Here is an 83660-nt window from a genome sequence, read left to right as displayed (position 1 = left end):
TCTTTTCGGTGGACTGGTTCGGCGTCGCCGTCCTGGCGGTGTGGGGGGCGGTTGCGGCGCTGGCCGCGCTGCGCTGGTTCCGCTTCACCTGACGCTCGCGCTGCGGGGCCAGCTCGCGACACGTAAACCACGCACACGACACGCCGCTTCGGGCGTGCGTGGTTTCAGTCTCGCGACACCAGGGCTTACTACAGGGCGTAGTTGTCGTTGGCCTACCATCGGGCCATGCCCGTGGGACGAACGCTGAGGCGGATGGTGGACCTGCTCCCCGATCCCAGCGCAGCGCGGCCAGCGCCGCAACCGCCCCCCACACCGCCAGGACGGCGACGCCGAACCAGTCCACCGAAAAGACCATCGCCCGCGACAGGGCCTCGGTGAGCGCACCCGACGGGGTGAGCCGCGCCGCCCACTTGACTCCCGTCGGGATCATCCCGCTTTCCACGGTCAGCGCGCCGAGCCCGGCGAACACGAACCACAGCAGGTTGGCCAGCGCCAGCACGATCTCGGCCCGCAGCGTCCCGCCGAGCAACAGCCCGAGGGCGGTGAAGCCCGCGGTGCCCAGCGCGATGACCGCCGCGCCGAGCAGCAGCGCAGCCGGCGCGGGCCGCCAGCCCAGCGCAAACCCGATGGCGCCCAGCAGGATTGCCTGCAGGAACACCACGGTGACCACGGCCAGCGACTTGCCGGCGATGATGCCCCAGACCGGAAGCGGGGTCGCGCCCAACCGCTTGAGCGCGCCGTAGCGGCGGTCGAAGGCGACCGCGATGGCCTGTCCGGTGAACGCGGTCGAGATCACCGCGAGGGCCATGATGGCCGGCACGAAGGTGGCGGCGCGGTTGTGGCCGAACGAGCCAAACGGCAAGAGCGTCAACCCAACCAGCAGCGTGATCGGGATGAACATGGTCAGCAGCAGCTGCTCGCCGTTGCGCAGCAGCAGCTTGAGCTCGAGGCCGAACTGCGCGGCCAGCATCCTCGGCACGGTGTTCGGCCTGGGGTCAGGGGTGAAGGTCCCCGCGGGGAAGACGTTCGACTGGGTCACTGCCGCAACTTCCTGCCGGTGAGGTCGAGGAACACGTCCTCGAGGCTGCGCTGCTCGACGCGCATATCGGTGGCCAGCACATCGATCCGCGCGCACCAGGCGGTGACGGTGGCCAGCACCTGTGGGTCGACCGGGCCCTCGACCAGGTACTCGCCCGGGGTCACCTCCGAGGCCTGGTAGTCCTCCGGCAGCGCGGCGGTCAGCAGCGACAGGTCGAGCCGTGGTGGCGCCGTGAACCGCAACTCGTCCTTGGCGCCTGCGCGCATCAGCTCGGCCGGCGTACCGGCGGCGACGGTCGCGCCGTGGTCGATGATGACCAGCCGATCGGCCAGCTCCTCGGCCTCCTTGAGCTGGTGTGTTGTCAGCAGCACTGTCACGCCGTCACGGCGCAGCGCGTCGATCAGCTCCCAGACCAGCAACCGGGCGTGGGCATCCATGCCCGCCGTCGGCTCGTCGAGAAAGACCAGCTCGGGCCGGCCGACCAGCGCGCAGGCCAGCGCGAGCCGCTGCTGCTGCCCGCCGGACAGCCGCCGGTAGGTGGTGCGGGCCGCGTCGGTGAGGCCGAGGGTGTCCAGCAGCCAGGCCGGGTCCAGCGGGTCCGCGGCGTAGGAGGCCACCAGGTTGAGCATTTCCCCCGCCCGCGCGGAGGGGTAGCCGCCGCCGCCCTGCAACATCACCCCGATCCGGCTGCGCAGGCGGGCGTTGTCGGCGATCGGGTCCAGCCCGAGCACCTCGATAGTCCCGGCGTCGGGGCGCACGAAGCCCTCGCACATTTCGACCGTCGTCGTCTTGCCGGCGCCGTTGGGGCCCAGCAGGGCCAGCACTTCGGCGGCGTGCACCTCGAGGTTGAGATCGGCGACGGCCGTGGTGGATCCGTAGCGCTTGCTCACCCCGCGCAGCCGCACGACCGTTTCAGGAACGTCCGAGCTCACGTGGAATCAGCGTAGGCGTCAGGCACCGCCGCCGGGCGAGGGGTCTGAGTGGTCGGGGGCGTCGGCGCCGTTTCAGCGGCTGCCGGTTGCGTTTCGGCGCTGTCGGTCGGGAGTCGACGCCACGGCAGACGGGTGTAGGTCACCGCGATGAGGACTGCCACGATGACGGTGCTGGCCAGGGTCGCGTCGACGATCTGGAACAGCGCGAAGCGGTCGCCGTTGGCGGTCGGGCCAAAGATGCCGACGACCAGGGTGATGACGATGACCGCCACCCGGAAGCCACTGCGGGTGGCCCAGGCGGCGAGCGGGATGATCGCCCAGAGCAGGTACCAGGGCTGCACGACGGGGAACAGCAGCACCGTGACGCCCAGCGCCACGCCCAGGCCGCCGATCGGGTGCAACCGGCCCCGGAAGACGGCCACCAGCAGCCAGCCCACCATCACCGTGATGATCAGCACGCCGATGGCGCGGGTGAGCCCCAGCACCGCGGTGGTGTGATCGCCCAGCCCCAGCAGGATGCCCACCTGTCCGGTGCCCAGGGCGAGGAGCGTCGGTGGCGACATCCAGCTGCGCACCACGTTGGCGGTGCCCAGCGTGTAGATCCAGCCGAAGCCCAGCCCGCTGGCCCAGCCGACGACCGCCATCACCGCCAGCGACAGCCCGCTCATCGCACCACCCGCCAGCAGCAGTGCCCGCAGGTTGCCCCCGCAGCGGTAGGCCAGCGCCATCGTGACGAAGCCGAGCGCCAGCAGCGACGGCAGCTTCACCTGTGACGACAGCACGATCAGGACCGCGCCGGCCAGCAGCATGCCCATCGGCTCCCAGTCCGGGCCCGGCCGCCAGGAGGCCGGAAACAGCCGCGGGGAGTCGATCCCGCGCAGCGCGAACTCGGCGCCGGCCAGCATCAGCCCGAGCATCAGTGCCTCGTTGTGGACGCCGGCGACCAGGTGCATGATCAGCAGCGGGTTGGCGGCGCCCAGCCACAGCGCGCTGACCTCGGCGACGCCGCACCGTCGGGCCAGCCGCGGGGTCGCCCACACAATGAGGCCCACGCCGATCAGCTCGACCAGCCGGTGGCACAGCACGGCGGCGACGATGTTCTCCCCGGTGATCGCCGAAATGCCGCGCCCGATCCACAAAAACAGCGGGCCGTAGGGCGCCGGCGTCTCCCGCCACAGCGTGGGCACCGACAGCGTGAAGACGTGGGACAGTCCGAGCCCGGACGCCGGGCCGACCCGGTAGGGGTCGAGCCCTTCCAGGGAGATCTGGCTCTGGGCCAGGTAGGAGTAGACGTCTTTGCTGTACATCGGCGGGGCGATGAGCAGCGGCAGCGTCCACAGCAGCAGGGTGCGGTCCAGATCACCCCGCGACATCCGCCTGCTGCCCAACGCGAACCGGCCGAGCATCAGCCAGGCCAGCGCCATCATGACCGCGCCGGTGGTCGTCATCGTCAGGGACACGGTCTGGATCCGGGACGGCAGGTTCAACAACCGCACCCCGAAGGTCGGGTCCTGGACGACGGGCCGGGCGCCGGCGCCCAACGCGCCGATGGCCATCAGGACCGTGCCGGTCGCGCCGAAGAGGCGGGTGCGCTGCAGCGCGGTCAGCTCGGTATCGTTCAGCGGCGTGCCCACCGCCTGCTCGTCGCCATGCAGGCTGGCGATCGACGAGCTCAGCACGTGGTGGCGGGCTGCCATCAGAGCAGCGTAGCCGCCGGGGTCGCCGGGCTCGCCGTCCAACCCGGCGGCGATCGCAAGGGCGCGCCGGGCGCCTCTCGCTTGCGGGGGACCGGGCGCTGGGGTCGCCGCGCGTTGTCGGCCGACTGTGACCAGCGCGACGCCCGCTCAGGGCACCCTTGGTAGACCGATGCCCGGAATTGCGTCACACTGGTGTTGTGAAAATCCGGACCGGCTTCGATGACGCCGCCGTGGGCGCGGCGGTGCCGGACGGCCACACCCGCCGCGCCATCGTGCGCCTGCTGGTGGAGTCCGGATCGATCACCGCCAGCGAGATCGGTGACCGGCTCGGCCTGGCGGCCGCCGGCGTGCGACGCCACCTCGACGCTTTGATCGAGGCGGGGGACGCCGAGTCGGTGCCCGCCGCGTCGTGGCAGCAGGTGGGTCGCGGGCGGCCCGCCAAGCGGTTCCGGCTCACCGCGGGGGGCCGCGCCAAGCTCGATCACGCCTACGACGATCTCGCGGCGGCGGCCATGCGGCAGTTGCGGGAAATCGGCGGCGAGGACGCCGTCCGCACCTTCGCCCGGCAACGGATCGACTCGATCCTGGCCGGCGTACCGTCGGCCCAGGGCGACGACGACGCCGAAGTCGAGGCGGCCGCCGAGCGGGTGGCCGGCGCGCTGACCAAGGCGGGTTACGTCGCCACCACGACGCGAGTCGGCGGTTCGATCCACGGCGTGCAGATCTGCCAGCACCACTGCCCGGTGTCGCACGTCGCCGAGGAATTCCCCGAGTTGTGTGAAGCCGAGCAGCAGGCCATGGCCGAGGTGCTCGGGACTCACGTGCAGCGGTTGGCGACCATCGTCAATGGGAACTGCGCCTGCACCACCCACGTGCCACTTACCCCGACGCCCAGCCCGCGTCGCGACACCACGAGCATCGAAGGAGCGTCGTTATGACCCTCACGCCAGAGGCCGAGAAGGCCTTTAAAGCGGGAGAAGCAGAGCCGTTGACCCAGGAGCAGACGATCGCCTCGCTCGGCCGCTACGGCTATGGCTGGGCGGACTCCGACGCCGCCGGGGCCAGCGCCCAGCGCGGGCTGTCCGAGGCGGTGGTTCGCGACATCTCGGCGAAGAAGAACGAGCCCGACTGGATGCTGCAGACCCGGCTGAAGGCACTGCGCATCTTCGATCGCAAGCCGATGCCGACGTGGGGCTCGAACCTCGGGGGCATCGACTTCGACAACATCAAGTACTTCGTGCGGTCGACGGAAAAGCAGGCCGCCACGTGGGATGACCTGCCCGAGGACATCCGGAACACCTACGACCGGCTGGGCATCCCGGAGGCCGAGAAGCAGCGATTGGTCGCCGGGGTGGCCGCCCAGTACGAGTCCGAGGTGGTGTACCACCAGATCCGCGAGGACCTCGAGTCGCAGGGGGTCATCTTCCTCGACACCGACACCGGTCTGCGGGAACATCCCGAGCTCTTCCAGCAGCACTTCGGCACCGTGATCCCGGCCGGGGACAACAAGTTCTCCGCGCTGAACACCGCGGTGTGGAGCGGCGGATCCTTCATCTACGTTCCGCCCGGCGTGCACGTCGACATCCCGCTGCAGGCCTACTTCCGGATCAACACCGAGAACATGGGTCAGTTCGAGCGGACCCTGATCATCGTCGACGAAAACGCTTACGTGCACTACGTGGAGGGCTGCACCGCGCCCATCTACACGTCCGACTCGTTGCACTCGGCGGTGGTGGAGATCATCGTAAAGCCCGGTGGCCGTTGCCGTTACACCACGATTCAGAACTGGTCGAACAACGTCTACAACCTGGTCACCAAGCGGGCGCGGGCCGAGGCCGGCGCCACGATGGAGTGGGTCGACGGCAACATCGGGTCCAAGGTGACCATGAAGTACCCTGCCGTCTGGATGACCGGTGAGCACGCCAAGGGCGAGGTCCTCTCGGTCGCCTTCGCGGGGGAGGGCCAGCACCAGGACGCCGGGGCCAAGATGCTGCACCTGGCGCCCAACACGTCGAGCAACATCGTCTCGAAGTCGGTGGCGCGCGGCGGCGGCCGCACCTCCTATCGGGGCCTGGTGCAGGTGAACAAGGGCGCGCACGGCTCGCGTTCCAGCGTGAAATGCGATGCGCTGCTGGTCGATACGATCAGCCGCAGCGACACCTACCCCTACGTCGACATCCGCGAGGACGACGTCACGATGGGGCACGAGGCCACCGTGTCCAAGGTCAGCGACAACCAGCTGTTCTACCTGATGAGCCGCGGGCTGACCGAGGACGAGGCGATGGCGATGGTGGTGCGCGGCTTCGTCGAGCCGATCGCCAAGGAGCTGCCCATGGAGTACGCCTTGGAGCTCAACCGGCTCATCGAGCTGCAAATGGAGGGTGCGGTCGGATGACCACGGCCGCTGCTGCCCTGAACAAGGGCGAATTGTTCGCGTCCTTCGACGTGGACGCCTTCGAGGTGCCCAGTGGGCGCGACGAAATCTGGCGGTTCACCCCGCTGCGGCGGCTGCGTGGGCTGCATGACGGCTCCGCTCAGGCCACCGGCAAGGCGCAGATCAGCGTCGCCGAGCAACCGGGTGTGCGGGTCGAAACCGTCCGTCGCGGCGACGAGCGTCTGGGCCGCGCTGGGGTACCCACCGACCGTGTTGCCGCGCAGGCGTTTTCGTCGTTCAACTCCGCGACGCTGGTGAGCGTGGGCCGAGACGTGCAGGTCGCCGAGCCGGTCAACATCACCGTGACCGGCCCCGGCGCGGGTGCGGTGGCCTACGGGCACCTGCAGATCAGCGTCGCCGAGCTGGGTGAGGCGGTCGTGGTGATCGACCTGCGGGGCAGCGGAACCTACGCCGACAACGTCGAGTTCCTCGTCGGCGACGCCGCCCGGCTCACCGTGGTGTGGGTCGCGGACTGGGCCGACGACATGGTGCACGTGAGCGCGCACCACGCCAAGTTGGGCAAGGACGCGGTGCTGCGGCACGTCGCCGTCACGCTGGGCGGCGAGGTGGTGCGGATGTCGGCCAACGTGCGCTACGCCGCCCCAGGCGGGGATGCCGAGCTGCTCGGCTTGTACTTCGCCGACGACGGGCAGCACCTGGAATCGCGGCTGCTGGTCGACCACGCGCAGCCCAACTGCAAGTCCAACGTGCTCTACAAGGGTGCGCTGCAAGGGGATCCGTCCTCGCAGTCGCCCGACGCGCACACCGTCTGGGTCGGCGACGTGCTGATCCGCGCCGAGGCCACCGACACCGACACCTTCGAGGTGAACCGCAACCTGGTGCTCACCGACGGGGCACGCGCCGACTCGGTGCCCAACCTGGAGATCGAGACCGGCGAGATCGTCGGGGCCGGGCACGCCAGTGCCACCGGGCGTTTCGACGACGAGCAACTGTTCTACCTGCGGGCCCGCGGCATTCCCGAGGACCAGGCGCGCCGGCTGGTGGTGCGCGGCTTCTTCGGCGAGATCATCGCCAAGATCGCCGTGCCGGACATCCGCGAACGCCTCACTGCCGCCATCGAACACGAACTGGAAATAACGGAGAATACAACAGCGTCATGACGACTTTGGAAATTAAAGACCTGCACGTCGCCGTAGAAGACCCGAACGCGCCCGAGGGCAGCCGCGAGATCGGAATCCTCAACGGCGTCAACCTGACCGTCAAGTCCGGTGAGACGCATGCGGTGATGGGGCCCAACGGCTCGGGCAAGTCCACACTGTCCTACGCCATCGCCGGTCACCCGAAGTACCGGGTGACGTCCGGGTCGATCACGCTGGACGGCCAGGACGTGCTGGAGATGAGCGTCGACGAACGTGCCCGCGCCGGACTGTTTTTGGCGATGCAGTACCCCGTCGAGGTGCCGGGTGTGTCGATGTCGAACTTCCTGCGCAGCGCCGCCACCGCCGTGCGCGGCGAGCCGCCGAAACTGCGGCACTGGGTCAAGGAGGTCAAGGCCGCCATGTCCGACCTCGACATCGACCCGGCGTTCGCCGAACGCAGTGTCAACGAAGGGTTTTCCGGCGGCGAGAAGAAGCGCCACGAGATCCTGCAGCTGGGTCTGCTCAAGCCCAAGATCGCCATCCTCGACGAGACCGACTCCGGTCTGGACGTGGACGCGCTGCGGGTGGTCAGCGAGGGCGTGAACCGCTACGCCGAGGCCGAGCACGGCGGCATCCTGTTGATCACCCACTACACCCGGATCCTGCGCTACATCCGCCCGCAATTCGTGCACGTGTTCGTCGGGGGCCGGATCGTCGAGTCCGGCGGTCCTGAGCTGGCCGACGAGCTCGAGGAGAACGGCTACGTGCGCTTCACCGAAGCGGCGGCCGCAGGAGCGTAAGCATGACCGCATTGGACGTCGACGCCATCCGCGCTGACTTTCCCATCCTCAAGCGCGTGATGCGCGGCGGAAAACAGTTGGCCTACCTGGATTCCGGCGCGACGTCACAGCGCCCGCTGCAGGTGCTCGACGCCGAACGCGAGTTCCTGATCACCTCCAACGGCGCGGTGCATCGCGGGGCGCACCAGCTGATGGAGGAGGCGACCGACGCCTACGAGCAGGGCCGCGCCGACGTCGCGGCGTTCGTCGGCGCCGATGCCGACGAGCTGGTTTTCACCCGCAACGCCACGGAGGCGCTCAACCTGGCGTCATACGTGCTGGGCGACAAGAGGTTTGACCGGGCGGTGGGCGAGGGTGACGTGATCGTCACCACCGAGCTCGAGCACCACGCCAACATCGTGCCGTGGCAGGAGCTGGCTCGTCGCAGCGGTGCCACGTTGCGCTGGTACGGCGTGACCGACGACGGGCGCATCGACCTGGATTCACTTGAGCTCGACGAGCGCGTGAAGATCGTTGCATTCAGCCATCATTCGAACGTGACAGGCGCGGTGGCGCCGGTGGATGAACTGGTCAGCCGCTCTCACGCCGTCGGCGCCGTCACGGTGCTGGACGCCTGTCAGTCGGTGCCGCACGAGCCGGTCGACCTACACGCGCTCGACATTGACTTCGCGGCATTCTCCGGCCACAAGATGTTGGCCCCCAACGGGGTCGGTGCGCTCTACGCCCGGCGCGAGGTGTTGTCGGAGTTGCCGCCGTTCCTCACCGGCGGGTCGATGATCGAGACTGTGACGATGGAGGCGTCGACCTACGCCCCGGCGCCGCAACGGTTCGAGGCCGGCACGCCGATGACGTCTCAGGTTGTCGGGTTGGGTGCGGCCGCAAGGTATTTGGGCGCCATCGGCATGGACGCGGTGCAAGCGCACGAGCGCGAGCTGGTTGCCGCCACCCTCGAGGGCCTCGCGGGTATCGAGGGCGTGCGGATCATCGGGCCGACCGTCATGGAAAACCGCGGCTCGCCAGTCTCGTTCGTCGTCGACGGCGTGCACGCGCACGACGTCGGGCAGGTGCTCGACGACGACGGTGTCGCGGTGCGCGTCGGTCATCACTGCGCGATGCCGTTGCACCGCCGATTTGGCGTGGCGGCCACCGCCCGGGCGTCGTTCGCCGTGTACAACACCGCCGACGAGGTCGAGCGGTTGGTGGCCGGCGTGCGCCGGGCGCTGGAATTCTTCGGGAGAGACTGACCGTGCGCCTGGAGCAGATGTATCAGGACGTGATCCTCGATCACTACAAGCATCCCCAGCACCGGGGGCTGCGGGAGCCGTTCGGCGCGCAGGTTTCTCACGTCAACCCGGTCTGTGGCGACGAGGTGACCCTGCGGGTGGCGCTGTCCGACGACGGTCAGCGCGTCGCGGACGTCTCCTATGACGGCCAGGGCTGTTCGATCAGCCAGGCGGCCACTTCGGTGCTCACCCAGCAGGTGATCGGTCAGACCGTGCCGGAGGCGCTGAACACCGTCACCGCGTTCACCGAGATGGTGTCCTCGCGCGGCACCGTCGAGGGCGACGAGGACGTCCTGGGCGACGGGATCGCGTTCGCCGGAGTGGCCAAATACCCGGCCCGGGTGAAATGCGCACTGCTGGGGTGGATGGCGTTCAAGGACGCGTTGGCCCAGGCTTGCTCGGACACGGGCGCGGACTTCGAGGAGGAGAAAGATGAGCGAGACCGCCGCACCGGATGACGAATTCATTGCCGACCTCGAGGAGGCGATGCGCGACGTCGTCGACCCCGAATTGGGCATCAACGTCGTCGATCTCGGACTGGTCTACGGGCTCAACGTGGAAGAGGGCGACGACGGAACCGTCGCCCTGATCGACATGACGTTGACGTCTGCGGCCTGCCCGCTGACCGACGTCATCGAGGACCAGTCGCGCAGCGCGCTCGTCAGCAGCGGCCTGGTCGACGACCTGCGGATCAACTGGGTATGGAACCCGCCGTGGGGCCCGGACAAGATCACCGAGGACGGCCGCGAACAGCTGCGTGCCCTCGGCTTCACCGTCTGACTCGGCGGCGACCCGCCGCTAAAGGTGGAAGGGCAGGTGCGGCAGGTGCAGGTGGTGGTGCGGCCGCCCCATCGGCGGGCACTGTTCCAGGCTGATGGTCGTCGCCTGCAACGCGCCGCCATCGTTGGTTCCCTGAGCCCCCATGCAGGTGCCGTTCGTGATCGCCTGGGTGTTGCTGATCGTCTGCCTCTTGTAGGACGTCGCGTCCGTGACGGTCACCGTGGTGGGGCCGCCGGGCCCAATCCCGTTGACGGCGATGGTGTTTGCCGACACGGAGGTGACCGTCCCGTAGAAGCCAGCGGGCGGCGGGCACTTGCCGTCGACCGCCGCGGTGATCATGACGGTCTGCGCGGTGACGCCGGCGGCCGGTGAACTTTGCGGGGTGGCCCGCACGTTCACACAGCTACCCGGAGTGACGTCGGGGAGCGTGGCCGGGGCCACCTGGAAGACGGGTGTCGCCGGCGCGAAGTCCACGGTCGCCGAGCCGCTGCGCGTTCTGAGCTGAATCTTGTCGCCGGCCACCGACTGGACCATGCCCTCGACGTAGTCCTTGCCCACGGGCGGGGGCGCCGGGGGCGGCGTCGCGCTCGGCGGCGCGCTGGGCGGGGCTGGCGTCGGCGCCGACGGCTTGGCGGCATTGCCGGTGTCGGTATGGCTCGACCGGCACATCGCGACGCTGAGGATGATGACCACGGCGACGGCGACGAGCGCGAACCTGGCCCGCCGGGGATTCACCGAAATGGCAGGCACAGGCGCACTCCGATCATGCGAACAACAGAGTCGACCGGGAATACCCTTTCAGAGCGAGATATCACCCGACCGTAACCGAGATCACGGTTGAGGAGGTGTCCGCGCGAGGCCATGATGTCGTCGCAGATGGATCAGATGACCATCGCCTCGATGATTTAGGCCACGGCCACCGACCAATCGGGCGAACGTCTTTCCGCCAACACCAATCACCCGGGTGAATGCTCAGTCGGGGTGATGACTAGTCACCCCGACCCGCGTCAAGCTCACTGATGAGTGGACCGGCCTAACCGGGTCTGCGACGCAGAATCACAGGAGAGCCACGACGTGCCCATCGACTTTGACGCTCAGCGGGTAACGCCGATGCCCAACGGCTACGGCGGATGTCCGACGAGGTCAGTCCACTGCGTCCGCGCGGCGGGGTTTGACCGCCAACCGATTGATGCCGCGAACACATGTTCGCCGGTTCAGATTCGATGGAATGAGTGTGCGCGTGGCGCAGTCGATGGTGCAATTGCCAGCCCAAGCGGTACCCCGCTGGTGGGTATCCCGGCAGTGGCTCCCCGTGGCATCGAACATCTTGATTTCGCCCCTCAATGTCAGATCGCATTCTTGGACAACGGATTTCGGTGCAACCAGTCGGCGGCGGCCTATATCGAATTCCACATGGTCGGTTACTGCAAGCGCTTTGACTGTGACGAGGACGGTAATGCGTGCGGCTTTGTGTGCGCTGGCCATCTCGACGGGTTAGAGTACACCGCCGAGTGCACCGTGCGAGAGCTACGGCTGGCGGCCCCGGTGCGGTGGTGGTCCCGCCGCATCGCTCGATGCCCTACCTGTGGCCGGTCGATCCTGTTCGTCTCTGACATTCTGCAAGTTGTTCTGATGCTTTAGAAACACCGGCGTCGGACCACAAGAACCGAAAAGATAAGTCTATTAACACTATTCATTGTGTATCCAAACATACGAAGGAGAATTCATGAGGGCGATACGTCTGCACACGGACGGGCTGCGGCTTGAAGAGGTCGCCCAACCCGAGCCCAAGCCAGACGAGGTGCTTGTGCGCGTCCATGCCGCAGCGATTACGCGGGATGAGCTGACCTGGTCGACCGATCGGTTGCCGGCGATCCCCTCTTATGAGCTCTGCGGTGTCGTCGAATCGACCGGCGAGGAGGTGATCGCGCTGACGCCGTTCGACCGCGACGGCGTCGCCGCAGAGTGGGCGGCGGTGCCGAAATCCCTGCTTGCCCCCAAGCCGTCCGCACTAAGCCGCGAACAAGCGGCGGCGCTTCCGATGCCCGGACTGACCGCGTGGCAGGCGCTTGTTGTCCACGGCAAGGTCGCGGCGGGCGAGCGGGTGCTGATCACGGGCGTGCATGGCGGTGTCGGACACATCGCGGCTCAGCTCGCACGGCACCTCGGAGCGGTTCTGGTCGGCGAAGGAGAGGACTGCGACCTCCTCTTCGACACCACCGGCGGTGAGGCACTTGCTCGTAGCGCAGAGCGCGCCGGGCGCATCGTAACGATCGCGGCGGAGACGCCGGGCGCGCAGTACTTCGTGGTGGAGCCGAACGGAGCCCAGCTCGCGGCGCTTCCTGAGCTGTATCCGCAGGTCGACACGGTCTTTTCGCTGGACCAGTTCGAAGAGGCTTTTGCTCGCACTGCACAGCGCGGCAAGAAGGGGAAGGTTGTGCTTCGCGTCGCTGAGGCGTAGGCCAACGTCTCAACTCGGCAACCACTCTCTCTGCGCGGCGGGTGAATTGTCTTTATGCATTCACAAGCGGCGCAATACTCACCGGGGTGAATTGGGGGTTGGGGTGGTGACAGTTCGCCCCGCCCGGCTGCAGTGTCGGTACTACCCAGACCCGACCGCGATCGTGGCCTTATTGACGGCGTTGCTTTCCTAGCGGGTCACTTGTTGCAAGTATGAGTTTTCACCATCTGAAGGAGGCGCGACATTGGATGATCACCGCCACGTCGAATGGGACCCTCACACCCGGCGCATCCTCACGGTCCGTCTGCAGTTGCGCCCATGGCAATTCGACGACGACGGTGCCGCCTACGGGATATACGGGGCGCCGGAGGTTTCGCGTTGGCTGTGTCCGGCGCTGCCGTTGATCGCCGACCGCGCACAGATGCGCCGACTCTTGGGCGAATGGATCCGGCAGAGTGACGAATCCGGCCTGCCCGTGGGCCGGTGGGCGATCACCGATAGGTACTCCGGCGAGCTAGTCGGGGGAGTGGCACTGCTTCCACTGCCACCCGGCCGCACCGATCTCGAGATCGGATGGCAGGTTGCACCGACACTGTGGGGTAACGGCTACGGCGCGGAGGCCGGTCACGCGGTGGCCCATCAAGCGTTCACAAATATCGGTGTCAGCGAGGTTTTCGCAGTCGTGCGGCCAGGCAATCATCGCGGGGTGGCCACGGCGCGCCGAGTGGGCATGGAATGGGTCGGCGAGACCGACAAGTACTACAACTTGACCCTCGAGATCTATCGACTTAACAAAGCGGACCTTGATCTGCCAGAGCCGGCGTGTGCACAGGCTCCGTAATCGGCCTGGCCCCGGATGTCGTGGAGTCACACCACCCTCTAAGTAGGAAGTTGGCCAAGCTCTTGTCGCCACATCTCGAGGCTTAGCCGCTCAACACCCGGTAGAAGGTGGTCTCGGCCTTGCCGTCCTCAGCAAACTGCGACAACGCTTCCACGCCGAGCGCGAAATGATCGGATTGGACGTGAAGGTCGACACCGTGCTGGTTGCGGAACCGCTGATAGAGCGCGAAATGCCCGGGTCGATCGCGATCTTCGTGCAGCCGAAAGGTGCTAACGGCTCCTTCGGCCAGTGACTGGGGAATTAACCCGATAAACGCGCGTCGCAGGTCGTCTCCCTTGCCGGGCAAAGCCACGGCCTCGGTGATCAGCACGACTTCCTCATCTGACCCGTACATGTTTGATGCTCCTTCACTGTCTTCTCAAGGGCTTTGCGCCATCACGGGGTCGAGTAACTACTGCGGGGGTGCGGTCATTCGGGCACCCCAACGGCGCATCTGATGGTGCGTCACCCGCAATGGAACTAACTGCCGGATTGAGATATGGCCGACGGCTTGGTGAACGACATTCGCCACCGCTTTGCTCCGCCTCTAGTTGTGAGCAGCATAAGCAACGTCTAGACGAGCCTGCCCGCTCGCTGATTGCGGCTGCGCTGAATTACCCACTGCACGTTCATAACTCAGCCGGAAACGGCGGGCCTCTGAGTGTCCCGGCAGAGTCCGTGGGCCTCGGAGATCGAAACTCACCCGGGTGAATCGACGCCGGGGTGATGACGGCTCACCCGGCGACGCACCAGACTCGACGGCAGTTCGACTTTGATATCCGGGGTGCCGGTCGTCAATGCCAAGGCTACCAATTATCTTGCCGGGCAAAGGCGGTAATAGTCCACCGGGAGCCGTCGAGAACGATTAGCAGAAGGGTCTCACCATGCACTTCGATTCCAAGAAGGTCGTCGTCGTCGGAGGCAGCGCCGGTATGGGCCGACAGGTCGCCGTTGACGTCGTGCGCCACGGCGGTAGCGCGGTGATCGTCGGACGGTCGAAAGACCGTGTGGATCACTCGGTGACCGAACTGACGGGCGAAGGCGGCCAGGCGTGGGGGATCACTGCGGAGCTGACCGATCGCGCCGCGGTCGCCGATGTTCAGCGCGCACTTTCCGAGGACCACAGCGACGCGACGCTGCTCGTCAACGCGGCCGGATTCTTCATCCCCAAGCCGTTTCTCGAATACGACGCGCCGACCTATGACTCGTACATGGAGCTCAACTATGCCCTGTTCTTCCTGACGCAGACCGTCGTCGCGGGCATGATCGCCAAGGCGGAGGGCGGGTCCATCGTCAACATCGGCAGCATGTGGGCACACCAGGCGATCGGTCTGACTCCTTCGTCGGTTTACTCGATGCAAAAGGCCGGCCTGCATGCGCTCACCCACAACCTGGCCATCGAGCTCGCCGGGCACAACATTCGCGTCAACGCGGTGGCGCCGGCCGTGGTCAAGACCCCGCTCTACGAGGCCTTCATTCCGAAGGACGAGATCGACACCACGCTTGCCACTTTCGCGCCGCTTCATCCACTGGGACGAGTCGGGAACCCGGCTGACGTGTCCAACGCAGTCACGTATCTGCTGTCTGACGAGGCCAGCTGGGTCACCGGTGCGATTCTCAACGTCGATGGCGGCATCATGGCCGGCCGCAACTAAACAAGCCTGCCCGAACGGAGGAGACCAGGTGTCACACCAATACAGCAAGAATCCTGCGGCGGTCGACGCGCTCAGCCCCCAGCAATACCGCGTCACCCAGGAGAGCGGCACGGAACCTCCGTTCACCGGCGAGTACTGCGATAACCATGAACCAGGAATCTACGTCGACATTGTTTCTGGCGAGCCACTTTTCGCCTCGATAGACAAATTCGACAGCGGAAGCGGCTGGCCTAGCTTCACCCGGCCCATCGACGCGGACAGCCTGGTTGAGAGGCGCGACCTTAGCCACTTCATGGAAAGGGTCGAGGTGCGCTCAGCCCATGCCGACAGTCATCTGGGGCACGTATTCACGGACGGCCCTCGAGAAGCGGGCGGCTTGCGTTACTGCATCAACTCGGCGTCGCTGCGATTCATCCACCGCGATGACCTGGAAGCCCAGGGTTATGGGCAATACCTGCGATTGTTCGCGAAAGACGTATCGGAGCAGCCCCAAAGCGTCCGCGAGCAGCGATCATGACTGGTCACGACAAGATCGCCATTCTCGCGGGTGGGTGCTTCTGGGGCATGGAGGACCTCTTCCGCGGACAGCCCGGTGTGTTGACCACCCGTGTCGGCTACACCGGCGGCAGCAACACTCACCCCACCTACCGCAATCACCCCGGCCACGCCGAGGCACTCGAAATCACGTATGACCCAGACGAGACCAATTACCGGGCACTGTTGGAATTCTTCTTCCAGATCCACGACCCGACCACGAAGAACCGTCAGGGCAACGATGTCGGAACCAGTTACCGGTCGGCAATTTTCTATCTGGACGACGAGCAAAAGCGAATCGCAATGCGCACCATCGCCGACATTGAGGATTCCGGGCGGTGGCCCGGCAGAGTCGTCACCGAGGTCACCCCGGCCGGTGAGTTCTGGGAAGCCGAACCCGAACACCAGAACTACCTGCAGCGTTATCCATCCGGCTACACCTGCCACTACGTCCGCCCCGATTGGACGGTACCCAACCACGATGCCGACGCAAGGGTGACGGCGGCTGGACGCGACAAGCCGGCTTAGCAACGACATGGGCTCGGTAACACAAGGCAGAGAACCGACAACTCCGCCTGATTGGCAGGTGCTGTTGAGCGCGTACGCGCCGCTGGTGCTTTCTGGCGCAGCAAGCGCCGCAGGATGGGTTCTAACGCGGCGCGGCGATCGTCGGGTGGCGGCGACGGGATGACTCAGAACCCGAATCTGGCCGCGCTATCGGCGGCGGGAGTGTCGGTTTGGCTGGATGACTTGTCCCGCAGTCTGCTGCAATCCGGCAAGCTGCGACAGCTGATCGACACGAGAAGTGTTGTTGGCGTGACCACTAACCCGTCCACCTTTGAGTATGCACTTGCAAACGGCCGCGACTACGATGGCCAGATCGCCGAGCTGACGGCCCGCGGTACGGACATCGACACCGCAGTCCGCACGGCGATCACCGACGACGTCCGAGCAGCCTGCGATGTGCTGCGCCCGCAGTGGGAAGGTTCCGACGGCGTCGACGGAAGAGTGTCCATTGAGGTCGACCCGTCGCTCGCGCACGACACCGATGCGACAGTCACGCAGGCGGTCGAGTTGGCCAAGATTGTCGACCGGCCCAACGTGTTAATCAAGATACCGGCCACCGCCGCGGGGCTGCCCGCAATCACCGCGGCGTTGGCCAAGGGTGTCTCTGTCAACGTGACGCTGATCTTTTCCGTCCAACGTTATCGGGCGGTGATGAACGCTTATCTGGCCGGCATCGAAACCGCCCAGCACGCAGGCGCTGACCTATCCCAAATCCATTCGGTGGCATCACTGTTCGTGTCCCGGGTGGACACCGAGGTCGACAAGCGACTCGCGGGGATCGGCACCGATGAGGCCCTCGCGCTGCTGGGACAGGCGGGCATCGCCAAGGCGCGGTTGGCCTACGCGGCCTATCAGGAGGTCTTCGACGCCGCGCCGCGCTACACCGCGCTGCGCGCCGCGGGTGCTCGCGCGCAACGCCCACTATGGGCCTCCACCGGAGTGAAAAACCCCGCCTACCTTGACACGTTGTACGTCACCGACCTGGTGGCGCCCAACACGGTCAGCACCATTCCTGAACCCACGCTGGAAGCGGTCGCCGATCACGGCGTCGTCTCCGGTGACACCGTGACCGGCAAGGCGGCGCACGCCCAGGAGGTATTCGACCGGCTGCTCGCCGTCGGTATGGATCTGCCAAACGTGTTCGCAGTGCTGGAACACGACGGGGTGTCCAAGTTCGCCGCGTCCTGGTCGCGGTCAGTTCAACGCTAAACACGGAGCGCTTGCTCGATCGGGCCAACTGACCTACCGATCGAGCAGCATCAACTCGCTGCCCGCGCCGCGTGGCTGGTTGGCGGGTCGGATAGTAAATCGCGCAACTGTTTTCGGCCGCGGTTGAGCCTCGAACTTACGGTTCCTTGTCCGGTGTCCGTCAGGGCGGCGATCTCCTTGTATGTGTATCCCGCAATGTCGGCGAAATACACCGCGATGCGAAACTGCTCGGGCAGGAGCATCATCGCCGCCTTGAGGTAGGGGTCTGGCAGCATCTCGAGCACCTGGTCTTCGGCCGACCGCAGCACCTCAGGGGTGCGTGGGGCATTGGCCATTAGCTGTTGATCGGTGATCTCACCAGCCGGATGCTGGGCCGGACGGCGCCTTTGCCGCCGATAACTGTTGATATGAGTGTTAGTCATGATCCGCCGCAGCCATGCCTTGAGGTTCGTTCCGGGCTCGAATGACCGGAGACCGGCATAAGCGTTGAGCAGCGTTTCTTGCACCAGATCTTCCGCATCCACTCGATTGGAGGTCATTCGCAGAGCGTGCCGATACAGCGGCTCAAGGAGCGGGGTGATGGCGCTTTCAAACTGAGCGTTCAGCGCGCCGTCTGGCGCCTTCGCCGATTCCGCTCGTACGCGACCCACGCTAGACTCCCGCTGCCGCGAAAAGTATTGGCATGCGGTGAGTCTCGGCTCCAAAGGGGCGAGCCGAGCTGGCCGCGTACGAGAGGCAGGGCCTGCTCTGCTCGACGGGTCGGCGTCTCAAGGAATCCGCAAACCAAATGCGTGAGCCGCTATCCACACGTGCGCATGTGATCGCATCTAACGCCGTCTCGGCCGCTTCGAGGGCCGATCGCCGTCCCATGCAACGACTACCGCAGGTACGGTAATTCTTTGCCTCCACTGCACCTCCACTTGCCAACCTGGTGCCAGCATCGATCACCGCGGGGTGAGCGGTCATCACCCGCCGAGACAATTCATCCGGATGAGTGCCCGCGCCGCGGCCAAATCAGTTGGCCGCCAGATCACCCGGGTGAGCGACCGAGGTGGACGACGACACTTCACCCCTCCGCGCGCCATGATCACAACGTCGATAGCTGCGCAGCTGTGTGTTGTTGTCGGAACCTTTGCAGCTACGGAACGGAGATGGTGCCGGTGGGGATTTCTGAATTCGATGATGTGCAGGCTCATCTGCTCGAGCCAGAAGAAAGCCTGGACTCAGAAGAGACTGGCATCGACCTCGACGAAGGCTACTCACCTCCGGAACGCCCCCGCGAAATGCGAGCGTGGGGGACTGACCGCCAGGGAAGCGCGCACCCATGAAAGTCTTGCGCGCCGACTCGCCCATGAGGTGCCCGACGTGACCGACCAGTGGGATGGCGACGGGATCGGTGATAGCGCCGACAGCGATGGTGAGCCAATCGACGATCAGGTGGGCGATATGCGCGCAGGCCGGCTTGTCGCCTTGGACGTCGATCCCGGGGATCCGGGTGCGGATTACCTTGCCGACGACGTCGGCATTGACGGCGGCGCGGCCTCGGCTGAGGAAGCCGCCATGCACATCGTCGTCGACGAGGACACCCGCGCCGGTGAGGTATGGCCTCTCCGATGACCTACCGTGCGGCCAGTGGGTGAAATCTGCTGTGGTAACCCGCATTGTGATCCTTGGCGGCGGCCCGGCCGGTTATGAGGCGGCGTTGGTTGCGGCTGCACGAGGTCCTGCCGTAACGCGCGTCACCGTGGTCGATTCCGACGGGGTCGGCGGTGCCGCGGTGCTGTGTGACTGCGTGCCGTCGAAGACCTTTATCGCCTCGACGGGGCTGCGCACCGAACTGCGGCGGGCGACCCGGCTGGGTTTTGACGTCCAGGTCGACGACGCCAAGATTTGTTTGGCAGAAGTCCATCAGCGGATCAAGGTGCTCGCCGCCGAGCAATCGGCGGATATCACCGGCCAGCTGCTGAGCATGGGTGTCGAGTTGCTCGCGGGCCGAGGGCAGCTGGTGGATGCGGTTCCCGGTCTGGCGAGTCACCGCGTCAAGGTCACCGCGGGTGACGGCAGTACCACGGTCCGCGATGCCGATGTCGTCTTGATCGCCACCGGCGCCACCCCCCGGATCCTGCCGTCGGCACACCCCGACGGCGAACGGATCTTGACCTGGCGCCAGCTCTATGACCTGGACTCGCTGCCCGAGTACCTCATCGTGGTGGGTTGCGGGGTGACCGGCATCGAATTCGCCAACGCCTACACTGAACTGGGTGTGACGGTAACGTTGGTGGCCAGCCGCGACCGGGTTTTGCCGCACGAGGACGCCGACGCCGCACAGGTGCTCGAGGAATCTTTCGCCCGACGTGGCGTCGAAGTGATCAAGAACGCCCGGGCACAATCCGTGAGGCGCACCGACGGCGGGGTGCTCGTGACAATGGCCGATGGGCGCACCGTCGAAGGCAGCCACGCGTTGATGACACTTGGGTCAGTGCCCAACACCGGCCGGCTAGGCCTGCAGCGTGTGGGTATCGAACCCGGGCCCGGCGACTACATTTCAGTCGACCGAGTATCGCGCACATCGGTCGCGGGCATTTACGCGGCGGGGGACTGCACCGGTCTCTTGCCGTTGGCCTCCGTTGCAGCGATGCAGGGCCGCATCGCGATGTATCACGCGCTCGGTGAGGCCGTTAATCCGCTTCGATTGCGCACCGTCGCGGCGACGGTGTTCACCCACCCGGAGGTTGCGGCGGTCGGGATCTCGCAGGCCGCGATCGACCAAGGGCCCATTCAGGCCCGCATCATTTCACTGCCGTTGAGAACCAATGCGCGGGCGAAAATGTCGGAGCTGGATCAGGGATTCGTCAAGCTATTTTGCCGACAGGACAGCGGCGTGATAATCGGTGGCGTGGTGGTCGCGCCGATCGCTTCCGAGTTGATACTACCGATCGCGATCGCTGTTCAAAACGGCACCGCGGTCGACGATTTGGCGCAGACGCTTGCGGTCTATCCGTCGCTGTCCGGCTCGATCACCGAGGCGGCCCGCCGGCTCGTAGTCCGTGACGAGCTCAACTGATGCAGGAGTTCAAGAGGCTTCGGTGAAGCCGGATCGCGGATTGAGCATTATCACCCGGGTGAATCGGCCGCAGGAGTGATGACAGATCGTCAGCGTCGCGCGATGCTCGTGCTGGATGTCGCGTGCGATCGATCACCGACGCCACGTCGTCGCCACCCAGATGCCAAACAGGAGAAGAGATATGAAGCCGGCCTCGGCTCGCCGTCAACCGCAGAATGCAGAACCGACCACCTCCGTTGTGATCGTCGGCAGCGGGTTCGCCGGATTCGAGTGCGCGCGCCGACTGGCCCGACGACTGGACAAGGCGCGCGCCTCGGATGTGAGGGTGACCATCGTTTCGCCGGTCGATTATCTGCAGTACACGCCGTTGCTGGCGGATGTCGCCGGTGGGCTGGTCGACCCCCGGTTTGTCTGTGTCCCGTTGGCCGGAACACTGACGGGCATGCGGGCGGTGCGTGGAGCGGTCGACAGCGTTGACTTCGATCGGCGTCTGCTGTCGTTCACCGATCCCGAGGGTCGGCGAGGGACGCTGTCGTGGGATCGGCTGGTCTTAACACCGGGCTCGGTGACCCGGCTTTTCGATACGCCCGGTTTGGCCAGATACGCGCACGGCCTGAAGTCGACGGCCGAGGCGCTGTATCTTCGTGATCGCGTGATCGAGCAGTTGGAACTGGCTCAGGTCGACGAAAACGAGGCACGCGCCGCAGCGCGCCGCACGATTGTCGTTGTCGGTGCGTCGTATTCCGGTTCCGAATTGACGGCGCAGCTGCGCGCGCTCGCCGATGCGGCGGCGAAGCAAATGGGCTTCGATCGGGCCTCTGTGCGGTTCGTGCTGCTCGACTTGGCGGACCGCGTCATGCCCGAGCTGGGGCACAAACTCGGCGACGCGGCGATGCGTGTGCTGCGCTCTCGCGGAGTCGACGTGCGGCTGGGCACGACCCTCAAGGAGGTTCACGCCGATCATGTTGTCCTCAGTGATGATTCACGCATCGACACTTACACCGTGGCGTGGGTGGCCGGCGTGACCCCGTCACCGCTGATCGCCACGCTGGGCTTGAAGACGGAACGGGGCCGGCTGAAAGTGCAAGCCGACTTGCAGGTACCAGGTCATCCAGAGGTCTTTGCCGCGGGCGACGCCGCCGCGGTCCCGGACCTGACCCAGCCGGGCAAGATCGCCCCGCCCACCGCCCAGCACGCGAGTCGGCAAGGTAAGGCGTTGGCCCGCAACGTCGCCGCAAGTCTCGGCTACGGCGAGCGGAAGAACTACCGCCACAGCGATCAGGGCCTGGTGGTCGACCTGGGTCCGCGCTACGCCGTCGCCAACCCGCTGGGCGTGCACCTATCGGGCTATGCCGCAAAGTTTGTCACCCGCGCCTACCACCTCTACGCGATTCCCCGCCTCGTCAACCGCTGGGCAGTCGCACTGGCGTACCTCACCGACGTCTTCTTTCCCCGGACCGTGTTGTCGATGGGATTCGATCCGGGCACCGACGCCGAGTTCACGGCCGGCGAAGTCGTCCAACTACCGAAGGCCGCAGGCGCCGAATGATATTCGGCAACCAGCGTTGCGAACAGCAATGACCATCGTCAACAAGGGCTTTCGCGGACGACGCGGTGAGTCGGCGCGTGAGCTCCCGCCGGGGCAGCATGTGACCGCGGACTTCCCTGTGCTGCAAGCGGGACCGACCCCGCGGATCGATCTTGATGACTGGCGATTCACCATTCGCGACGAGCGCGGCGCTGAACACTCGTGGACCTGGGCCGAGCTCAAGCTCATGCCCAGCGAGCGACTAAGCGTGGACATTCACTGCGTCACCACATGGTCCAAGCTAGATACCGAGTGGGAAGGCGTCTCCCTGGACACGCTCTTCGAATCGATCGACACCACCGCCGGATTCGCACTGGTCGGCTCCTACGGCGGGTACACCACCAATCTTCCGGTGGGCGACCTTCTCGGTGGGAAGGCTTGGATCGTGTACTCCTACCAGGGGGCACCGCTTAGCGCGGTGCACGGCGGCCCGGCACGGCTGCTGGTGCCGCACCTGTACTTCTGGAAGTCCGCGAAGTGGGTGAGATCCATTGAGTTGCGCGACAGCGACATCCCGGGATTCTGGGAGGGGTTGGGCTACCACAACTACGGCGACCCGTGGCAAGAACAACGCTACGCCGGGGATTGACGACGGCGGTGGAGGGTCACGTAAGGCCGAAATTGCGGTGGCGGGTCGCGCGTGTGGTGGACTCTGTACCCGAGACCGGGTCGGCGCAAACGATCGGGCTGACCGTGCCGGGCTGGGGTGGCCACTTGTCGGGCCAGCACATTGATCTCAAGCTGACCGCCGCAGACGGGTACAGCGCGCAACGGAGCTATTCGCTGAGCAAGCCACCCGACGGTGAGCGCATCGAGCTCACCGTGCAGCAGATTCCCGACGGGGAAGTCTCGCCCTACCTCGCCGGGCTTGTTGCCGGGGACGAGGTCGAACTTCGAGGACCCATCGGCGGCTGGTTCGTCTGGCGGCCTGACGACGAGGATCGGGTCCTGCTCGTCGGCGGCGGATCGGGAATCGTGCCGTTGATGGCCATGCTTCGACAGCGGGTGGTGGCGGGCGGCGCCGACTTTCGGCTGGTCTACTCGGTGCGCAGTCCCGATGACGTGTACTACGCCCAAGAGCTGGGCCGGCTTGGGCGCGAATGCGGCTGGTTGCAGGTTGCGCTGATCTATACCCGCGTTGCCGCGCCGCAGAACGCCCGGCCGCCCGGGCGGGTCCGTGCCGCTGACCTCGCATCGACGGACTGGGCGCCCGTCGACGGTACCCGCGTCTACGTCTGCGGTCCAACAGGATTCGTTGAGTCAGTCACGGCGAAGCTGATCGAGCAAGGGCATCCGCCCTCGGCGATAAGGACCGAGCGGTTCGGTCCGAGCAACCAACCCGAAAGCGAGGAGCGATGACCGAACCCACGCACGTCGACGGTAACGCGGCCGCGGGCGTCTTCGCAGAAGTGGTGGGATTCGATGTCACCACCGCCACGTTGACTTGCGGGAAATGCGGTTGCGCCAGGGCCTTCGCCGAATGTCACGTCTATCACCGCGGACCCGGCATCGTGGTGCGTTGTCCATGTTGCGGAGACGTTCTGGCCCGCCTGGTGCGAACGCCCACCGAAGTGTGGCTCGACTTCCGCGGTGCCCGGTCCTGGCGTGTCCCGATCCCAGCCCCCTGATGGGGTCGGGGTCGGGGTCGGAAGAATTGCAGCGTCCTGAGGGCAGCGTCGACGGCATACGCCGGTCTCCACCCGGGTGAATTACCCAGCCGGATGAGGACACCTCACCCCACGCGCAGGGATAGTGGTCGTTGGATCTGAGTTGTGGGCCCCGCACCGACCGTGCTACTCGGACAGGCAGAGCAATCGCAACGACCTCGGCCGCAACAATCGACGAGAGGAGGCCAATTCATGGCTAAACTCGAGTTCTTCGACACCCCCGGGTACGGCGAGATAGCCCGTACCCGCAACCACTACCGCCAAGCTCTACGCGTCGGGGATCGCATCGAGATCTCCGGCCAAGGAGGCTGGGACGCGGACTTCGCCATGTCGGTGATATCCCTGGAGGAGGAGATAGCCCAGGCCTGCGACAACGTCGCAAAGACCCTCGCTGAGGCCGGCGCCAGCTGGCGCGACATCGTGAACGTCCACTCCTACCACGTTCCCACGACGCCTGATTCCATTGGCGCTGAACATATGTCGGCGATGGTGGACCAGTTCCGCAAGCGATCCGGCGAAAGGATGCCGCTGTGGACCGCGCTAGGCGTCGAGGCGCTCGCATTGCCCGGCCAGCGTGTCGAGATCGAGGTCGTCGCGATCGTGGAATCGGGCGGGAAGTAGACATCTGCGCTCGGTCGCGAGGCCGGAGGCACGGGTGAACCGAATATTTCATTCCCTGATTGGCGACCCGCCCGGAGCGGTCGATGCGGCCGTCAAAGCCTCGGCGCTATTCCTCACGGCTGCGATCCTGTTTCGTTTCATGGAGCGCCGTACCCTCGCCGAATTCGCGCCGTTCGACTGGATCGCTGCGGTGGCGGCCGGAGCCATCGTCGGTCGGGCGGCAACCGCCAGCGATAGCTCGTGGCTAAACGCAACCTCGGCGCTGATCAGTCTTCTCGTCGCCCACGCTGTTCTTGCGAGATTGCGCTTCATTCCCGCGATTCGACGGATCATCGATCCGCCTCTCAAAGTGCTGATCCGCAATGGGCACGTCGACCGGCGCAACCTGCGTCGCTGCGGGCTAACCACCGCCGATCTCGAGGCTGTGCTACGACAGCATGGACACGAAAGCTCCGATCGTATTCACCTGGCGATCTTCGAAGCCAAAGGCGCAATCTCGATTTTGTTGACGGATGAAAAGGGGGCGCCGGCGGGCTGAGCCGGACCGCTCACAACAAAGGCCAACGAAGCGCGTTTCGCTGCAGCGCATTCCGCTGGCAACGCCGCGGACGAGGGCAGTTCAGGACAGATTAGGAGGAGCGATTCAATGAGCACCGTGAGCAACATGCTGGCGACCTACCCCGGGGGGCTTGGTCGTATCGATAGCGCCAAACTGATCAGATGTATAGAAGCCTGCATAGAGTGCGCTCAGGCCTGCACGGCGTGCGCCGACGCCGACCTTAACGATGAAGGGGTCGGGCACCTCACGAAATGCATTCGCACAAACCTCGACTGCGCAGACATTTGCGTGACGACGAGCCGTGTAGTGTCTCGTCATACGGCATACGATGCCAACGTCACCCGCGCGGTGCTGGAGGCATGCGCGGTTACCTGTAAGGCCTGCGGCGACGAATGTGATCTGCATTCGGCGCATCATGAGCACTGCCGCGTCTGCGCCTACGTGTGCCGCCGATGCGAACAAGCGTGCCGCGAGCTTCTCGCCTCGTTGGGGTGACTGGCCCTCGGGCTCAACGGATGTTGCGGGCGACGTCCAGCATGCTCGCTGGCAAGGTCACGGTCGGGCTCGTCGCTTGATTGGCGTGGACGGCTGTGACTCGTTGATCCAGCGCTGGGCGTCGAGTGCGGCCGCGCAACCGGTGGCGTCCGCGGGGGCGGCGCGGCATGCGCGCGCCACTCGGTGTCGGCGTCATAGATTGATGGCGTGTCCGGTGAGCGCATGGAAGCACTCCTGCAGTCCCTCGCCCAGCGTGGGATGGGTGTGCACGTTGCGGGCCAGCTCGGTGGCGGTCAGGTCCCAGAGCTGCGCTGCGGTGAGCTCGGGCAGTAGCTCGCTGACTTCGGCACCCACGAGGTGGGCTCCGAGTAGCTCGCCGTGCGCGGCGTCGGCGATGAGTTTGATGAAGCCGGCCCGTTCGCCGAGGCCGTGCGCCTTTGCGCTGGCCTGCATCGGAAACGTGGCTACGCGAATATCGCGGCCGGTGGCGCGGGCCTGGTCTTCGGTGTAACCGAAGCTGGCAACTTGGGGTTGGCAGAACGTCACGCGTGGCATCATGCGGTAGTCCAAGGGCATGGTCGGCGCGCCGGCGATGGTCTCGGCGGCGACGATGCCCTGGGCCGAAGCGACATGGGCCAGTTGCACTTTGGCGGTGACGTCGCCGATCGCGAAGATGTGGGGAGCCGAGGTGCGCATGTAGTCGTCGATGTCGATTGCCCCGCTCGTGGTGAGGTGCACGCTGAGCCTGTCGAGGCCGAGGTTTTCCACGTTCGGGCAGAATCCGATGCAGATGAACGCGCGGGCGGCGTCGACCGAGGTGGTGTGGCCGTTGCCGTCGGTGTGGGTGACGGTGACGCGGTCGCCTTGGTCGATCACCGAGTCCACCCGAGTGTTTGTGTGAATGGGAATGCCGCGGCGCCGGTACTGGCGGGTCAGTTCCTTGGAGACGTCGGCGTCTTCGTTGGGGAGTGCGCGGTCGGCGTACTCGAGAATTTGGACGTCGACGCCGTAACTGTCGAGGATGTAGGCGAATTCCATGCCGATTCCGCCGGCGCCGATGATGATGATGGACTCGGGTATCGTCGCGTCAAGAATCTGCTGTTCGTAGGTCACGATATTCTCGCTCAGGGTGATCCCGGGCAGCGTCCGCACTCGTGAGCCAGTGGCGATGATGGCGTTGTCGAAGCGGAGGGTGCTGGTGCCGCCGTTACGGAGCTCGACGTCGAGTGTGTGGGACCCGGTGAAGCGGGCGCGCCCGTCGATTTCGGTGATCTTGTTTTTGCGCATGAGGAAGTGCACGCCGCGCACCCTGGCGTCGGCGACTTCGCGGCTGCGCGACACGGCACGGGCGTAGTCGAAGTGGATGTCGCCGCGGATGCCGAACTGGTCTGCCTGGTGCTTCAGGATGGAGGCAATCTCGGCGTTGCGCAGCAAGGCTTTTGACGGAACGCAGCCGGTGTTGAGGCAGACCCCGCCCCAGTAGCGTTCTTCGATGATGGCGACGGTCAAGCCGAGTTGGGCCGCCCGGATGCCAGCGACATATCCGCCCGAGCCGGCGCCGACGACCACCAGGTCATATTCCAGGGGTACTGGTGCACTCATCGTGGGGCGCCTTCCTTGGGTAATGAGTAGATCGTCGGTCGCCGGCGCCGAAACCTTCGCAGGCACATCAGCATCCGATTCGGCTGTTCATCCCAATCAATTGGCTAGAACCGTCATGAAGTGTTCGATGACGATCACATTGCGCGCGACCCGACTGGTGAGACGATGGCGCGGCAACGCTCTATCGCAAAGTCGCAGTGCTGTTCTGGGGTTCACCGGTTAGTGCCCCTTCTTTTTCGTCCGACATGCTTGCGGTGTGGCCGCGGTGTCAGTGCGAACCATCGGTGAGACACGGCGGCTTGCCCGAGAGCCGCGACCTGCGTAGAAGCATCCGCAACTCTTTATCGACCAGAGTGTCGCCGAGCCGGGCGAGATGTCATCGCCCTCGTCACCGATTCACCCGGGTGAGGGTGACCGGCGGGCGCGGCCGTTCGGTCGTTCGCGCGTTGTTACTCCGCGGCGGCAACGCTTTCCAAGACCACCGCCACTCCCTGGCCCGAGCCAATGCAGACCCCAATCACCCCGTAACGGGCGCCTCTTTCAGCCAATTCGATCGCCAACGTCAGCAGATAGCGAGCTCCGGTAGCCCCGAAGGGGTGTCCGATCGCCACCGCGCCACCATTGGGTGTCAACTTGTCATCGGGAACCACGAAACCGTCCAGCTGGTTTGGTAATTCCCGCAACACGCCGAGTGCCTGGGCGCTGAACGCCTCATGCACCTCCCACACGTCGATCTGCTCGGGGACAAGCCCGGCCCGGCGGATCGCGGCCGGAATCGCCCATGCGGGGGCCACCCCCATAATGAGGGGATCGATGCCATAGACCGCGCTCGATATCACTCGGGCTGACGGCTCGATGCCGAGTTCGCTGGCTCGCTCTCCGGAAGCGATGACGACGGCACTGGCGCCATCACTCAAAGGCGAGGAGTTGGCCGCGGTCATTTGAGTCGTTCCGGGCTGGGCCGGTAAAGCCGCCAGCACCTCAGCGGTGGTGTCATCGCGGATGAACTCGTCATGTTCTGCTAGGCGGGAAGGCGCCTTCTTTGTCGCTGGGATCATTACGGGCATAATCTCTTTGGCCAGTCGACCTCGATCACGAGCGGCCTTGGCGCGTCGCTGGGATCGCAGCGCAAAGGCGTCGATCTCCTCGCGGTTCAGCGAGTAGCGGTCGGCGACATTTTGCGCGGTCTCGATCATGCTGATGTAAGCGTTGCGGGCCAGTAGTACCGCATTGGGCGGTCCTCCAGCACCGCTCCACATGGTGTCGAGCATGACAACCGGACCTCGGGGGCTGAACGCGGCTTCGCCCTTCATCAACGCCCACCCCGACCGCGACATCGACTCGACGCCACAGGCGATACCTAGCCCGAGGTCGCCGGCCTTGATCGCATGGCTGATCGTCACCGCCGCGCTGAGCGATGATCCGCAAAATCTGTTCACGGTGGCCCCGGCCGCGGTGTCAGGAAACCCCGCGGCCAACGCCGCCCAGCGGGCGATGTCGCCCATGCCCTCGTGAGCCGGGTTCACGCACCCCGCCACGATGTCCTCGACGGCATCGAGCGGCACACCCAGCCGGTCACACGCGCCCTTCATCGTCATGCCCAGCAGGTCGTCGGCCCGAATACCCGACAGCGTGCCGCCATAGCGGGTGAACGGGGTCCGTACACCCCCCAACACATAGGCCTCAGTCATCGTCGTACTTTTCGAATGCATCGGGTCCGCAAGGCCTCGTGTGGGTGAGGTGAGCCATCCCGCCGGCTCACCCGGCCACGCTTCCCGAGATTATTCGAGGCGATTCTGACGCACACCACCTAAACCGCCTTGAACTGCTGCAGTCGAATGACGTCAAGCATCATGCGCAGTTGTGATTCCTCTGGGTTGCCGGCGTAGCTATTCAGCCAGACCGCCAGCTTCGAGAATATCGATACCGGCAACGGGGTCGGGTTTGACAAGAGCGTGGTGAGGATGCGCTTGATCGCGAGATAGCCTTCCCCGCATCCCAACTCGACGAAGACAAGCGTGCGTTCGTAGCCGGTCAGACCCGACGTCACCGCATCGGCCAGTAGCCACGCCATGTCTTCATCGGAGATGGTCGGCCCGGAATTCGTGGGACGCGATTGCGCACGCGAAATGCAGCTCGCCGGGTGAAGAGTCGTCGACGACGCCAATCGGGCCAGGGCACGTTTCATGTCAGAAACCACCTGGGGCGATAGTCTCTTTGGTCTCAAAACCTGTGCCCACGTGGTGGTTTCCTTCCCGGGCTCCGCCGGCGGCGGCTGGACGACTCGTTTTTGGCTATGCTTCCGGTCCAGTCGCCACCTACGTGGGCCTAGGCTGCGCCCCGCTGTGTGGCCATGAACCCGGCGACATCTGCTCTTCGATAAGCATGTCCGCACGCGGGGTGAATCGTCATCACCCAGCTTTCTGCTCGCCCGGGTGATTCGTGCGATGCGCTCAGACGGAACGGAACCGGCGCAGCGGCATTCGTCTGGTGACCACTGGTGATTGTGCGGTGAGGCAGACCCCTGCGAAATCATGATGAAATGTCAAGGTGCGCTGTGTGAATCGGTCTTCGGCCTCGAACCGCAGGGACACCGCGAGCTCAGTGCGTTCGGCGATACCGGTGTAGCGGATAACCACCGTCGGATCACCGCTGATCGTATCCAATCGGATCGGGGCCGTGACCATCTCATACCTGCGTTGAGCGAACCGGGAGCCGGAGGGGGTGGCCCCAATGATATCGACGCAACACTTGGCGATCAGAAGATCGATCTCGGCTAACACCTTCGCGGTGACCATGATCGACGCGCTGCCCGTCGGACGCGTCCCGCGCGCCGCGACGCTCACTAGTGCGCACGCGCCCGTCAATACGACACCCTCACCCATCGTTAATCACGCCCTGGATTCGGCTTTTACCGGTACAGTCGCCAGCGGTAACACCGAGTGAGCGGCAACCTCATCCGCAGAATGTGTCAGTCCGTTTGACCGGCTCCGCCTGTCCGCGGGTCGCGTCGATCGAGTCCGCAAGCAGCCACAGCGCCAAGCCGATGAGCGCAATGTCCTTCATCAAGAATTCCCCGTCGGCGGACAAAACGGGAAAGCCGCCAGCAGACGCCTCGCCGACTCCGGGGGTGGTGATCATGAAACTCAGCGTGATCACGAAGAACAGTGAGGCGAATAGGCCGCCCACCACGGACGCCTTCGGGAACCACGGCTTGACGGCAAGCAATGCTGCGGTGATCAATTCTATTGATCCGTTCAAGCGACCAAAGGCGTCGATGGACATGATTTCGTACACCCAACTCAGGAGCGGGCTATTGGCCACCCAATGTGAAATACCGTGGGATTCATAGTAAGTGAACTTCATGGCGCCGAACCAGGCCAGGACTATCACCAGACCGTATCGTGCGGCCACGGGCGCCATGTGAATCGCTCGAAGCCTTGCCCGGCCGCCGGTCAACGTGGTGGTGGCCTCATTGTGTGACATGCGGTCTCCCGTCCTGACTGTGTCGTTTCACCGCATGGCCGGTGCCGAACTGACCGCCTTGGTTGGCGGCGCAGTTGGTCGAGACGTTGATCCAGGCGGTTATCAGTGACCACTATCTCTGCACAGTGGGCGAGCTGTCTTCATCCGCGCGCACGATTCACCCGGGTGAGACGCCGACGAGGAAACCTCCTGCGGCACGGATTCTCTTCGATCGCACGGGTGCATCATCCGTCGGCTCGCCGAGGTGATCACTGGAGGCGTTCTCGGATGAGATGATTCCCGGTCGGCCGGCCGGCCGGCCGGTCCGGTTTGGGGCGGGAAGGCGGATTACAGCAGGCCGAGTTCTCGCGCCCGGCCGACCGCCGTGCTGCGTTGCTCGACGCCGAGCTTGCGGTAGATGGCGCGCTGGTGGGTCTTCACGGTATTGAGCGAGACGTATAGCCGCTCGCCGATTTCACGTCGCGACAACCGGGTTGCGAGCAGGCGAAGAACCTCGAACTCTTTGGGCGTCAGCTCCTCAGTGACCGGGCACCGCTCATGGCGCGACGTCACCGCGACGCCCGCCCTCCGCTCTGCCGGAGCCAGCAGTGTCGAGGCGATGCCGGTGTCCGTGCAATCGCCCACCAGTGTGCCGACCTCCTCGAGGATTGCCCTGGTGGTCTCGCGGTCGCCGAGATGCTCGATGATCTCCGCTTTGATCGACAGCGCCTTGATCACCTCGGGGATTGCTCCTCCTTGGCGCGCGGACATGACGGCCATGTCGGCGGCGGCGAGTGCTGCAGCCGCGTCACCGCGCACCCGGAGGAGTTTGGCCGTGGCGAGAGACACCATCACGTCGACGAGGTGTTCCGGATCCGCCAGGTCCCGGGCGCTGCCAGAGGCCCGGCGGATCTGACGTTCGGCGTCCGCCAGCTGGCCATCTTCGGCTGAAATCAGTGCCAAATGGCCCAACGCGTATGTGCGGACGCGACGATCGCCCACCTTCTCGGCCAGGTGTGCGGCCCGCCGGAAGGCGGCTTGCGCCTCACGGGTGCTGCCAGAGAAGTACAGCGCGGCTCCATATATGCAGTAGGCGCTGGATTGGCCCAGCGGTCCTTCGGCGAGATCGAGGGTGATAGCCCGCCGAGCGGTGTCCAGCGCCGCGCCGACGTCCGCCGTCTTCAGCGAGTGAATCGCGCGCAACACGACGACCTGAGCGCAGACAGCGCTGTCATCCGCGCCGTCGGCCGGCTGTCGGCCTTCAATGGTCCGGATCCACTGGGCCGCGCCGTCGAGTTCACCAACGCTGAGGGCGATCCACGCGCGGGCCACGCTCAGCCTCGGATCCTGTCGAACGGTTTCTTCGGGCAGCAGATCAAGCATGCCCGAGACGGTCGAGACGCCGCCCCCGTTGAATTCGTCGACCCAGTCCGCGGCGATCAGGTCTGCGCTTCGCGCGATATCACCGCCGGCGACCAGGTGGCGGACCGCCTCGTCGATGAGGCCCTCGCTCTCGAACCAGGTTGCGGCTCGTCGGTGCAGATCGGCGACGAGGTCGGGCTCGCTGCGACGCAGTTCGGTGCGCAGCAACTCTCCGAACAGCTGGTGGTAGCGATACCAGTGACGCGAGCTGTCCAGTGGCACCAGAAACAGGTTTTCACGTTCGATCTGCTCCAACACCAATGCTGAGCCAGACGTTTGCAGCAACGCATCGCACAGCGCAGCGCTGAGCCGTCCCAAGATCGACGTGCGTAACAGAAAGCTGCGCAGCTGGAGTGGCTGACCGTCGAGCACCTCGGCCATCAAGTAGTCGACGATATGGCGATTGTCGCCGGCGAACGTCCGGATGAACGCGGCGGCATCAGCGCGACCGGCAAGCGAGAGAGCGGCGAGGTAGAGGCCGGCAGCCCAACCCTCGGTGCGTTGGTGCAACAGTTGAATATCTGCGTGGTCTAAGTCCAGTCCGAGCACGTCATTCATCAGATGGGTCGCCTCGATAGCGCCGAACCGCAAATCGTCGGTGCGGATCTCAGCAAGCTCACCGCTCGCCCTGAGTCGAGCCAACGGCAACGCCGGATCCGATCGGGTGGCCAATACCAAGTGCAGATTCGCCGGCATCCGGCTGATAAAGAACGCAAGCTGTTCATGGACTGCTCGATTTGCCACCAAGTGGTAGTCATCGAGGATGAGCGCCGTCGGGCTTTCGATCGTGTCCAGATCATTCAGCAGCGTAGGCAGAACCACCTGCACTGGGTCGGCGCCCAACGCGAGGAGTTCGACCGCGCGAATCCCCACCCCGGGATTGGTCTTCTGCAGCGCGGCGACCACGTACATCCAAAACCATACTGGGTCGCTGTCAGCGGGATCGAGTGACAGCCAGCCAAATCGCCTGTCCTCACCCGCAGCCAGGGCCCACTGCGCCAGCAATGTCGTCTTGCCCCATCCCGCCGGCGCGCTCAGTAGGGTCAGCTTGCAGCGGCGCCCCGCCGACAGTGCGTCGAGCAAGGCGGTGCGGTGAACGAGCTTGGCCGCAATGGCCGGGACGTGCAGTTTGGTGCCGAGCAGAATCGTGCGGGCGGCGGCGGCTTCTCCGACCCCGTTGTCGCTGTCGTTAGCTGACCCAGTCATGTCCGAACTCCGCGAATGCGTTGAATCCACCAGCCCGGGTGGAAAACTCGGTGTTGATGCCTCCGGAGTGGGCGCTCGCGTCTCGGTATCCCAGTTTGTCCCGGCGGGGGCGGCCAGGCTCGTCGTGACGGGCAGTAGCCGTGAACCCGTTGAGTCAGATGCGTTCCCGGTGATGACCTCTGGCGTGCGTCGCCGGTGGCCGTTTGGGCCGGCGGGCCCTCGTCCCACCACCGGCTCAACGGTTTTCTCGCGAGCCACGCTAATGCTGTGTCCGCTCACCGCAATTTCCCTCTTCTCGCATCGATGCGATGACTCCGTGTCGCGACATGGGGTGACCGAGGTCTCAACATGAAACGCCGTGAGAGCGCCGGGGTGCTCATGGTCGTCGGGTAACCAACACGTATCCACCGACGCCGAATACGACTGGCAACATCATCAGCATCCCCAACACTGTGCTCATCATCGTTTTCTCGATTCCGCTGTGTCGTTTGCTCTCGGCGCCACTTCCTGGTTGAGCGGCCGCGGTCACGGCGTTCCAAGAGTCCACTGACTACGTTGGCAGCGGGGGAGCGCGGTCACCATCGCCCAGCGGGTGATGTTTAGAACCGGGTCGGTGTATTTTTAGTGGCTTCGATATTTGACAGCCCTGTCAATCCGACCGCCGCATGAAGGTGAATCACGCCCGACCCCGTCGGCCTAAGTGTGCGTGCAGACGGACGAAGAACCCCATTCGAGACAGCGATGTTGGGACATCCGAGCAACTCTGTGAGACGAAGGCCTGACGCGATCAAAGTCATTGCTGGGAAATGGTTCTCGTTCTTCAGGGCGATCCGTGCGGCGAACAACTGCGGCGATGCGATCGGCCGGCCGCGGCGGGTCGTGATGTTGGGTACTTTGCATGGTGGTCGGCGGGCTGAGACGCGCTTGCCGCAGCCCCAGCCCGCCGAACGGTCAGCATGAGGATCGCGTAATCCCCGGTGAATCGTGTGCGCAAAGGGGAACCGGACCAACCGGGTCACGACACTCGCTCCTCACCTGCCACGGGTGATGTATTACGCGCCGAAGTGGCATGGCTCATAGGAAAGTCATCGTCTGGCGGCGGGTCTGACGCCGCGCATGCGCCTGCTTCATCGGCCCTGGAATGGTGATAGTCGGCGGCGACGCTGGAGCTGATCGCTTCGGTGACCACCTGCGGGACTTCATGCAAGAGCGTGTGCCCGGCGGCGTGCCGGTGAATGAGAGTCGCCGCCGGGATACCGTCGGCCAACTTGCGGGCATGCCACATCGGCGTGAGCTTGTCCGCTCCTCCGCTGATGATGGTTGTCTTGGCCGTGATGGAGCTCAGGGTCTGAGAGCAGTCGTACTCCCTCAGACCGAGCAGGAAGCCGACTTTGGTCGCCGACGGGGTCGCGTTGACGGCGGCCGCGGACATAGCCACCAACGATTTCGGTGCGGATTCACCGTATCCGCCGTGCCTGGTCAGTGCCGCGCACACCGGACGGGCGAGCAATTGAACAACCTGATCGGTCCCCGCGCGCGGCATGCGGTGTACGAGGTTGTAGATCATGCTTGTCGCCGGGGTGTTCAGCAGCCGACCGAGGCCGTGTGAACCGAGGCTCCCCGCGGCGGTCGCGACGAGAACGAGGCTTTCCGGCTCAACGGGACGCGAGCTGGCTGGCCGGCGTAGATAGGCCAAGGCTGTCATGCCGCCCATCGAGTGTCCCGCCAGGGTGAGAGGGCCTGTAACGCGAAGCGCCACCAGCAGCTCGGCTAGGTCGTCAGCGAGTCGGTCGATCCGGTACGTGTGCATTGGCGCATCGCCGGAGTCGCCGTGGCCGCGATGATCGTAACTGATGATCCGGATGTTGTTGCCCCAGAGGCGAATTAGCTGCGTCATCTGGATATTCCAGGACTCTTTGTTCAGGCAAAAACCATGAAGGAGCACGACCGTATGGCCGGCGGCGTGAGATCCCCAGTCCCGAACGGACAGCGAGACGCCATCGCTCGTGGTAACCGTGCGGTTGCAGGCCAGTGATCGGCGTGTGCCCAGCGTTCGCCTCCGGCCGCGCCGCGTTGCCTGCGTGTGGGACCGTTGCTGCACTCCAAGCGTCGTGTTCAACATTGTCTCGGTCTTTCGCTTGTGTGCTCACCGGCACGGTGTCTGGCCTAGCTGGACTGCCGGGCCGGCGGAGTACGTGATCAGGGTCGACTACTACGGTCGTCGTGCGGCCAGCGCAAAACCATCGCCCGAAGGTTGATGTTTAGGCCCGGATGGATGCAGTACTAGGCGGTCCCGTATTTTGGCGCCGGTCAATCGGAGCCGCGCATCAGCTGCGCCAACTCGCCACGGGAGGCAATTCCCAATTTGGCAAACGCGTTGTGCACGTGTGTCTTCACCGTATGCGGGGAAAGATGCAGTTGCTGCGCGACGGAGCGGTTGGTCGCGCCCTGGGCGATGAGGTTGACTACCGTAAGCTCGGAGTCGGTGAGGCTGTCCCAGCCCCTTTTCGCCCGCGGCTGGGCGACGATGCGCCGTTCCACGCCTAATCGGCGCAACTCGCGGCCGACCCGACGGGCATCTGCAACCGCTTCGCATTGCACAAAGGTGTCGAACGCCTTGTTGAGGCCCTCGATCGCCTCCGCATCGCGTCCGGCGCGCACGAGTTCACCAGCGGCGTCTTCGAGGGCACCGGCGTGGAGAAGCGGACGCCGCGTACTAAGCGCGCCGGCAGCCTCCAAAAGCGCATCGGCGTCACGTTCCAGGATTCCGCGGGCCTGCTGGGCGACCGCCGCGAACAACGCCACACCGGGCCGCTCGCGTTCCAGCACCTCGATGCTCTGCAGCACTCGCGCGCGCAGCCCGGCGTCCCCGGCTGCCGAAGCCACCCGCGCTGTCAGCGTCAGCTGATCGAACACGTTAGGCCACAGCGGTGTGATGACACGCGCGTTCTTGCCCCCGAGCCAGCGCGCCGCGTCGCCAACGTCGCCGCGGTCCCACGCGGCAAGGGCCACCACATAAGCCGCGCCGCCGGACAGCAAGGGCGAGGTGCTGGAATACAGGGCTGTCGACTCAGACACCAAGTCTTGCAATAGCTTTCGGTCGCCTGTTCGCGTCGCGACCTCAGCCAGAACAAGAATGCGCTCAATGTTGACCTCGGTACCGTTGGCCCATTCACGCCGAGGCAGCGCCTCGATGGTGTCGCGCGCCGCGGCCAAGCGACCCGCCGCCGCATGAACCATCCCGCCGAGATGGGTCCAGCCGGGAAGCGCCATCGCGTTGCGTTCGCGACGGGCCTTCTCGGTGCCCTCGGCGACCTGCACGCTGGCCTCCTCCAAGCTGCCCACGCAAACAATCAGGCCTGCGCGCCGCTTGGCGGCATATATGCCGCCAAGCGTTGCCTTGCCCCCGCGCGTCAGTACATCGACCTCGTCCATGCGCCGAAGTGCGCGCACCGCATAACCGTCCTGGTAGTCGTTCAGGGCAAGCGCGGTAGCGCTGACGATCCGGGCTTCCACATCACCGGTCGCGGCGGCTTCGGCCGCGGCCGCTTCCGCGGCCGAAGCGTCCGCATGCAGGCCGTTGACCACCTCGAAGTAGGCCACCCATGCCTGATGGCGCGCCCTGATGATGTCGTTGATGCCGACCAACTGCAGCGCGCGACGTAACTCGGCAATGCGTTGCGCCGGATCCTCGGTGCCCGCGGCGATGCCCAGCCGAATCTCGGCTTCGTCGTCTTGGGACAGCTGCGTTGCGAGCGCGCTGTCGGCAAGCGCCTGAGCCTCGTCATAACGGGCCGCTCGATTCAGTAACTCCACCGTTTCGGCGACCAGTGGGCCGCGCTCAGCGTCGTTGGCGGGCAGTAGCTCTAGTGCGCGCTTGCTCAAGTCCGCGGCCCCGCTGGCATCGCCGCGGCCGACCGATTGGGCGGCTAGGCGCAGGGCGTCGATCGCCTCGCGGTCTCCGGGTTCGGCGCTGCGTGCCAGCTGGGTGGCGACCTCGGCGGGGGCCGCGCCCATCCCGAGCATGACCGAGGCGGCTTGGCGCTCCATGGCCCGCCGCAGGGACTGCGGCAACGACTGGCGGGTGGCCTCGCGCAGCAATTCGTGCCGAAACCTCAACCGCTCGCCGTCTTCGATGAAAAGATCCGCGCGCACCGCCTCCTCGAGCGCCGACAGCAACGAGGCGGGTGAGCGTTCCAGCATCGCGGCCAGCAAGCCAGCCGAGAACCGGTCGGGCAGCACCGCGGCCACCCGCACCACTTCCGAGGCGCCGTTGGAGAGCAGGTCAAGTCGCTGCTGCATACCGGCGCCCAGCCGCCGCGGCAACCCCTGTCCGGTGACCATCGCGCGCCCGCCGGAGAGATTGAGCCTGCCCTCCTCGCCGAGCCCCCCGACAAGCTCGCTGACCAAAAACGGGTTCCCGTGCGCCTTGGCGGCCAGATTCAGCAGCGACGCATCCGCCCGCGCCCGCACCGCGTCTTGAACCATGTCGGCGACCGCATCCGGCGTCATGGCCCCTAATCGCAAGAATGTGGCATTCGCGCGTTGCAGCACCGACAACGTCTGCTGCACCGCCGGCCGACTGGCCCCGGTGCGGGCCGTCAATACCCACAACACAGCGACCTCGGGCCGCATCGCGGCCAGCGACCGCAGCGCCAACAGAGTGGCGCTGTCGGCCCAGTGAATGTCCTCCAGGACGATGACCAGCGGCGTTTTCGCGGCCGCCGCATGAATGGCTTCGGCCAAATCGTGGACCACCCAGTAGCGGAGATCCGCCGAGGTGCCCAAGCGACGCAACGCCTCCGCATCACCGACCGGGGGCTCCGCGCGCAGGGTTGCCATGAACAGCGAGAAAAACGGCACCGTCTGCTGATATTCGAACGCCTCACCGAACAGTGCCCGAACACCGGCCTTCTCGGCAAGCAACAAGACCTCGGTGAGCAACCGGCTCTTGCCGATGCCCGGTGGGCCCTCGATGACGAGCACACCCCCGCGCCCCCGGGTCACCGCATTGACCCGCGCGCCAACCGTTTTCAGCTCGTCTGCCCGCCCTCGAATCGGCGGGGTGATCAAGCGTTGGCCGCCGACATCAAATAGGCCGGTTGAAGACCCCACGGGAATCCCTGTCTTCCATCTACCGGACTGCCACTGCAGTGCACACCATTCTAGGTGTGCACGTCACCCAGGGTCGCGCATGAGCTTCGCCAGTTGGGAACGGGAAGTGATGCCCAACTTGGCGAAAGCGTTGTGTACGTGGGTTTTCACGGTGTGGGGGGAGAGATGTAGCTGCGTGGCGACGTCGCGGTTGGTCGCGCCCTGTGCGATGAGGTTGATGATCTTGAGTTCGGAATCGGTGAGGCTGTCCCAGCCGGTTTTTGACCGCGGGTGAGCCACGATGCGCCGTTCCACGCCTAATCGGCGCAATGTGCGGCCGACCCGGCGGGCATCGGCAATCGCCTCACACTCGATGTAGGTGTCGAACGCCGCGTTCAGTTGGTCGATCGCCTCGGCGTCGCGCCGTGCGCGAGCCAGCTCGCCGCCGGCGTCCTCGGCAGCACTGGCGTACAGCAGCGGCCGCGGAAACCCGCGAAGCGACTCCGCAACGGCCACCAAGGTTTGGGCATCGTGTTCGAGGATGCCACGGGCATAGGCGGCCACCGCCGCGAACAGCGGCAGCGCGGGCCGTTCACGTTCCAGCACTTCGGTGGCCTGCAGAACCCGCGCGCGCAAGCCGGCGTCACCGGCGGCCGAGGCCACCTTCGCACCCAGGACCAACCGAACCAACGCATGGGGAAAAAACGGCGTCGCCAGCAGGATGACGTCGCCGAGCCAGCGCATTGCGTCATGAACATCGTCCCGCTGCCACGCCGCCCGCGCGAGCACATACGCCGACCCTCGACGTATGCCGGCGGAGCCCGTGGAGTGGGCGGCACGGGCGTCATTTACCATCTGCTGCAGTAAGTTTCGGTCATCGGTGTGTGCCGCCACCTCGGCGAGGATCACCATGCGAAGTACGTCGTGCTCGGTTGCCCCCGTCGGCTGGGGCGGCGGAAGGCGCTCCGTCGCATCGCGAGCGGCTGACAGCCGGCCCGCGGCGAGGTGGACAAGCCCGCTAAAGACGGCCCACATGGCGAGAGCCATCGCGTTGCCTTCCCGGCGGGCTTGCTCTGTTCCGTCGGCGATGCGGGCCGTCGCGTCGTCCAACCGGCCGACGACTGCCAGGAGGTTTGCGTTGTACATCCCGGCATAGGCATGCGCCAACGCTGTTTCATTCGTGTAAGCAAGCGGGCGGAGCTCTTCGAAACGGCGTAGTGCGCGGGACGCGTACCCCTCACCAGCATCGAGCAAAGCGTGGGTGAGGCCGGCCATGATCGTGGCCTCGATATCACCGGTGACTTTCGCGGCTGCGGCCGCCTCGTCGGCGGCCGCGCGCCGTTGGCCGCCTTCGTCGAATATCAGGTTGTACGCCAGCCAGGCCAGATGCCGGACCCGGGTAACCTCGCTGATGCCGCTCAACTCAAGCGCCCGTCGATTCTCTTCCACCCGCCGCTGGTCGGTGTGCTTGGTGTGCACCGGGAGCCGCAGACGGATCTCGGCCTCTACTTCCGGCGATGCCGCCTCCGCGAGCGCCGAGTCGGCCAATTCTTCGGCCTCGCCGTAGCGGCTGGCCCGGTTGAGCCACCCCACCGTTTCCGCGACCAGCGATCCATATTCGGTGTCGCCGGCGGGCAGTAGTTGCAGTGCGCGCTTGCTCAAGTCCGCGGCCGCGCTGGCATCGCCGCGGCCAACCGCTTGCGCGGCCTGGCGCAGTGCGTCAATCGCCTCTCGATCTCCCGGCTCGGCGCTGCGCGCCAGCTGGGTAGCCACCTCGGCCGGGGCGGCCCCCAGGCCAAGCATGGCCGATGCCGACTGACGCTCCATCGCCCGCCGCAAGGACTGCGGCAACGACTGCCGGGTGGCCTCGCGCAGCAGGTCGTGCCGAAACCTGAGGCGCTCACCGTCTTCGACCAATAAATCCGAGCGCACCGCCTCCTCCAGCGCCGAGAGCAACGACGTCGGTGGCCGGTCTAGCATCGCTGCCAAGAGCTCGGCCGAGAACCGGTCCGGCAGGACCGCCGCCACCCGCACCACCTCCGACGCACTACCGGAGAGCAGATCCAGTCGCTGCTGCATGCCGACTCCCAGACGGCGAGGCAGCCCGTGTCCGGTGGCCACCGCTCGGCCGCCCCTGACGTTCAGTCGGTTCTCCTCATCCAGGCCGCCGACAAGCTCGCTGACCAAGAACGGGTTCCCATGCGCCTTGGCGGCCAGATTCAGCAGTGACACATCGGCTTCCGCACGCACTGCGTCTCGGACCATGTCGGCGACCGCATCAGGTGTCATGGCCCCCACTCGCAGAAATGTGGCATCCGCGCGTTGCAGCACTGACAACGTCTCTTGCACCGCAAAGCCGCCCGCCCCGGTGCGGGCAGTCAATACCCACAACACCGACGCATCCGGCCGCGCGGTGGCGAGCGACCGGAGCGCCAACAGCGTCCCGTTGTCGGCCCAGTGGATGTCCTCCAACAGAATCGCCAGCGGGGTCCGAGCGGCCGCGGCATTAATCGCGTCGGCCAAATCGTGCACCACCCAATACCGCAGATCGGCCGAGCCACCTAGCTGGCGCAACGCCTCTGCGTCTCCGACCGGGGGATCGGCGTTGAGGGTGGCCATGAACAGCGAGAAAAACGGCACCGTCTGCTGGTATTCGAACGCCTCCCCGAACAGCGCGCGCACGCCCCACTTCTCGGCCAGCACTAACACCTCGGTCAGCAACCGACTCTTTCCGATGCCGGGTGGCCCTTCGATGACCAGCACGCCGCCGCGGCCCTGCGCCACCGCGGTAACCAGTGCGCCGATCTTTTTCAGCTCGTCCGCCCGTCCTCGAATCGGAGGTGTGACCAGGCGTTGGCCGCCGGTGTCGGATAGGCCGGCTGGAGGCCCCATCGGGTGTCCTGTCTAGCGTTTGATTACCGGACTGCCATTGCAGTGCACGTCATTGTAGGCCGTGCACGGCATCAACGAGATTTGCTGTCGATCAATCGGCGCTGCGCATGCGCTGGCTCAGTTGGGCTCGGGAAGTGATCCCCAGCTTGGCAAAGGCATTGTGCACGTGTGTCTTCACGGTGTGCGGGGAGAGATGCAATTGCTGCGCGACTGAGCGGTTGGTCGCGCCCTGTGCGATGAGGTTGATGACCCTGAGTTCGGAATCGGTGAGGCTGTCCCAGCCCGTTGCCGCCCTCGGGTGCGTGACGATGCGGCGCTCCACCCCTAGTCGGCGCAACATCCGGCCGACCCGGCGGGCATCGGCAACCGCTTCGCACGCGACGTAAGTGTCGAAAGCCGCGTTCAGGTGGTCGATGGCCTCAAGGTCGCGCTCTGCGCGACTCAGCTCGGCGCCGGCATCCTCGGCAGCGCCGGCGTAAAGAAGCGGCCGCGCCGACGAGTGAAGCAACTCCGCGGCAGCCACCAATGCTGTGGCGTCACGCCCTAGTATGCCGCGGGCATATCCGGCAACCCCTGAAAACAGCTGGACCGTGGGCTGCTCGCACTCCAGCACCTCGGTGGCCTGCAGGACCCGTGCGCGCAAGCCGGCGTCGCCGGCGGCCGAGGCCACCCGCGCACTCAAGATCAGCCGATCGAAGGCATAGACCTGTAGTGGTGTTCCGAGCAGGGCGATGTCGCCGCCGAGCCAGCGCACCGCTTCATGGACGTCGTCGCGCTGCCAGGCCGCCAGTGCGAGCACATACGCCGCTCCTCGACGGATCGCAGGTGAGCCGGTGAAGTAAGCTTTTTGTGCGTCATTGGCCATCTGCTGCAACACGTTTCGGTCATCCGTGTGCACACCCACCGAGGCCATCACCACGATGCGGAGCAGGTCCGGCTCGCTCACGCCCGTCGGCTGTGGGGGCGGCAGGGACTCAGCCGCATCGCGTGCGGCCGACAGCCGGCCCGCAGCGAGGTGAACGATCGCACCAATGACAGTCCACATATTGAGGACCATCGCGTTGCCTTCTCGGCGGGCCTGCCCAATGCCGTCGGCAATCCGGCCCGCCGCGTCGTCCAACCGCCCGAACACTGCCAGCAGGATGGCGTAGTACATCGCCGCATAGTGATGCGCCAAGGCCGCATCATTCGTGTAGCCGAGAGAATGAAGCTGTTCGAGGCGGCCTAGAGCGCGGACCCTGTGCCCTTCGCCAATGTCGAGCAAAGCGAGGGTGACCTCGGCCATGATTGTGGCCTCGAGATCACCGGTGGCCGTCGCGGCGGCGGCAGCCTCGTCGGCTGCGGCGCGCTGTTGCCCTCTCTTGTCCTGCAGCACAAGGTTGTAGGCCAGCCACGCCAGATGCCGTGTACGGGTGAGCTCGCTGATGTCGCCCAACTCGAGCGCTCTGCGATTTTCCTCCGCCCGCCGTTGGGTGCTGTGTTTGGTGTGCGCCGGGAGCCGGAGGCGGATCTCGGCCTCAACTTCGGGCGAGACCGCCTCCGAGAGCGCCACGACGGCCATTTCTTCGGCCTCGCCATGGCGGCCGGCCCGGTTGAGCCATTCCACCGTTTCCGCGACCAGGGATCCACGCTCAGCGTCTTCGGCCGGCAACAGCTCCAGCGCGCGCTTGGTCAAGTCCGCGGCCGCGCTCGCGTCGCTGCGGCCGACCGATTGCGCGGCTTGCCGTAATGCCTCGATCGCCTCTCGATCTCCGGGTTCGGCGCTGCGTGCCAGCTGGGTGGCCACCTCGATTGGGGCCGCGCCGATACTCAGCATGACCGACGCCGACTGGCGTTCCATCGCCCGCCGCAGCGATTGCGGCAATGACTGGCGAGTGGCCTCGCGCAACAAGTCGTGCCTAAACCTCAGCTGCTCACCGTCTTCGACGAACAGATCCGCGCGGACCGCCTCCTCCAGCGCCGAGAGCAATGAGACCGGCTGACGGTCCAGCATCGCGGCCAGCAGGCCTGCCGAAAAGCGGTCCGGCAGCACTCCGGCGACCCGCACCACCTCCGAAGCAGTGTCGGAGAGCAGGTCGAGTCGCTGCTGCATACCCACGCCCAACCGTCGCGGCAGCGCATTTCCGGTGGCCATGACTCGCCCCCCGGTTGCGTCCAGTCGATCTTCCTCGGCCAGGCCATGCACAAGCTCGCTGACCAGGAACGGATTTCCGTGCGCCTTGGCAGCTAGATTCAATAGGGACTCATCCGCCGGCGCCCGTACCGCGTCGCAGACCATTTCGGCGACCGAGTCCGGCGTCATGGCCCCCAATCGCAAAAATGTGGCATTCGCGCGTTGCAGCACCGACAGCGTTTCTTGCACCGCCGGCCCGCCGGCGCCGGTCCGGGCGGTAAGCACCCACAGCACCGGGGCATCGGGCCGCGTAGCGGCCAGCGACCGCAACGCCAGCAAGGTCGCGTTATCGGCCCAGTGGACGTCCTCGAGAACTATCGCCAACGGTGTTCGGGACGCGGCGGCGTATATGGCGGCCTGCAGGTCGCGCACCACCCAGTAGCTGAGATCGGCCGACGTTCCCAGGCGGCGCAACGCCTCCGCATCACCGACAGGAGGATCCGCACGCAGGGTCGCCATGAACAGTGAGAAAAATGGCACCGCCTGCTGGTACTCGAAAGCCTCGCCGAACAGCGCCCGAACACCGGCCTTTTCGGCCAACGCCAAAACCTCGGTCAACAATCGGCTCTTCCCGATGCCAGGCGGCCCCTCGATCACTAGCACGCCGCCGCGCCCCTGAGTGACCGCGGCGATCAGCTCGGCGATCTCCTTCAGCTCGTCCGCCCGCCCCCGAATCGGCGGTATGCGGAGCTTCCCCGATGGCCTTGCGATGTTCACGCGAACCGGCGCCCCCCGACGTGCAGTAGGCGGGCTGTAGGCCTCTCAGTCGTGTCGTCCACAGATTCTCGCAACCGCTAGCGCTGGTAGTTAGTGTATGCGAGTAGCCGGGACACCGATCGGGCCGTACGTGCCCACCCTCGATGCTGTGCGCTCAGCGACGCCGACACCCACGCGAATCCGCACCGCGAATGGCGATTTGCCCAGCGTGCGCGTTCGGGGAGCCTAGTCATTTCCTCACCCGGGTGATTGACGCCGCGGGGTGAAGACAGCTCACCCGCAGGGCGCCCAAGCTTGACTCCGGCAGGACCTACGCCCCAATGGCCGGGCGAATGCCAGACACGCAGCACGCCCCAGCAGTAGGTGATTCGGGAAAGGACTAAGCGATGTGCGCTGAGTCAGCCGGCAACAACATCGGATTGGGCGGCGGACCCGGCTCGGCGACCTACACCTCGGCATGAGGCAAATCCTGCGGTTCGCCAGCGTGCTCCTGACATCGTGGGGGATCGGACTACTGGTTGCGGCGTGGATTGTTCCCGGAGTCGTGGTCTCGATACCGGGATATGTCGTCGGAGTGCTGGCGTTCACCATAATGCAAGCAAGCCTGTCCTTTTCGATCATGCAGATGTCACGCGAGTACGCGTCATTGCTGCTTGGAGGCGCGGGCTTGGCATTGACGATCGTCGCGTTGACCCTCGCTTCGCAATTGACGCACGGGCTCACCATCGATGGCGCGCCATCCTGGCTGGCGACGACGGTGGTGGTGTGGCTCGTGACCACCATTGGGGCGATTACGCTGCCCGAGCTGCGCAACCGGGCCGGGGCAGGCTCGACCTGAATCGCGCATCCAAGCGGTCGCACGCCCCGGTGGTCCGCATAGAGGTCGGGCATTTCGTGCGGGTCCGCCATGGATGGATTGTTGGTCACCGGCGAGACGACGAAGGGGAGTGCTAATGGGAGACACGCATGATGATCCGACGGATCACTGCCGCACCACGCAACCCCACGCGGGTATCGCCGTGAAGGACAACTTCTTCTGGCCGGGTTTGGTTCTGCTGGCCGTGGCCACGTGCGGGCTGATCAGCTCGGCAGCAGAAGCCGCCTATGGGCGCTACGAATGGCTCTGCACCTCGGTGCTCGTCGCCGTTCTCGCCACCGTCGCCGCGACGCTGTGGCTCACCATAGAGCTTCGTCGCGTCACGCGCATCGATGCGCGGTGGGACGCTGCGCACACAGGGAGTCGTAGACCTCCGCCCATACGCTGATCACCACTTGCGAGCATCCCGGCGACATTGACGGGCAGGGGCGTCCTATCCCGCCGTCATTGTGTCATGTTGCGCAACAACACAAATAGCTCGTCCCTGTCTTGGGTCAAGAAGTTCGCGTGCGCTCGTGACACGAGCAGCACTCATCAAATCGCCCGGGTGAATGAGCCGACCGGGTGATGACCGCTCGTCCCGGGTCGATAAATGCTCGCATGACAGATCGCGAGCGGACGTACGTGGAATCGGCCAAATGCCGACCCCAAGGGCCGCATCAGCGAGCAGCGGGTCGCGATGACGGGACGCGCTGCTGCGTGATCGCGCGGAACTCCATAGCCACGAATTGGAGAAGACCAGATGAAGCGCCGCCCATCCCAACGATCACCTGCCGAATACGGCCCGGGTACCGGCCGGTCATCGCGGCTGCTGCAACGAATCTGGGACGCCGCCGCCCTTGCCCGACGGTGGGCGCACCGGAGCGGAGATGACGCGGTGGACGCCGCCCTCGGAATCGAGCAGCAGCTGAACACGTTGCGGCCCATTTGTACTGCCCAGGGGCTGTCGAGCGGCGAAACATGCGGCGCGCCCGCAGTAGCGGTCGCCGAGATACATGCTGTCGACGGATGTGACCAGGTGGGGCTAAACACGGACGGCGACCTCGTTGAGGTGCTGTGTGAGGTCTGCTTGGAGATGGTCCGATGGGCGATGGCGACCTAGTGGACGACAAACGAGAGATGGCTTCCCGACGAGGCGCCAGCCCGGTGTGTGCGACCTGCGGACGTCCCACTGGATACCTGCGCAGCATCCTCGCTGTGCGTCCGATCGGGGCGGAGTGGCTGGCGTTGTGAATCGCCTGCGCAACGCTTTCCTGTTCGTTGCTGTGGTCTCCGGTGACTACGCCGTTCTCACGTTGATCGACGGTCAGCCAATCGATTTCGGTGTCACCGCCGCGGGCTGCGCGGGAGCCGTGGCCACGGCGAGGTTGATCGCCCTCGCCGACAGCCGGCGCCGCCGAGCGGTGGCGCGAGGACGCACGGCCGGCTGGCTGCACCGTGGCTAGCGGCTCAGGAGTGGCGCCGACAGGCATGGCCCGTCATGCCGGGGCACACACAACAACGTGCACGACCAGATTCGCTGAGTGCCGGGCGCGCCAGGAATCGGCTCCGGCCCGTGCTTCAGGTCCGGCCGTTGGCAGCCGTTCACAGACGCCGGCCATGGCGTCTCCGCGCTCACCCGGGTGAATCGGCCCGCCGGGTGATGACGACTCACCCACCGTCAGTGAAGCCTTAGGCAGGAGCTGACGAGCGGAGGCTAAGTGCGGTCGACGATGTATCGAATCTGCATTCGAGGCCGCCTGACGGAGCGCCTCGGGTCCGCTTTAGAAGGGATGCGCCTCCAGTCCGGTGTGCACGAAAGCATGTTCACAGGTGAAATCCGCGACCAATCACAGCTTTACGGGCTTCTCGACCGGGTCCGTGATCTCGGCCTTGAGCTCGTCAGCGTACAGCCCGAGCCCGGGGCTTCCCCGACAACCAAAACCCGTACCGGCAAGCGCGTCACTGGCAACACGATCTTGCGTGTAGCGAAAGACGAAAAAGGGAGGCAGCCAAGATGTTTCTGAAAGCAGCACTTGCCGCGCTGACAATCGCTATGACGCTCGCACCCGGGGCCCAGGCCGAGCCGGATCCGGAGAACTTGGATCAAAAACCGGTTGTCCGAACAGTTTTCAACCAACCTACCAATGTCCCGGGCAAATCACTGCAAGCAGTGACCGTCAGCTACCCGCCCGGAGCCAAAAGCGGAGCGCACCACCACGCGAAATCGGCGTTCATCATGGCCTACGTCATCTCCGGGGCGATCCGCAGCCAAGTCGAGGGCGAGCCTGCTCGCGTCTATCACGCCGGTGAGACGTGGCGTGAAGCTCCCGGCGCGCACCACACCATCAGTGAAAACGCCAGTGCCACCGAACCCGCCGAATTGCTAGCAGTTTTCCTGTTAGACACCGGAGACGGACCGCTCACGACCGACGACAACGCAGAATGAGCTTGCCGGGGCGAACCGCCATGAAACCGTTTGGAATGATCCGCTCTTGGCCAATCATGCCCATACATGATCCGATTCGCATTGTCCGAATCGCGCTACGCTTTTCGCTGGCAACGGCCTTCCTGTCGGCCGTAGCCGATCGATTCGGTTGGTGGAAGCCGTTCGGGCAGGGTAGCTGGGGGAGCATGGGCCCCTTCGCCGACTACACCCACCAACTTGTTCCGTTTGCTTCTGGTCGTTTACTGACCGTCATTGTGTGGGCTGCCACCGTAACCGAGGCGACGCTGGGACTCTTGCTCCTGACCGGGTGGCGACCGAAGCTTGTCGGTGCAGCGACTTCTTTGGTACTCACCATATTTGGCATCGCGATGGCTGCATCGCTCGGCGTGGAAGCGCCGCTTAGCTACAGTGTCTTCTCCGCGGCCAGCGCCGCAGCGGCTTACGCGGTCCTCGGCACGTTGAGCCGGTTTGGGAGTGCGTGCCCCGACGCGAGCCACCTCCGTCAGACGGGCGAATCAGCGAAACGCGACCGGACGTACCCATCTTCGGAAATGAGGCGAGATGAAGGCTAGTAAGCAATTTGACGTGATCGTCATAGGCGGCGGGGTGGGCGGTGTGGCCGCCGTGCGGAAGCTGGCTTCGGTTGGCCTTTCGGTAGCCCTCGTCGAGGATCGCCTCGTCGGCGGCGAGTGTCATTACTGGGGCTGCAACCCGAGCAAAACCCTACTTCGCCCAATCGAGGTGTTCAACCTCGCGAAGTCGGTTCCTGGTGTGCGAGAAGCTTTCTCGGGAACGAAATTAGATCTTACGGCCGTCTTCGCGAAACGAGACGAACTCATCGAGCACCTCTCGGACCAAGAGCGGACGGCATCATTGCAGCAAGCTGGTGTAGCAGTGTTTCACGGGTTCGGCCGGTTGAGCGGCGAACGAACGGTGCGCGTGGCCTACGCCCTCGGAGATACCACCGAAGTCGTCTTGACTGCACGCCACGCGGTCGTGCTGGCCACTGGCACGCGTCCCTACGTGCCGGGGATACCTGGTCTGGCGCAAGTGCGTGCGTGGACCAATCGGGAGTTGACGACCATGACACGGGTGCCACCACGCGCTCTGGTGGTGGGTGGCGGCCCCGTCGCCGTCGAGTTCGCGACCATCCTGAGCGGGTTGGGGTCATCGGTAACGCTTGTGGTGCGCGAGGACACGCTGCTGTGCAACTGCGAACCCGAAGCTCGCGATCTGGTCGCGCAGTCACTGCGCAGCAGTGGCGTCAACATTCATTTGGAGACACAGTTGTCGGCGGTGGCCCGACCCGTGGCGGGCGGACCCGTCACCGCGACTTTCAACGGCCGCACCATCGAGATAGACGAGGTCGTCCTGGCCGCCGGACGACGCAACAACACCGACGGCATCGGACTGGAAACCATCGGCCTGACGGGCGGCGAAGGCGTTTGCGTCAACGACCATCTCCAGGCGGTCGGTGTCACGGGCGACTGGCTATACGCTCTCGGAGATACCACTGGGCGTGCGCGGTTGTCTCACATCTCCACCTACCACGGACGTCTCGTGGCCGAAATCATCGTCGCGCGGGCCGCGGGACGGGAGCTGGCCGACAACGAATTGGCCGCCCGTGATGCCGGCAGCCTGGCGCAGGTTATCCACACTGACCCTCAGGTCGCCTGGGTGGGCCGCACCGAAGGTCAAGCCCGGGCAGAAGGGTTCGCGGTACGGACGCGAACGGCCCGCTACCCCGGCGCCGTGTCATTCCTCGCCTTATACCGTGATGGCTTTCAAGGCTGGGCGAAACTGGTCATCAACGACGAGACCAACACACTGCTCGGAGCGACATTTGTCGGCCCACAATTCTCCGAACTGGTCCAAGCGGCCACGCTGGCCGTCGTCGCGAAAATCCCGGTCACTCTCCTGCGCCATGCGGTCGCGCCGCATCCGACGGTCAATCAGGTTTGGGATCCGCTACTCGCGGAAGAGTCGGAACTTGCGGCGTTGCTGAGCACCGCGGCGCAGAAAGCGCAGAAAACCGCTTAGGCGCATCAACCCGTCAATCTCGGTGTTCGAGAGGAACCACGATGACCTACAACTGGCCGGTCGTCTGACCGTGACCATGCTGGTAGCGGGGGTCCGCACCCCCGGCGGCAATGTGGAGACGTTCGAAGTGGCCGACCCGCGACCTTTGGCGTCCGACGAGGTTCTGATCGCAACCCGTGGCGCCGGGGTTGGGAACTGGGACAACATCGTTCGCTACGGCGGTTGGGACGTCGGCAGGCCTCCCCCGCTGGCGCTCGGCGTCGAGGCCGCCGGCGTCATCGAGGCCGTCGGTGACAATCGCCAGAGCGGATTCAGCGTGGGCGATGCAGTGCTGTGTCACCCCGTGCCGCTGCGCGATCAAGGCACTTGGGCGCCGCTTCTGATCGCGCCGGTGGGCTCGCTCGCCCGCAAACCGCGCGAGATTCCGTGGGGGACCGCAGCGATCTTTCCGGTGCCGGCGTTGACCGCTGACCAGGTGGTCGGCGAGGCATTGGGCCTGCACCGCGGAGAAACGTTGCTCGTTCATGGCGCGGGCGGAATCACCGGCGGCCTCATCGTCCAGCTGGCGGCCATGCGCGGGGTCGACGTGCTCGCCACCGCCGGCCCGAGCAGCGCCAACCGCGTCCGCCGGCATGGCGCCCGCGAAGTGCTCGATTATCGCGATCCGCTGTGGCCACAGCACGCGAAGGCGTTGGCGAAGGACTCGATCGACGCCGTCGCCAACGCCGCCCCCGGCGGTGCTGCTGCGGCGATGACCGCGCTTGCCGGCGGCGGCCGGCTGGCGACCATCACCCCCGACCTACCCGCATCGACCCGCGGGATCGGCGTGACGGCGGTTTACGTCCGCTCGGATGGGCCCCAACTCGACCGCCTCACCGCGCTTCTCGCGTCGGGCAGGTTGACCATGCCCACCCCGCGGTCTTGCGGCCTGGATCAGGCCGCCGCCGCCTTGGCGCATGTTGTGGCGGGCCACGAGCCCAGCGGAGTCGTCCTCACGACAGACAACCCCGGAAGCTAACCGAAAATCGCACAGCAACAAGGAGTCTCGAGATGACAACTATTACCCCGATCCTAACCGGAGTGGCGGCACACATCGGACACTACGCCGACGCCATCGCGGTATCCGGCGGGACACAGATCTTCGTTTCCGGAACACCAGGGGTGCGTGAAGACGGCACACTGCCCGAGGACTTCACCGACGAGGCCCGGCAGTGCTGGATCAATGTGGAAAACGCGCTCGGCAAGGCCGGCGCCAAGCTCACCGACATCGTTTACATGCGCCAATGGGTCACCAGCCGTGCGTATGCGTCCGCCTACCTGGCGGTGAGCAAGGAGATCATCCGCCACCAACCCGCCGCCATGTTCAGCATCATCGACGGGCTGGTGTGGCCCAACATCCGCGTGGAAGTCGAAGTCACCGCCATCCTGCCGGCATGACCGATTACCCCGTCGTCGAGTTGTCGATCGACGAGTTGCTGACCACGACCCGCTCGGTGCGCAGACGCCTCGATCTGACCAAACCCGTGCCCATCGGGCTGATCCGGGAATGCCTGGAGATCGCGGTGCAGGCACCGACGTCGGCCAACGTGCAGAACTGGAGTTTCATCGTCGTCACCGACGAAAGACAGCGACGCGCGATCGCCGACGTGTATCGGCGCACATGGGAGCTGATCGTCGCTTCGCCTTTCGCGGTCGCCGATCGATTCAAGGACGACCCCGTGCGCAACCGCGAGCAGCGCAAGGTGTCCGACAGCGCGGCGTATCTCGCCGAGCACATCGGCGAGGTCCCTGTGTTGATGATCCCGTGCGTCGAGGTCATCGACGGTGACGGCGTGCTGACGGCCGAAAACGCCAACCAATATTGGAGTTCGATCATGCCCGCCACGTGGAGCTACATGCTCGCCGCGCGGTCCCGGGGCTTGGGAACGACGTGGACCGGGGTGACCATCATGGCCGACGGCGACATGCGGGCGATTCTCGGACTACCCGACAACGTCTACCACGCGACGACTGTTCCCACCGCGTACTACACCGGCACCACATTCCGGCGCGCCAAACGGATACCGCTCGACGATGTGCTGCATTTCGACCGGTGGTGAGCACAGCACCGGAATCAAGCCGCGGGACTACCGCCCGTTCGGAAGCGAAATTCCAAGGAGGACAATGTGGAAGGCGACTGCGGCGGTCGAAGCCCCGGCAACCCCCAAAGCTCCAAGCGATCCGTCGGTTCCGGTGACGTCGACGCCAACGAGGTCGAGGCGACCATCCCCGTCGACGACCACAGCGCGCAAACCAACCGGCACAAGGGGATCACCAGGAGCGACATCGATGCGTTGGCGCAGCTGAAGAGTCTGAGAAAGGCGCTCTGAAACCGCCGATGACCCTCGCAAGCTAGGGATCTGGCGCACCGCCATCGTCACCCGCGGGACGGCCCCGGCGGTGAGCTTGCGCGACGCGGCGCCGACCAGCCGCGCGATGGCGGTCGCGGTGATGGTGTCAATGGTCGCGTTCCTCGACTCCACCGTCATCAACCTGGCGTTGCCTGCCACCGAGCGTGACCTCGGCGGTGGCCTAGCGCTGCAGCAATGGGTCATCGAGGGCTACCTGCTGGCGATGGCGACCGTGATTCTTCCCGCCGGGTCCATCTCGGATCTGTTCGGACGCGTTCCGGTAATGCGGTTTGGGCTGATGACTTTCGGGGCGGGCTCGGTTCTGGCGGCGGTTGCCAATTCACCGGGGATGCTTATCGCCGGGCGCGTAATCCAGGGCCTGGGTGCGGCGTTCCTCGTGCCGGGCTCACTGGCGCTGATCAATACGGTGTTCGACAAGGCGCACCAGTCCGCTGCGATCGGCGTCTGGACCGGGTGGACCGGAACCGCCTTCGCGTTGGGCCCCCTGCTGGGTGGATTGTGCGTCGATTTGCTTGGCTGGCGCTGGATTTTCGTGTTGTCGGCGATCCCCATCGCGGCCGGGTTTGCGCTGACATTCTGGCTGTGCCCGATGTCTCGACGGGTCGCAGGCGCACGCGTCGATGTCGCGGGGGTGGGCCTATCGGCGGTCGGGCTGGCCGGGACCGTGTATGCGTTGATCGGATCGCAACACGACGGCTGGACCGAACCGCGGGTCATCGCGCCGCTGGTGATTGGGGTGGCCGCGCTGGCAGCCTTCGTAAGCTGGCAGCGCCGCAGCAGGAATGCGATGGTTCCGTTGCCGCTGTTCACCTTTCGTAATTTCGGCGCCGCCAATCTCGTCACCGCATTCATCTATGCCGGGTTGACGCTGGCTTCGCTGGCCATCGCCCTCTACACCCAAGAAATCGGCGGCTACTCAGCAACCGCGGCCGGATTGACCACCCTGCCGATTCCGGCGCTGTCGTTGGTGTTCGCCCGCCATGTCGGCCGGATTGCCGCACGGGTGGGCCCGCGCACATTCCTGATCGGCGGGCCCGCCTTGGCGGGCATCGGGCTGCTGCTGATCCGTCCGAAAGCCCAGGATTTCCATGCGATCACCGACGTAATTCCGGGAATAACCGTGCTGGCCATCGGGCTGGTTGCGACTGTCACGCCACTGACATCGCTGGCGCTGGCATCGGTGCCGTCAGAGCACAGCGGTCTGGCGTCGGCGATCAACAACGCCGTCTCGCGGCTGGGCGCGCTGATGTCGATTGGGTCCATGGGGCTGATCAGCGTTGGCGCGGCGAGCGCCACCGGATTCGCCCACGTGTTTCAGGTGAGCGCAGCGCTATTCACCATCGGCGCGTTGTGCGCCGCCGTGTTGATCACCAATCCGCCCGACGGATGCCAGCCCGTGCCGGGCGCGATTGCCGCACTGTGCCGCGACCGGCCCGGTGTGCAACCGGCCCTGGCCAGCAGCGCTTCGGCCGCAACCGATCCATCGTCTCCGCGCTAACCGTGCACCGCTCGGTCGCCAGACGTCTGGGCGCGAATTCGTCTTGATGGCAGGTCTGTTCACCCGGGTGAATGCACGTTTCGGGTGATGACAGCTCCTCAAGGCGCTCCAAGGATGCAATTTGGGACCAAGCCCGTCTCGACGACGCCGCCGTCGAGCTGACACCGCACGGAGAGGGAACAGAAGATGCACCATGCCGAGCAACCGGCCGAAGATTTGGCGATCCTCGCGCAGCTCAACAACGACTACGTCCACTCCGACCAGTTCAACGACGTCCGGCGCTTCCGCGAGTTCCTTGCTGAAGACTTCATCGTGCAGACGCCGGGCGTAACCCGAAACCGCGAAGAGTTCCTCGAATACATCGCTGAGCCGCGTCCCTTCAAGGATCTCGCTGTCCACGACGTCAACATCCGCATCCTCAGTGACGTCGCTCTGATCCACGCGCGCGCCACCTACACCATGCTCGCCGATGGCGCGGAGCAGGAAGCTCTGTACACGGACACATATCAAAAGCGCGATGGCACCTGGGTCTGTGTCGCGGCCTGCGCGATCGCCCCGGGCGCTTAACACCACCCGGGATCGATCCGAACAGATCGAAGAGGTCAGTTCAGCCTGCGATTGGATCCACCATGCCGACCGGAATCGTGTTGTTCCCCAATCCTCAAGCAATCAACGTCGTCGATGACGTGGTTGCGCAGGCCGGCCGTGCGCGTTCGCTCGGCGTCCGGCAGGTCTGGCTGGGCCAGCAATTCGATCTTGATGCGATTGCCCTCGCCGCGTTGGTGGGTGCGGCCGTACCGGGGCTCGGGGTCGGTACGGCGGTGGTGCCGATCAACCCGCGTCATCCACTGATCGTCGCGTCGCTGGCGCAGACGGCGCAGGCCGCATCGCACGGCGCCTTTAGTCTTGGTCTCGGGTTGGGTGCGCACGAGCCGGAGCGACAGGCCTTCCGGACGTCGTGGCCCAACACGATCACACGCCTTCGTGAGCACCTGACGGTGCTGAAGTCCATCTTCGACACCGGCGCGGTGGACTTCAGCGGCAACGAGATCAGCGCGCATCCTGGATGGCCGGTGCAGGTCGCCGGGGGCACGCCCATTCCGGTGTATGTGGCAGCGATGGGCCCGAAGGCGTTGCGGGTCGCCGGCGAGCTGGCCGACGGCACTCTGACATATCTCGCCGGTCCGCGGACAATCGCAGAGTTCATCGAACCGGCCATCGCGAAGTCAGCCGCCGCCGCTGGACGGCCGAAACCCAGGATCATCGCGCAGGTGCCAACACTGGTGTCCGACAACGTCAACTCAGCAAGGAATTTCGCGGCCCAGCAATTAAGCTTCTACGAGACCATTCCGTCTTATCGGAAGGTGATCGCCCGCGAAGGTGTTCGCGATGCGGCAGACCTCGCAGTGGTGGGTTCAGCGAAAACACTCAGGCGTCAGCTTCGGAGTTATCTGGATGCGGGTGCGACCGATGTGGTGCTGAGCGGACTGGGCTGGGCGGACGCTCCGGTGGCCGAAGAGCTATGGGCTGTCGCGGCCTCGTTGTGACCGACCAGCGGCGGCGAAATCTCTGGCGAGTGTCTCCGGAGCCGCAATGATCAACCCAGGCCGGGAAACGAAACAAACTCGTGCACAGAAAGTTTCAGCCAGCCGGAGCTTTCCAAAGCATGATTCGCCCTTAGCGTCGCGCAGTCTCACCCGGGTGAACAGGTGGTGGGGGTGATGACAGCTCACCTCGCTCGACAGCAGTCTCGGTACGACCAGTCCGGTGGAACGCGTTACAGCCGACGTCACCACGAAGCGGTCCAGCACAGCCGCAACGAGAACCAGGAAGGCGCACATGCATTTTGAGGGCAAGAAGGCTGTTGTCATCGGCGGCAGTGCCGGCATGGGTCGGCAGGTTGCGATCGACATCGTCGATCATGGCGGGAGCGCGGTGATCGTGGGTCTGTCGAAGAACCGCGTCGACGAAACCGTCGCCGAGCTGAGCCGGCGTGGCCATGCTTGGGGTATCTCCGCCGAGCTGACGGATCGCGACGCGGTCGCCGATGTGCAGCGGATGCTTTCTGAGGAGCACGGCCAGGCGACACTGTTGGTCAACGCGGCCGGATTCTTCATCCCCAAGCCGTTTCTCGAGTACGAAGCGCAGGACTACGACTCGTACATGGACCTCAATTACGCCCTGTTCTTCCTGACCCAGACCGTTGTCGCGGGCATGATCGCCCGCGGTGAGGGCGGGGCCATTGTCAACATCGGCAGCATGTGGGCGCATCAGGCGATCGGTGTGACCCCGTCGTGCGGGCACTCCATGCAAAAAGCCGGCCTCCATGCGCTGACCCATAACCTGGCCATCGAGCTTGCCGGGCACAAGATTCGGGTGAACGCCGTGGCACCGGCCGCCGTCAAAACCCCGGCACTCGAGCGCTGGGTACCCAAGGACGAGATCGATTCGACGCTCGACACTTTCGCGCCCTTTCACCCCTTGGGGCGAGTCGGCACACCAGCCGACGTGGCCAATGCCGTGACATATCTGCTGTCGGATCAGGCCAGCTGGGTCACCGGCGCGATTCTCAATGTCGATGGCGGCGTCATGGCCGGCCGCAATTAGACAGAAAGCCTCAAAGGAGAGATTGCAGTGACAATAAACATCTTCAGGCCCGGCGGGCCGCCGGCCAAGTCTGTCGGGCGCACCGAAGGCAAGTCCGTCTTCAATGGGACCGTCGGTGTGCGCCACATCCTGGATAGATTTGGGGCTGACGGTCGCTTCTCCGTCCTCGAGCATCCCATGTCACCCCGGGCGCTGGCCGCACCCCTTCATCGCCATCACAACGAAGATGAATACAGCTGGATCATCGAGGGGCGCGTGGGCGCCTTGCTCGGCGATGAGGTGCTCGATGGCGGACCCGGCGACTTCATCTTCAAGCCGCGAGGTCAATGGCACACCTTCTGGAACGCGGGCGACGAGCCGGCCCGCATCCTCGAGATCATTTCCCCCGCGGGATTCGAGCAGGTTTTCGACGAGCTTGCTGATCTCGGCGGTATCGCGACGATATCGCCCGAAGTCCTGGATGAGCTCTGTGCGCGCTACGAACTCGAGATGGATGTCGACAGCGTCGCCGAACTCTGCAAACGCTTCGACTTGAAATTCCCAGGTGAACCTCTTTGAGGACGCGGCGGGTTCGCAAATCGCGTGCGTAAGGCGCGCTCGGGCTGAGACCCGCGTGGAGGCGAGGAATATGATCAGCGACGGCGACTACGACGACACCCGGCCCGATGGCACATTAGGGCCCAGCGAGTCGTTGGACTCCGACGAAGTACGCAATGACGATGGCGACATCGTGGTCGATGCGCCGTTGCGCTGGATCTCTGCCGACGAGCACCTCACGCTGGACGAGCGTCTGGCCGCTGAGGAGCCGGAACTTGGCTACCCGGACGGCCTTCCGCTGCGCGCCGGGCGGCACCACGGTCAGATCAGTGGCAGCCCAAACGACGGCATGTCGTTCTACACGGTGGCGCGCGAAGAGTTCGATGCGGACGCTGAGTGACCGGGCACACCGGGTCCTCACCCGGGTGAAGAGGTGGTCGGGGTGATGACAGATCACCCCGTTCGGCCACAGGCTGAATGGACCGAGACGGATGGCCGGTCTGCTTGCAGGGCGCCTCGGCGAACGAACGTCATCCGGTGGAACGTCGATCGCAGGACCCACGTCCCCGATGCCGGCAAGCGTCTCCGATCGTCCCGGCGGGGCTCGATCACCGGCCAGACTACAACGCTGAAAGGTTCATCATGAAGATCGTAGTCATCGGCGGGCGTGGCCTCATTGGCTCGAAAGTGGTGGCCAAGCTTGGCGCGCAGGGACACGACGTGATCGCCGCTTCACGCCGATCCGGTGTCGACTCGCTCACCGGCGAAGGCCTAGCAGTCGCCGTCACCGGCGCGGATGTCCTTGTCGACGTTGCTGATTCACCAATTTTCGACGACGAGCCTGTGATGCACTTCTTCACGACCGCGACCAAGAACCTTCTTTCTGCCGAGCGGGAAGCGGGAGTCAAACACCATGTCGCGTTGTCCGTCGTCGGATCGCAGAGCATGCCAGACAGCGGCTACAACACCGCCAAAGCGGCTCAGGAGGAGCTGATCAAGGATTCGGGCCGGCCGTACTCGATTGTGCGCGCGACGCCGTTCTACGAGTTCGCGATTGGCTTGGCCGATTCCGCGACAGACGGGGAGATTGTGAGATTGCCACCCGCATCGTTCCGCCCCATCGCCGCCGACGATGTCGCCACCGCCGTGGCTCGTGCGGCGATCGGACCTCCCATCAACGGCGTCGTGGAGATCGCGGGACCCGAAGCAATGGGCATGGACGACTTCGTTCGCGCGGGCCTCGCCGCCAACGGCGATCGACGCCGGGTCGTGACCGATCCCCAGGCTCCGTATTTCGGTGCGGTGATCGACGATCACAGCCTCGCGCCCGACGAGAACGCGACGATCTTCACGACTCGATACTCCGACTGGATCGAAGCACGCCCCGCCAGGACGGGATGACGAATGTCGTTGGAAACGTCCGAGTCCGCACCCGAGTCAACCGTGCAGGTGCTTCAGGAAGTGCGATTACCGACCATTCCCGACGATGCCCATGTCGTGACCGTTCTCATCACCCATCCGCCGGGCGCCTCTGGGTACCCGCCGCACCGCCTTCCCGGGGGCCCCGGATTCGGTTACGTGATCGGCGGTGAGATGTTGTTCGAGCTCGAGGGTGAAGCGCCACGCGTGCTCCGTGCTGGAGAGGCTTTTTGGGGGCGCGGCGGCGACGTGATCCACTATCGGGACGCCAACAACCGCACCGATATTCCTTGTAGCTATGTCCTCACCCTGCTGTGCGCGCCCGGGAAACCGATGCGCGAATGGGTGACCGACGGCGAGCTCACGGCGCGAAAACACCTGCGTGTGACGGGCTGATTGCTCGCAGGCCCAGGCGGGCGCGGTGCCGCCACCGCGCCCGGCTGGTAGGAGCGGTTAGCTCAGCCGCCCTGGCCGGACCTACTTGGGCTTGCCGCACCTGCCGTCGGTGGCCTGCCGCACGTTGATGCTGGTCGCCTGCAGCGTGCCGTTGTCCATCGTCCCGCGCGCCCATAGGCACTTGCCCTGTGTGATCGCGTCGGTGGTGGCGGTCGTCTGCTTGCTGTACTTAGTCTTGTCGTCGACCGTCACTGCGGTCTGCGTGGTGTTGCCGCTGGGGTCGGTGCCGCCGACGTTGATGGTGTTACCCGACACCGATGCCACCGAACCCCGCAGGGGCGCCGGCTTGGGGGCCGGGGCCGGCGAGCCCGCGGCCGGCGGGGTGGTGGAGTTCGGCGCAGAACCTTGCCCCGCCGGCTTGGCCGGGCACGCGCCGTTGACGGAGGCGCTGACTTTCACCGACGCTGCCGTGACGGGCTGGCCGCTCTGAGTTTCCTGGGTGGGCCGCACGGTCACGCAGCTACCGGAGGTGACGTCGGTCAGCGCGGCGGGGGTGGTCTCGGTGACCTTGGTGGTCGAGGTGAAGTTCACCGCGGCGGTGGAGTTGTCTTCCTTGGTGACCTGGATGGAGTTGCCCGCCACCGACGCGATCAGGCCGCTGACCCGGGCTTCACCGCTGGCCGGTGCCGGCGACGTCGTCGTGGAGGTCACCACCGAGGTGGACGTTGATGTCGACGTCGTCGGGCTGGCTTTGTTGGACGAGCTGCACCCGGCGATGGACATCGCGGTAACCCCCGCGACCGTGAGGACCGCTAACCGGGTGAGCGGAGGTGTCGGAAAGCTGGCAGGCATCGAGATTCTCCAATCGTGGTGGGACCCAACCTCAATGGGTATTACCAGTTGGAGCTGTAGCTAACCTGTGTGTAATGCCGTCCGGTCAGAACGCCTGTTCGGGCACGCGCATGACCTCGTTGTCGATGGACTCGATGACTTTGCGCAGGGACGTGAGCTTGGGCAGCATGTTCTTGGCGAAGAACGCCGACGTCGCCAGCTTGCCCCGATAGAACGCCGCGTCGTTCCCTTCCGCATCAGCCAGCGCGGCGTGCGCGACCCCGGCCTGCACCAACAGCCGCCAGCCGATGAGCAGGTCGCCGACCGCGAGCAGATACCGCACCGATCCGAGCCCCACCTTGTAGATCTCGGTGGGATGTTGCGCGGCGGACATCAGGTACCCGGTCAATGCGCCCGTCATCGCCGTGACCTCGTCCAACGCGGTCTGCAGCAGCTTGGCCTGCGGTTTGAGCGCATCGTCGCACGCATCGATCGTCGCGGTGATCTGAGCGGTCACGAACTGCAGGGCCTGGCCGCGGTCGCGAACGATCTTGCGGAAGAAGAAGTCCAGCGCCTGAATGGCCGTGGTGCCCTCGTAGAGCGAATCGATTTTGGAGTCCCGGATGTACTGCTCCAGCGGGTAGTCCTGCAGGAAGCCCGAACCGCCCAGCGTCTGCAGTGACTCGGTCAGGATCTCGTATGCCCGTTCCGAGCTCACGCCTTTCACGATTGGCAACAGCAGGTCGTCCACGCGGTGCGCCATTTCGTGGTCGGCGCCCGAAACATGCTGTGCCACAGCATCGTCCTGGTGCGCGGCCGCGTACATGTACAGGGCCCGCAGGCCCTCGGCGTAGGCCTTCTGTGTCATCAGGCTGCGACGCACGTCGGGGTGGTGGATGATGGTGACCCGCGGCGCCGTCTTGTCGGACATCTGCGTGAGGTCGGCGCCCTGCACCCGCTCTTTGGCGAACGCCAGCGCATTCAGGTAGCCGGTGGACAACGTGCCGGCGGCCTTGACACCGATCGTCATGCGCGCGTGTTCGATCACGGTGAACATCTGCGCGATTCCGTTGTGCACGTCGCCGACCAGATAGCCGACCGCAGGCAAATCCGTTGCGCCGAAAGTCAATTCACACGTGGGGGAGGACTTGATCCCCATCTTGTGCTCCAGCCCTGTGACGAAAACCCCGTTGCGTGGCCCGGGTTCGAACGTCTCGGGGTCGAAAAGGTACTCGGGCACATAGAACAGGCTCAGTCCCTTCGTGCCCGGCCCGGCGCCCTCTGGGCGGGCGAGCACAAGGTGGAAGATGTTGTCGGCGGTGTTGCCCACGTCGCCGCCCGAGATGAACCGCTTGACGCCCTCGATGTGCCAGGTGCCGTCCGGTTGCGCGATGGCCTTGGCGCGACCGGCCCCGACGTCGGAGCCGGCGTCGGGTTCGGTGAGGACCATGGTGGCCGCCCAGCCGCGCTCCACGCCCTCGGCCGCCCAGCGCCGCTGCTCTTCGTTGCCCTCGACGAATAGGGCCTGCGCCATCAACGGGCCCAGGCTGAAGAAGTTGGCGGACGGGTTGGCGCAGATGATCATTTCGTTGACGCCCCACGCCAGCGGCGGCGGCGCGGCCATGCCGCCGATCTCCTCGTCCAGCAGCAGTCGCCACCAGCCGGCCTCTTTGATCGTCTGCACCGTTTTGACCAGTTCAGGCGCCACGCTGATGGTGTGGCTGGCCGGGTCGAAGACCGGCGGGTTGCGGTCGGCGAAGGCGAACGACTCGGCTACCGGACCTTCGGCCAGGCGGGCGGCCTCCTCGAGGATCGTCCGCACCGTTTCGGCGTCGAGGTCGCTGTAGCTTCCGGTGCCCAGCACGGCGCCCACGTCGAGCACTTCGAACAGGTTGAACTCAAGATCACGGACGTTAGCGATGTAGTGGCCCAACGCGATTCCCTCACTGGTCCCTCGACGCGACGGATCGTCCGCCCAGTGTCTCCGACGTGGGAAAACGTACGCAACCGTAACCTACGGGCGGCCTCCGGCGGGTTACGCCCCGGTTGCGGTGGGGAAAAAGCGGGCGACGGCGCCCGGGCGGCTTCCTGCCCCGGGAACACCACGTTCGGCCCCCGCGTTATGGCAAATGTGACAACACTCGACCTCACAGCTGAGAAGTTCAACGAAACCATCGAGGGCAACGACATCGTGCTCGTCGATTTCTGGGCGTCCTGGTGCGGGCCATGCCGCCAGTTCGGCCCTACGTTCCAGGCGTCCGCGGAGAAGCACCCCGACATAGTGCACGCGAAGGTGGACACCGAGGCCGAACAGCAGCTGGCCGCGGCCGCCCAGATCCGGTCCATCCCGACCCTGATGGCCTTCAAGAAGGGCAAACTGTTGTTCAACCAGGCCGGGGCGCTGCCGCCGGCGGCGCTGGAAGACCTCGTTCAGCAAATCAAGGCTTTCGACGTCGACGCGGCTCAGGCCGCCCAGGGCGAATAACACCGACATCGCGGCACACGCAGGGTTGGGCCCCGTTAAGCGCTAGGTTGCTGGGGTGAGCCTGGTACTGGTAGAGCACCCGCGGCCCGGAGTCGCGCTGATAACCCTCAATCGGCCCGAGCGAATGAATTCCATGGCGTTCGACGTCATGGTGCCGCTCAAAGAGGCGCTGGAGAAGGTCAGGTACGACAATTCCGTGCGCGTGGTCGTGCTGACCGGCGCGGGCCGCGGATTCTCCTCGGGGGCGGACCACAAGTCCGCGGGCTCGGTACCCTACGTCGAGGGCCTGACTCGGCCCACGTACGCGCTGCGCTCCATGGAAGTCCTCGACGAGGTGATCCTGGGGCTGCGCCGCCTGCACCAGCCCGTCATCGCCGCGGTCAACGGCCCGGCCATCGGCGGGGGGTTGTGTCTGGCTCTGGCCGCCGATATCCGGGTCGCCGCGACCGGCGCGTATTTTCGCGCGGCCGGCATCAACAACGGCCTAACCGCAAGCGAGCTGGGGTTGAGTTACCTGCTGCCCAGGGCCATCGGGTCGTCGCGGGCGTTCGAAATCATGTTGACCGGCCGCGACGTCACCGCCGAGGAGGCCGAGCGGATCGGGCTGGTGTCGTGCCAGGTGCCCGACGAGCAGTTGCTGGACACCTGCTACGCGATCGCCGCCCGGATCGCGGCGTTCTCGCGGCCGGGAGTCGAATTGACCAAGCGCACACTGTGGAGTGGACTGGACGCCGGTACCCTAGAAGGGCACATGCAAGCCGAAGGCTTGGGTCAGCTGTTCGTTCGTCTGCTCACCGCCAACTTCGAAGAAGCGGTTGCCGCGCGCGCGGAGCGACGCCCCGCGGTTTTCACCGACGACAAGTAGCCACGACGTGAGGGAGTAGATGTGATCACGGCCACGGACCTCGAGGTCCGCGCTGGTGCGCGCATCCTGCTCTCACCCGACGGTCCGGACCTGCGCGTACAGCCCGGCGACCGCATCGGGCTGGTCGGGCGCAACGGTGCCGGCAAGACGACCACCCTGCGCATCCTGGCGGGGGAGACCGAACCCTACGCCGGGTCGGTCGCCCGCGCGGGCGAAATCGGTTATCTGCCACAGGATCCCAAAGAGGGCGACCTCGACGTGCTGGCCCGCGACCGGGTGCTGTCCGCGCGCGGCCTGGACGTTCTGCTCACCGACCTGGAGAAGCAGCAGGCCCTGATGGCCGAGGTCGCCGATGACGACGCCCGCGACCGCGCCATTCGCCGGTACGGCCAGTTGGAGGAGCGGTTCGTCGCGTTGGGCGGCTACGGCGCCGAGAGCGAGGCCAGCCGCATCTGCGCAAGCCTCGGATTGCCGGACCGGGTGCTGACGCAGAAGCTGCGCACGCTGTCGGGCGGACAACGCCGCCGAGTGGAGCTGGCGCGGATCCTGTTCGCCGCGTCCGACACCGGTGCCGGCTCGTCAACGACCCTGCTGCTCGACGAGCCCACCAACCACCTGGACGCGGATTCGGTTGGCTGGCTGCGCGATTTCTTGCGCGCCCACACCGGCGGGCTGGTGATCATCAGCCACAACGTTGAGCTGCTGGCCGACGTCGTCAACCGGGTGTGGTTTCTCGACGCCGTGCGCGGCGAGGTCGACGTCTACAACATGGGCTGGCAAAAGTACCTCGACGCCCGCTCGACCGACGAGCAACGGCGCCGCCGCGAGCGCGCCAACGCCGAACGAAAGGCCGCCGCGCTGCGCACGCAGGCCGCGAAGCTGGGCGCCAAGGCCACGAAAGCCGTTGCCGCCCAGAACATGTTGCGCCGCGCCGACCGGATGATGGCCGCGCTCGACGAGGAGCGGGTCGCCGACAAAGTCGCCCGCATCAAGTTCCCCACCCCGGCGCCGTGCGGGCGCACCCCGCTGGTGGCCAAGGGACTGAGCAAGTCATACGGGTCGCTGGAGGTGTTCACCGGCGTGGACCTGGCCATCGACCGCGGCTCGCGGGTGGTGGTCCTGGGGCTGAACGGCGCCGGCAAAACCACGCTGCTGCGACTGCTGGCCGGCACCGAGAAGCCGGACACCGGCGGCCTGGAGCCCGGACACGGCTTACGGATGGGCTATTTCGCGCAGGAGCACGACACCCTGGACAACGACGCCAGCGTGTGGGAGAACATCCGGCACGCCGCGCCCGATACGGGCGAGCAGGATCTGCGGGGTTTGTTGGGCGCATTCATGTTCAGCGGACCCCAACTCGACCAACCGGCGGGCACCCTGTCGGGTGGCGAGAAGACGCGGCTCGCGCTGGCCGGGCTGGTGGCATCGACGGCGAACGTCCTGCTGCTCGACGAACCGACGAACAACCTCGATCCCGCCTCGCGTGAACAGGTCCTCGACGCGCTGCGTAGCTACCAGGGCGCGGTAGTACTGGTAACGCACGATCCGGGAGCGGCCGAGGCGCTCGATCCGCAGCGGGTTGTGCTGCTGCCCGATGGCACCGAGGACTTCTGGTCCGACGAATACCGGGACCTGATCGAACTCGCCTGACTGCTGGGTCCTTTTCGCCCAAACCGGCGCGCGGCCGGCGGTGGGTTCCTACTCTTAGGTGCTTGCGATCATGTTCAGCCGCGGAGGACATCCATGAAAAGGACACCCCAAAGGTCGAAGAAGACCCGCGAGGAGTTGTTGTCCGAGCTGCGTAACGCCTACGAGGGCGGGGCCAGCATCCGCACGCTGGTCGCCTCCACCGGCAGATCGTACGGATCGATACACAGCCTGCTGCTGCAAGCGGGCGCCACGATGCGCAGCCGCGGCGGGCCCAACCGCACTGCGCGATCCGCGCGGGTGTAGCCGCGCGGCTACTCCTGTGGCCCAGAGTCGTTGCGGCGCACGGACTTTTCCACCAGGTCGAGCACCGCGGACAGCCGCTGCGGATCTTCGCCTGACGCCAGCCGCGCCACCAGGCCGTCGAGCACCAATTCCAAGTAGCATTGCAACACGTCGCCGGGAACGTCGTCGCGCACCCGCTGCGCCTCTTTCTGTCTGCGCAACCGATCGGTCGTCGCCGCCGCCAGTTCCGCGGACCGCTCCGCCCAGCCGCGGCTGAACTCCGGATCATTGCGCAGCTTGCGGGCGATCTCCAACCTGGTGGCCAGCCAGTCGAACTGGTCGGGCGCGGCGAGCATGTCCCGCATCACCTGGATGAGCCCCTCGCGCGACGCCACGTCGGCCATCCGCTCGGCATCCTCGTGGGCCAGCGCGAAGAACAGCGCATCCTTGTCGCGGAAGTGGTGGAAGATCGCACCACGCGACATCCCGATGGCGGTCTCCAGCCGCCGCACCGTGGCCTTGTCGTAGCCGTATTCGGCGAAGCAGTGGCGGGCACCGTCGAGGATCTGGCGGCGGCGAGCCGCCAGATGGTCCTCGCTGACTTTGGGCACAGGCGACGACGGCTACGACTTGAGCATGTTGCGTAGCACGTACTGCAGGATGCCGCCGTTGCGGTAGTAGTCCGCCTCCCCGGGGGTGTCGATGCGCACCACCGCGTCGAACTCGACGGCGTCCTCACCGTCCTTGGTGGCCTTGACGTGCACCGTCTTTGGCGTCTTGCCGTCGTTGAGCGCCTCGATGCCGGTGATGTCGAACACCTCGGTGCCGTCCAGACCCAATTCCTTGGCGGACTTGCCTTCCGGGAACTGCAGCGGAATCACGCCCATGCCGATCAGGTTGGAGCGGTGGATGCGCTCGAACGACTCGGCGATCACCGCCCGCACGCCCAGCAGCAGCGTGCCCTTGGCGGCCCAGTCCCGCGACGAACCGGAGCCGTACTCCTTGCCGCCCAGCACCACCAGCGGAATGTTCTGCGCCGCATAGTTTTGCGCAGCGTCGTAGATGAACGCCTGCGGACCACCATCCTGGGTGAAGTCGCGGGTGTAGCCACCCGAGACGTCGTCGAGCAGTTGGTTGCGCAGCCGGATGTTGGCGAAGGTGCCGCGAATCATCACCTCGTGGTTGCCGCGCCGGGACCCGAAGGAGTTGTAGTCCTTGCGTTCGACGCCGTGCTCGTCGAGGTACTGCGCGGCCGGGGTGCCCGGCTTGATGGCGCCCGCCGGGGAGATGTGGTCGGTGGTCACCGAGTCGCCCAGCAGCGCCAGCACCCGCGCGCCGGTGATGTCACCGACGGGCTCGGGCTCCGCCGCCATCCCCTCGAAGTACGGGGGCTTGCGCACGTAGGTCGAATCCTGGTTCCACTCAAAGGTATTGCCGCTCGGGGTGGGCAGGTTACGCCACCGCTCGTCGCCCTTGAACACGTCGGCGTAGTTCTTGGTGAACATCTCCTGGCTGATCGCCGAGGCGATGGTGTCCGAAACGTCTTTCTGCGACGGCCAGATGTCTTTCAAGAACACGTCGTTGCCGTCCTTGTCCTGACCGAGCGGCTGCGACTCGAAGTCGAAGTCCATGGTCCCCGCCAACGCGTAGGCGACGACCAGTGGTGGGGACGCGAGGTAGTTCATCTTCACGTCGGGGTTGATCCGGCCCTCGAAGTTACGGTTGCCGGACAGCACCGCGGACACCGACAGGTCGTTGTCGTTGATCGCCTTGGAAATCTCGTCGGGCAGCGGCCCGGAGTTCCCGATGCAGGTCGTACACCCGTAGCCGACCAGGTAGAAGCCGAGCTTCTCCAAATACGGCCACAGGCCGGCCTTGTCGTAGTAGTCGTGGACCACCTGTGAGCCCGGCGCCATCGTGGTCTTTACCCACGGCTTGGACGTCAGTCCCTTCTCGACGGCGTTGCGCGCCAGCAGCGCCGCACCCAGCATCACTTCGGGGTTGGAGGTGTTGGTGCACGACGTGATGGCCGCGATCACCACCGCGCCGTGGTCGAGCTCGAACTCGCCGCGGTCCTCAGAGCGCACCCGCACCGGGTTGCTCACCCGGCCCTTGGCATGTGCCGCGGCGGATTCGAACTTCGGGGCGTCGTCGGCGTGTCCGTTCTCCAGCGCCCCGGGGTCGCTGGCCGGGAAGGACTCGTCGACCGCCTCGTCGAGCTTGGAGTACTCCTTCTTGTCGGGGTCGTCGCCGACGTAGTCGCCGATCTGCGCGCGGAACGTGGACTTCGCGTCGGACAACGCGATGCGGTCCTGTGGGCGCTTCGGTCCGGCGATCGACGGCACCACGTCGGACAGGTTGAGTTCGAGGTATTCCGAGAAGGCCGGTTCGTGCTCGGGGTCGTGCCACATGCCCTGCTCTTTGGCGTAGGCCTCGACCAGCGCGAGCTGCTCGTCGGAGCGGCCGGTGAACCGCAGGTAGGAGATGGTCTCCTCGTCGATCGGGAAAATCGCTGCGGTGGAGCCGAATTCGGGGCTCATGTTGCCCAGCGTGGCGCGGTTGGCCAACGGCACCTCGGCCACGCCCTCGCCGTAGAACTCGACGAACTTGCCGACAACGCCGTGCCTGCGCAGCATCTCAGTGACGGTCAGCACCACGTCGGTGGCGGTGACGCCGGCCTGGATTTCGCCGGTGAGCTTGAACCCGACGACGCGCGGGATCAGCATCGACACCGGCTGACCGAGCATCGCGGCCTCGGCCTCGATGCCGCCGACGCCCCAGCCGAGCACGCCCAGGCCGTTGACCATCGTGGTGTGCGAGTCGGTGCCCACGCAGGTGTCGGGGTAGGCGACCCCGTCGCGTTCCATCACTACGCTGGCCAGGTACTCGATGTTGACCTGGTGCACGATGCCGGTGCCCGGTGGCACCACCTTGAAGTCGCGGAAAGCGCCCTGGCCCCAACGCAAGAACTGATAACGCTCCCCGTTGCGCTGGTACTCGATCTCCACGTTGCGCTCGAAGGCATCGGCGGTGCCGAACAGGTCGGCGATCACCGAGTGGTCGATCACCAGGTCGGCCGGCGCGAGCGGGTTGACCTTCTCCGCCTTGCCGCCGAGGTCGCCGATCGCCTCGCGCATGGTGGCCAGGTCGACGATGCACGGCACGCCGGTGAAGTCCTGCATGACCACGCGGGCGGGGGTGTACTGGATCTCGATGCTGGGCTCGGCCTTGGGATCCCAGTTCGCGATGGCCTCGATGTGGTCTTTGGTGATGTTGCTGCCGTCCTCGTTGCGCAGCAGGTTCTCAGCGAGGACTTTGAGACTGTAGGGGAGTTTCTCGGTGTTGGGCACGGCGTCGAGCCGATAGATCTGGTAACTCTTGTCGCCGACCTTGAGGGCGTCGCGTGCTCCGAACGAGTTCACAGAATCTTCTTTACTCACTTCAACTCCCAAGGATTAAGTTCTCCCGCCGACGGGCCGTGTCGGCGGCGCGGTGCTACTTTAACAGTACGCTTGTCCTGCATTCCGGCGGGGCGCCCGTAGCTTCAGTCTTATCGCCTGAGCCGACGGTTAAACCCCTCGGGGTGGACTCTCTTTGGAGCGTCTCGTCCGCTTGCTCGCGCGTGGCGCCCGGGACGCTTTCGAGACATAAACTTCGCACACCCGACGGTCGTGTGCGTGGTTTACGTGTCGTGAGCCGATCGCGGCTCGCCCGGCCGGGCGGCTCATCGCGGGCCCGCCTCGCGTACGGTGCCCGTAGCACTAGTCAGGGAGACGAAATGACCGGGCACGAATCCTTCGTCCTGCCGCTCTACATTCCGCAAGACGTCGACATGGCCGTGATCAAGGCGCAGGTCGCCACCGACGGCGTCAGCGCGCCGCCCGCGGACCTGCCCGGGCTGCTCGACGTGGTCAATCAGGCGCGCGCGCACGGCATCAACCTCAAGATCGTGCTGCTCGATCACAATCCTCCGAATGACACCCCGCTGCGCGACATCTCCACCGTGGTCGGTGCGGACTACCACGACTCGACCGTCCTGACGCTGAGCCCGAGCTACGTCGGCAGCTACAGCACGCAATTCCCGCGGGTCACCCTGGAGGCCGGCGAGGACATCGCCAAAACCGGCAACCCGCTGGTCTCGGCGCAGCATTTCGTCGGCGAGCTGGAGGGCCACGAGTTCCCGTGGACGGGGCTCACCATTTTCCTGCTGCTGGCGGTCTTCGCGGCCGCTGTCGGCACCCGCCTCCTGCAGCTGCGCGCCAGGCGGTCAGCAACTCCGTCGGATTCGGCGGGGGCGCAGGACGTGACGCCGACGAACACGGCCTAGCCACGCTTTCCGGCGCGGTACACCCCGACCGTGGTTCGCACGTCGGCCGGCGCGGCAAACCCGGCAGGTCACCGTTCGGTCACATTAAACGCACGTAGAGAGTGCGATTTCGGTGGAGCGTTTGCACGCCCAATAGTGTGACGTACGGTGCAAATGATGCTGGTGTTGTCTTTGGCGCCTTTTGAGAGCCCTGTGGTCGGCGCCGCCCGTCGCGTTAAGCCGTAGGAGACCTGAGTCGAATGAGACGCACACGCCGGGGCTCCGCTGCGCAGCCGGTCGCGAGGCTGGTCCGGCCGGTCGTGCCATCAGTCGTGAGCGTGGCCCTGCTGCTTTGTACGCCCGGGCTCGCGCAGGGCGATCCCGCCGCCGACAGCCTGGCCGGACTGATCGCCAACGTCGCGAAGGCCAACCAGCGTTTGGAGAATCTGAGCGCCGAAATCCAGACCGAACAGGAGAGCGTCAACAAGGCCCTGGTGGACGTCGAGACCTCCCGGGACAACGTCGCCGCGGCCCAACACGACCTGGAAACCAGTCAACAGGCGGTCAAGGACGCCAACGCCGCGATCGCGGCGGCGCAACAGCGCTTCGACACGTTCGCGGCGGCGACCTATATGAATGGCCCGTCGAGCAGTTACCTGACCGCCACCAGCCCCGACGAGATCATCGCCACCGAGGCCGCCGCCAAGACGCTGTCCGCGAGCTCGCAAACGGTGATGGCGAAGCTGCAGCGGGCGCGAACCGAACAGGTGAACAAGGAATCGGCGGCGCGGCTGGCCAAGCAGAAGGCCGACAAGGCCGCCGCCGACGCCAAGGGCAGCCAGGACGCGGCGGTGGCGGCGCTGACCGATTCCAAGCACAAGTTCGACGAGCAGCGCGAGCAGGTCACCCGGCTGGCGGCCGAACGCGACGACGCGCAGGCGAAACTCGAAGCCGCCCAGCGGCAATGGTCGACCGGCCCGGGCGGGGCCGCCGCCCCGGCATCGGGCGACCGGTGGGAGACCGGCTCACCCGGCGCCCCGGCGCCGCGGGCCGGGGCCCGTCGCTGGGACGGCGCCTGGGACCCCACCCTGCCGATGATCCCGAGCGCCAACGTCCCCGGTGACCCGATCGCGGTCATCAACCAGGTGCTGGGCATCTCGGCCACCTCGACGCAGGTCACCGCCGGACTGGGCCGCAACTTCCTGCAGCAGCTCGGCATCCTCAAGCCCGACGACACCGGCATCACCAACGCGGCCGGCGGGACCTCCGGGCGGATCCCGCGGGTGTACGGCCGGCAGGCCACCGAATACGTGATCCGGCGCGGCATGTCGCAGATCGGGGTGCCGTACTCCTGGGGCGGCGGCAACGCCGCGGGGCCCAGCAAGGGCATCGACTCGGGCGCCGGTATCACCGGCTTCGACTGCTCCGGGCTGGTCCTGTACTCGTTCGCCGGGGTGGGCATCAAGCTGCCGCACTACTCGGGCTCGCAGTACAACCTGGGCCGCAAGATTCCGTCCTCGCAGATGCGCCGCGGTGACGTCATCTTCTACGGCCCCGGCGGCAGCCAGCACGTGACGATCTACCTCGGCGACGGGCAGATGCTCGAGGCCCCCGACATCGGGCTGAAGGTCCGCGTCGCGCCGGTGCGCACCAGCGGTATGACGCCCTACGTGGTCCGCTACATCGAGTGGTGAACGAATGAGAATCGAACGGGGAGCCATGCGCCGCAAGCGGATCCGCCTCATCAACTTCGCCTGGATCACCACCGTGATGACCGGGCTGATGTTGTCTGTCGCCGCCCCGACGCCCCTCGCCGTGGCCGACCCCGGCGGCTGGGACCCCACCCTGCCGGCGACGATCAGCGCCGGCGCCCCTGGCGATCCACTTGCCGTCGCCAACGCGTCGCTGCAGGCCACCGCCCAGGCGACCCAAACGACGATGGACCTGGGCAGGCAATTCCTCGGCGGTCTCGGAATCAACATCCTGGGGGATCCCGCTCCGACCGCAGCGAGCCCGACCAACCCCGGCGGCAAGATCCCGCGGGTCTACGGCCGCCAGGCCATCGAGTACGTGATCAAGCGGATGGGGTCGCAGATGGGCGTGCCCTACTCGTGGGGCGGTGGCTCGCTCGACGGCCCGAGCAAAGGCGTCGGCGAGGGCGCGAACATCACCGGCTTCGACTGTTCGGGCCTGATGCGGTACGGCTTCGCCGGCGTCGGTGTCCTGATCCCGCGGTTTTCCGGTGACCAGTACAACGCCGGCCGGCACATTCCGCCCGACCAGGCGAGGCGCGGCGACCTCATCTTCTACGGCCCCAACGGCGGCCAGCACGTGACGATGTACCTGGGCAACGGTCAGATGCTGGAGGCGTCCAGCCTCGCCGGTCACGTCACCGTCAGCCCGGTTCGCAAGCCCGGGATGACGCCGTTCCTGACTAGGATCATCGAGTACTGATCCAGATTCGTTGCCGACGGATCGCCCGGCTGGATGCCGGGGGCGAACCACCAGCGTCGACGGAATCCGGCGGGCCTGGAATAGTTGGACGCGGGCACGTCGCGGCCCCACGACAGTGGTGGTGCAAGCAGTCGTGTCCGAATGAGCTGTGGAGGGTTATTGATGACAGCAGCAGGTGGGCCGCCCCAGGGCGCCAGCGGTTACTCGGGTCCGGGTGGTCCTTCCGGCTCGCCGGCGCATGAGGCCCCGTCCGGCGGTGGAAATGGCCTGGCCGCCGAGGTGCACACCCTGGAGCGGGCCGTCTTCGAGGTCAAGCGGATCATCGTCGGCCAGGACCAGCTCGTCGAGCGGATGCTGGTCGGCCTGCTCTCCAAGGGGCACGTCCTGCTCGAGGGCGTCCCCGGCGTGGCCAAGACGCTCGCCGTCGAGACCTTCGCCAAGGTGGTGGGCGGCACGTTCGCCCGCATCCAGTTCACGCCCGACCTGGTGCCCACCGACATCATCGGTACCCGCATCTACCGGCAGGGCAAGGAGGAGTTCGACACCGAGCTCGGCCCGGTGGTGGCGAACTTCCTGCTCGCCGACGAGATCAACCGAGCGCCGGCCAAGGTGCAGTCTGCGCTGCTGGAGGTCATGCAGGAACGCCAAGTGTCCATCGGCGGCAAGAGGTTCCCGCTGCCCAATCCGTTCCTGGTGATGGCCACCCAGAACCCGATCGAGCACGAGGGCGTGTACCCGCTCCCCGAGGCCCAGCGGGATCGCTTCCTGTTCAAGATCAACGTCGGCTACCCGTCCGCGGAAGAGGAACGGGAGATCATCTACCGGATGGGCGTGCGCCCGCCCGAGCCCAAGCAGATCCTCAACACCGGCGACCTGGTCCGGCTGCAGGACATCGCGGCCAATGGATTCGTCCACCACGCGCTGGTCGACTACGTGGTGCGCGTCGTCATGGCCACCCGTTATCCCGATCAGCTCGGCATGAACGACGTCAAGACGTGGATCTCGTTCGGTGCGTCGCCGCGCGCCTCGCTGGGCATCATCGCGGCGTCCCGCTCGCTGGCGCTGGTGCGCGGCCGGGATTACGTGATCCCGCAAGACGTTGTCGACGTCATTCCCGACGTGCTGCGGCACCGGTTGGTGCTCACCTACGACGCGCTCGCCGATGAGATCTCGCCGGAGATCGTCATCAACAGGATCCTGCAGACGGTGGCTCTGCCTCAGGTCAATGCCGTTCCGCAGCAGGGGCAAGCGGTGCCCCCGGTGATGCAGGCCGCCGGCGCGGCTAGCGGTCGGTGACGAATCCCGAGCAGCCGGCGGTGCCACATCCGCCCTCGATGCAGCGCGGGCAGATCGTCGACCCGAAGCTGGCGGCGGCGCTACGGCAACTCGAGCTGACGGTCAAGCGCAAGCTCGACGGTGTCCTGCACGGTGACCATCTCGGGCTGATCCCGGGACCGGGCTCCGAGCCGGGGGAATCGCGCGAGTATCAGCCCGGTGACGACGTCCGGCGGATGGACTGGGCGGTCACCGCGCGCACCACGCACCCCCACGTCCGGCAGATGATCGCCGACCGCGAGCTGGAAACGTGGCTGGTGGTCGACATGTCGGCCAGCCTGGACTTCGGCACCGTGGGGTGCGAGAAGCGGGACCTCGCGGTGGCGGCCGCGGCCGCGATCACGTTTCTCAACAGTGGCGGCGGTAACCGGCTCGGCGCGCTGATCTCCAACGGCCAGACCACGATTCGGGTGCCGGCGCGCTCCGGGCGACAGCACGAGCAGACGCTGCTGCGCACCATCGCCACCACCCCGAGGGCGCCGGTCGGCGTGCGGGGGGATCTGGCGATGACGATCGACGCGCTGCGCAGGCCGGAACGCCGCCGCGGGATGGCGGTGATCATCAGCGACTTCCTGGGTCCGATCAACTGGATGCGCCCGCTGCGCGCGATCGCGGCGCGCCACGAGGTGCTGGCCGTTGAGGTGCTCGACCCCCGCGACGTCGAGCTGCCCGACATCGGCGACGTCGTCTTGCAGGATGCCGAGTCCGGCGTCACGCGCGAGTTCACCATCGACCCCCAGCTGCGCGACGATTTCGCCAAGGCGGCCGCGGCGCACCGCGCTGAGGTGGCGCGCACCGTGCGCAGTTGCGGGGCGCCGATACTGACCCTGCGCACCGACCGCGATTGGATCGCCGACATCGTCCGTTTCGTCGAGTCCCGCCGGCGCGGGGCGATGGCGGGACGGCAGTGACGGGCACTTTGACCGAGGCGCGCAGACACACCAAGACGGTTTCGTTATGACACTGCCATTGCTCGGGCCGATCTCGCTGTCCGGCTTCGAACACTCCTGGTTCTTCCTATTCCTGTTGGTCGTTGTCGGGCTGGCCGCCATGTACATCCTCATGCAGCTGGCCCGGCAGCGGCGGATGCTGCGGTTCGCCAACATGGAGCTGCTGGAAAGCGTTGCGCCCAAACGGCCTTCGCGTTGGCGGCATGTGCCGGCGATCCTGCTGGTCGCGTCGCTGGTGCTGTTCACCATCGCGATGGCTGGGCCGACGAACGACGTCCGCATTCCCCGCAACCGGGCGGTGGTGATGCTGGTGATCGACGTGTCGCAGTCGATGCGCGCCACCGACGTGCAGCCGAACCGGATGGCGGCCGCGCAGGAGGCGGCCAAGCAGTTCGCCGACGAGCTGACCCCGGGCATCAACCTGGGGCTGATCGAGTATGCGGGCACGGCCACGGTGCTGGTGTCGCCGACGACCAACCGCGACGCGACCAAAAACGCGCTGGACAAGCTGCAGTTCGCCGACCGCACCGCCACCGGAGAGGGCATCTTCACCGCGCTGCAGGCGATCGCGACGGTCGGCGCGGTGATCGGCGGCGGTGACAAACCGCCGCCGGCGCGCATCGTGTTGTTCTCCGACGGCAAGGAGACGATGCCGACCAACCCGGACAACCCCAAGGGTGCCTTCACCGCCGCGCGCACCGCCAAGGACCAGGGCGTACCCATCTCGACGATCTCGTTCGGCACCCCCTACGGCTTCGTCGAGATCAACGACCAGCGCCAGCCGGTGCCCGTCGACGACACGACGATGAAGAACGTTGCCGAACTCTCCGGCGGGAGTTGGTACAACGCCGCCAGCCTCGCGGAGCTGAAGGCGGTCTACGCGACGCTGCAGCAGCAGATCGGCTTCGAGACCATCAAGGGCGACGCCAGTGTTGGCTGGGTTCGGCTGGGGGCCTTGGTGTTGGCGCTGGCCGCGCTCGCGGCGCTGCTGATCAACCGCCGCCTGCCGACCTAGCTCGGGTCGTAGCCCGCGAGCGTAAGCTGGCCGCGATTTCGGGCGGGGATTTTCGCAGTGTGCTTACGCTCGCGACGCTCGCGCCTCGCCGACCCGGTGGATTATTTCGTCGCGGTGATGTTCGGCGATGACTCTGACGACGATCCACCCGCGACGCTCAAGCATCTCGAGCCGGCGAACGTCCTTGACGTATTGATAGCGACTCGATCGATGCTGATCGCCGTCATACTCGACCGCGACCTTGATGTCGTCCCAGCCCATGTCCAAATACGCCTCGACGCAGCCCCATTCGTTGAGCACCGGGATCTGGGTGGGGAGGCGGAAATCCGGCCGCGATCAGCAGTAGCCGCAACCAGGTCTCCTTGGGCGATTGCGCCCCACCGTCGACGAGTCGGAGGGCGGCACGAGCAGCCTTGATGCCCCGTCGCCCCCGATATCGCTCGACCAACGGCTCGACGTCGGCCATCTTCAGATCGGTCGCCTGCACGAGAGCGTCAATCAGCGGCGACCGCCTCGCCCAATCGGCATCGCCTCGCCAGGTCGAGGGCCGTACGGGCCGGCGTCGTGACGCGCATCCCGTCGACCACGAGGATTTCGTCGGCATCGATGCGCTCTTCCCAGACCTGCACGCCCGCTCCAGGCCAGCGGTTGTTGTCGATGATCGCCGGGGGTGCTGCCGGATCTATCCACCTCGACCCGTGCAGCGCTGAGGCGGACAAGCCCGCGAGGATGCCGCGGCGTCGGGACCGAAGCCAACAGGCCTTCGCCCGCAACACCGCTGTCAGCTCGGCATTTCTGTGGACGTACACATCTTTGTGCAAAGGCACATACCGACTGCGCAGCTCATAGGGCGTCAGCACGCCAGTAGCCACCGCCGTACTGCCCACAAAAGGGTGCGTCATGGCCGAAAGTGTGCTGATTCACACCGACAACGGCCCGCCACCGTAAGCGTGCTGCGAACTATCGACCGGAAAATCGCAGCCTGGTTACGCTCGCGGCGCGAATCGGGGGAGGGTAAAGGGACCGGAAACCGAGGCGCTAGGTTTGCGGGGTGACTGACACGGCCACTGAGAACACCACCGAAAGTGCTGCCACCGGCGGCAAACCCGCATTCGTATCCCGCTCGGTCCTGGTGACGGGCGGAAACCGGGGCATCGGACTGGCGATCGCGCAGCGGCTGGCCGCCGACGGCCACAAGGTGGCCGTCACCCACCGCGGATCCGGGGCGCCCGAGGGGTTGTTCGGCGTCGTGTGTGACGTCACCGACAACGAGGCCGTCGACCGTGCGTTCAAGGAGGTCGAGGAGCACCAGGGGCCGGTCGAGGTGCTGGTGTCCAACGCCGGCATCTCCAAGGACGCCTTCCTGATCCGGATGACCGAGGAGCGGTTCACCGAGGTCATCGACGCGAACCTCACCGGGGCGTTCCGGGTGGCCCAGCGGGCGTCGCGCAGCATGCAGCGCAAGCGGTTCGGCCGCATCATCTTCATCGGGTCGGTCTCCGGCATGTGGGGCATCGGTAACCAGGCCAACTACGCGGCCGCCAAGGCCGGCCTGATCGGCATGGCACGGTCGATCTCCCGCGAGCTGTCCAAGGCCGGGGTGACCGCCAACGTGGTCGCGCCGGGCTACATCGACACCGAGATGACCCGTGCGTTGGACGAGCGGATCCAGGCGGGCGCACTGGAATTCATCCCGGCCAAGCGGGTCGGCACCGCCGAGGACGTCGCGGGGGCGGTCAGCTTCCTGGCGTCCGAGGATGCGGGCTACATCGCGGGCGCGGTCATCCCCGTCGACGGCGGCATGGGCATGGGCCACTGAATTCACCTACGACACGAGGACATTAAGGACGGACATGGCAGGACTGCTCGAGGGCAAACGGGTTCTGATCAGCGGGATCATCACCGACTCGTCGATCGCGTTTCACATCGCCAAGGTGGCCCAGGAGGCGGGAGCGCAGTTGGTGCTGACCGGGTTCGACCGGCTGCGGCTGATCCAGCGCATCGCCGACCGACTGCCGGAGAAGGCGCCGCTGATCGAGCTCGACGTGCAAAACGAAAAGCACCTCGACACCCTGGCCGAACGGGTGACCGCCGAGATCGGTGAGGGCAACAAGCTCGACGGCGTGGTGCACTCGATCGGCTTCATGCCGCAGACCGGGATGGGCATCAACCCGTTCTTCGACGCGCCCTACGAGGACGTCTCCAAGGGCATCCACATCTCCGCGTACTCGTATGCCTCGCTGGCCAAGGCGCTGCTGCCCATCATGAACCCAGGCGGGTCCATTGTCGGCATGGACTTCGACCCCAGCCGGGCCATGCCGGCCTACAACTGGATGACGGTGGCCAAGAGCGCGCTGGAATCGGTCAATCGGTTCGTGGCGCGCGAGGCCGGCAAGTCCGGTGTGCGCTCGAATCTCGTTGCGGCGGGGCCGATCCGGACCCTGGCGATGTCCGCCATCGTCGGCGGTGCGCTGGGTGAGGAGGCCGGCGCCCAGATGCAGCTGCTGGAAGAGGGCTGGGACCAGCGCGCGCCGATCGGATGGAACATGAAGGACCCCACGCCCGTGGCCAAAACGGTGTGCGCCCTGCTTTCGGACTGGTTGCCGGCCACCACCGGCACCATCATCTTCGCCGACGGTGGCGCCAGTACCCAGTTACTCTAAAAGCGGAATCGCTCGAGCCAATAATGGAATTCGACGCCGTCCTGCTGCTCTCCTTCGGCGGGCCGGAGGGGCCCGAGCAGGTGCGGCCGTTCCTGGAAAACGTCACCCGCGGCCGCGGCGTGCCACCCGAACGGCTGGACGACGTCGCCGGGCACTACCTGCATTTCGGCGGGGTGTCACCGATCAACGGCATCAACCGAGCCCTGATCGGCGAGCTGCGGGCCGAACTTAACCTGCCGGTCTATTTCGGCAACCGCAACTGGGAACCCTACGTCGAAGACACCGTTTCGGTCATGCGGGCCAACGGGGTTCGCCGTGCCGCCGTTTTCGCCACGTCGGCATGGAGCGGCTACTCCAGCTGCACCCAGTACACCGAGGACATCGCCCGCGCCCGGCGGGCCGCCGGCGCGGACGCGCCCGAACTGGTAAAGCTGCGACCGTACTTCGACCACCCGCTCTTCGTCGAGATGTTCGCCGGCGCTGTGACGGCGGCCGCACAGACCGTGCCCGACGGCGCCCGCCTGATGTTCACCGCGCATTCGGTCCCCGTAGCCGCCGACCAGCGCCTCGGCCCCCGGCTTTACAGTCGCCAAGTCGCCTACGCCGCAAGGCTGGTCGCGGCCGCGGCCGGCTACACCGATTTCGATCTCGCCTGGCAATCCCGATCCGGGCCGCCGCAGGTGCCGTGGTTAGAGCCCAGCGTCGAAGACCATCTCGGGGCGCTGGCCGCCTCGGGCACCGAGGCCGTCGTCGTCTGCCCGATCGGCTTTGTCGCCGACCACATCGAGGTGGTGTGGGATCTCGACGAGGAATTGCGATCCCAGGCCGAGGCGGCGGGTTTGGCGTTCGCCCGGGCCGCTACACCCAACGCCGATCGCCGATTCGCCCGACTGGCAGCCGATTTGATCGACGAACTGCGCACCGGCCGTGCACCCACTAGGGTGGCCGGCGTCGACCCGGTGCCCGGTTGTCTGGCCAGCGTCGACGGCGCGCCGTGCCGTCCGCCGCACTGCGTCGCGGCCGAAAACGCCTGACGCGGAAGCGGGTCTCAGTCAGCCCACGCGGAGTGCAGGATCGCGGTGACGGCGGCCATCCTCGCCGAGCGCACGACCGCCGTCAGCGGGCGCAACGCGTCACTGGCGATGCGTGCCTCCGAAGAAGACTGCGTGCCGAACGGTTCCGGAACGGCGACGACGGGCGCGGCGAAGCGATCCGGCGAGTCGGGGGAGCGACTGAGTCCGGCACTGACCGCGATGATGGCGTCGACGTGCGCGGCGTTCTCCAGCACACGCAGCGCGCGGGACGGCGCATGGTCGGGAATCCGGTGCTGCCGTGCGGATTCCAGCAACTGTTCGACGAGCCCGCGCGGATCCTCGACATCAGCCGCGGCCGCTCCCAGGCCGATGGTGCCGAGCGCGTCGGCCGCCGATCGGACCGCGGATCGCAGCGTGTATTCGGCGTCCCCGAGCTCGTAGTGGTCGAGCACCGGCGCGCCCGGCAGGGAGTACACCGTCCAGGACAGCGCGCACAATTCCGGGAAGTCGGTTGCCTCGTCGTCATAGGAGAACTCGGGGACCAGGCCGACGGCGGTGGCGGGATCGTGGGGGTTGGCGACGATGATCGCCTCGCCCGCGGCCAGAGCGTCGCGCTCGAACTGTGTTCCCGGGGCCAGACCGCGCACATCGCCGGGCACGGGCAAAAGGACGTTGATGGTTCCGAGCAGCCGCCCCGAGCCGTCCGCGGTGGGTGCCGATCGGCCGACCGCGGCACGCAGCGTTTGCAGCAGCGTCACCGTACCGGCGTCGTGCACATCCGGCCACGGCAGCCCGGTGTGGCCGGCGGCGACCGCATCATACGCGGTGACCGATTGCTTTGGAGCCCATACCGATAACGCATCCAAGACGTCGTCGGGCGCGGCCTTGCCCGCGAGCCAGGCATTGGCCCACAGGGACAGCGAGACACTGGGACACCACACGATTCCGCAGTGTAGTTGTTTTGCCCGGCAAAGGCGGATCACGCGTATTCTGACCGCATGCACGCTGCGGTGCTTTGGCTAATATTCGCGCTGGTGCTCGCCGGTGCGGAGGCGCTCACCGGCCATATGTTTTTGGTGATGCTCGGCGGCGGGGCGCTGGCGGCGGCAATCACCAGCTGGCTGACGGACTGGCCGGTCTGGGCGAACGGCACGGTGTTCCTCATCGTCTCCGTCCTGCTGTTGGTGCTGGTTCGCCCGGCGCTGCGGCGGCGACTGACGCCGGCGCACGCACCGCGACTGGGTATCGAGGCGCTGGAGGGTAAGAAGGCGCTGGTGCTCGAGCGAATTGGCCGCGACGAGGGGCAGGTGAAGCTCGACGGCGAGGTGTGGACGGCGCGTCCGCTCAACGAGGGCGATGTCTACGAACCGGGGGAGTCGGTGACCGTCTTGCAGATCGACGGCGCTACGGCGGTGGTCTTCAGGAGCAGTCCATAACGGATGCGAGAAGCGCTGTGAGAGAGAGGAACTCCCGTGCAAGGTGCGGTTACTGGTTTGGTGTTGTTAGCCGTCCTGGTGATATTCGCCATAATCGTGGTGGCCAAGTCGGTCGCCCTGATACCGCAGGCCGAGGCCGCGGTGATCGAGCGGCTGGGGCGATATAGCCGGACGGTCAGCGGTCAGCTGACGTTGTTGGTGCCGTTCATCGACCGGGTGCGCGCCCGGGTGGACCTGCGTGAGCGGGTGGTGTCCTTCCCGCCGCAGCCGGTGATCACCGAGGACAACCTGACGCTGAACATCGACACCGTGGTCTACTTCCAGGTCACCGTCCCGCAGGCCGCCGTCTACGAGATCAGCAACTACATCGTCGGCGTCGAGCAGCTCACCACCACCACCCTGCGCAACGTGGTGGGCGGGATGACGCTCGAGCAAACGCTGACCTCCCGCGACATGATCAACGGCCAGCTGCGCGGCGTCCTCGACGAGGCGACCGGCCGCTGGGGTCTGCGGGTCGCGCGGGTCGAGCTGCGCAGCATCGACCCGCCGCCCTCGATCCAGGCCTCGATGGAAAAGCAGATGAAGGCCGACCGCGAGAAGCGCGCGATGATCCTGACCGCCGAAGGTATGCGGGAGGCGGCGATCAAGGAGGCCGAGGGCCAGAAGCAGGCGCAGATCCTGGCCGCCGAGGGTGCCAAGCAGGCCGCGATCCTGGCCGCCGAGGCCGAGCGGCAGTCTCGCATGCTGCGCGCCCAGGGTGAGCGGGCCGCGGCCTACCTGCAGGCGCAGGGGCAGGCCAAGGCCATCGAGAAAACGTTCGCCGCGATCAAGGCCGGCAGGCCCACCCCGGAGATGCTCGCGTACCAGTACCTGCAGACCCTGCCGGAGATGGCCCGCGGCGACGCCAACAAGGTCTGGGTGGTGCCCAGCGACTTCAGCGCCGCGTTGCAGGGATTCACCAAGCTGCTGGGTGCCCCCGGCGAGGACGGCGTGTTCAGATTCCAGCCGTCACCGGTCGAGGACGCACCCAAGCACGGCGCCGACGACGACGCCGATGTCGCCGACTGGTTCTCCACCGAGACCGACCCCGCGATCGCGCAGGCGGTGGCCAAGGCCGAGGCCATTGCCCGTCAGCCGGTGGACGGCACTACCCCCGGGGTGCCCCCGCAGTTGGCCCAATAGGATTGCTCCATGAGCGTTTTCACTTCGCCGAAGACTTACGTCGCGCTGGGTGCCTTCCATGCGGTGGACGCGGTGGTGTGCGCCGTCCAGCCGGCTCCCGTCAAGAAGGTTCTGGATGACGTCGGGCTGCCGGAGAACGTCCGCCCCGTGCTTCCGGTGGTGAAGGCGGCCGCCGCGGTGGGCTTGCTGTCGGTCACCCGCTTCCCCGCCCTGGCGCGGCTGACGTCGGCGATGCTGACGCTCTACTTCGTCTTGGCGGTCGGCGCGCACATCCGGGTGCGGGACAAGATCGCCAACGCCCTTCCGGCGGCGGTGTGCCTGGCCGCCTTCGCCGTGATGACGGCGAAGGGTCCCGACCGCAGCTAGTCGAGGCGCAGCTCGACCAACGGCAACGGGGCGCCGGTGTCGGTGATCGAAGCGCCGAGCGTGCCCTCCAGCACGGGCCGCATCCGCTCCCACGCCTTCGGGTGCCGGCTGCGGTAGCCGGCGAGGGTGCGGTCCACCTCGTCTTGGGCCATCACCCGTGCCGTGGCTCGTTTCGGGGCGCGGCTGCCCGCGTAGACGCGGACCCGCGGGTCGGCGTCGACGTTGCGAAACCACTGCGCTTTTCGGCCGAACCCGGAGGCCACGACGTAGGTGGTCGGGGCGGGGTGGTCGACGACTTCGAGGACGGCATAGCGCCGCGCGCCCGAGTTGCGGCCGGTGTGCTCGAGCATCAGCATGCGGGACCCGAATACCGCGCCCGCGCGGACCTTGAAGAGCCAGATCGGCGCGCGCACCAGTCGGCGGGACCGGAGCAGTCGTGCGGCGAGCTCGGGAACAAACGACACCGGCTATTCGGCCTTACGCGTGCGGCGCAGGCGGTAACGGGGGCGCCGGCGCGACGCCCGGCGCGGACGTCGGGGCGGGTGGCGCGGTGTAAATGCACCCGCCTGCGCCCGCCGATTGCGACGACAGCGGCGGTGGGTATGGCGGTGGGGGAAGCTGAACCCGGACCGTCCACACCAACCCCGTGATCGCGAAGGTGGCCAGCGCGCCGAGTATCAGGCCGGCCAGCCCGGCGACGATGGCGACGCCGGCGGGGAAGCGGCGGGTTCCGAGGCTGTCCGAGGTCATGCGGCTCTCCACGGTCGTCGGATGTCGGTACCCGAGACGCTACTGGCGAGACGGCTGCCGCCGCCACGATTCGGCCGATCGTGACGGCGGCAGGCCGGTCAGCTGTGCGGCGCAGGGGAGGGCGGCGGTGGCGGGGAAGCCTCGCCCGGCGGCGGGGGAACGTAGCCTCGCGGCGGCCCGGGCGGCGGCGCGAATCCGGGCGGCGGCGCGAATCCCGGCGGCGGCGCGAACCCGAAACCTCCGGGCATGGGCCCACCCATCGGCGGGGGTGGGGGGCCGTGATGCAGCGCCATCATCGGCGGCGGACCCGGCATCGGCGGCGGACCCGGCGGGCCCGCGCCGATGATCCAGGCGAAGGCGATCGCAGCGATGGTGCCCGCGGCGCCGATCAGCGCGCCGGCCACGCCGGCGCCGACCACGGCTCCAGTGGCGTAGCGGCGGGGCTCACGTGGTTGCTGGGCCAGCGGCGGCGAATTGGTGTCGATCTCGTCGTTTGTCGTCATGGCTCGGACGTTAGGAGCGGGATCTGAAGCGGACCTGAAGAAACTGCTGCCCCGTCCGTTACTCCCGTCACGGCGCAGGGGAGTGGCGTGGTGGCCGCCCCCGGAGGCGAATTGATGCTCGGGGGCGGGCACTTCGTCGCATCCCGGCGTTCCTGCGAGAGGTGGGACTAGCCATGATGGAAGGGGCGCCGCGACGCCTTCAGGTTGGTTTCAGGACCGGCGTCGACAATGGAGTCATGACGAACTGCTCGCGCCCGGTCGCCGGCCACTTCAGCGTGGGTGCGCCGCGGGTGCTGGTGGTCGAGGACTCCGAGACGATCCGCGAAATGGTGAGCGAGGCGTTGACCGACGTCGGCTATCACACCGTCGGCCGTTGCGACGGCGAAGGCTTGGAGGAGGTGCTCGACGGGCTGCGGCCGGATCTGGTGGTGCTCGACGTCATGCTGCCCGGACGCGACGGGTTCGACCTCATCGGCGTGGTCCGCGACTGGGGCGACGTGGGGATCGTCATGATCACGGCGCGCGACGGCCTGCAAGACCGGCTGCGCGGCCTGGACGGCGGGGCCGACGACTACGTGATCAAACCGTTCGAGCTGGCCGAACTGGTGTCGCGTGTCGGGGCGGTATTGCGCCGGCGCGGACGGCTGCCGCAGGTCGTCCAGGCCGGAGATCTGATGCTGGACGCCGACGCCGGCGTGGCCGCGCGCGGTGGCAGTCGCCTCGACCTGACCGCAACCGAGCTGCGGCTGCTCGCCTTCCTGGTGGAGCAGCGCGGCCGCATCGTCAGCGCCGGCCAGATCCTGAACGGGGTGTGGGGGTACGACGCCTACGACCCCAACCTGGTCCAGGTGCACGTCAGCGGCTTGCGGCGCAAGCTCGAAGCCCACGGGCCGCGAATCCTGCACACCGTGCGGGGCATCGGCTACCGGTTGCAGCCCCAGCGATCATGACGGCCGCCTCCGCGACTCGGACCCCGTCGCTGCAGCGTCGGGTGACGTTGGTGGTGGTGGCGTTGCTCGCCCTGTTGCTGGTGGTGCTCGGCGTGACCGTCGACCTCAGCCTGGGCGTCCTCGCCCGCAGGAACCTGAACGACCGGCTTCTCGCCGCCGTGTCCCGGGCCGAGGCGCTGGACGCCGCACACACTTCCCCCGATCTGTTAGCCGCCGAACTCAACGGCGGCGGGGTGCGGGCATTGCTGGTCACCGCCGACGGTGCCACCTACGGCGACCGCGGCATCAGCCCCGACACCGTCGCCGGACCCGTTGTGCCGCCGCCCTTTCCGCCCCCGCCGATGGGTGGGCCCATGCCCGGAGGTTTCGGGTTCGCGCCGCCGCCGGGATTCGCGCCGCCGCCCGGATTCGCGCCGCCGCCCGGGCCGCCGCGAGGCTACGTTCCCCCGCCGCC

Annotated in this window: 80 protein-coding genes and 5 pseudogenes; 60 read left to right on the top strand and 25 right to left on the bottom strand. The window is 66.1% G+C overall.

Annotated features, from left to right (window positions below):
• Window positions 1–92: pseudogene (locus A5695_RS28170) on the top strand (multidrug ABC transporter permease); the annotation flags it as partial.
• A gap of 176 nt (window positions 93–268) precedes the next feature.
• Here A5695_RS28170 and A5695_RS00940 read toward each other — a convergent pair.
• The 3 genes and pseudogenes from A5695_RS00940 to mptB all read right to left on the bottom strand — a co-directional run.
• Window positions 269–1039 (bottom strand): annotated as a pseudogene (locus tag A5695_RS00940) (ABC transporter permease); the annotation flags it as partial.
• Window positions 1036–1971, bottom strand: a complete 936-nt coding sequence (locus A5695_RS00935) for an ABC transporter ATP-binding protein (protein ID WP_156749384.1) — start codon at window positions 1969–1971, stop codon at window positions 1036–1038. The gene A5695_RS00935 and the pseudogene A5695_RS00940, both read right to left, overlap by 4 nt.
• Entirely contained in the window at window positions 1968–3668 is a 1701-nt protein-coding gene (gene mptB, locus A5695_RS00930) for a polyprenol phosphomannose-dependent alpha 1,6 mannosyltransferase MptB (protein WP_068077149.1), read from the bottom strand. Before mptB ends, A5695_RS00935 begins: the two co-directional genes overlap by 4 nt.
• A gap of 158 nt (window positions 3669–3826) precedes the next feature.
• Here mptB and A5695_RS00925 point away from each other — a divergent pair, with 158 nt between their 5' ends.
• From A5695_RS00925 to A5695_RS00895, 7 genes are read left to right on the top strand one after another with little or no spacing between them, the layout of a single operon-like run.
• Window positions 3827–4606, top strand: a complete 780-nt coding sequence (locus tag A5695_RS00925; protein WP_156749382.1) for a metalloregulator ArsR/SmtB family transcription factor — start codon at window positions 3827–3829, stop codon at window positions 4604–4606.
• Entirely contained in the window at window positions 4603–6063 is a 1461-nt protein-coding gene (sufB, locus tag A5695_RS00920) for a Fe-S cluster assembly protein SufB (protein ID WP_068077138.1), read from the top strand. The genes A5695_RS00925 and sufB overlap by 4 nt, the downstream gene beginning before the upstream one ends.
• Window positions 6060–7223 (top strand): Fe-S cluster assembly protein SufD, encoded by a 1164-nt coding sequence (sufD, locus tag A5695_RS00915; RefSeq protein WP_068077136.1) that lies wholly within the window; start codon window positions 6060–6062, stop codon window positions 7221–7223. Before sufB ends, sufD begins: the two co-directional genes overlap by 4 nt.
• Window positions 7220–8002 carry a Fe-S cluster assembly ATPase SufC gene (gene sufC / locus A5695_RS00910; protein WP_068077134.1) on the top strand — a complete coding sequence of 261 codons (783 nt, stop codon included), beginning with the start codon at window positions 7220–7222 and terminating at the stop codon, window positions 8000–8002. Before sufD ends, sufC begins: the two co-directional genes overlap by 4 nt.
• Window positions 8003–8004: 2 nt before the next feature.
• Window positions 8005–9246 carry a cysteine desulfurase gene (locus tag A5695_RS00905; RefSeq protein WP_068077132.1) on the top strand — a complete coding sequence of 414 codons (1242 nt, stop codon included), beginning with the start codon at window positions 8005–8007 and terminating at the stop codon, window positions 9244–9246.
• Window positions 9243–9743, top strand: coding sequence for a Fe-S cluster assembly sulfur transfer protein SufU (sufU, locus tag A5695_RS00900; RefSeq protein ID WP_082945766.1), 501 nt, complete (start codon window positions 9243–9245; stop codon window positions 9741–9743). The genes A5695_RS00905 and sufU overlap by 4 nt, the downstream gene beginning before the upstream one ends.
• On the top strand, window positions 9718–10065 hold the full coding sequence (locus A5695_RS00895; RefSeq protein WP_068077128.1) for a metal-sulfur cluster assembly factor: 348 nt from the start codon (window positions 9718–9720) through the stop codon (window positions 10063–10065). Before sufU ends, A5695_RS00895 begins: the two co-directional genes overlap by 26 nt.
• A gap of 18 nt (window positions 10066–10083) precedes the next feature.
• Here the strand turns inward: A5695_RS00895 and A5695_RS00890 are convergent, their stop codons facing one another.
• Window positions 10084–10800 (bottom strand): DUF5666 domain-containing protein, encoded by a 717-nt coding sequence (locus A5695_RS00890; RefSeq protein WP_156749386.1) that lies wholly within the window; start codon window positions 10798–10800, stop codon window positions 10084–10086.
• A gap of 991 nt (window positions 10801–11791) precedes the next feature.
• Here A5695_RS00890 and A5695_RS00880 point away from each other — a divergent pair.
• A complete protein-coding gene (locus A5695_RS00880; protein WP_068077124.1) occupies window positions 11792–12526 on the top strand; it encodes an NADP-dependent oxidoreductase in 735 nt (244 codons plus the stop codon).
• A gap of 244 nt (window positions 12527–12770) precedes the next feature.
• Entirely contained in the window at window positions 12771–13367 is a 597-nt protein-coding gene (locus A5695_RS00875) for a GNAT family N-acetyltransferase (protein WP_068077122.1), read from the top strand.
• Window positions 13368–13449: 82 nt separating this feature from the next.
• Here A5695_RS00875 and A5695_RS00870 read toward each other — a convergent pair whose 3' ends face one another.
• The gene (locus tag A5695_RS00870; RefSeq protein WP_197515316.1) at window positions 13450–13737 is read right to left on the bottom strand and encodes a putative quinol monooxygenase; all 288 of its coding nucleotides are present in this window, start codon (window positions 13735–13737) and stop codon (window positions 13450–13452) included.
• Window positions 13738–14290: 553 nt separating this feature from the next.
• On the opposite strand from A5695_RS00870, the gene A5695_RS00865 reads away from it, so the two are divergent.
• The 4 genes from A5695_RS00865 to tal all read left to right on the top strand — a co-directional run bounded on the left by A5695_RS00865 (window position 14291) and on the right by tal (window position 17371).
• Window positions 14291–15061: an SDR family NAD(P)-dependent oxidoreductase gene (locus tag A5695_RS00865; RefSeq protein WP_068077114.1), complete on the top strand. Its 771-nt coding sequence runs from the start codon at window positions 14291–14293 to the stop codon at window positions 15059–15061.
• 28 nt (window positions 15062–15089) lie between these two features.
• Window positions 15090–15578 carry a peptide-methionine (R)-S-oxide reductase MsrB gene (gene msrB / locus A5695_RS00860; RefSeq protein ID WP_068077112.1) on the top strand — a complete coding sequence of 163 codons (489 nt, stop codon included), beginning with the start codon at window positions 15090–15092 and terminating at the stop codon, window positions 15576–15578.
• Complete coding sequence (gene msrA / locus A5695_RS00855; RefSeq protein ID WP_068077110.1) at window positions 15575–16123, top strand: peptide-methionine (S)-S-oxide reductase MsrA; 549 nt, start codon at window positions 15575–15577, stop codon at window positions 16121–16123. Before msrB ends, msrA begins: the two co-directional genes overlap by 4 nt.
• A 159-nt stretch (window positions 16124–16282) precedes the next feature.
• Window positions 16283–17371, top strand: coding sequence for a transaldolase (gene tal / locus A5695_RS00850; protein ID WP_068077108.1), 1089 nt, complete (start codon window positions 16283–16285; stop codon window positions 17369–17371).
• Between the two features lie 50 nt (window positions 17372–17421).
• Here the strand turns inward: tal and A5695_RS00845 are convergent, their stop codons facing one another.
• Window positions 17422–18021, bottom strand: a complete 600-nt coding sequence (locus tag A5695_RS00845; protein ID WP_068077106.1) for a sigma-70 family RNA polymerase sigma factor — start codon at window positions 18019–18021, stop codon at window positions 17422–17424.
• Window positions 18022–18522: 501 nt separating this feature from the next.
• Here A5695_RS00845 and A5695_RS00840 point away from each other — a divergent pair.
• The 9 genes and pseudogenes from A5695_RS00840 (at window position 18523) to A5695_RS27020 (ending at window position 25365) form a co-directional block, all read left to right on the top strand.
• Window positions 18523–18988 (top strand): annotated as a pseudogene (locus A5695_RS00840) (DUF5709 domain-containing protein).
• Between the two features lie 31 nt (window positions 18989–19019).
• A complete protein-coding gene (locus tag A5695_RS00835; RefSeq protein ID WP_068077104.1) occupies window positions 19020–20435 on the top strand; it encodes an NAD(P)H-quinone dehydrogenase in 1416 nt (471 codons plus the stop codon).
• Window positions 20436–20616: 181 nt separating this feature from the next.
• Entirely contained in the window at window positions 20617–21984 is a 1368-nt protein-coding gene (locus A5695_RS00830; RefSeq protein WP_068077102.1) for an NAD(P)/FAD-dependent oxidoreductase, read from the top strand.
• Between the two features lie 28 nt (window positions 21985–22012).
• Window positions 22013–22612 carry a sulfite oxidase-like oxidoreductase gene (locus tag A5695_RS00825; protein ID WP_068077100.1) on the top strand — a complete coding sequence of 200 codons (600 nt, stop codon included), beginning with the start codon at window positions 22013–22015 and terminating at the stop codon, window positions 22610–22612.
• Between the two features lie 56 nt (window positions 22613–22668).
• Window positions 22669–23382 carry a ferredoxin reductase gene (locus A5695_RS00820; RefSeq protein WP_369830141.1) on the top strand — a complete coding sequence of 238 codons (714 nt, stop codon included), beginning with the start codon at window positions 22669–22671 and terminating at the stop codon, window positions 23380–23382.
• Window positions 23379–23651: a DUF6510 family protein gene (locus A5695_RS28865; RefSeq protein ID WP_068077096.1), complete on the top strand. Its 273-nt coding sequence runs from the start codon at window positions 23379–23381 to the stop codon at window positions 23649–23651. The genes A5695_RS00820 and A5695_RS28865 overlap by 4 nt, the downstream gene beginning before the upstream one ends.
• Window positions 23652–23882: 231 nt before the next feature.
• Window positions 23883–24311 carry a Rid family hydrolase gene (locus A5695_RS00810; protein WP_068077094.1) on the top strand — a complete coding sequence of 143 codons (429 nt, stop codon included), beginning with the start codon at window positions 23883–23885 and terminating at the stop codon, window positions 24309–24311.
• A gap of 34 nt (window positions 24312–24345) precedes the next feature.
• Complete coding sequence (locus A5695_RS00805) at window positions 24346–24849, top strand: DUF421 domain-containing protein (protein ID WP_068077092.1); 504 nt, start codon at window positions 24346–24348, stop codon at window positions 24847–24849.
• Between the two features lie 108 nt (window positions 24850–24957).
• Window positions 24958–25365, top strand: a complete 408-nt coding sequence (locus tag A5695_RS27020) for a four-helix bundle copper-binding protein (RefSeq protein WP_082945764.1) — start codon at window positions 24958–24960, stop codon at window positions 25363–25365.
• A gap of 192 nt (window positions 25366–25557) precedes the next feature.
• Here the strand turns inward: A5695_RS27020 and lpdA are convergent, their stop codons facing one another.
• The 10 genes from lpdA to A5695_RS00755 form a co-directional block, all read right to left on the bottom strand.
• Window positions 25558–26967, bottom strand: coding sequence for a dihydrolipoyl dehydrogenase (gene lpdA / locus A5695_RS00800; protein ID WP_068077090.1), 1410 nt, complete (start codon window positions 26965–26967; stop codon window positions 25558–25560).
• Between the two features lie 449 nt (window positions 26968–27416).
• Window positions 27417–28658 (bottom strand): thiolase family protein, encoded by a 1242-nt coding sequence (locus tag A5695_RS00795; RefSeq protein ID WP_068077088.1) that lies wholly within the window; start codon window positions 28656–28658, stop codon window positions 27417–27419.
• A gap of 119 nt (window positions 28659–28777) precedes the next feature.
• The gene (locus A5695_RS00790) at window positions 28778–29155 is read right to left on the bottom strand and encodes a tryptophanase (protein ID WP_231974673.1); all 378 of its coding nucleotides are present in this window, start codon (window positions 29153–29155) and stop codon (window positions 28778–28780) included.
• A 265-nt stretch (window positions 29156–29420) separates the two neighbouring features.
• On the bottom strand, window positions 29421–29765 hold the full coding sequence (locus tag A5695_RS00785) for a hypothetical protein (protein WP_156749380.1): 345 nt from the start codon (window positions 29763–29765) through the stop codon (window positions 29421–29423).
• Window positions 29766–29922: 157 nt separating this feature from the next.
• Window positions 29923–30453, bottom strand: coding sequence for a YkgB family protein (locus tag A5695_RS00780; protein ID WP_067309102.1), 531 nt, complete (start codon window positions 30451–30453; stop codon window positions 29923–29925).
• A gap of 327 nt (window positions 30454–30780) precedes the next feature.
• On the bottom strand, window positions 30781–33060 hold the full coding sequence (locus A5695_RS00775) for a LuxR C-terminal-related transcriptional regulator (protein ID WP_068077084.1): 2280 nt from the start codon (window positions 33058–33060) through the stop codon (window positions 30781–30783).
• 1015 nt (window positions 33061–34075) lie between these two features.
• Window positions 34076–35182, bottom strand: a complete 1107-nt coding sequence (locus A5695_RS00770) for an alpha/beta fold hydrolase (RefSeq protein WP_082945763.1) — start codon at window positions 35180–35182, stop codon at window positions 34076–34078.
• A gap of 188 nt (window positions 35183–35370) precedes the next feature.
• Window positions 35371–38175: an AAA family ATPase gene (locus A5695_RS00765; protein ID WP_156749378.1), complete on the bottom strand. Its 2805-nt coding sequence runs from the start codon at window positions 38173–38175 to the stop codon at window positions 35371–35373.
• A 63-nt stretch (window positions 38176–38238) separates the two neighbouring features.
• The gene (locus tag A5695_RS00760; protein WP_068077078.1) at window positions 38239–41046 is read right to left on the bottom strand and encodes a LuxR family transcriptional regulator; all 2808 of its coding nucleotides are present in this window, start codon (window positions 41044–41046) and stop codon (window positions 38239–38241) included.
• A 91-nt stretch (window positions 41047–41137) separates the two neighbouring features.
• A complete protein-coding gene (locus A5695_RS00755; RefSeq protein ID WP_068077070.1) occupies window positions 41138–43936 on the bottom strand; it encodes a LuxR family transcriptional regulator in 2799 nt (932 codons plus the stop codon).
• Window positions 43937–44393: 457 nt separating this feature from the next.
• On the opposite strand from A5695_RS00755, the gene A5695_RS00750 reads away from it, so the two are divergent.
• The 19 genes from A5695_RS00750 (at window position 44394) to A5695_RS00655 (ending at window position 58149) form a co-directional block, all read left to right on the top strand.
• Complete coding sequence (locus A5695_RS00750) at window positions 44394–44774, top strand: phage holin family protein (RefSeq protein ID WP_067824197.1); 381 nt, start codon at window positions 44394–44396, stop codon at window positions 44772–44774.
• Window positions 44775–44889: 115 nt separating this feature from the next.
• Window positions 44890–45201 carry a protein UsfY gene (gene usfY / locus A5695_RS00745; protein ID WP_067275576.1) on the top strand — a complete coding sequence of 104 codons (312 nt, stop codon included), beginning with the start codon at window positions 44890–44892 and terminating at the stop codon, window positions 45199–45201.
• 354 nt (window positions 45202–45555) lie between these two features.
• A complete protein-coding gene (locus tag A5695_RS00740) occupies window positions 45556–45915 on the top strand; it encodes a phosphoenolpyruvate carboxylase (protein WP_231974672.1) in 360 nt (119 codons plus the stop codon).
• A gap of 127 nt (window positions 45916–46042) precedes the next feature.
• Window positions 46043–46258 (top strand): hypothetical protein, encoded by a 216-nt coding sequence (locus tag A5695_RS00735; protein WP_068077068.1) that lies wholly within the window; start codon window positions 46043–46045, stop codon window positions 46256–46258.
• Window positions 46259–46809: 551 nt separating this feature from the next.
• Window positions 46810–47241 carry a cupin domain-containing protein gene (locus tag A5695_RS00725; RefSeq protein WP_067275569.1) on the top strand — a complete coding sequence of 144 codons (432 nt, stop codon included), beginning with the start codon at window positions 46810–46812 and terminating at the stop codon, window positions 47239–47241.
• A gap of 56 nt (window positions 47242–47297) precedes the next feature.
• A complete protein-coding gene (locus A5695_RS29305) occupies window positions 47298–47813 on the top strand; it encodes a hypothetical protein (RefSeq protein ID WP_082945768.1) in 516 nt (171 codons plus the stop codon).
• The gene (locus A5695_RS00715; protein ID WP_068077066.1) at window positions 47803–49281 is read left to right on the top strand and encodes an NAD(P)/FAD-dependent oxidoreductase; all 1479 of its coding nucleotides are present in this window, start codon (window positions 47803–47805) and stop codon (window positions 49279–49281) included. Before A5695_RS29305 ends, A5695_RS00715 begins: the two co-directional genes overlap by 11 nt.
• A 76-nt stretch (window positions 49282–49357) precedes the next feature.
• Window positions 49358–50299 (top strand): NADP-dependent oxidoreductase, encoded by a 942-nt coding sequence (locus tag A5695_RS00710; protein WP_231974674.1) that lies wholly within the window; start codon window positions 49358–49360, stop codon window positions 50297–50299.
• A gap of 32 nt (window positions 50300–50331) precedes the next feature.
• Window positions 50332–50718, top strand: coding sequence for a Rid family hydrolase (locus A5695_RS00705; RefSeq protein ID WP_067309132.1), 387 nt, complete (start codon window positions 50332–50334; stop codon window positions 50716–50718).
• Window positions 50715–51380, top strand: a complete 666-nt coding sequence (locus A5695_RS00700; protein WP_067309135.1) for a nitroreductase family protein — start codon at window positions 50715–50717, stop codon at window positions 51378–51380. Before A5695_RS00705 ends, A5695_RS00700 begins: the two co-directional genes overlap by 4 nt.
• A gap of 66 nt (window positions 51381–51446) precedes the next feature.
• A complete protein-coding gene (locus A5695_RS00695) occupies window positions 51447–51650 on the top strand; it encodes a hypothetical protein (RefSeq protein WP_068077064.1) in 204 nt (67 codons plus the stop codon).
• A 70-nt stretch (window positions 51651–51720) separates the two neighbouring features.
• Window positions 51721–53190: an MFS transporter gene (locus A5695_RS00690; protein WP_156749376.1), complete on the top strand. Its 1470-nt coding sequence runs from the start codon at window positions 51721–51723 to the stop codon at window positions 53188–53190.
• A 186-nt stretch (window positions 53191–53376) separates the two neighbouring features.
• Complete coding sequence (locus A5695_RS00685) at window positions 53377–53757, top strand: nuclear transport factor 2 family protein (protein ID WP_067275559.1); 381 nt, start codon at window positions 53377–53379, stop codon at window positions 53755–53757.
• A gap of 62 nt (window positions 53758–53819) precedes the next feature.
• Window positions 53820–54737 (top strand): LLM class F420-dependent oxidoreductase, encoded by a 918-nt coding sequence (locus A5695_RS00680; protein ID WP_068077055.1) that lies wholly within the window; start codon window positions 53820–53822, stop codon window positions 54735–54737.
• A gap of 292 nt (window positions 54738–55029) precedes the next feature.
• Window positions 55030–55797, top strand: a complete 768-nt coding sequence (locus A5695_RS00675; RefSeq protein WP_068077053.1) for an SDR family NAD(P)-dependent oxidoreductase — start codon at window positions 55030–55032, stop codon at window positions 55795–55797.
• A gap of 117 nt (window positions 55798–55914) precedes the next feature.
• Window positions 55915–56355: a cupin domain-containing protein gene (locus tag A5695_RS00670; RefSeq protein ID WP_231974670.1), complete on the top strand. Its 441-nt coding sequence runs from the start codon at window positions 55915–55917 to the stop codon at window positions 56353–56355.
• A 70-nt stretch (window positions 56356–56425) separates the two neighbouring features.
• A complete protein-coding gene (locus tag A5695_RS00665; protein ID WP_067779848.1) occupies window positions 56426–56734 on the top strand; it encodes a hypothetical protein in 309 nt (102 codons plus the stop codon).
• Window positions 56735–56976: 242 nt separating this feature from the next.
• Window positions 56977–57735 carry an SDR family oxidoreductase gene (locus A5695_RS00660; RefSeq protein ID WP_067275546.1) on the top strand — a complete coding sequence of 253 codons (759 nt, stop codon included), beginning with the start codon at window positions 56977–56979 and terminating at the stop codon, window positions 57733–57735.
• Between the two features lie 3 nt (window positions 57736–57738).
• A complete protein-coding gene (locus tag A5695_RS00655) occupies window positions 57739–58149 on the top strand; it encodes a cupin domain-containing protein (RefSeq protein ID WP_068077051.1) in 411 nt (136 codons plus the stop codon).
• An 81-nt stretch (window positions 58150–58230) separates the two neighbouring features.
• On the opposite strand, the gene A5695_RS00650 is transcribed toward A5695_RS00655, so the two are convergent.
• Window positions 58231–59001 (bottom strand): DUF5666 domain-containing protein, encoded by a 771-nt coding sequence (locus A5695_RS00650; RefSeq protein ID WP_231974669.1) that lies wholly within the window; start codon window positions 58999–59001, stop codon window positions 58231–58233.
• An 85-nt stretch (window positions 59002–59086) separates the two neighbouring features.
• Complete coding sequence (locus A5695_RS00640) at window positions 59087–60913, bottom strand: acyl-CoA dehydrogenase (RefSeq protein WP_068077047.1); 1827 nt, start codon at window positions 60911–60913, stop codon at window positions 59087–59089.
• A gap of 198 nt (window positions 60914–61111) precedes the next feature.
• Between A5695_RS00640 and trxA the strand changes: the two genes are divergently transcribed.
• The 4 genes from trxA (at window position 61112) to A5695_RS00620 (ending at window position 64283) form a co-directional block, all read left to right on the top strand.
• Window positions 61112–61465, top strand: a complete 354-nt coding sequence (gene trxA, locus A5695_RS00635) for a thioredoxin (RefSeq protein WP_068077045.1) — start codon at window positions 61112–61114, stop codon at window positions 61463–61465.
• Between the two features lie 55 nt (window positions 61466–61520).
• Window positions 61521–62330 (top strand): enoyl-CoA hydratase, encoded by an 810-nt coding sequence (locus A5695_RS00630; protein WP_068077043.1) that lies wholly within the window; start codon window positions 61521–61523, stop codon window positions 62328–62330.
• Between the two features lie 21 nt (window positions 62331–62351).
• Window positions 62352–63980, top strand: a complete 1629-nt coding sequence (locus tag A5695_RS00625) for an ABC-F family ATP-binding cassette domain-containing protein (protein WP_068077041.1) — start codon at window positions 62352–62354, stop codon at window positions 63978–63980.
• Between the two features lie 93 nt (window positions 63981–64073).
• Window positions 64074–64283, top strand: coding sequence for a helix-turn-helix domain-containing protein (locus A5695_RS00620; protein WP_067890757.1), 210 nt, complete (start codon window positions 64074–64076; stop codon window positions 64281–64283).
• An 8-nt stretch (window positions 64284–64291) separates the two neighbouring features.
• On the opposite strand, the gene A5695_RS00615 is transcribed toward A5695_RS00620, so the two are convergent.
• Together A5695_RS00615 and A5695_RS00610 are read right to left on the bottom strand one after the other, a co-directional pair.
• Window positions 64292–64873, bottom strand: coding sequence for a TetR/AcrR family transcriptional regulator (locus A5695_RS00615; RefSeq protein WP_068077039.1), 582 nt, complete (start codon window positions 64871–64873; stop codon window positions 64292–64294).
• A 12-nt stretch (window positions 64874–64885) separates the two neighbouring features.
• Window positions 64886–67702: an aconitate hydratase gene (locus A5695_RS00610; protein ID WP_197515315.1), complete on the bottom strand. Its 2817-nt coding sequence runs from the start codon at window positions 67700–67702 to the stop codon at window positions 64886–64888.
• Window positions 67703–68040: 338 nt separating this feature from the next.
• Here A5695_RS00610 and A5695_RS00605 point away from each other — a divergent pair, with 338 nt between their 5' ends.
• From A5695_RS00605 to A5695_RS00580, 6 genes are all read left to right on the top strand, one after another.
• On the top strand, window positions 68041–68589 hold the full coding sequence (locus A5695_RS00605; protein ID WP_068077035.1) for a DUF6676 family protein: 549 nt from the start codon (window positions 68041–68043) through the stop codon (window positions 68587–68589).
• Between the two features lie 239 nt (window positions 68590–68828).
• Complete coding sequence (ripA, locus tag A5695_RS00600; RefSeq protein WP_068077033.1) at window positions 68829–70262, top strand: NlpC/P60 family peptidoglycan endopeptidase RipA; 1434 nt, start codon at window positions 68829–68831, stop codon at window positions 70260–70262.
• 25 nt (window positions 70263–70287) lie between these two features.
• On the top strand, window positions 70288–71022 hold the full coding sequence (gene ripB, locus A5695_RS00595; RefSeq protein WP_068077031.1) for an NlpC/P60 family peptidoglycan endopeptidase RipB: 735 nt from the start codon (window positions 70288–70290) through the stop codon (window positions 71020–71022).
• 162 nt (window positions 71023–71184) lie between these two features.
• Window positions 71185–72318: a MoxR family ATPase gene (locus A5695_RS00590; protein ID WP_068077029.1), complete on the top strand. Its 1134-nt coding sequence runs from the start codon at window positions 71185–71187 to the stop codon at window positions 72316–72318.
• A 38-nt stretch (window positions 72319–72356) separates the two neighbouring features.
• On the top strand, window positions 72357–73268 hold the full coding sequence (locus A5695_RS00585; protein ID WP_369830142.1) for a DUF58 domain-containing protein: 912 nt from the start codon (window positions 72357–72359) through the stop codon (window positions 73266–73268).
• A 46-nt stretch (window positions 73269–73314) separates the two neighbouring features.
• Complete coding sequence (locus A5695_RS00580) at window positions 73315–74322, top strand: VWA domain-containing protein (protein ID WP_068077025.1); 1008 nt, start codon at window positions 73315–73317, stop codon at window positions 74320–74322.
• A gap of 63 nt (window positions 74323–74385) precedes the next feature.
• Here A5695_RS00580 and A5695_RS00575 read toward each other — a convergent pair.
• Window positions 74386–75224: pseudogene (locus A5695_RS00575) on the bottom strand (DUF559 domain-containing protein).
• A 149-nt stretch (window positions 75225–75373) separates the two neighbouring features.
• On the opposite strand from A5695_RS00575, the gene fabG1 reads away from it, so the two are divergent.
• The 3 genes from fabG1 to A5695_RS00560 are packed head-to-tail and all read left to right on the top strand — an operon-like array spanning window position 75374 to window position 78019.
• Window positions 75374–76141, top strand: a complete 768-nt coding sequence (fabG1, locus tag A5695_RS00570; RefSeq protein ID WP_068077023.1) for a 3-oxoacyl-ACP reductase FabG1 — start codon at window positions 75374–75376, stop codon at window positions 76139–76141.
• 34 nt (window positions 76142–76175) lie between these two features.
• Window positions 76176–76985, top strand: coding sequence for an NADH-dependent enoyl-ACP reductase InhA (inhA, locus tag A5695_RS00565; protein ID WP_068077021.1), 810 nt, complete (start codon window positions 76176–76178; stop codon window positions 76983–76985).
• A gap of 23 nt (window positions 76986–77008) precedes the next feature.
• Window positions 77009–78019 (top strand): ferrochelatase, encoded by a 1011-nt coding sequence (locus A5695_RS00560; protein WP_068077019.1) that lies wholly within the window; start codon window positions 77009–77011, stop codon window positions 78017–78019.
• A gap of 14 nt (window positions 78020–78033) precedes the next feature.
• Here A5695_RS00560 and A5695_RS00555 read toward each other — a convergent pair whose 3' ends face one another.
• Window positions 78034–78960, bottom strand: coding sequence for a hypothetical protein (locus A5695_RS00555; protein ID WP_068077015.1), 927 nt, complete (start codon window positions 78958–78960; stop codon window positions 78034–78036).
• A 57-nt stretch (window positions 78961–79017) separates the two neighbouring features.
• Between A5695_RS00555 and A5695_RS00550 the strand changes: the two genes are divergently transcribed.
• From A5695_RS00550 to A5695_RS00540, 3 genes are read left to right on the top strand one after another with little or no spacing between them, the layout of a single operon-like run.
• Window positions 79018–79455 carry an NfeD family protein gene (locus A5695_RS00550; RefSeq protein WP_068077013.1) on the top strand — a complete coding sequence of 146 codons (438 nt, stop codon included), beginning with the start codon at window positions 79018–79020 and terminating at the stop codon, window positions 79453–79455.
• A gap of 36 nt (window positions 79456–79491) precedes the next feature.
• Window positions 79492–80637 carry an SPFH domain-containing protein gene (locus A5695_RS00545; RefSeq protein ID WP_068077011.1) on the top strand — a complete coding sequence of 382 codons (1146 nt, stop codon included), beginning with the start codon at window positions 79492–79494 and terminating at the stop codon, window positions 80635–80637.
• Window positions 80638–80646: 9 nt separating this feature from the next.
• Window positions 80647–81003, top strand: a complete 357-nt coding sequence (locus A5695_RS00540; RefSeq protein ID WP_068077010.1) for a DoxX family protein — start codon at window positions 80647–80649, stop codon at window positions 81001–81003.
• Here the strand turns inward: A5695_RS00540 and A5695_RS00535 are convergent.
• From A5695_RS00535 to A5695_RS00525, 3 genes are all read right to left on the bottom strand, one after another.
• Window positions 81000–81467 carry a nitroreductase family deazaflavin-dependent oxidoreductase gene (locus A5695_RS00535; protein WP_068077009.1) on the bottom strand — a complete coding sequence of 156 codons (468 nt, stop codon included), beginning with the start codon at window positions 81465–81467 and terminating at the stop codon, window positions 81000–81002. The two genes, A5695_RS00540 and A5695_RS00535, sit on opposite strands and share 4 nt — an antisense overlap.
• A 13-nt stretch (window positions 81468–81480) precedes the next feature.
• On the bottom strand, window positions 81481–81753 hold the full coding sequence (locus tag A5695_RS00530) for a hypothetical protein (protein ID WP_068077007.1): 273 nt from the start codon (window positions 81751–81753) through the stop codon (window positions 81481–81483).
• 98 nt (window positions 81754–81851) lie between these two features.
• Entirely contained in the window at window positions 81852–82256 is a 405-nt protein-coding gene (locus A5695_RS00525) for a hypothetical protein (RefSeq protein ID WP_068077005.1), read from the bottom strand.
• A gap of 236 nt (window positions 82257–82492) precedes the next feature.
• Here A5695_RS00525 and A5695_RS00520 point away from each other — a divergent pair, with 236 nt between their 5' ends.
• The gene (locus A5695_RS00520; RefSeq protein WP_068077003.1) at window positions 82493–83206 is read left to right on the top strand and encodes a response regulator transcription factor; all 714 of its coding nucleotides are present in this window, start codon (window positions 82493–82495) and stop codon (window positions 83204–83206) included.
• A pseudogene (locus A5695_RS00515) lies at window positions 83203–83660 on the top strand (two-component sensor histidine kinase); the annotation flags it as partial. The gene A5695_RS00520 and the pseudogene A5695_RS00515, both read left to right, overlap by 4 nt.

The organism is Mycobacterium sp. E1747 (genome assembly GCF_001667775.1).
Taxonomy (GTDB): domain Bacteria; phylum Actinomycetota; class Actinomycetes; order Mycobacteriales; family Mycobacteriaceae; genus Mycobacterium.
This window is presented reverse-complemented; position numbering and strand designations above follow the sequence as displayed.

Bases quoted from the DNA above. Each gene is read 5' to 3' on its own strand.
- A5695_RS00880 (WP_068077124.1), top strand. From the start codon at position 11,792: ATGAGGGCGATACGTCTGCACACGGACGGGCTGCGGCTTGAAGAGGTC.
- A5695_RS00810 (WP_068077094.1), top strand. From the start codon at position 23,883: ATGGCTAAACTCGAGTTCTTCGACACCCCCGGGTACGGCGAGATAGCC.
- sufD (WP_068077136.1), top strand. From the start codon at position 6,060: ATGACCACGGCCGCTGCTGCCCTGAACAAGGGCGAATTGTTCGCGTCC.
- A5695_RS00830 (WP_068077102.1), top strand. From the start codon at position 20,617: ATGAAGCCGGCCTCGGCTCGCCGTCAACCGCAGAATGCAGAACCGACC.
- usfY (WP_067275576.1), top strand. From the start codon at position 44,890: ATGGGAGACACGCATGATGATCCGACGGATCACTGCCGCACCACGCAA.
- A5695_RS00685 (WP_067275559.1), top strand. From the start codon at position 53,377: ATGCACCATGCCGAGCAACCGGCCGAAGATTTGGCGATCCTCGCGCAG.
- A5695_RS00520 (WP_068077003.1), top strand. From the start codon at position 82,493: ATGACGAACTGCTCGCGCCCGGTCGCCGGCCACTTCAGCGTGGGTGCG.
- A5695_RS00775 (WP_068077084.1), bottom strand. From the start codon at position 33,060: ATGACTGGGTCAGCTAACGACAGCGACAACGGGGTCGGAGAAGCCGCC.
- ripB (WP_068077031.1), top strand. From the start codon at position 70,288: ATGCGCCGCAAGCGGATCCGCCTCATCAACTTCGCCTGGATCACCACC.
- A5695_RS00540 (WP_068077010.1), top strand. From the start codon at position 80,647: ATGAGCGTTTTCACTTCGCCGAAGACTTACGTCGCGCTGGGTGCCTTC.
- A5695_RS00620 (WP_067890757.1), top strand. From the start codon at position 64,074: ATGAAAAGGACACCCCAAAGGTCGAAGAAGACCCGCGAGGAGTTGTTG.
- A5695_RS00560 (WP_068077019.1), top strand. From the start codon at position 77,009: ATGGAATTCGACGCCGTCCTGCTGCTCTCCTTCGGCGGGCCGGAGGGG.
- sufB (WP_068077138.1), top strand. From the start codon at position 4,603: ATGACCCTCACGCCAGAGGCCGAGAAGGCCTTTAAAGCGGGAGAAGCA.
- A5695_RS00705 (WP_067309132.1), top strand. From the start codon at position 50,332: ATGACAACTATTACCCCGATCCTAACCGGAGTGGCGGCACACATCGGA.
- A5695_RS00905 (WP_068077132.1), top strand. From the start codon at position 8,005: ATGACCGCATTGGACGTCGACGCCATCCGCGCTGACTTTCCCATCCTC.
- A5695_RS00665 (WP_067779848.1), top strand. From the start codon at position 56,426: ATGATCAGCGACGGCGACTACGACGACACCCGGCCCGATGGCACATTA.
- A5695_RS00530 (WP_068077007.1), bottom strand. From the start codon at position 81,753: ATGACCTCGGACAGCCTCGGAACCCGCCGCTTCCCCGCCGGCGTCGCC.
- A5695_RS00580 (WP_068077025.1), top strand. From the start codon at position 73,315: ATGACACTGCCATTGCTCGGGCCGATCTCGCTGTCCGGCTTCGAACAC.
- lpdA (WP_068077090.1), bottom strand. From the start codon at position 26,967: ATGAGTGCACCAGTACCCCTGGAATATGACCTGGTGGTCGTCGGCGCC.
- A5695_RS00590 (WP_068077029.1), top strand. From the start codon at position 71,185: ATGACAGCAGCAGGTGGGCCGCCCCAGGGCGCCAGCGGTTACTCGGGT.
- A5695_RS00550 (WP_068077013.1), top strand. From the start codon at position 79,018: ATGCACGCTGCGGTGCTTTGGCTAATATTCGCGCTGGTGCTCGCCGGT.
- A5695_RS27020 (WP_082945764.1), top strand. From the start codon at position 24,958: ATGAGCACCGTGAGCAACATGCTGGCGACCTACCCCGGGGGGCTTGGT.
- A5695_RS00760 (WP_068077078.1), bottom strand. From the start codon at position 41,046: ATGGGGCCTCCAGCCGGCCTATCCGACACCGGCGGCCAACGCCTGGTC.
- A5695_RS00750 (WP_067824197.1), top strand. From the start codon at position 44,394: ATGAGGCAAATCCTGCGGTTCGCCAGCGTGCTCCTGACATCGTGGGGG.
- mptB (WP_068077149.1), bottom strand. From the start codon at position 3,668: ATGGCAGCCCGCCACCACGTGCTGAGCTCGTCGATCGCCAGCCTGCAT.
- A5695_RS00675 (WP_068077053.1), top strand. From the start codon at position 55,030: ATGCATTTTGAGGGCAAGAAGGCTGTTGTCATCGGCGGCAGTGCCGGC.
- A5695_RS00650 (WP_231974669.1), bottom strand. From the start codon at position 59,001: ATGCCTGCCAGCTTTCCGACACCTCCGCTCACCCGGTTAGCGGTCCTC.
- inhA (WP_068077021.1), top strand. From the start codon at position 76,176: ATGGCAGGACTGCTCGAGGGCAAACGGGTTCTGATCAGCGGGATCATC.
- A5695_RS00790 (WP_231974673.1), bottom strand. From the start codon at position 29,155: ATGAAACGTGCCCTGGCCCGATTGGCGTCGTCGACGACTCTTCACCCG.
- A5695_RS00525 (WP_068077005.1), bottom strand. From the start codon at position 82,256: ATGACGACAAACGACGAGATCGACACCAATTCGCCGCCGCTGGCCCAG.
- A5695_RS00795 (WP_068077088.1), bottom strand. From the start codon at position 28,658: ATGACTGAGGCCTATGTGTTGGGGGGTGTACGGACCCCGTTCACCCGC.
- A5695_RS29305 (WP_082945768.1), top strand. From the start codon at position 47,298: ATGCCCATACATGATCCGATTCGCATTGTCCGAATCGCGCTACGCTTT.
- A5695_RS00605 (WP_068077035.1), top strand. From the start codon at position 68,041: ATGACCGGGCACGAATCCTTCGTCCTGCCGCTCTACATTCCGCAAGAC.
- ripA (WP_068077033.1), top strand. From the start codon at position 68,829: ATGAGACGCACACGCCGGGGCTCCGCTGCGCAGCCGGTCGCGAGGCTG.
- A5695_RS00715 (WP_068077066.1), top strand. From the start codon at position 47,803: ATGAAGGCTAGTAAGCAATTTGACGTGATCGTCATAGGCGGCGGGGTG.
- A5695_RS00740 (WP_231974672.1), top strand. From the start codon at position 45,556: ATGAAGCGCCGCCCATCCCAACGATCACCTGCCGAATACGGCCCGGGT.
- A5695_RS28865 (WP_068077096.1), top strand. From the start codon at position 23,379: ATGACCGAACCCACGCACGTCGACGGTAACGCGGCCGCGGGCGTCTTC.
- msrA (WP_068077110.1), top strand. From the start codon at position 15,575: ATGACTGGTCACGACAAGATCGCCATTCTCGCGGGTGGGTGCTTCTGG.
- A5695_RS00895 (WP_068077128.1), top strand. From the start codon at position 9,718: ATGAGCGAGACCGCCGCACCGGATGACGAATTCATTGCCGACCTCGAG.
- A5695_RS00770 (WP_082945763.1), bottom strand. From the start codon at position 35,182: ATGTTGAACACGACGCTTGGAGTGCAGCAACGGTCCCACACGCAGGCA.
- A5695_RS00660 (WP_067275546.1), top strand. From the start codon at position 56,977: ATGAAGATCGTAGTCATCGGCGGGCGTGGCCTCATTGGCTCGAAAGTG.
- A5695_RS00785 (WP_156749380.1), bottom strand. From the start codon at position 29,765: ATGGTCACCGCGAAGGTGTTAGCCGAGATCGATCTTCTGATCGCCAAG.
- sufC (WP_068077134.1), top strand. From the start codon at position 7,220: ATGACGACTTTGGAAATTAAAGACCTGCACGTCGCCGTAGAAGACCCG.
- A5695_RS00780 (WP_067309102.1), bottom strand. From the start codon at position 30,453: ATGTCACACAATGAGGCCACCACCACGTTGACCGGCGGCCGGGCAAGG.
- A5695_RS00825 (WP_068077100.1), top strand. From the start codon at position 22,013: ATGACCATCGTCAACAAGGGCTTTCGCGGACGACGCGGTGAGTCGGCG.
- A5695_RS00710 (WP_231974674.1), top strand. From the start codon at position 49,358: ATGCTGGTAGCGGGGGTCCGCACCCCCGGCGGCAATGTGGAGACGTTC.
- A5695_RS00655 (WP_068077051.1), top strand. From the start codon at position 57,739: ATGTCGTTGGAAACGTCCGAGTCCGCACCCGAGTCAACCGTGCAGGTG.
- A5695_RS00585 (WP_369830142.1), top strand. From the start codon at position 72,357: ATGCAGCGCGGGCAGATCGTCGACCCGAAGCTGGCGGCGGCGCTACGG.
- A5695_RS00865 (WP_068077114.1), top strand. From the start codon at position 14,291: ATGCACTTCGATTCCAAGAAGGTCGTCGTCGTCGGAGGCAGCGCCGGT.
- A5695_RS00680 (WP_068077055.1), top strand. From the start codon at position 53,820: ATGCCGACCGGAATCGTGTTGTTCCCCAATCCTCAAGCAATCAACGTC.
- A5695_RS00725 (WP_067275569.1), top strand. From the start codon at position 46,810: ATGTTTCTGAAAGCAGCACTTGCCGCGCTGACAATCGCTATGACGCTC.
- tal (WP_068077108.1), top strand. From the start codon at position 16,283: ATGACTCAGAACCCGAATCTGGCCGCGCTATCGGCGGCGGGAGTGTCG.
- A5695_RS00700 (WP_067309135.1), top strand. From the start codon at position 50,715: ATGACCGATTACCCCGTCGTCGAGTTGTCGATCGACGAGTTGCTGACC.